Origin of the sequence: Bradyrhizobium sp. GCM10028915, from assembly GCF_042666195.1 — a bacterium.
Classification (GTDB): domain Bacteria; phylum Pseudomonadota; class Alphaproteobacteria; order Rhizobiales; family Xanthobacteraceae; genus Bradyrhizobium; species Bradyrhizobium canariense_D.
Map to the genome: position 1 here is coordinate 209,848 of NZ_JBHTFN010000005.1, position 96,804 is coordinate 306,651.

Here is a 96,804-nt window from a genome sequence, read left to right on the forward strand (position 1 = left end):
GGCCAGGCGCCGCCATGTGGCCAGCAGCTGACGAAGCCCGCCGCGATCACCGTGCAGAGAATCCAGCAGCCGAGCCGCAGCGCCTCGCGGTCGAACGGGCGATGGGTCAGCATGCGCCAGCCCCAGACCGCGACGGTCAGGACCAGCATGATCGCGCCGAGCCCGAGGATCTGCATCGCAAGGTCGGCGCCGATCGCGCCGGCATAGCCGAGAATATTGCGGATCGGCCGCGACGTTGCGTGGCTGAGGCTGGGATCCTGCACTGACCAGGTCATCAGCGCCGCCGAGGCGACGCCCGACAATGCGATCAGGCCGAGACCGCTGAGCTCGCGCACGCGCCGCGCCAGCCCCTCGCGGATCGAGGGCGGCAGATGGCTGACCAAGGGAACGACACGTTCGATTGTCGACATGCTCATGGGCCCCGCCTAACCCAGAGTCTCGACCAGGCGGTGCAGCGCCTGCGCCGTGGTCTCGCCATCCTGCACCAGCGCAAGGCGAATGTAGCCTGCGCCGGGATTGAAGCCGTCGGGCTGGAGCCGCGCCAGATAGCTGCCGGGCACCACGCGCACGCCTGCTTCCTTGAAGAGTTTCAGGCACACAGACACATCGTCGCCGATTTCGGACGTGTTGAGCCAGACGCAGAAGCCGGCATCGGGCCGGCGATAGCCGTAACGATTGCCGATGATCTGGTCGGCGAGATCGAACTTGATGCGGTAGAGCCTGCGGTTCTCCTCGACATGCGCCTCGTCGCCGTAAGCAACGGTCGCGACATGCTGCAACGGGACCGGCACCTGCGGCGCCGCGATGTTGCGCAATTCGAGGAACATGCCGATGAGTTTTTTGTCGCCGGCGGCGAAGCCGACGCGCAGGCCCGGCAGGTTCGAGCGCTTGGACAGCGACTGGAACGCGACCACGCGGGTGAAATCAGGGCCAGCGCATTCGAGCGCGCTGCCGGGCGCTTCGCGGGTGTAGATCTCCGAATAGCACTCGTCGCTGAGGATCACGAAGCCGTAGCGGTCGGCGAGCTGCTTCAGGCGAATGAAATAATCGCGCGAGGCCACCGATCCCTGCGGGTTGGCGGGCGAGGCCAGATAGAACGCCACCGTGCGCGCCAGCGTCGCCTCGTCGATGGCGTCGAGATCGGGCAGGAAGCCGTTCTCGGCGGTGGTCGGCAGGTAGACCGGCTCGCAAGCAGCGGCGCGGGCGCCGGCGCCATAGACCGGATAGAACGGGTTCGGCATCAGGATCGCGGGCTTGCCGGGACGCGGGCCGACATAGCGCGCAGCCGCGATGGCGGCGAGGAACAGCCCCTCGCGGCTGCCATTGAGGACGAGAATCTCGCTCTCGGGATTGAGCGGTCGCGGCAGCTTGAAACGCGACGACAGCCAGGCGCCCGCGGCCATGCGGAACGGGTCGGTGCCCTTGTTCGCGGGGTAACGGCCGAAATCGGCGATGTGCTTGGCCAGTACCGGGCCGACGAAATCAGGCACCGGATGCTGCGGCTCGCCGACGGCAAGCGAAATCAAAGGCTTGCCGGGCTGATGCGGTGCCAGCAGCTCGTTCAGCCGGACGAAGGGAGAGCGTTCGCTATCGGAGCTTCCACTGTCCTGCGGCGCACGGGATGAAGCGGTCATAGCCATTCTGGACGCCAGCACTCTTGGAACAGCCGGTCGCAGCACGGCGCCGGCGGGAAGCGGTTCAGTTCACCATAGATAGGGCGAGGTTAAGACGCGATTAACCATCGGTCGCCGCCTCGGTCCAGAGCAGGAATAATGAGGCCACGGGCGGCTCTCGGAGCTGGTCATGCCATTGCGAGAGGGTGGACGTCTTGGCGATGTCATGGCCGGGCCTGTCCCGGCCACCCACGGCCTTTCCGACGGCGTCCAAGAACGTGGATGCCGGGACAAGCCCGGGCATGACGGCTTATGACAGCTTTGGCGGATAGGCGCCCTAATGCCCCGGCAGCTTCTCGAATGTCGCCATGCCCGCGGGGATCGCGTGGAAGTCCTGCTTGTCGCAGGTGTAGATCGCCATCTGCGGATGGAACTGCGCAGGTTCGTCCAGCGTGCCGACCTTCAGGATCGCCGCCGGCAGGCCGGGAACCTTGGTCACCAGATGGGTCCCGCATTGAGCGCAGAATTCGCGCGTGACGGCGCGTTCGAGGTCCTTGCGCGCGAATTGCTTGGGTTGCCCGGTGATGTAGCTGAAGCCAGCCGCCGGCATCGCGATGAAGGTGTTGGGCGCGCCGCCCGAGATGTACTGGCACTCGCGGCAATGACACTGCGCCTGCATCATCGGGTCGCCCTCGGCGACATAGCGCACTTCGCCGCAATAGCATCCGCCTTCCAAACGCATGACGACCTCCCGATTGTTGTTTCTTGTGGTCGATATTTCTGCGCGGGCGGTGTGGAATGGCAATCTTTTTCTTTCGCCTGGACGGACCAAGACAGACCTCCTGCAGCCGGTTCGTGCATCTATCTCTTGGCAAGTCCGCAGCCGTTGAATCCCCGGCCGCGCCAGCACCCGCTGCTCATGCACTCGGCTTCCAGCCGTGGACAAGCGGTTGAAGCGCAATCCGCGCGGCCACCCATACCGACGCATGCCGTGGCGCACCTGCTTCGCATGAACGAACAGCTCATGCCGCTTCCGGTCTGCCGCGGTTGCCCTGCTCCGGCCTGATCTGGCGGCAGCACGGCCGTCTTGTCCTCGCGCTTGGGCGCCCGCTTCGAATCAGGTTGGCCCGGACTTGCAGCGGGGCTCTGTGTCGTCAGCTTGGAGAGTTCCATCCGACACGGTCGGCTGGTATCGGTGCGGACGCCGGCGCCGGTGGTTCCTTTCAGCTCGAGTGCGAGCTTGTACTGATAGGGCGCGCCGGCTGTGCGGCGCAGCGGATCCTTCTCGCCAATCAGCCCGTTGACGGTGACAGTCGCGCTGCCATCCGCTTCAATCTTCCCGTCATAGATTGTGGCACCGGGCTTGCCCTCTTCCCCGGAGAGAGTGTGCAGCACGCCATCCTTGACGCGCAGGGCATACTGGAAATAGGCCTCGGGAAATGGGGGCTTGTTCTCGCAAGTCTCCTTCGCGATCCAGGTTCCATCGAATGCGGTTACGCGCTTGGCGGTGTCTGATGGTTTCGCCAAGGTCTCGACGCGCGATTTCGCCAGATCTGCGAACGCGCAGGCCGGGAAGCGTGCGAGGTGATCCTTGAATGCCGCGAGCGTTCCCAGCGCTTCCGCGCTACGCCAATGGTCTCCGGCCTCCGCGCAGGGATCGACCTGAGGCGTCGCAGGCGACAACGCCGCCGTTTCGGGCTTGCCGTTCAGGTAGAACTCGCCGAAGAACGACAGCGACAGCTCCGGCACTTGTGAGCCTTTGGAGCGCTGGTAGACGCCGGCGCTGATCGTTTGAAATACCGTGTTGACGTTGCCCTTGTCGCCGATGTGCTCCAGGAACGCGCTGGTATAGGGGCTGTTGCGGCCGCTGCCGTCGTCGGCGGTCCGGCCGGCCTGTGTCGCATAGGAAATGATAGTGCCCTCGGGACTTTCCATCTTGGCGAGGCCGCGTGAGACGGTGACGCCGCGTCCCTGTCCGACGTTTCGCCGCAACTCGTCGGCAAATGGATTGTCGCGGCAGGCGTCGAGCACGAGGATGCGCAGGTTCTTGGCCTGCTGCAGATCCGCCAGGATCTCGTCGGCGCGCACGAGACGGCGCAGATCGACCTCGTCGCGGACGACGGCATCGACAGGCACCAGATAGTTGACGCCGGCGAACTGGAGCGCGTGCCCGCTGTAATAGAACAATGCGACATCGGCGCCGCGGGCCTCGCGCGCGAAGCGAAGAATGGTGTCCTGCATGGCGGACTGGTCGAGGTCGGTCGCGACCACAGGATCGAACCCCGATCGCTTGAGGGCCGCGCCGACATCGGCCGCATCGTTGGTCGGATTGGCGAGCGTGGGAACGTTTCGGTAGGCGCCGTTGCCGATCACCAGCGCGACGCGCTTGTCCGCGCGGGCCTCGAGGCTCGACAAAGCGAGCAACAGGAAACACCAGACCAGGCAATAGGGCAGACGCATGAAATCCTGCTCCAAACGGGGAGCATGATATTCAGCAAGCTCGCAGCAACGCAATTTAACTTATGACGGCCCAGCGGCACGGGACCAAAAAGAAAGGGGCTCCAACTTGCGCTGGAGCCCCTCAACGGTCGGGACATTGCCGGGTATGTGCCCCAAACCGTAGTTGTGAGCGCGACCTCCGGGGAGGCCGCGCCCGGGAGGAGACTTACATGTTGTAGGCGCGCTCGGTGTGCTCGGTGATGTCGAGGCCTTCACGCTCGCTCTCGACATTGGCGCGGAGGCCAACGATCACATCGACGACCTTGTAGAGGATCGCCGAACCGATACCCGACCACACCAGCGTGGTGCCGACGCCCCAGACCTGGGAGACCATCTGCGCCGCAAAGTCGTAATCGGCTACCTTCGGCGGGATCGCGGTATAGTCGATGATGCCCGCACCACCCAGCGCCGGATTGACGAGGATGCCGGTGCCGAGGGCGCCGACAATGCCGCCGACGCAGTGCACGCCGAACACATCGAGGCTGTCATCGTAGCCGAGCGCGTTCTTCACGACCGTGCAGAAGAACAGGCAGACCACGCCGACCACGAGGCCGAGGACGATCGCACCCATCACGCCGGAGAAGCCGGCGGCAGGCGTGACGGCCACGAGGCCCGCGACAGCGCCGGAGATGACGCCGAGCACCGACGGGTGACCCTTGATGATCCACTCCGCGAACATCCACGACAGCGCGGCGGCTGCGGTGGCGACGAAGGAGTTGGTCATGGCGAGGGCTGCGCCGCCGTTGGCTTCGAGGTTGGAGCCGGCGTTGAAGCCGAACCAGCCGACCCAGAGCAGCGAGGCGCCGATCATCGACATCGTCAGCGAGTGCGGAGCCATCAGCTCCTTGCCGTAGCCGACGCGCTTGCCGATCAGCAGGGCGCCGACGAGGCCTGCGATGCCGGCGTTGATGTGCACCACGGTGCCGCCCGCGAAGTCGATCGCGCCCTTCTTGAAGATCCAGCCTGCGTCGGCGTTGATCTCGTCGAGCTTGGCCTGCGCCGCGGTCTTCGCCGCGCCATCAGCCGCAGCAGCCAGAGCCTTGGCTGCGTCCTGGATCATGTCCGGGCCGGGCCAGTACCAGACCATGTGCGCGATCGGGAAGTAGATCAGCGTGACCCAGAGCGGGACGAAGAGCGCGAGCGCCGCGAACTTCATGCGTTCGGCGAAGGCGCCGACGATGAGGGCGGGCGTGATCGCCGCGAAGGTCATCTGGAAGCACATATAGATGAGCTCCGAGATGTTGGCGTCGACCGAGAAGGTCGCGGCCTTCGAGTCGGTGGTGACGCCCATCATGAAGGCCTTGGAGAAGCCGCCGATGAAGTCGGAACCGCCGGTGAAGGTGAGGCTGTAGCCGTACACGGCCCAGATCACGGTGACGACGCAGACGGTGTAGAACACCTGCATCAGGACGGAGAGCATGTTCTTGGAACGGACGAGGCCGCCGTAGAACAGCGCGAGGCCGGGGATCGTCATCAACAGCACGAGCACTGTCGATGTCAGCATCCAGGCGTTGTCTCCCTTGTTGACCGTTGGCTCGGCGTAGGCTGCGGTCGCAGCGAACAGGCCGACTGCGAGAGCCGCCAATCCCGCGCCATAGGGACGCTTAAACGTCATTTCATTTACTCCTGATTGAATTTTGATTGAGCGCGAAATCAAAGGGCCGCAGCATCGGCCTCGCCGGTGCGGATGCGAACCGCATGGTCGAGATTGATGACGAAGATCTTGCCGTCGCCGATCTGTCCGGTTTTCGCGGCGGTCGTGATGGCGTCGATGGTCTTGTCGACCTGGTCGGAGGCGACAGCGACCTCGATCTTGATCTTGGGCAGGAAGCTCACGGCATATTCGGCGCCGCGATAGATTTCCGTATGGCCCTTCTGGCGGCCATATCCCTTGACTTCCGTCACCGTGAGACCGTGAACGCCGATGGCGGTCAGGGCGTCACGGACTTCTTCCAGCTTGAATGGCTTAATAATCGCCATAACAATTTTCATGGGTCCTATCCCCGCTTGGGCCCGGTCCGGACGTGGCCGGGCGCTTCTCGACTGGTTCGCCACGAGGGAGAAAGTTCACTACGCGGGCACAGCCAGGACCCTTAGAATCAAATGCCGTGCCAGATCGGGCGTGTTGCCTAACGGACTATGAAAACGGGTGTTTTCGCGTTTGACGCGTAGTGCGGTGCAGTGCGCCATTACGCCGCGCTCAATACCTGACCATGCCTGATTAAAATAAAGGCACGACAGGCTGTCGACACATTGGTGCTCACACGTAGGGCAGCAGAAAGGTATTTCCGTAAGGCGCACGCCTATTGCAGGGCTTGTCGTGCCGCGAAATATCGGGCCCCTCGCACTTGTGCTCACGGAATGCGCGCAACCGGCCAACCTGCTTGAGCGGGCGAGACTTGCCGGACGGGTCCCCGGCAGAGACCGTCAGGCGGCGCTGCGTTCCGCGAAGACCCGGTCGATCAGCCCCCAGTCGACCGCCTGCTGCGCGGTCATGAAATGGTCGCGGTCCAAGGTCCGTTCCACGTCCGGTTCGGGGCGCCCGCAATGCTGGGCATAGAGCCGGATGATGCGCCGCTTGGTTTCCTGCATTTCGGTGGCGTGGATCAGGATGTCGGACGCCTGGCCCTGAAAGCCGCCGAGCGGCTGATGCACGTGAAGGCTCGCATTGGGCAGGGCGGCGCGGTGACCGGGCTCGCCGGCCATCAGCAGAAACGAGCCCATCGAGCGCGCGGTGCCCATGCACAGCGTATGCACCGGCGCCTTGATGAATTGCATGGTGTCGTACATCGCAAGGCCGCTGGTGACCACGCCGCCATAGGAATTGATGTAGAGATTGATCGGCTTGTTCGGATTCTCCGCCTCCAGAAACAGGAGCTGCGCGCAGACCAGTCCGGACATCGCATCATTGACCTCGCCATTGAGGAAGATGATGCGCTCGCGCAACAGGCGCGAATAGATGTCGAAGGATCGCTCGCCGCGGGCGGATTGTTCGACGACCATAGGGACGAGCTGAAGCATGTCGCGCATCGGCGACCTCCATTTTCTGCGGGTGATGAAGTGGTGTTGGTGTCAGGCGGCCGCGCGCATCAGGCAGCCATTGCTGTTGGCCGGCTGCGGCAGCTTCATACGGATCTCGCAGGCTTGCTGGATGATGCGAAAGCGGGTGCCGCCGTCCTCGTTCGGCTCGATCCGGAAGATGACATGGGTTTCGCGAAACGGCGGTTCGGAATCGCGAAGCCGGTAGCGCACCTCCTGGCCCGGGATCGCTGATTCCGGCTCGGCGCCCGCAAGATCGCAATCCGGCAACCAGCGCTCGCGCAAAGCCGGAATGGTCACCGCGCGCCAGACCTTGGCCGGCGGCGCATCGAATTCATATTCGAGCACCAAGTCTGTTTTGAGCGCCAAGTCTGCGTCGGAGGGATCAGGCTTCACGGCGTCGCTCATTGATCCATCTCCTTCAAGAGATCGGCGAGGGCATCCATGCGTTTCGGCCAATAGGCGCGGTAGCGCGCAAGCCAGGCCCCGATCGCGGAGATTCCTTCGGGATCGACTTCGTAACTCACAAAGCGGCCCTGCCGCTGTTCGCGCACCAGGCCCGCGCCGCGCAGCACCGCGAGATGCTGCGACATCGCCGGTTGGCTGATCTCCAATCCGTCGCGCAAGGCGCTGGCATTCAGGCTTCCGCCGGCAAGCTTCTCAAAGACCTTGCGGCGGGTCGGGTCGGCCAGCGCTTTGAAGATGTCGGCTTCGATCATGGCGACACATAAGCATACGCTTATGTGTTGCGCAAGCCCAATTACTGCAGCGCCTCGCCGTGCTGCGAAATATCCAGCCCCTCGAGTTCGTGCTCGCGGGAGACCCGCAACGGCACGAACAGACCGACCAGCTTGAGCAGGACGAAGCTCATGCCTGCCGACCAGACGAAGGTGACGGCGACCCCGTAGAGCTGGATAAGAAGCTGCTGCGGATGGCCTTCGAGCAGGCCGGCGGTGCCGCCGATCGCGCTCGTTGCGAACACGCCGGCCAGCAGGGTCCCGGTCATCCCGCCGATGCCGTGGACGCCGAACACGTCGAGCGAATCGTCATAGTCGAAGCGGTGCTTCAGCCAGGTGCAGGCCCAGTAGCAGACGAGGCCTGCGATCACGCCGATGACGATGCCGTGCCAGGGCGCCACGAATCCCGAGGCCGGCGTGATGGTGCCGAGCCCGGCCACTGCGCCGGAGATCATGCCGAGCACGGACGGCTTGCGCCGCGTCGACCATTCGATCGCGCCCCAGGTCAGCGCGCCGGAGCAGGCTGCGAGATGGGTCGCGATGATCGCCAGCACCGCGCGCGAATTGGCTGCGCCCGCCGAGCCGCCGTTGAAGCCGAACCAGCCGACCCACAACAGGCCGGTGCCCATCACCGCAAGCGACAGATCGAACGGCGAGAGATTTTCGGTGCCGTAGCCGTGACGGCGTCCCATCACCTTCGCCGCGACGAGGCCGGCGGTGCCGGCCGACAGATGCACCACGAGGCCGCCGGCGAAATCCAGCACGCCCATTCCGGCGAGGAAGCCGCCGCCCCACACCCAATGCGCGAGTGGAATGTAGACGAAGATGAACCAGGCCACGGAAAAGAGGAGATAAGCGGAGAACCGCATCCGGTCGGCCATCGCGCCCGCGACCAGCGCCACCGTGATGATCGCAAACGTCATCTGGTACAGCATGAACAGCGCTTCCGGGATCGTCTTCGCCGCCGGGTTGACGCTGTCCATGGTCATACCGGAGAGAAACCAGCGGTCGAGCGTGCCGATCCACGGGCCGTCGCCGACGAAGCACAACGAATAGCCGAACGCGACCCAGAGAATGGAGATGATCGTCACTGCGGCGAGGCTCTGCGCCATGGTGGCGAGGACGTTCTTCTTGCGCACCATGCCGGAATAGAACAGCGCGAGCCCCGGGATCGTCATCATCAGCACCAGCGCGGTGGCGACGATCATCCAGGCGGTGTCGGCAGTGTTGATCTCGGAGCCCGCGGCACGCGCCGGCGAAGCCATGATCGACCCAAGCCCGATCGGCGCGGCGATAGCAGCCGCGCGGCGCAACAATCCCGCCATGTCGTTTCCCCCAGCTATTGATTGTGTCGCACGCGTGGCGCCGTTGCCCGGTGCGATCGAAGAAGAGCGTTGTCGAGCGAAGCGGTTACCGGTTCGCGAAAAGAAAACGCGTCAAAGCAAAAATCTAGAGCGCGTCGCTGTCGGTCTCGCCGGTGCGAATGCGGGTCGCGTGATCGATCGGCGTGACGAAGATCTTGCCGTCGCCGATCTGGCCGGTGCGCGCGGTCGCGGTGATGACCGCGACGGCCTTCTCGGCGATATCGGAGGCAACCGCGATCTCGATCCGCAGCTTCGGCAGGAAATTCACGACATATTCGGCGCCGCGATAGATCTCGGTGTGGCCCTTTTGGCGGCCATAGCCCTTCACTTCGGTCACGGTCATGCCGTGGACGCCGATCGCCGTCAGGGCCTGACGGACCTCATCGAGCTTGAAGGGTTTGATGATCGCGACGACGAGTTTCATGGTCAGGCCTATTCCCCGGGATGCGCCGCGCCGTATGTCCCCGGCGCAGCGTCAATCTGGCATCTTTCCGGGCAAATGGCATAAAAAACTTGCAGATTGAAGCGGAAAATCGTTGGGCCATGTGAACGGCCGCCTCTGTACAGGGCAGCCGTTCATCCTCCACAATGCGTTTTTGGCATGGATGCGATGAACCCAAGCGTCGCGGCCGGTACAAAACTATGTTCGAGGGGGACGCTTCATGGCGAGTTGGTTCTACGCATCCGAGGGCAAGCAGCAGGGGCCCTATCCGGAAGGGCAATTCCGTGACCTCGTCGCCCAGGGAGTCGTGCGTCCGGATACGCTGGTGTGGTCGGAGGGCATGGCCGGCTGGCAGAAGGCGGCCGAAATCCCCGGCCTGATCGGCGGGGGCGGTGCGCCCCCGATGATGCCGGCTGGCGGCCCGCCGATGATGGGCTCCGGGGGCTACGGCGGCGGTGGCGCCGGAGGATCGCTGGCGGTCGATTTCGGCATCCTCGAGTTCACCTGGCGCAGCATCGTGATGCTGATCGGCATGTGCTTCATCATCCCGGTGCCGTGGGTGTTCGTCTGGTACACGAAATGGATCGTGTCCTGCGTGAAGGTCCCCGGGCGGCCCAATCTCAGCTTCACCGGCAATGCGATGGCGCTGGTGCCCTGGTATTTCGGCTTCATCGTTCTGGCGGTCGTGATCGGCTACATCGGCGTTCCCTTGCTGAGCAATTTGCTGTTCATCGCCCAGCTCGTTCTGTACTGGCTCCTGATCAAATGGATGGTCGCGAATCTCGCCTCCAATGGGCAGCCGCTCGGCCTGAGCTTCACCGGCACGGTTTGGGCCTATGTCGGCTGGAGCCTGCTGTTCGCGATTTCCATCATCACCATCATCGGCTGGGCCTGGGTCGCCGCGGCTCAGATGCGCTGGTTCTGCCGCAGCATCGAAGGCACGCGGCGCGAGATCGTGTTCAACGGCAGCGGTCTCGGGATTCTCTGGCGGGGCATCGTGGCCGCATTCCTGTGCGGCTTCATCATCCCGATCCCGTGGGTCTATCGCTGGATCATGAACTGGTTCGCGTCGGAGACGGTTCTGGCTCCGCGGGGATCGCTCCGGGCCTGACCTCGAAAGGCACAAGCGCGATCGATCGTGCTTGTGCCTCTTAGGCTCTCCGTTCGCGCACCGAGCCTTCCTGCGCGACGGAGGCCACCAGCGTGCCGTCAGGCTTGAAGATCGAGCCGCGGGTCAAGCCGCGGCCGCTTCGCGCGCTCGGCGAATCCTGTGCGTAGAGCAGCCATTCGTCGGCGCGGAACGGGCGGTGAAACCACATCGCGTGGTCGAGGCTCGCGGGCATCATGCGCTTGTCGAACAGGGTGCGGCCGTAGCGCGCCATAATCGCATCGAGCAGCGAGAAGTCCGACGCATAGGCCAGCGCGCACATGTGCAGCGCCGGATCGTCCGGCAGCGTTGCCGCGGTCTTGATCCAGACATGGATGCGGCCGTCCTCGATCCTCTCACCGAAATAACGGCCGAGCTCGACCGGGCGCAGCTCGATCGGACGGTCGGATTCATAATAGCGGCGGATGAACTCCGGCATCTCCTTGAACATCGGCTGCTTCGCGACTTCCTCCGCCGTCAGCTTTTCCGGCGGCGGCACGTCGGGCATCTTGTCCTGATGATCGAACGCGCTCTCTTCCTCCGCGTGGAACGACACCATGATCGAGAAGATCGCGTTGCCATGCTGGATCGCGGTGACGCGTCGCGTCGAGTAGCTCTTGCCGTCGCGCAGGCGCTCGACCTGATAGATGATCGGGATCTGCGGATCGCCCGGCAGGATGAAATAGCAATGCAGCGAATGCGGCAGCCTGCCCTCGACGGTGCGGCACGCTGCAACCATCGCCTGTCCGATCACCTGGCCGCCGAACACCCGCTGCCAGCTGGTCTTCGGACTGTTGCCGCGGAACAGATTCACCTCGAGCTGTTCGAGGTCGAGGATCGAGATGAGGTCGATCAGGCTCTTGGACATGGATTTCAGCTTTCGCCTTGCCGCCCCGGGGTTCGCTGCTCCGGATTGACACAATGGGGGCTGTCCGCCCTTGTTTCACCGCACTGTTTCGCCCACCTCAAGTCTGCTAGCAAGGCCAGGATTTAGCCGGGAATTGGGTATGTCGGTACAGGGTAGCATTGTCATCGGTGGCGGCGCGTTTGCGGGCCTGGCGCTGGCCCTGGCGCTGCGCCAGGGGCTCGGCCCCGAGATCCCCGTCATCGTCGCCGACCCCGCGCTCTCCACACGTCCGAGCCGGGACCCGCGCGCGACCGCGATCGTGGCCGCCTGCCGCCGCCTGTTCGAGGCGATCGGCGCCTGGGACGACGTCAGGGGCGAGGCGCAGCCGATCCTCGACATGATCGTCACCGATTCCAAGCTGGAAGACGCCACCCGTCCGGCGTTCCTCAACTTTGCCGGCGACGTCGCGCCGGGCGAGCCCTTCGCGCATATGGTCGAGAACCGCCGCCTGATTGATGCGCTGGTGGTGCGCGCCGAGGCCGAGGGCATCGATCTCCGCGCGACCACAGTGTCGTCTTACGACGCGCGGGCCGAAGGTATCGACGTGACGCTCGGTGATGGCAGCGTGATTGCAGCGAGCCTCCTGGTTGCGGCCGACGGTGCGAAGTCGAAACTGCGCGAGCGCGCCGGCATCGCCACCCACGGCTGGGAATATGATCAATCCGGCATCGTCGTCACTGTCGGCCATGAGCGCGATCACGAAGGCCGCGCCGAAGAGCATTTTCTGCCGGCGGGTCCGTTTGCTATCCTGCCGCTTTCGGGCAAGCGCTCCTCGCTGGTATGGACCGAGCGCCGCAGCGAAGCCGCGCGTATCATTGCGTTGAGGGATGAGGAATTTCACGGCGAGCTCGAGCAGCGCTTCGGCCTGCATCTCGGCGAGGTGAAGGTGCTCGACAAGCCGCGCGCGTTTCCGCTGTCCTATTTCGTCGCACGCTCCTTCATTGCCCAGCGCCTCGCGCTGGTCGGCGATTCCGCCCACGTCATCCACCCAATCGCGGGCCAGGGTCTCAACATGGGGCTGAAGGACGTCGCCGCGCTGGCCGAGGTCGTGGTCGATGCCGCGCGGCTCGGCATGGATATCGGCGGCGTCGACGTGCTCGAACGTTATCAGCGCTGGCGCCGCTTCGACACCATGGCCATGGGCGTTGCCACCAACTCGCTGAACTTCCTGTTCTCCAACCAGTCCACCTTGCTGCGCACCGTCCGCGACATCGGCCTCGGCCTCGTCGATCGCGCCCCGCCGCTGAAGAATCTTTTTATCCGCCAAGCCGCGGGTTTGACCGGTGAGATACCGCGGCTGTTGAAGGGCGAGGCGCTGTAGGATTTTCGGTAGCCCGGATGGAGCGCAGCGTATTCCGGGGCCGCTGCGTCATACGAGGAACCCCGGATTTCCCTGCGCTCCATCCGGGCTACAAGTTTCTCATCGGACCACAAGTCCCTCAATCGATCTTGCGGGCCTCTTCCGGCAGCATGATCGGGATGCCGTCGCGGATCGGATAGGCGAGCTTGGCGCTGCGCGAAATCAGCTCCTGCTTTGCAGAATCGAACTCCAGCGGACCCTTGGTCAGCGGGCAGACCAGAATCTCCAGCAATTTGGGATCGACGCTGGCTTCGGGGCGTTCGGTGGGCGCGTTCATGGGGGTCTCCGACGGTCGGTTGCCTCTAGCATAAAAAATCGTAGCAGCCCATCGCGTCGCCTCAAGCGGCAACCATCCGCAGAATCTCGTCGAGCAGGCCCTCAAGCCGCGCGGCCGGCGCTGGCGGGCCCGACAGGGCGAAGCCGAGAAACGTCCAGTACAGGATTTGCGCGCGGGCTCGCGCTGTCGCCGCCTCGAACCCGCGCTTCCTCAGCAGCTCCTCGATATAGTCGAGCCTGCGCCGGTCGATGGCACGCACCGCCGTTTGTGCCGCCGCATCGAAGGCCGCCCAGTTCCGCACCGCGCGCTCGAGGTCGAGCCGCGCGCCAAAAGTCCTGCGCAGCAGCGCTTTCAGCGGCTCGTCGCTGTCCGCCTCGACATCGGCGATGATCTGCTCGGCCGCGATCTCGCGCCAGCGCTTCAAGAGAGCAGCATGGAACGCGCCGAGATCGGCGAAATGCCAATAGAAGCTGCCGCGCGAGACCCCCATGGCTTTTGCCAGCGGATCGGCCTTCAGCGCGGTGAAGCCGTCTCTCGCGAGCGCCTTCAGGCCCTGTTTGATCCAGTCGTCGGCGGTCAGCTGTTCGGCCATATCGGGTTCCGGATGCAAACATACACTAGTGTATTGACAGCCGGCAGGCCAGCGCCTATCTCACCATACACAACTGTATGGACCAGATGCAGGGAGCTTTGCCGATGCGTGATCTCTTGCTCCAGTGCGCCGGGGTCTTGACCATTGCCGTGGCCCTCATTCATGGCATTCTCGGCGAGACCAAGGTCTTTGCCCGCGCCCGCATCGAGCCGGAGCGGCTCCGCACCCTGATCCGCCTGGTCTGGCAGGCCTCGACCGTCGCCTGGATCGGCGGCGGTGTGCTCCTGATCGCGGCGCCCTGGATGCAATCGGAGCCAGCGCGTCACTGGATCGTCGTCACCATGGCCGGTGTGTTCGGCTTCTCCGCTCTCGCCAACGCATGGGCCACAAGCGGCCGGCATTTTGGATGGATGGCGCTCACCGCCGTCGTCGTCATGGCGGTCGCCGGCTACTGAGCTTGCGCGTCGGGATCAGCCTGCTGTCAAACCGTGAGACGTAAGGCCGCAGTGTCGTCTCAAATCCGCGCTGCATACGGAGAGCGCTGAACTTTTTCGGATCGTTAGAATAACTCTAAAGCGAACTGGCCGCGAACCGCATTGACTTCATCATGTGCTTTGCTTCCTTCGGTCCCGCTTCGCCTGCCGGCGCAGCGCCCACGACAGAAGAGGAGACGTTCGTGAAGGTTATTCGTGTTGTTGCCGTTGCATTGACGATCGGGATTGGCATGGGATCGGCAGCCTTGGCCGATGGTTTCAAGGACTGCACCAAGCTCGACAAGGCGTCGTGGAAGCCGGCGAGCGACGCCGAAGCCAAGGCCAAGGCGCTCGGCTACGAGGTGCGGCGCTCCAAGATCGAAGGCTCGTGCTACGAGGTCTACGGCGTCAAGGAAGGCAAGCTTTACGAGCTGTTCTACAGCCCAGAAGATCTCAGCCTGAAGCACACGATTGCGAAGTAGACCGCGCGAAGTGTCTGCGCAATGCTACGCCTGAGGGTGGTCCTCGCTTGATCGAAGAAACGGTGCCGCACGCACGCGGGGGGTCCGACCGGACCCCCGCGGATCGAACCGCCGCGCGGACAGTCGCGGTCTGGGACCTCCCGCTGCGGCTCTGGCACTGGGCGCTCGCGGCTTGCGTTCTGGCCGCGTGGTTCACGCCGACCGTCTATGACGGACTTCACCGCATCGTCGGTTATGCCGTACTCGGCCTTCTTGCGTTCCGTCTGGTCTGGGGTTTTTGGGGAAGCCGCTATTCGCGCTTTCGCATGGTCGGCGTCAGACTTCGGGCCGCGCCGGGTTATCTCTGGAATCTGCGCCGCGGCATCACCGGCCGCTATATCGGTCTCAATCCAGCCGGCACGTTGATGCTGGTGGCGCTGCTGGTCTCGCTGGCGGTCTCGACGATCACGGGCGCGATGTCGGTGACGGTGACCTTTTTCGGGGTCTGGTGGGTCGAGGACACCCACCACTATTCATCGGATGCGGTCATCGTCCTGGTCGTGCTGCACGTCTTGGGCGTGCTGATGATGGGACGCCTCCAGCGCGAGAATCTGATCAGCGCGATGATCACTGGACGTAAGCGCATCCGTCATCACCTCTAGAGCACTATTGGTTCTGATTGTGTCAGAACCGAAGCTTCGGTTCGGCGCGTCTCCTCCCCGCCAATCGGTGTCGCCTTCCTCCGCTCCAGGCCTCGCTGCCGGTTCCAGAGTGCTCTCGGTTGGCTCTACGAGCGGTGGCGCGCATTGTCCTGCGCGGGCGCGCCGCCAGATTTCAAATTGCACTGACCACGTTAAGCAACCAATAAGCATGCAATCAGGCGTTGCACAAAATTAACGCGAAGGCGGATTAGCACGGACACTATCGGCAATATCCACGATGGAGCGGCTGGGATGTTTCGGGTTTTCGGTTGCCTTGCTGTCGAGCACGATTGGCGGCTTGTCCTGCTCGCCGGTCTGGTCTGCTTGCTCGCGAGTAGCGTCGCGGTCAGTATCTTTCATCGTGCGATCGTGGCGCCCGCAAGAACCCGGTTGATCTGGATCGGGATTGCCGGCGCTGCCATCGGATATGGGATCTGGGCAACGCATTTCGTCGCGATGCTCGCCTACGAACCCGGCGTTACGACCGGCTACGGCATCGTACTGACGGCGCTTTCGCTTGCTACGGCAATGCTGTTGACGTCGGGCGGCTTCGGCATTGCGGCCGGCTATTCCGGCCGGTGGCGCGCCGCGGCAGGCGGTGTCGTCATTGGCGGCGGCATCGCGAGCATGCACTATCTCGGAATGTGGGCACTTGAAGTGCCGGGCCGCGTCACCTGGTCGCTGGATCTGGTGTTTGCCTCGGTCATTCTGGGCATGTGCCTCGGCTGTGCCGCCCTCGTTGTTGCAGTCAGGTACAAGAACTCCTGGGGCGCACTGTTGGCGGCAGTCCTGCTGACCCTTGCTATCGTCTCGCATCACTTCACGGCGATGGGTGCCGTGCAGATCGTTCCAGATCCGACGCGTTCAACCGACAGTCTGTCGCTTTCGCCGACTTTCCTCGCTCTCGCCATCGCCGGCGTGGCACTATCTGTACTTGGGATGAGCCTGATCGGCGTACTCGCCGACCGCCGCCTGGCAAGTAGAACCAGCAAATTCGAGGAGATCATCAGCCAGCTTTCGATCGCCCGGCAGCAGCTCGAAGGCTCGCAGAGAGAGTTGCAGGATCAGACGCTCAGGCTGGACACCGCGATCAACCACATGGTTGAGGGCCTTTGCATGTTTGATGCCGAGAAGCGGCTTGTCGTCTGCAACGAGCGCTACGCCCGACTCTATCGACTGCCGCCGGAACTGCTGCGGACGGGGACGTCGCACACCGACATCATCAGGCATCGCATTGTGAACGGAATCCTCAAGGGCGATCTCAGCGAGGGGGCTGCCGAGCAATTCATCTCGAAGCTGGCCGCGCTGCCGTTCGATGCGGTCTCAAGCAGGATCGACGAGTTTGCCGACGGCCGGTTGATCTGCGTGACGCGGCAGCCAATGGCCGGTGGCGGATGGGTTGCCACACATCTCGATGTGACCGAGCAGCGCCGGTCTGAGGCCAAAATCACTCATATGGCGCAACATGACGCGTTGACCGATCTGCCCAACCGCGTGCTGCTCAGGGAGCGGATGGAGCATGCCATCGCAGTTACTCGCAACGGTGGCGTCGACTTGGCCGTGCTCATGCTCGACCTCGACCGCTTCAAGGAAGTCAACGACACGCTTGGACATCCGGCGGGGGATTCCCTGCTCCGCGCCGTCGCCGCGCGCCTGCGCGAATGCACCACCGAAACCGCGTTGATCGCTCGACTGGGCGGCGACGAGTTCGCAGTGATCGATTACGTCACCAATCCAGCCGTGGAGGCTGCCGGCCTGGCCGAGAGCATCGGAAGGGCGCTTTGCGAGCCCTTCGATCTCGGCGATCACCGGGTCACGGTCGGCACCAGCATCGGAATCGCCATCGCGCCGCGCGATGGCAGCGATTCCGACGTGATCATGAAGAGCGCGGATCTCGCCCTCTACTCCGCCAAAAGTGGCGGACGTGGCGCATACCGCTTCTTCGAGCCGGAACTCGACGAGCTCATGCACGCGCGACGCAACCTGGAGCACGATATGCGGGATGCCCTTGCCGATCGTCAGTTCGAGCTCCACTATCAGCCGTTCGTCAGCGCCGCTACCGGCGAGACCCGCGGCTTCGAGGCCCTGCTCCGCTGGCATCACCCACAGCGAGGACTGGTCACGCCGAGCGAATTCATCCCGCTTGCGGAGGAGACAGGCCTTATCGTGCCGCTGGGAGAATGGGTCTTGCGGACCGCCTGTGCGGAAGCCGCCAATTGGCCTGCGCATGTCAGGATCGCTATCAACCTATCTCCCGCTCAATTCAGGAGCAAGGAACTCGTTGCTGTCATTGTCGGCGCGCTGGCGAGTTCGGGAGTGGCGCCACACAGGCTCGAGCTCGAGGTCACCGAGACGGTGATCATGCACGATAGCGAGGCTGCTTTCGCGGTGCTCGGACAATTGCGCGAGCTTGGCGTGCGAGTTGCCCTGGACGATTTCGGCACCGGCTATTCGTCTCTGAGCTTTCTGCAGAGATTCCCGTTCGACAAAATCAAGATCGACCGCAGTTTCGTCAGCGAACTATCCAGCCCGAGCGCAGAGGCGCACCATCTTGCGCGGGCAGTGGTTCGTTTTGCTGTCAGCCTCGGCAAGATAACGACCGCCGAAGGCGTCGAAACGAAAGAGCAGCTGGACATCCTCCGTGAGGAAGGCTGCGTCGAAACACAAGGCTACTATTTCAGCCGGCCGATGCCTGCATCCAGCATCACCAGCATGCTGCGGCGAGGTGCCGAAGCGGCCTACCACGCTGCATGAGCATTCCTACCCTCACTGCAGCGGCGGATCGCCGCTGGTGCGCTTCTTCGCGAGGTCCATCTCGGTCACCGCGATCAAAATTTCGGCGCGGGTCTTCAGGTCGGGCGCTTCCAGCATCGCCTGCTTCTCGGCCACGCCATAGGGCGACATCATCGCCAGCGCGTTGACGAGTGCTTCGTTGGGAGCGGTCTCGACGCCCTCCCAGTCAACCTTGAGGTTGTTGGCCTTCAGAAAGTCCGCCAGCACCGTCAGCAGTGCTTCGCGATCGACCTCCTCCTCGCCCATGCGCGGCGTGAAGTCGTCGACGAAGGCAAAGAAATCCACCTTGCACTGCCGGTAGGCGGTGAGAACCTCAAGCTCCTCGACGACCTTGAAGCGCGAGACACCGGTGAGCTCGAGGATGTAGCGGCCGTCGCCGGATTCCGCGAGCTGGGTGATGCGGCCGACACAGCCGACACGGAACAGCGCCGGCTTGTCGGAATTCTTGGGCGAATGCGCGATGTCGGGCTGGATCATGCCGATCAAGCGATGGCCGTCGCGAAAGGCATCGTCGATCATCGCGAGGTAGCGCGGCTCGAAGATGTTGAGCGGCATCTGCCCGCGCGGCAGCAGCAGCGCGCCCGGCAGCGGAAACACCGGAAGGATCTCCGGAAGGTCGGCGGGCCCGCGATATTCGATGTTGATCGGCATCTGCCGGGTCCCCTGGCCTTGCCAGCGCGCGTCAGGAAAACAGGATGATCGACAAGCGCTTGCGTCCCTCGACGGTTGCATCGTCCGTGCCGCCCCAGGCCTCGAAGAACTGTACCAGCTGCTTGCGGGCGCCGTCGTCGTTCCATTTGCGGTCGCGCTTGACGATCGCGAGCAGCTGCTCGGTGGCCGCTGCCCGGTTGCCTTGCGCGTTGAGCGCGATCGCGAGGTCGAATCGGGCCTGATGATCGAGCGGGTTTGCGGCGACTTTCTGTTCCAGCTCGGCGACGGGCCCGAGCTGTTCCGCCTGCTCGGCCAGATCGATCGCGGTCTGCACGGCTTTCACAGCCGGGTCGTTGCGCTTGGATTCCGGGACCATGGCGAGCGTCTGCTTGGCCTGCTCCATCGCGCCGGAGACGGCGTAGCATTTCGCGAGCCCGGCGAGGGCCGCAATGTTGGTCGATTCGAGCTGCAACACCTCCGCGTAGATCTGGGCGGCCGCGGCGGCATCGCCCTCTGCGAGCACGGCCTCGGCTTCCTGGAGGATCTCCGCGATATTCGGCTCACCCGGCGCGGTCACGCCCTTGGTCAGCTTCTCGATGAAGGCGTTGAGCTGGCTCTCCGGGACCGCACCCATGAAGCCGTCGGCCGGCTGGCCGTTGACGAAGGCGATCACCGCCGGAATCGACTGGATGCCCATCTGGCCCGGGATCGCCGGGTGCTGGTCGATGTTCATCTTGACCAGCTTGACCTTGCCCTTGGCGGCCTTGACCGCTTTTTCCAGCAAGGGCGTGAGCTGCTTGCAGGGGCCACACCACTCCGCCCAGAAGTCGATCAGCACCGGCTGGCGCTTCGATTCCTCGATGACGTCCTTCACGAAGGTCTGGGTAGTCGTGTCCTTGATCAGATCGGCGGCAGCCGGGCCCGCTGCTCCGTTACCCTGGTCGATGATCGTCACGGGATCCCCTCGTCTGATGTCTGGAATTGGCGGGTCTTTAGCACGTCGCCAATTCATATGCTTCGCTGTTGGCCCTAAATTGGGCCGGGACGGCCGAATTTCAATCCGTGTGGGCCGATTCGCCGGTTCCGGAGCCTTTTTTGGGGCATTTGGCCGCGTTCGGGTCCATATCGGGCCTCCGATTGCGCATCTATGCCGCCGGTAGCTGTTGCATTCCCCTCCCGCTTTTGGCATACGACAGCCGTTGCCGGCGCAGTCATGCGACCGACACAGGATGCGGGTGTAGCTCAGTGGTAGAGCACGACCTTGCCAAGGTCGGGGTCGAGGGTTCGAGCCCCTTCGCCCGCTCCAATTTTCTCCCAAAGCATCCAGTGAGCCGGACGGGCACGTGGTTTTCCACGCCTCTGGCGGCCGTTTGAGTCTCGAATGACAATTCTGGTCACAGGCAGCGCGGGCCATCTCGGCGAGGGTCTTCTCCGCACGCTCCGCGGGCGCGATTCGTCTGTGCGTGGGATTGACCTGAAGCCATCGCCCTTCACCGATGCCGTGGGCTCGATCGTCGATTCCGACTTCGTCCGGGCCCAGATGGACGGCGTCACCGCGGTGATCCACACTGCGACCCTGCACAAGCCGCATGTGGCGACCCACAGCAAGCAAGTCTTTGTCGACACCAACGTCACCGGCACGCTCAACCTGCTTGAAGCGGCCGTGGCCGCCGGCGTGCGCAGTTTTGTCTTTACCAGTACCACCAGCGCGTTTGGCTCGCAGCTTCGCCCCGAGGCGGGCCAAGCCGCGGTGTGGGTCACCGAGGACCTGCCGCCGATTCCGAAGAACATCTACGGCACGACCAAGCTGATGGCTGAGACTCTCTGCGAGCTGTTCTGTCGCGAGCGCGGCCTGCCTGTCGTGGTCTTGAGGACCTCGCGCTTCTTCCTGGAAGACGATGACGATCCGGCGATGCGGTCGGCTTACGCGCCGGAGAATGCGCAGGCCAACGAGCTGCTCTATCGCCGGCTGGATATCGCGGACGCGGTGAGCGCCCATCTGCTCGCCGCCGAGCGCGCGCCGGACATCGGGTTTGCCCGCTACATCCTGTCGGCCACGAGCCCGTTCGAGCAGCGCCATCTCGCCGCACTGGCGCGCGACGCGGCCGGTGTGGTGCACGAGCTCTGTCCGGATTGTGCGGAGCTCTATGCGGCGCGAGACTGGCGGCTGTTCCCCGCGATTGACCGCGTCTATGTCAACGAGCGCGCGCGGCACGAACTCGGCTGGCGGCCCGAATTCGACTTTGCGCATGTCCTGAAATGCCTTCGCGATGACCGCGATTTTCGCAGCACGCTGGCGCGCGATGTCGGGTCGAAAGGCTATCATGAGACGATTTTCGACGATGGTCCTTACCCCGTCGCCCCGTAGCCGCCACCTTTGCTAATTCGCTCGATTCGTCAGATGTCTACCCGGAGTCACCGGCAGCAAGATGGCCGGAGCCGTTCTACTTTGCATGGGGTTGTTTTCGCGTTTTTTTGTTCCAGACCTCCTGCTGCCTGCAAATTAGCCGCGCATGATCTCGATTCTGCGCTGCAGCGAGAGCGTTGTCGTCGCGGCATTCGCGATCATTGCCTTTCCGTCTCAATTTTTACTGAGCGCTATCGCAGCGCACGCGGCGCGCTTCTCACCGCTCGCAGATGTGCTAACCTTCTGCGTCTGTCCTCTCGACAGAGTCCGAACTTCGCCTCTCGATAGCAAATTAAAATAAATGTGCAGCCCTGATGGCTGCCTTAGGGGAGTGACGCGATGAAATTCCATCGATCCGTCTTTCAATCCGTCCTGGCGCTTGCAGCGGTTGCCCTTCTCGCGGGGACAAGCGTCGGTCACGCGCAGCAGCAGGACAAGAACAAGCCGCTGAAGAAATACGAATCCGGCACCAAGGAGTTCTGGACCCATCCGCCGGACGACTGGTTTCTCGGCGACGAGACCGAGGCGCAGAAGGGCCTGGCGCCGCCGTCGGGTCCGCCCACCGGCGCGTCCGACGCCGAGCTCGCCAATATCGTCAAGAAGGTCAAGCTGCCGCCGGGCTTCAAGATGGAGGTCTACGCCTCCGGCGTGCTGGCCGCGCGGCAGATGGCCTGGGGTGACAAGGGCACGCTGTTCGTCGGCTCATTCGGCCTCGGCAACGTCTATGCGATTAAGGACAACAACGGAAAGAAAGAGGTCAAGACGATCCTCAAGGGCCTGAACATGCCCACGGGTCTGGCCGTCAAGGACGGTGCCCTCTACGTCATCGCGGTCGACAAGCTGATCCGCTACGACGACATCGAAAACAAGCTCGACAATCCCGGCGAGGGCAAGGTCGTCTATGACGACATGCCGTCCTATGCCGCGCATGGCTGGAAATACATCGCGGTCGACAAGGAAGGCTGGTTCTACATTCCGTTCGGACCGCCCTTCAACATCGGCATTCCCCCGACCAGCGTGTCGCAGATCCGCCGCGTCGATCCCAAGACCGGCAATGCGGAAATCTATGCGCTCGGCGTTCGCAACTCGGTCGGGGGCGACGTCGATCCGCGCACCGGCAAGTTCTGGTTCACCGAGAATGCCCGCGACTGGATCAGCGACGATCTGCCCTCAGACAAGCTGAACATGATCAGCAAGATCGGCGAGCACTTCGGTTATCCCTACTGTCACCAGGGTGATCTGCCGGATACCAAGTTCGCGATGGGCCACAAATGCTCCGAGTTCACGCCGCCCGTGCTGAACCTCGGCGCTCACGTCGCTCCGCTGGGCATGAAGTTCTATACCGGCGACCAATTCCCGGCCGAGTACAAGAACAACATCTTGATCGCCGAGCACGGCTCCTGGAATCGTCACAAGTACCAGGGCGGCCGCATCATGCGCGTGATCGTCGGTCCCGACGGCAAGAACGCCAAGCAGGAGGTGTTCGCCTCCGGCTGGATCGAGGGCGACCAAGGCTATCTCGGCCGTCCCGACGACATCATTCTCGCCAAGGACGGCTCGATCCTGGTCGCCGACGACTGGGCCGGCGCGATCTACCGCATCAGCTACAGCAAGAAGTAGCGTAAGACGACGCGAGGCTGCGGTGCCGAGAGGGCGCCGCAGCCTTTCTCATTTCAATTTCGCACGCTGTCGTTTCCGATCGCGCACCGCTTGCGCGCAAGTCCGGAACCCTTGGCCACGAACGCGGGTTATCGAATTCTCAGATGCGTCATTGCGCATCATAGCTCGCGCTTCTTCGCCCCGGAATGACGCGTTCGATAGATCGGAATTCCAATCATGCGCCGGCAGTTCATCTCGCACGCAATCAGCGCGGTCGCGCTCCTCGCGCTCGGTTCTCTCCCCACGAGCGCCGCCGACAATGCCGCGATCAAGGAGAAGGCCGCCGTCTGCGCCGGCTGTCACGGCGAGAACGGCATCTCGCAGACCGAGAACATTCCTTCGCTCGGGGGCCAGCCCGATCAATTTCTGCAATGGCAGCTCGTGTTTTTCCGCGCCGGCTCGCGCAAGAACGACCAGATGCAACCCATCGCCGAGGAAATCACCAACGAGGATGTCCGCAATCTCGGCGCCTATTTTGCCGCGCTGACGCCGCCCACAGCGGCGGAGGACAAGGATCCGGACCTGTCGAAAAAGGGCGCCCAAGTTGCCGCCGGCCGCCGCTGCGCCTCATGTCACACGGATAGCTTTGCCGGCACCAAGGCCGTCGCGCGGCTGGCGGGCCAGCGCGAGGAATACCTGGTCAAGGCGCTGCACGACTACAAGAGCAGCCAGCGCGTCGGCGGCGGTGGCGCTGCGATGGCCGATGTCGCCTATCACATGAGCGATGAGGAAATCACCGCCGTCTCGCACTATCTCGCGTATTTCAAATAGCGGAAGCTGCGGCTACCCCACCCGCTGCTTCTCATACGCTTTCAAATGCGTGTAGGCGATGCGCAGCTTCGGCACCGGCACCTTGGCGGCATCGGCGCGAGCGATGAGGTCGCCGATGACGTGATCGGCCTCGACCGGCAGGCCCGCCTTGACGTCGCGGAACATCGAGGCCGTCATCGGTGAACCCTCGGTGGTGAGGTTGCCCTTCACGCGCTCGAAGAACGGCCCGCCCGGCGTGTAGCCCGACGCGGTGGCGATCGCGCTGGTCTCGTCCAGCATGCCGAGCAGGAAATCCCTGCCGCCGGGAGCGGCGAGAATATTGCCGACGGAGGTGCGCATCAGGCTGGTGGACGCGGCCAGCGAGGACAGGAACACCCACTTTTCCCACATGTCTTGCATGATGTTCTGGCTGGCGGTGGCCCCAGCGATGCCGCTCTTGAAGGCCTCGTCGATCGCCTTGACGCGATCCGACAGCTCGCCGTCGCGCTCGCCGTAATTGATCGACTGCATCGGCTGGAGCTGCACCACCTCGCGCTTCTCGTTGAGCGTCGCGGCGATGGCGCAGAGGCCACCGAGCACGCGCTCCTTGCCGAACTTGTCGTCGAGGATATCGAGATGCTTCATGCCGTTGAGCATCGGGATGATCGCCGTATTGGGCCCGACTGCTGCCGCGAACGACTTGATGGCGTCGTCGAGGTCGAAGGCCTTGCAGCTCAGCAGCACGACGTCGAACTTGTCCTTGAGCGCGTCGGCCTGAATGGTCGGCGGATTTTTCAAGGTCACGTCGCCGTTCGGGCTTTTGATGACGAGGCCGGCGCTCGCGAGCTCGCTGGCGCGCCGCGGCCGGACCAGGAAGGTGACGTCGCGGCCGGCCTGCAACAGCCTGACACCAAAATAGCCGCCGATGGCGCCAGCGCCGACCACGAGGATACGCATGGGATTGTCCTTGTTGTTGGTTCTTTTTCGTCGTCTTGGCGAAAGCCAGGACCCATTACCCCGACTGCCTCTTGTCGGACAAGTCGGAGCCCCCGCCTATCGCCAAACGCGATCCGGTGGTTATGGGTCCTGGCTTTCGCCAGGATGACGTCGAGGACATTGTTCGGTTTCCCTGCTTCGAGAAAATCACTTCCCCGACACCATCTCCTCGACCTCGCGCAACTGCTCCTTGCCGAAGAACATCTCGTTGCCGACGAAGAAGGTCGGCGAGCCGAACGCGCCCCGCGCGACAGCCTCCTCGGTGTTCTTGATCAGTCTGCCCTTCACCTCCGGTTCCCCGGCGCGAGCGAACAGCTTTTGCGCGTCGAGGCCGGAGGACGCCAGCGCCTTCGCGGCGATTTCCGGATCGTCCATCTTCTTCGGCTCGCGCCACATGTGGTGGAAGGCGGCTTCGACGTATGTTTCGAACACGCCCTCGAGCTGCGCCGCGATCGCTGCGCGCATCAGGTTCAGCGTGTTGACGGGGAAGAACGGATTCATGACATAGGGCTGCACCTGGAAGCGCTTGACGAAGCGCTCGGTCTCGACCGCGTGGAATTCGCGCTTGTTCTTGATGCCGGCAAGCGTCTCGGCGGGGGACTTGTTGTTGGTCGATTTGAAGATGCCGCCGAGCAGGATCGGCACATATTCGAATTTGACGCCGATGCGCTGCTCGATGGCGGGGATCGCGAGATGGCTGAGATAGGCGTTCGGACTGCCGAAATCGAACAGGAATTGCGGGGCTGTGCGGGTCAAAATCATGCTCCCTGACGTCGCTTTTTTCGCATTGTGGCGCAGCGCGCGCCGCGGGTCTACCGTTTAATGACGGTCATAATCTCTTGATGATTTGGTCAGGTCAGGCGCCGGATCGTCCGCTTGCGCCACACCAGAAGGTAATAGCCCATCTGCAAAAGGAACATGGCGCAGAACACGATCGGATAGGCGGCCCACACACCCTGAAGGCCAATCGTGCGGCTCAGGATCACTGCGGATGGCAGCTCGATCGCCATAATGGCGAAGACCGCGAGCAGCATTGGCGTCAGTGCCAGGCCGGCAGCGCGCATCGCGCCGGAAAACACCGTCGCCAGGCCGAACGGCACCGAGCTCCACAGTGCGATGTTGAGCAAGCTCTTCGCCAGCTCGAGCACGGTGTCATCAGTGATGAAGATGCCGAGCACGGCGCGCGGCGCGAGATAGATCAGCGCCACCAGTCCGCCCGTCAGGACGATGTTGAACGCAAGTCCGGTGCGCACGATGCCGTCGAGCCCCGCTCTGTCGCCGCGGCCGACCGCTTGGGCGCCGAGGATGGAGACTGCTATCGAAATCGACATCGCCGTGAACTGCGTGTAGCCCATCACCTGGTTGACCGCGCCATAGGCTGCGGTGGCGTTCGAGCCGAAGCCGTTGACGAGGCCGAGCAGCACCAGCTCGGCGATCGCCATCACCACCATGCCGATCGCGCTCGGCAGTCCAATGCCGAGGATCTGTCCCAGCACCACACGATTGAGCCGCAGATGGCGCAGCAGTGCAGCGTCCGGTGCCAAGGCATGTTTTCTCCGCAGCAGATAGGCCGCCAGCGCGACCAGCGTCAGCGCGTTGGCGATCGCTGCCGCCCAGGCCGGGCTGGTGATGCCGGCCGCCGGCAATCCGAACGACCCGCGGATCAGCATCGGCGTCAGGATCAAGCCGATCGCGGTCGACAAGGCCAGCGCCAGCAAAGGCGTCAGCGCGTCACCGACGCCGCGGATCATCGCCGTCATCAGCAGGAAGACGAAGCCGAGCGGCATGGTGAGCAGCATGATGCGGGCATAGGCGCTAGCCTGGTCGAGAATGTCTGCGGGCGTTGCGAGCATCATCATCAATTGCCGGCTGAAGATGCCGCCGATCAGTGCAATTGCAATCGAGAGCAGCAGGCCGATTGCGAGCGTCGTGCCGACGATGAGCTTGATCCGGCCCTGCTCGCCCGCACCATAGGCCTGGCCGATCAGCACCGTGGCGCCGGTGCTCAGCCCCATGACGAAGGCGAAAAGGAAGAACATCACCGGAAAGAACACCGAGACCGATGCAAGCGCGTCGATCCCGATCATCTGGCCGAGATAGACGTTGCTGACGGTGCCGAACAGTGATTGCAGCGCGTTGCTCAGCATCAACGGTGCGAGGAAGCGCAGAAAACTTTTCCAGAGCGGCTTGGCTGCGGACATGGATTGGCCTTTCATCAGGGCCTGCGAAACCGTCGCCACGCGCAATGCGCGTGGCCTGGCCGTCGATGGGGTTGTGAGAAGGCGCGCACCTAAGCGCGGTCGCTGTAGGCGAGCTTGACAATGTGGTCGCGGATGTCGGCGGGCCAATCTGCGATCAGTCCGGTGAAACGCCGCCGATCATCCGCAAACAGCGCGCGCGATGCTTCCTCGAACTGCGGCAGATTGCCGGCCATGGTCGACATGAAGTGATAGGCCGCATCGCGCGCCTGCCGCTCGCGGTCCTTGTCGCCGCTGGCACGCCGCGCCTCTTCGACAAGTTTCCGTAGTGCGACCGAGGCGCCGCCTGCTTGCGCGCTGAGCCACTCCCAGTGCCGCGGCAGCAGCGTCACCTCGCGCGCGACCACGCCGAGCTTCGGCCGGCCGCGACCGCGCGGCTCGCTCGGCGATGGGGTCTCCTCAACCGGGGGCGGGACCAGCTTCGCCAGTCGCGCCAGCACCTCGCGGTCTCCGCCGCGCAGATCGAAGTCGATCGATCTGCCCGTGGCGTCCTCGAAGATGATGATGGGCTCGTCCGGCCGCTCCGTCATCCTCTTGATGACCAGCGCGACCTCTCCTGCCGGCCCGGAGACCAGACGGCGATGCCCTTGGAAAGCGGTGAAAGTCTTCTGCATTGGAATCATTGCCATATTGGTCGCGATGGCAGCTTTAATACCCGGGTAAATTGCTAAGGTCAATATACCCGGGTTAAAATACCCGACCGGATGGCTCGACATTGCGTTCCCGGGCTGGCACGAACGCGCGGCCGATCGAACCATGCCTAGCCCCGGGGACCACGCGATGCTGACCGTTCATCACCTCAACAATTCCCGCTCGCAGCGCGTGCTGTGGCTGCTCGAAGAGTTGGGCGTGCCTTACGAGATCGTGCGCTATCAGCGCCAGCCGGACATGCGCGCGCCGAAGGAGCTCCGCGCCATCCATCCACTCGGCAAGTCGCCCGTTATCACGGACAACGGCAACACCATCGCCGAATCCGGCGCGATCATCGAATATCTCATCGCCACCTATGGCAACGGCCGGCTGGTGCCGCCGCCGAACACGCCGGAGCGGCTGCGCTTCACCTACTGGCTGCACTATGCGGAAGGCTCGGCGATGCAGCCGCTGCTGCTCAAGCTGCTGTTCACGCTGATGCCGAAGCGCGCGCCGGCGTTGCTCCGCCCGCTGGTGCGCAAGGTCTCGAACCAGGCGCTGACTGCGCTGGTCAATCCGCAGCTCAAGCAGCACATGGATTACTGGGAAGGCGAGCTCGGCAAGACCGAGTGGTTCGCCGGCAACGAGTTCACCGCCGCCGACATCCAGATGAGCTTTCCGCTCGAAGCTGCCCAGGCGCGCGGCGCGCTCGAGCTCGGCCACCCCAAGGCGATGGCGTTCCTGGAGCGCATTCATGCACGGCCGGCTTACAGCCGCGCCCTCGAAAAGGGCGGGCCGTATCAGGTGGGGCGATAGTTAGCCTGCATCAGTCCGCGTGCAGCACGCGCCCGCGCGTCTCCGGCAGCGCGAAGGCGGCGATGAAGAACAGCGCGTAAGCCACCACTGCGAAGATCGCGATCGCATTCGCAAGCGACGTCGTCGCCGACAGCGCTCCGACCAGGAACGGAAACAACGCGCCAATGCCGCGGCCGAAATTGTAGCAGAACCCCTGGCCCGAGCCGCGCAGCCGCGTTGGATAAAGCTCGGTCAGGAATGCGCCGACGCCGGAGAAATAGCCCGAGGCGAAAAAGCCGAGCGGGAAGCCGAGCACCCACAGGATTTCGTTGGTGAGCGGCAGCTGCGTGTAAAGCAGCACAACCGCCATCGCGCCGATCGAGAAGGTCAGGAACAGATTGCGCCGTCCGATCCGGTCGGCGAGCCAGGCGCCGGTGAGATAGCCGATGAAGGAGCCGATGATCAGGGTCGAGAGATAGCCGGTCGAGCCGACGATCGACAGGTGCCGCTCCTTGGTCAAGAACTGCGGCACCCAGAAGGTGACGGCGTAATAGCCGCCCTGGCAGCCCGTCGCCATCAGCGACGCCAGGATCGTGGTCTTCAGGACCGGGCCCGAGAAAATTTCCCCGAGCGCCGGACGATTGCCGCTCGCGGCCTGCTTGGCGCGGGCCTCGGCCGCGATCTCCGGTTCGGTCACGGAGCGGCGGATGTAGAACACCAGCAGCGCCGGTAGCGCGCCGATCACGAACATCCAGCGCCACGCCGTCTCCGCCGGCAAGGCCGAGAACAGGATCGCCTGCGACAGCACCGCGAGGCCCCAGCCGACCGCCCAGCCTGACTGCACCGAGCCGACCGCTCGCCCGCGATATTGCGGCCGGATCGCTTCACCCATCAGCACGGCGCCCGCCGCCCACTCCCCGCCGAAGCCGAGGCCCAACACCGCGCGTGCGATCAGGAGCTGTTTGAAATTCTGCACGACCGCGCAGATCAGCGAGAAGAACGAGAACCAGATGATGGTGATCTGGAGCGTTCTGACCCGGCCGATATGGTCGGAGAGATAGCCGCCGAGCCAGCCGCCGATGGCGGAGGCCAGCAGCGTCACGGTGCCGGCGAGGCCAGCCGATCCCGCATCGACCTTCCACAGCGCGATGATGGTGCCGATCACCAGCGGGTAGATCATGAAGTCCATGCCGTCGAGCGCCCAGCCCGCGGCGCACGCCCAGAATGTCCGCCGCTCCGGCGCGTTCATGTCGCGATAGAAGGCAAGAAGGCTGGTGTCCTCGATCTCGGCGCGTTCGATGCGCTGGTTCGGATCAACGGTGGTCATGCGCGTTTCCCGACGGTGTTTTCTTTGGCTGTTTCTCTGGCCTCGCGATGGTAGCACGCGCGGCGGCGCGCGTAAGCCGGCCGCCGGCCTTCGCGCCATGCAAGGACAGAGTTACTGCCCCACTGCTTCCGCGCCCCGGGTGCGTGGATCGGGCGCGCCGAGCGGCCCGTTGGCGGTCACCGCGATCGAATTCGCCGATGTCTGCCCCATCGGCGCGACGATGTGATGATCCATCGCCTTCAGCTCGAGCAGCACATTATCGGGAAAGCCGCTCTCGACCCGGACCTCGTCGGGCAGCCATTGGTGATGCAGTCGCGGTGCGGCCACGGCGGCGGCGACCTCCATGTTGTAATCGAGGACGTTGACGATCACCTGGAGCACTGTCGAGATGATGCGGCTGCCGCCCGGCGAGCCCGTCACCAGCACCGGCTTGCCGTCCTTCAGGACGATGGTCGGCGACATCGAGGACAGCGGCCGCTTGCCCGGCCCGGGCAAATTGGGCTCGAACCCGACGAGGCCATAGGCATTGGAAGCGCCGACCGCTGCGGTGAAATCGTCGAGCTCGTTGTTGAGCAGCACGCCGGTGCCGTCGGCGACGAGGCCGACGCCGTAGCTGAAGTTCAGCGTATAGGTGTTGCTGACGGCGTTGCCGCCGCCGTCGACGACGGAAAAATGCGTGGTGTTGCTGCCCTCATGCGGTGAGGCCGCGGTGGAAACGAGCTGTTTCGACGGCGTGGCGCGATCCGCGGAGATGGTTGCCCGCAGCTTGGCGGCGTAATCTTTGCCGGTGAGCGTCCCGATCGGCGCGTTGACGAAGGCGGGATCGCCGAGATAGCGCGCCCGGTCCGCATAGGCGCGCTTCATGGCCTCGATCAACAGATGCAGCGAGGCCGGCGATCCCTGCTTCAGATCGGCGAGCTGAAAACCTTCGAGGATATTGAGCGTCTCCACCAGCACCACGCCGCCCGACGACGGCAGCGGCATCGACACGATGTCATAGCCGCGATAGGTGCCGCGCACCGGCGCGCGGATCACAGCCTGATACGATTTCAAATCGGCCGACGTCATGATGCCGCCCGCGTCAGTCACGGCCTTGGCAAGTTTTTCCGCGACCGGCCCCTCATAGAAACCGCGCGGGCCCAGTGCGGCGACAGCCGACAGCGTTTCGGCGAGATCGCTCTGCACCAGCTTGTCGCCTTCGCCAAGCGGCGTGCCATCAGGCCGCGAGAAGATCTGGGCCGAGGTGGGCCAGCGCACCAGCCGCTTGTGCCAGCCCGGCAGCGTGTCGGCAATGTCGTCGCCGACGAGGAAGCCGTCGCGGGCGAGCACGATCGCGGGCTCGAGCAGTTGCGCCAGCGTGAACCGGCCCGAGCCATATTTTTCCAGGGCCAGCGCAAGACCCGCGACGGTGCCAGGCACGCCGACGCCGAGCGTGGAATCCCGCGACTTCGCCGCATCGGGCTTGCCGTCGGCGCCGAGGAAAATCTGCGGCGTCGTCGCAGCCGGCGCGGTCTCGCGATAATCGATCGTGATGTCTTCGTTGCGCTCGGTGGAATGAATCACCATGAAGCCGCCGCCGCCGATATTGCCGGCGCGCGGATAGGTCACGGCCATCGCAAAGCCGGTCGCGACCGCGGCATCGACGGCATTGCCGCCGCGCCGCAAGATATCGGCGCCGACCTGCGCGGAGATTTTCTCCTGCGCTACTACCATGCCGTGTTCGGCGGGAACGGCGTGCACGGTGTCGAGCGCGGGCGGCACATAGGCCCGCCGCGCATCCTGCGCGGTCGCGGTCGGAAGTCCGAACGCCAGAGTGGCAAGGAAGGCGAAAAATGTCCGCCGTGTCGAAAAAGACGACATCATCAAACTTCCGCAATGGCCATGGGCAGTTCACATGCAGCGCTGCAATGCTATACGGTTTGCCCCGACAGAGGCAAAACTGTTCGTGATGAGGATTATGGAGTGACGACGATCGCCCGGGATGCGCGGATCGCCGGCGCGCAGCGGACCTATCCGCCGCGCAGCGCCGTCGTCAGCTGGATCTTCTTCGACTGGGCCGCGCAGCCTTATTTTACGCTGATCACGACCTTCGTGTTCGCGCCCTATTTCGCCACCGGCATTGCGCCGAATCCCGCCACCGGGCAATCGTTGTGGGGCTTTGCGATGGCTGCCGCGGGCCTCGCGATTGCCTTGATGTCGCCGGTGCTGGGGGCTATCGCCGATGCGTCGGGCCGCAGGAAGCCGTGGATCGCCGGATTCGGCGCAGTGCTGGTGCTGGCATCCTGCACGCTGTGGATCGGCAAGCCCGGCGATCCCTCGATCATTCCGCCGCTGCTCACCGCGGTCGCGCTCGCCAGCGTTGGCGCGGAATTCGCCACTCTCTTCAACAATGCGATGATGCCGACGCTGGTGCCGCCGGAGCGCATCGGGCGGCTCTCCGGCACCGGCTGGGCGACGGGTTATGTCGGCGGCATCGTCAGCCTGGTCATCGTGCTCGGCCTGCTCGCCGCGAATCCCGAGACCGGCCGCACGTTGCTCGGCTTCACGCCTCTGTTCGGGCTCGATCCGATCAGCCGTCAGGGCGATCGTGCCGCCGGACCGTTGACCGGACTTTGGTTCATCATTTTCGTGACGCCGATGTTCCTGTTCACGCCGGACTATCCGGCGAAGCGTCCGGTGCGTGAGGCGCTGCACGAAGGCCTGTCGGAGCTGAAGCAATCGATCAAGGGGCTGCCGCAGCAGAAATCGCTTGCGGCGTTTCTACTCGCCAACATGATCTACACCGACGGTCTGGTGTCGCTGTTTGCCTTCGGCGGCATCTATGCCGCGGGCACGTTCGGCTGGCACACGATCCAGATCGGCACCTTCGGCATCATGCTCGCGATCGCCGGCGCGTTTGGCGCGTGGTCCGGCGGCAAGCTGGACGATCGCTTCGGGCCGAAGCGCGTGATCGCCGGCAGCATGCTGATCCTGCTGCTGGCGCTGGCGGCGATCCTGCTGGTCGACAAGGATTCGATCCTCTTCATCAAGGTCGCGCCGCCCACGCCCGGCGGTGCATTGTTCGCGGCTGCGTCAGAGCGCGCGTATCTGGTGCTGGGCTGCCTGATCGGTGCGGCCGGTGGTCCGCTGCAAGCGGCCTCACGTACGCTTCTGATCCGTCTCGCACCGAAGGACCGCATCGCGCAGTATTTCGGTCTGTTCGCACTGACGGGGAAAGTGACGTCCTTCATCGGCCCGCTGCTGATCGGCGTGATCACCGCGGTGACGGCGAGCCAGAAGGCCGGCATGGCCGTGCTGGTGGTGTTCTTCGTCGCGGGTCTGGCGCTGTTGATGCGGGTGCGGGAAAATTAGCGTCGTCCCGGCCTAGTGCGCAATTGCGCACGGGGACCGGGACCCATACCGCGTGATTGCTCGTTGCCGCGACACGGCCAGTACCGCACACCAAACTACTTCCTGGGCTATGGGTCCCGACCTTCGCCGGGACGACCCGTCGAGAGTTTAGTACACGACAGATCTAGTGCCTGAAGTGCCGCGTGCCCGTGAACACCATGGCGATGCCATGCTCGTCGGCGGCCTTGATCACTTCGTCGTCGCGCATGGAGCCGCCGGGCTGCACCACGGCGGTGGCGCCGGCCTCGATGCAGGCGAGCATGCCGTCGGCGAACGGGAAGAACGCATCCGACGCCACCACCGAGCCCTTGGTGAGCGGTTCGGCGAGCTTCAGCTCGGCGGCCGCATCCTGAGCCTTGCGTGCCGCGATCCGTGCTGAATCGACCCGGCTCATCTGGCCGGCGCCGATGCCGACGGTCGCGAGATCCTTGGCGTAGATGATGGTGTTGGACTTGACGTGTTTTGCGACACGGAAAGCAAACTTCAGGTCGCGCATCTCGGCATCAGTGGGCGCGCGCTTCGTGACAACCTTGAAGGTCATGTCGTCGACGACGGCGTTGTCGCGGCTCTGCACGAGGAGACCGCCCGCCACCGTCTTGGCGGTGAGGCCCGGCGCGCGCGGGTCGGGCAGGCTGCCGGCGAGCAGAAGCCGAAGGTTCTTGCGCGCGCCGATGATGGCGATCGCTTCCTCGCTAGCGTCAGGCGCGATGATCACCTCGGTGAAGATTTTCGTGATCTCGCGCGCGGTGTCAGCATCGAGTGCGCGGTTCATCGCGATGATGCCGCCGAACGCCGAGGTGGAATCGCAGGCCAGCGCCTTGCGGTAGGCGCCGACGAGGTCGGAGCCCTCCGCGACGCCGCAGGGATTGGCATGCTTGACGATGACGCAGGCTGCGGTGCGCTTGGCGTCGAACTCGCCGATGCATTCATAGGCCGCATCCGTGTCGTTGATGTTGTTGTAGGAGAGCTCCTTGCCCTGGAGCTGCCGCGCGGTCGAGACGCCCGGCCGCTTGTCGGGCGTCGCATAGAACGCCGCGGTCTGGTGCGGATTCTCGCCATAGCGCAGTGACTGGATCAGCCGGCCGCCGAAGGCACGGAAATCGGGCGCGTCGATCTCGAGCTGGCGATTGAACCAGTTCGAGATCGCGGCGTCATAGGCGGCAGTGCGCGCGTAAGCCTTGGCGGCAAGGCGCCGGCGCAACTTCAGCGTGGTTGCACCGCTGTTGGCGGCGAGCTCATCGAGCACGGCCTGATAGTCCTGCGCCTCGACCACGACGGCGACGTCGTCATGATTCTTCGCGGCGGCGCGGATCATCGCGGGGCCGCCGATGTCGATGTTCTCGATGCAATCCTCGAAGCCCGCGCCTTTGTCGACGGTCGCCTCGAACGGATAGAGATTGACGACGAGGAGATCGATCGGCGCGATCCCATGCGCCGTCATCGCATCCGCATGGTCCTTGTTGTCGCGGATCGCGAGCAGACCGCCGTGCACCTTCGGATGCAGCGTCTTCACGCGGCCATCCATCATCTCGGGGAAGCCGGTCAGCTCGGACACGTCCTTCACCTCGAGGCCGGCCGCGGCGATCGCCTTCGCGGTGCCGCCGGTCGAGATCAGCTCGACATCGTGCGCGGCAAGCGCCTTTGCGAAGTCGATCAGGCCGGTCTTGTCGGAAACGGAGAGAAGTGCGCGGGTGACGCGGCGGGGATGGTCAGTCATGAGCAAGATCCTCTGTCTGAAGGAGTAATGCCCAGGCGCGCGGCAGCTGTGTCCCGCGCTTCCCGATGGTGCTCCATCCAAGGTCGCCAGTCGCGCGAGCGAGGGCTCGATAGCAGTTTTCGGTCGCTATCACAACGACCAGATGGTGCCGAATCGCATGCGTCTACAGCGGAAGTTCCGGCTCCCGCCGTGCATTTCTGCGGGCATTCGTGACCGCCGGCGAGGCGGTGGAGCGCACAAAACTCCAGCGGATCGAGGGCGCCTGCCGCGCGTCCTGGCGGATCACGATCTGCGCGGTGCGGCGCGGGCCGTCATTGCCGGCCAGGGATACGCTGTCCTCCAGCTCCACCTTGTCGTCGAGCGCCTCGAAGGTCCAGACGTCGCGATTCGGGAGCACCAGCATGACGCCGCGGGCGTCGGACAGCCGGCTCGCCTTCACCGCCGGGTGCAGATGGAATCGCAGCGCGAAATCGGCATCCGGACCCTTGAAGCGCCCGCCTTGCGGCGGCGACAACGTGTCCTCGCCGTCGATGCGCGCGCCGTCATTGGCGATCATCAGTACGCGGCGGTGGATCGCGCCGAATTTTGTCAGGTAACCGTCATGCGACGTCGTGAGCAGGGTGCCGTTCTGCACGATTTCGCGATAGCTCTCAACCTCGACGGGGCCGCTGGTGACCGGAGCGCCGTGCAAGAGCCGCTTCATAGCCGACATCTCCACGAACTGGCATGACGAGGTGTCGTGATAGGTCAGCGTCGAATGCGCCGCCGTGCCGCGTGCGAACGGCCGCCAATTGTCGCGGCCCGTGGCCGGCATGCCGCAATTGGTGACGATGCGGCTGATGCCGGAGGAGAGTTCGAACGACAGGCAGCCGGCATGGGCGTCGTGGCTGACGCTGGCCGCCGGCGGCGGGCCCGTGTCGATGATCAAAGTGGTCTGGCCGGCATCGAGGCGCTGGAAACCGGTATGCGGCATGTTCGACATCGGCGCGCCGTGGGTGTCGTCATAGGCAAGCAGCGTCGCAAGCAGGTCCGAGGGGGTCGCGCTCATGCCGTTGAACAGCGCGAAATTGCCGTCGCCGTGGCGGAAGAAGCGCAGCATCGGCATCATGCGGTCGATCGCGTTGAGCAGCGCGGGCGGCGGCGCGATGTTGCGCGCGGCAAAGGTCTGCCGCAGCGGCAACAGGTCGATCAAGAGCTCGATCAGCGCGCCCGGGTTGCGCGAGACATGGCCGCCGTCGGGCAGGATCTGCCGCTGCAATTCATCCGAGAGCTTTTTCGAGGTGCTGCGGATGTGACTTGCCTGGTTGGCAAGGCACAACGCCGCATAGCACAGCGCGATCAGCACCTGGAGCTTCGGCACTCCGTCGGGGATGTTGACCATGGTGTAGCGCAGCAAGCGGATTTCGCGCGCCAGCGCGCGCAGATACCGACGATAGAATTTGTTGTCGGTATCGTTCAGCACCAGCGGCGCCTGCGACAGCAGGGAGATCACGCGGCGCGCCAGCACGTCGGCGCGTCGCGCGACGGGACGGCGCTTGCTGGCGGGGTTGCCGATCCAGTCCTCGATCAGCGAGCGCGCATTCGCGCGCGTCAGCGCGGTGTCGGCGGCGCGCAAATGGCGCAGCCAGCCGAAGCCGAGCAGCGCAACTTCCCAATCTTCCGACGGCGGCTCGAGATCGAAGATCGAGCGGCCGTGGCAATTGACGATCTTGCCGGCGAAGACGAAGCGGCCGGCATAGATCTCGGCGGCGCGGGTCGCATCCGCGGTGCGTAGATCATGCGGCGCGATGATCAGCCGGTCGGCGCGGCCGGGCCAAACCCGCGACAGGGCGACGGAACCGCCGCTCGCGCGCGCGAGCATGTTCCGCGCGAAGCGGTTCATCACCAGCGTCGAGATACGTCTGCGTTGAGCGACCGACACGCCTTGCCTTGATGGGGGAGAGGATTCCGACGAATCCTTATTAATCCCAAAATCGGACGGCCGACACCACCTTGAACGACGCGAATCAGTGCCGTGTTTGCAAAATCCAGTGCAAAATCAGGATTTAACGAGCCGGGCCGCGAAAAATCCGTCGAGCCCGCCGAGCTTGGGATCGGCGTTCGGCAGATGGCTGGGCAGGGTGCGCAGATCGCCCTCGGCGGTAATGATCTCGCTGAGCCCAGACACCTCGGACGCATCGATCGGAACCCGGCGAAGACCGGGCTCCGCGGTCAGCAGCGCGGCGACCGCATGCTCGCCCTCTTCAGGTTCCAGCGAACAGGTGCAATAAACTAGCGTCCCACCGGGCTTGAGCAGCGAGACCGATTTTTGCAGCAGCCGCCGCTGGAGCGCGGTCATTGCGGCGATGTCGGATTCCTGCCGGAGCCAGGATACATCGGGGTGGCGGCGGATCGTCCCGGTCGATGTGCAAGGCGCATCAATGAGGATGCCGTCGAAGCCATCGGCAGGGCCGGCCCATTCCGCGGCGTCGGCGACGACGGTCTCGGCCTGCAGCGACAACCGCGTCAGATTCTCGCGCAGCCGTGCCACCCGGGCAGGCGAGCGGTCGATGGCGGTGACGTGCGCGCCGGCCTGCGCCAGTTGCGCGGTCTTGCCGCCGGGAGCGGCGCAGAGATCGGCGATGGATTTGCCCTTGATGTCGCCGAACAGCCGGGCTGGCAACGCAGCGGCGGCGTCCTGCACCCACCATTGTCCTTCGGCGAAGCCGGGAAGCATGGTCACCGCGCCGTGCAGCACCGTGCGCACCGATCCGGTCGGTAGCACTTCGCCATGGAGCCGGCTCGCCCATTGCGCGGCGTCCGACTTCACGGTCAGATCCAGCGACGGATCATGGCTGAGCGCGAGCGCCATGTCCCTTGCGACCGTCTCGCCATAATGCGCGCTCCAGCGCGCGACCATCCAGGGCGGCAGGTCCAGCGACTGCGCGGCAACCTCGTCCACCAGCGCCTTGCCCTCGCGGGCGCAGCGGCGCAGCACGGCGTTGACGAGGCCGGCATAGCGCGCGGCGCGCCGGTCGGATTGCACGAGGCGAACGGAGAGATCGACGGCCGCGTGATCGGGCACGTCCATCCAGAGGATCTGGGCGGCGCCGATCAACAGCGCGCTCTGCGCGCGCGGCGCGTCGGAGGGAATGCCCTTGTCGAGCAGGCGGGACAGCACATGGCCGAGCGTGCCGAGCCGGCGCAGCACGGTGGCGACCAGGCGGCGCATCAGCGCGCGGTCGCGGTCGGGGAGCGTCTTCAGTCCGGGATGGGCGCCGCTGCCGTCGAGCTGCTCGTCAAGTGTGCGGTGCTTTTGCAGCACGCCGTCGACGATGTCGGCGGCAATCCGCCGCGCCGCGAGACCGGGCACTTCGGATGGAGGAGCGAAACGTTGAGAAGGCATGCGGAAACAAGGTTCTGAGCAGCGGCAGTTCGCCGTAATGGGCGCATGCCTTGAGAAGGCGATCTCTGGCACGCGAATATGCCAAATGTAAGAATCGCTTCCGGGTTTTTCGGCCCTTTCGGAGCAATTTCAGGAATGCGTTATTGGGCGTCGCGCCGCGGGCCGTCCCGCGCTAGAAAGCCGCCTATGAGTGACCAGCCTCCCGTTCCCGACCGCAAGCAGCTTACGCCGGCCGCCCAGCGCGCGCTGGCCGAGGCCGAAGCGCGCCGTCAGGCTGCGGCAGCCCGAGCCAAGAACGACGGCGAGGCGGCGCCAAAGGAGTTGCAGGGCCCAAAAGGACCCGAACCGACCCGCTATGGCGATTGGGAGCGCAAGGGCATCGCTTCCGACTTCTGAAGCTTGTCTTTTGAGGCTCGCTTGCCGGACTGCCCGACTCAGCCCTAGCGTGCGCGGATGTCGCGTTTCGATCCAAGCCATCCATATCGGCCTTCATACAGCGGCTCGCCATTTGGTCGCCGGTTCTCAGGGCTGTTGCCGTGGATGTTCGTGGTTGGAATCGTGGTGGCCGTGGTGTTCACGTCCCGGCATGGGATGAACTGGCAGTTCCCTCACGTGACCGACGGTCAATCACGAGACGCCGAGATTGTGCTCCAGCAAGGCGGCCATCCCGATCGTCGCGAGCCGGTCGATGTCGTTCGCACCATTGACGGCGACACCTTTCTCGCACGCGTTCGTCAGCGCGACGGCCGCGATCTCATCGTGCGCGTTCGCCTGCGCGGCATCGACGCACCCGAGATGAAAGCATCCTGCCAGGAGGAACTGGACAAGGCCGAAGCCGCGGCCCGCGCATTGCGCGATCTGCTCGCACAGGGTGGCGTGACGATCACCAACCTCGGTGCCGACAAATATGGTCGCGTTCTCGCCGACGTCGCGACCAAACGCACGACCAATGTCTCGGCGGCGTTGCTCGCGGGCGGTTACGCGCGGAGCTACAATGGCGGCCATCGCGACGGCTGGTGCGCGCGGAGCTGGCGCTTCTGGTGACAAAAAAGCCGCGTCGAACGACGCGGCTATTGCCGTCTCGTCCTGATGCCGGCGATCAGCGCGTCACGACCACCGTCGTGCCGACCGAGACGCGGCTGTAGAGATCGGTGATGTCGTCGTTGAGCATGCGGATGCAGCCATAGGAGACGAAGCCGCCGATCGAGCCCGGCACGTTGGTGCCGTGGATCGCGTATTCACCGCCGGACAGCGTCATCGCCGCGACGCCCATCGGATTGCGGGGCGAGCCGCCCGGGATGACGTCCGGGATGCTGGGCTTGTCGCGCTTCACCTCGGCGGGCGGCGCCCAGGCCGGATTGCGGTACTTGCCGTCGATGCGGGTGGTGCCGGCCCACTGCTTGCCGGACTTGCCGACGCCGACCGGGTAGCGCACGGCGTGGCCGCTATCGAGGACGAGATAGAGCCGACGCTCGTTGGTTTTGACCACGATGGTGCCCGGCGAATAGTCAGCCAGGTTCGTCCCCACCATTTCCGGCCGCGCCTGCGCCGCCGTCAACGTCAAGACCCCAGTCACGACGGTGGCGGCCAGCGCCACAGCAATCCTCATCGACATCGATTTTCCCCTTGCCCCGAACGGACCGTCCAAGATTACGCAAAACCGGCAATCGCCGGCTCGCCAAGTCCTTGTTAGGGGACATTCTTAACCGCGCCTGTTAACCGGATGGTTTCCACGCACGGCCGCCAAGGGCCAGCCAGCAGGGGGAACAAAGGAAATGTTCGAAACAAAGTAAATGACCTGAAAACAACACTTGGCGGGAAAGATGCCCGGGCGCCGGGGCGCGGCCTGACAAGTGCGTGAGGATGTGAACGGCCGTTGTTCGGGGGAGCGCTAACGCGGGGATGCGATCTCGTGTCCCGGACGCGGCGCAGCGCGAAGCGGTGCGACGCAGAGCCGGGATCTAGAAGGCCACAGAGTCTGCCGTTGCATCGGCCCCGACTCTGCAGCGCACCGCGAAGTGCGCGCTACGCTGCGTCCGGGGCACAGGACGATGTGGCTCAGACCGCCTTTTTGTTCTGACGGTTCTTGACGAGGTCGTCGACCACGCCGGGATCGGCCAGGGTCGAGGTGTCGCCCAGGCTGCCCGGTTCGTCCTCGGCGATCTTGCGTAGGATGCGGCGCATGATCTTGCCGGATCGGGTCTTGGGCAGGCCGGGCGAGAACTGGATCTGGTCGGGCGCAGCGATCGGGCCGATCTCCTTGCGCACCCAGGTGACGAGCTCCTTGCGTAGATCCTCGGTTGGCTCGATGCCGGCCATCAGGGTCACATATGCGTAAATGCCCTGACCCTTGATGTCGTGCGGGTAACCGACCACGGCGGCTTCCGAGACCTTCTCATGCGCCACCAGCGCGCTTTCGACTTCGGCGGTACCCATGCGGTGGCCGGAGACGTTGATGACGTCGTCGACGCGGCCGGTGATCCAGTAATAACCGTCCGCATCGCGCCGGCAGCCGTCGCCGGTGAAGTACTTGCCCTTGTAGGTCGAGAAATAAGTCTGCTCGAAGCGGGCGTGGTCGCCATAGACCGTGCGCATCTGGCCCGGCCATGACCGCGTCAGGCACAGATTGCCTGATGTCTCGCCGTCCAGCACGTTGCCGTCGGCGTCGACGATCTCAGGCACCACGCCGAAGAACGGCTGCGTCGCCGAGCCCGGCTTGAGCTTCGTGGCGCCGGGCAGCGGCGTGATCAAAATGCCGCCGGTCTCGGTCTGCCACCACGTATCGACGATCGGGCAGCGGTCGTCGCCGACGACGCGGTGATACCACTCCCAGGCTTCCGGATTGATCGGCTCGCCTACCGAGCCGAGCAGGCGCAGGCTGGCGCGCGAGGTCTTCTTGACGGGCGCGTCGCCGCTCTGCATCAGCGCGCGGATCGCGGTCGGCGCGGTGTAGAAGATGTTGACCTTGTGCTTGTCGATGACGTTCCAAAATCGCGAATTATCCGGGTAATTCGGCACGCCTTCGAACATCAGCGTGGTCGCGCCGTTGGCGAGCGGTCCGTAGAGAATGTAGCTGTGGCCGGTGACCCAGCCGACGTCGGCGGTGCACCAGTAGATGTCGCCGTCGTGATAGTCGAAGACGTATTGATGCGTCATCGCGGCGAACACGAGATAGCCGGCGGAGGTGTGCAGCACGCCCTTGGGTTGGCCGGTCGAGCCCGAGGTGTAGAGGATGAACAGCGGATCCTCGGCGTGCATGTGCTCGACCGGGCACTCGGTCGTCACCATCTTGGCGGCGTCGTGGTACCAGAGGTCGCGCGAGGGATTCATTTCGACCGCGCCGCCGGTGCGCTTGACCACGACGACCCAGTCGACGCCGTCTGCCTTGGCGAGCGCCGCGTCGACATTGGCCTTCAGCGGCACCTTCTTGCCGCCGCGCAGGCCCTCATCGGCGGTGATGATCACCTTGGACTGGCAGTCGTTGATGCGCTGGGCGAGGCTGTCGGGCGAGAAGCCGGCGAACACCACGGAGTGAATCGCGCCGATCCGCGCGCAGGCCAGCATCGCGTAGGCCGCCTCCGGAATCATCGGCAGGTAGATGGTGACGCGGTCGCCCTTCTTGACGTTCCGGGTGCGCAGGATGTTGGCCATCCGGCAGACCTCGTCGTGCAGCTCCTTGTAGGTGATGTGCCGGGATTGGGAGGGATCGTCGCCTTCCCAGATGATCGCGGTCTGGTTGGCGCGATTGTGGAGATGCCGGTCGATGCAATTATGGGCGACGTTGAGAACGCCGTCCTCGAACCATTTGATGGAGATGTTGCCGGGCGCGAAGGAGACGTTCTCGATCCTGGTCGGCGCGTGCATCCAGTCGATGCGCTTGGCCTGCTCCGCCCAGAAACCGTTCGGGTCCGAGATCGAGCGGGCGTACATGTCCTTGTACTTGGCCTGGTCGACCCAGGCGCGCTTCGCCCATTCTGCGGGGACGTCGTAGATCTTCTCGGACATGTTTCCCTCCACATACGGCGAGCCGAGCACGGACCACTGGCGAGCCGACTTGATCGTTGAACCGATTATGCGTCGGGCTAACCGGACCCGACAAGGTGCACAAGCTGGACCTTCGGCGAGCAGCCTGCCATGCGGAGGATCAAGCCGTTTCGTGCGACTGTCGCAGTTTTGGAACAGGGCGACGGGCGGCTTTGGGGTCTTCACCCAGATGCTCGGAATGGGCCCGCGCAGAGCGCCATGCATTCAGCAGAGGTATTTAGAAACCGCCTCTCACTGATTCGGGACTCGCAATGCGGTTCGGAACACCCTAAATGGCCAACCCGGGTCCAACGAGACCCCTTGGAACAAAAATCAGAACAGCGGCATTGACCGACAACAGACAGGGCTAAGGCATAAGACTATGATGGATCAGCAGAATCTCGGGACGATACGGCCCGCTTCAGCCGATCCTGCAGCCATCGCGCTGGCCAAAGCCCTCGGACAATGGCCGAAACCGGCCGGTTCCGGCCGTCCCAGCCCGAAGAAAGTGTTCGACGCGGCGCCGTCGACGACGGTCGAGGCCCTCGCCAAGGAACTGGGCCTGCGGCTCGGCGACCAGAACGAGCTGACCATCCGCCGCGTCAGGCGCGGCAAGGGCTATTCGTTCGTGCGGCCTAACGGCGTCCACATCCGCGATGCCCGCACCATTCGGCGGCTGCATTCGATGGCGGTGCCGCCGGCCTATCGCGAGGTGCGCTACTCGGCCGATCCGAGCACGCATCTCCAGGCAGTGGGACGCGATGCCGCGGGCCGGCTGCAATATCGCTATCACGCCGATTGGGAGAAGGTCCGCGAGCAACGCAAGGCGCATCGCCTGGAAAAGCTCGTCGGCGCGCTGCCCAAGATCCGGCGCAAGGTCTCGGCGTTCCTGTCGGGCGACGAGCCGACCCGCGAGTTCGCGCTCTCCGCCGTCATCGAATTGATCGCGCGCACCGCGATCCGCCCCGGCAACGAATCCTATGCCCGTCTCAACGGCACCCGCGGCGCCACCACGCTGCTGAAGTCCAACGTCTCGCTGGAAGACGACAGCTTCGTGCTGACCTTCAAGGCGAAGGGCGGCAAGGCGGTGCGCAAGGAGTGCGACGCGGCCAAGCTCGTGCGCGCCATCGGGATCTTGCAGGGCGTTCCCGGCAAGCGCATGTTCCAGTATCGCGATCCCTATGGCATCGTGCGCGCGGTCAGCACCACGCAGGTGAACGCGTTTCTGCGCGAGATCGCCGGCATCAAGATCTCGCTGAAGGATTTCCGCACGCTGATGGCCTCTGCCGTCGTCGTGGAATCGCTGTCGCGGATCACGCCGGCGACCAGCCAGCGCGGCCGCAAGAAGCAGGTGCTGGAGGCGATCCGCGGCGCTGCCGACCAGCTCTCCAACACGCCGGCGATCTGCCGCAAGAGCTATGTTCACGATACCATCGTCACCGCGTTCGAGGACGGCATCCTGGAACGCTTCGCCGCGACCATGAAGGGCCAGCGCTCGCAGGCCAGGCGCGAGCAGCTTTTGCAGCAGGTGGTGGCGACCGCGGCGGTCTGACCTCGGCGTCGTTACGCCTTGTTGGAAACGCCGTTGTCGGGACCGGGATCGCCGCCCGCGGCTGCCGCCGTGAGCCGTCCCAGATAGTGCGCCCATCCCGTCGCGTGGGCGGCCGCCTGTTCCTCGGTCGGCAGCCCGCTATGGGTCATGCGCAGCAATGTGCCGCCGTCGCGTTCGATCAGGTCGATCTCGATCAGGCTTGAGCCGGGCGGCACTTCCTGGCCGCCCTCCCATCCAAACGTGTAGGCGAGCCGATGCACCGGCACGACTTCGCGGAATGCGCCGCGGGCAACGCCGCCGCGGGGGCCGATGCCTTTGAGCAGATACAGCCCGCCGGGATGTGGCTCCGTGGTCGCGTCGGAACCCATCCAGCTCAAAATCTTCTCGGGGTCGGTCAGGTAGGCGAAAACGGTGGCGCGTGGGGCCGCGATCTGGGTCTCGCGTCGCACTATGAACGGTTCGGTCATCGACGATCACCCCTGGGCTGACACTGGGACATGGCGGCGCTCGAGCGGCCCGTCAAGGATTGCCCGTGACAAAGACCGCCTGCCTTCGTCATGATCGGGCCATGCACCTCTCGCCGACACTCGCCTGGCTTGTCGATGCCGCCGCCGATAGCGCCGGCGCCGACCGCCTGCTCGCGGACCTTGGCGCACATCTGGTCGCCGATGGCGTGCCGCTTGCGGCGGGCAGCCTGACGCTGGAGGTGCCACATCCGCTGATCGCGAAACGGACCTGGTTGTGGCGCGCGGAGAACGGCCGGGTGATCGAAGCGCTCGGCTTCGCACCAGGCGGCCTCGCGCCCGACCCGCCCAACGATGCCGGCCGCCGCTGGCTGCGCGACATCGCGGAGGGTGAAGTGCACGAAGATTTGGTCGGACGGCCCGACGGGCCGTTGCTCGGCTGGATCGGGCCGCGTCCGTTCACCGCGGACGAGACCGAGCAATTGCGCCAGGCCGCGCGCTTTGCCGCTACACCCCTTGCCGTACTTGCCGCGCGTGCAACGTTGCGCGCGACGCTGGATGCCTATCTCGGCAAGCGCAGTGCGGAGCGGGTGCTGGCGGCACCCCTGCGGCGCGACCTCGGCGAGACCATACAGGCCGCGCTGCTCTATGCCGATTTGCGCAACTTCACGCTCCTATCGGAAACCAATCCGCCTGCCGAGGTCATCGCGGCGCTCGATGCCTGGTTCGATCGCATCGCCGGCGCGGTCCACGCCTTCGGCGGCGAGGTGCTGAAATTCATCGGCGACGGTGTGCTCGCGATCTTTCCGGTGGTCGGGCCGTCACCGCGCCAAGCGTCCGATGCAACTCTGCGTGCCGCGCGCGCAGCCGAAGCCGGGATGGTGTATCTCAACGCGGAGCGCCGTGCTCAAGGTCTGCCGCCGCTCGCGTTCGGCGCGGCGCTGCATCTCGGCGAGATGCTATGGGGTAATATCGGTGCCGCCAATCGGCTGGATTTCACCGCGATCGGTCCCGCCGTCAATCTCGCCAGCCGGCTCGAAGGATTGTGCAAGCCGTTCGGCAGAACCGTGCTGGTGTCGGGCGCGCTCGCCGCCGAGACCGACATGCCTCTGATCGCGCTCGGATCGCATTCGCTGCGGGGCATCGCCTCGCCATGCGAGGTGTTTGCGCTGCCGGAGACGCAAGCTCCGACATCGTAGCCCGGATGAGCGTAGCGACATGCGGGATCGCAGCAGTAGTCCGGGATATTGCTTCGCTCATCCGGGCTACAGCACCTAAGCCTACATCCCGCCCATCTTGCAGACGAGCTTCCATTCCTCGGCCGTCACCGGCTGCACCGAAAGGCGCGAATATTTCACCAGCGCCATGTCGGCGAGTTTCTTCTCGGCCTTGATCGCGGCCATCGTCACCGGAATCTTCAACGGCTTGTCGGCCTTGATGTCGACGCAGACGAATTTCTCGGTCTTGTCGGTCGGATCGGGGTAGGCTTCCTTGATAATCTCCGCGATGCCGACGATCTCCTTGCCCTCGTTGGAATGATAGAAGAACGCCTTGTCGCCCTTCTTCATGGCGACGAGGTTCTGGCGCGCGGTGTAATTGCGCACGCCGGTCCAGGCTTCGCCCTTGGCGCCTTTCGCCACCTGCTGGTCCCAGGACCACACCGATGGTTCGGATTTCACCAGCCAGTACGCCATGTTCATTCCTCCGCCTTGAAAGGTCGCGTCATGAGCCCCGAGATCGCGGCGTCGATCGTGCTTCTGCCGGTCAGGATCGATGCGACGGCTTCCGATACTGGCATTTCGATGTTTTGCGAAGCCGCGAGCTCGATCAGTACCGGCGCGGTGAATTCGCCTTCGGCAAGCTTGCCGGCGGGCGGCTGCTCGCTGCGGCCAAGCGACAGGCCGAGCGCAAAATTGCGCGATTGTGGGCTCGAGCAGGTCAGGATCAGATCGCCGAGGCCAGACAAGCCCGTGAGTGTTTCGCTGCGTGCGCCGAGCGCGCGGCCGAGGCGTGTCAGCTCGGCAAAGGCGCGGGTGGTAAGTGCGGCCTGGGCGGAAGCGCCGAGCTTGCGCCCGACCGCGATGCCGACCGCGATCGCCAGCACGTTCTTGGCGGCGCCGCCGATCTCGACGCCGCGGACATCGGTGGAGTGATAGGGCCGGAACGTCGGCGAGCCCAGCGCCTGCACCAGGTGGCTCGCCAAGGCGTCGTCCTTTGCGGCCAGCGTCACCGCCGTCGGCAGGCCACGCGCGACATCGTCGGCAAAGCTCGGGCCCGACAGGATCGCCGGCTGCGCGTGAGGCGCGGCCTCGGCGATCACGTCGGTCATGAATTTATGGGTGCCGTGCTCGATGCCCTTGGCGCAGGCAACGATCGGCACCGGCTTTTCCAGGTGCGAGGCGAGCATGTTGACAGCACCGCGCAGATGCTGCGCGGGCACTGCGATCAGCAGCATGTCCGCGCGTGCGGCGAGGGCCAGGTCGCTCGTGACGATGATCTCCGGCGCAAGCCGCACGCCCGGCAGCCGCGGATTGTCGCGGCTCGATGCGATTCGCGTCGCGTGCTCGGAATTGCGCGCACACAGCGTCACGTTCCGTCCGGCCCGCGCCGCCACCATCGCCAGCGCCGTGCCCCAGGCGCCCGCGCCGATCACCGCGACAGATCGGAACGCTGTCATTGCTAGAATCCCGCGCGTGTCTTGCCGTATCCGGCCGGTGCCGTCGCGTTCGCATCGAGCAGCCAGCGCGCGCGAGGCTGTGCTTCCATCGTGTCGGTCATGCCTAGCGCGAGACGTTCCGCGCCGGCCCAGGCGATCATTGCACCATTGTCGGTGCAGAGCGCCGGCGGCGGCATGATCAATTGTGTTCCGGCTTTCCTCGCAACGTCATGCAGCGCGCCGCGGATCGCCTGATTGGCGGCGACACCGCCGGCCGCCACCAGCGCACGCGGTGCACCGAACTGCTCGCGGAAGAGTTTCAGGCCGACGCTCAGCCGGTCGGCGGTGGAGTCGAGCACGGCGGCCTGGAAGCTCGCGCAGAGATCGTTGACGTCCTGCGGTGTGATCTCGGCCAACCGGCTTGCTTCGTTGCGCACCGCTGTCTTCAATCCCGAGAGTGAGAAGTTGGCGTCGGGGCGTCCCTGCAGCGGCCGCGGAAACGCAAATCGCGCGGCATCGCCGTTGGCTGCCGCGCGCTCGACCTGCGGGCCACCCGGATAGGGCAGCCCCAGCATCTTCGCCACCTTGTCGAAGGCTTCGCCGATCGCATCGTCGACGGTGGTGCCGAGCCGCACATACTGTCCGACGCCGGTGACGGCAACGATCTGGGTATGGCCGCCCGAGGCGAGAAACAGGCAATAGGGAAATTCGAGTGCGTCGGTCAGGCGCGGTGTCAGCGCATGCGCTTCCAGATGGTTCACCGCGACCAGCGGCGTGTCGTGCACCATCGCGATCGCCTTCGCGGTGGTGAGCCCGACGATGACGCCGCCGATCAGTCCCGGGCCCGCGGCGGCCGCGACACCGTCGAGCTGGGCGAAGTCGATGCCGGCCTCAGTCATGGCGCGGTCGATGATGCCGTCGAGCAGGTCGACATGGGCGCGGGCCGCGATCTCCGGTACCACGCCGCCGAAGCGGGCATGCTCCTCGACCTGCGACCACACGATATTGGACAGGATATTGCCGCTGCCGTCAGGCGCACGCTCGATCACCGCCGCGGCGGTTTCGTCGCAGGTGGTTTCGATGCCCAGTACCAGCATTGGCGAATTGTTATCCAATTTGCGCCCTTCCCGCCCCTTGCGCTCATCCGCAAAGCAGAGTTCTGGTACGTCCGGTAGCATTCCGGGGTCGGCCAACGCAATCGTCACGCGCTGCCGTTCCTCGTGAAAGCGCCACCGCCACGTGGTTCGGGAACACAAGCGATGTCCATTCTTGTCACACGGCCGCATCCCGACAATGAGGCGACGTCGCAAAATCTGCGTGCACGGGGGCATGTGGTGCTGCTCGCGCCGGTGCTCAAGTTCGAGCCGGTCGCCTTCCATGACGAGAGTGAAACGAGCTACAGCGCCGTCATTGTCACATCGGCCAATGCGATCCGTGGCGTCGCATCGCAATTACCGGACCTTGGTCTCCTGCAGCTGCCGCTGTTCGCGGTCGGCGAGCACACGGCTGCCGCCGGGCGCGATGCCGGTTTTGCCGAGGTGATCGTCGCCGGTGGCGATGCCGCTGCCCTGCGCGACAAGGTGATGCAGAGCGCGCGCGACAAGCGGCTGAAGAAAAAGAGCACGTTGCTCTATCTCGCGGGCGCGGATCTGTCGCGCGACCTCGGCGGGGAGCTGGGCGCCGAAGGCTTCATCGTCATCACGCAGACGACCTATCGCATGGCGCCAGTCAAGCTGTTGCCGCGCGATGTCTGTGAAGGCTTTGCCGCCCATGGGATCGAGGCGGTGCTGCACTACTCCCGGCGCAGCGCGCGGGCTTTCCTGGAGGCCGCGCGGGCGGAAGGTGTCGAAATCTCGGCTCTGGCGATCCCGCAGTGCTGCCTGTCCGAGACGGTCGCCGGCGTACTGCGCGAGGCCGGTGCCTCGCAGGTTCTGGTGGCGGCGACGCCGGACGAAAATGCCTTATTTGACACCTTGGAGCGTGCTTTGCGCACCCGTTTGGCGTAAGAGGTCGGGCCGAATCCGACGCAATCGGGTCCGTTCGTTTAGGGCAGGTAAGTGTGAGGAACCGTCACGATGGCCGACGACAAGCCTGAAGACGCAGGATTGGCTCCCGAGTCCGGCCGCGCCAAGCGCATCCCGCCCACCATCGACCTCGAGGCGACGGAAGTCTCGACTCAGCCGCAGCAGGTGACGGGCGAGCCTGAGGCTGGGGCAGCGACCGAACAGGCCGCGCATGAGCAAGCCAAATCTGAAGAGGGCAAGTCTCAAGAGGAAAAGTCTCAAGAGGAAAAGTCTCAAGAGGTAAGGTCCGAAGAAGCTATTGCCGCGCCGCAGCCCGAACCTGCCGAAGAAGAGTCTTCCGTTGCGTCCGCGTCGGTATCGCCGTCGATTTCACCCTGGGTTATCGCTCCGTTCTCCGGCGCCGTCGCAGCCGCAATCGTGATCGCGGTCGGCTGGATGCTGGGCTGGCCTGCCGTGCAGGCGCCGCCGGCTGCTCCGCAAGTGACGGGCGCAACCGTCGAGGCGCTGAGCGGGCGCGTGGCCGCGGTCGAAGCCAAGACGGGCAAGCCGGCCGCCGATCCAGCCATGGTGGCGCGGATCGATGCGCTGGAGAAATCCGCAACGAGCCTGCGCAGCGAGATCGCCAATCTGCGCGCACAATCCGACAAGACTGCCAGCGCCCTGAACGACGCGACATCGGCGCCGCGCGCTGCCGCGCCCGATCTTGCCGCTCTCAACGACCGCCTCGCTCAGCTCGAACGTGCCAGCAAGACCGAACGTGCGGAACTCGCACAGCAAAGCGAGAAGATCGCCGACGCGAAAACGATGGACGACAAGCCGCTGCGCCATGTGGTGGCGGCGGCCCTGCTCGACGTCGCCGTTCGCCACGGCGATGCCTACGAGTCGCAGCTCGCCGCCGCGCGGTCGCTGGCAGCAAAGCCGGAGATGCTGAAGCCGCTCGACACCTTTGCGTCGTCAGGCATTCCGACGCCGGTCGCCTTGAGTCGCGAGCTCCTCAACATCGTGCCAAAATTGTCGCCGCCGGCGGAAGCTCCGGCCAGCGGCACCGGAATCGTCGAGCGCCTTCAGGCGGGGGCGTCGAAACTCGTCCGCATCGAGCGTACCGACGGGGTCGGCAACGATCGCGGCGCGATCGTCGCGCGGGTGACGGCGGCTGCGTTGCGCAACGATTTCGTCGAGGCGCGGCGCGAGTTGAAAACGCTGCCCGAGGCCGATCGTGCACCGGCGCAAGCTTGGCTCGACAAGACCGATGCCCGTGACGCCGCGCTCGCCGCGTCACGCAAATTCGCCGACGCCGCCATGGCGGATCTCGTCAAGCCTGGTCAATAAAGGTTCGCGCAACAATCAGCGCGTATAGGGATCGTCATGCTTCGCATCGTCCTCTTCCTCGTTCTGATCGCACTGGCGGCGGCCGGCGCGGCCTGGGTTGCCGATCAGCCCGGCGACCTCGTCCTGACTGCGGGCGCTTTCCGCGCCACAACGACGCTTCCCCGCTTCGTGTTCTTGCTTGGTCTCTTTGCCGCGGCAGTCGTGCTGGTCTGGAGCCTGCTGACGATGGCCTGGCGCGCTCCGGGGCGTCTGCGCCGCCGTCGTCACGAAAAGCGCCATGCTCGCGGCCGCCACGCCATCACCCACGGCCTGCTTGCGATCGGCCATGGCGACACCGCGCTTGCCCGTCGCCACGCCGATACCGCGCGGCGGCTGGCCGCAAACGATCCGCTCGCGCTTCTCTTGCATGCGCAATCGGCGCAGCTCGAGGGCAATCGCGACGAGGCCCAGCGCGTCTTCCGTGCCATGGCCGAGCGCGAGGACACGCGCCTGCTCGGCCTGCGCGGCCTGTTCATCGAGGCGCAGCGCGCCGACGATGCGGTCGGCGCCGTGATGATCGCCGAGGGAGCGATCAAGCTGTCGCCGTCCTCGACCTGGGCCTCGCATGCGGTGCTCGGCTTCCGCTGCGCGCGCGGCGACTGGAGCGGCGCGCTCGCGATCCTCGATTCGAATCTGTCCGCGGGCCTGATCGACAAGCAGGCCTATCGCCGCCAGCGCGGCGTGCTGCTCGCCGCTCGCGCGCTGGAATTGGAAACAATGGACCGCGACGTCGCGCGCGAGAGCGTGATGCAGGCGGTCAAGCTCGCGCCGACCCTGGTTCCGGCCGCAGTGCTCGCTGCAAAATTCGAGAGCGAGGCGCATCAGGTGCGCCGCGCCATGAAGCTGGTGGAAACCGCCTGGCTCGCCAATCCGCATCCTGATCTTGCGGATGCCTATGCGCATGTGAAGCTCGGCGATTCCGCGCGGCAGCGCCTGCAGCGGGTCGAGACGCTTGCGGCCAAGATTTCTGCCGACAAGGCTGGCTATATCGAGGGCCAGCTGGCGATCGCGCGCGCCGCGATCGATGCGTCCGAGTTTGCCCGTGCGCGCGCGGTGCTGGCGCCTTACGTCAACGATCCCACCCAGCGCGTGGCGTTGCTGATGGCCGAGATCGAGCGGACCGAGCATGGTGACGGCGGCCGGGCCCGCGCCTGGACCTTGCGCGCGGTGCGCGCCCGCCATGATCCGGCCTGGACTGCGGACGGTTATGTCAGCGACCGCTGGCGTCCGGTTTCCCCGGTCACCGGCCGTCTTGACGCCTTCCAGTGGCAAACGCCAGTCGCGAGTCTTCCTTCCGACAAAGGCGCCATGATCGAATCCTCGGCCTTCGAGGAAGCGATGCTGGCGGCTCCGCCGCCGAAGCGGGTGACGGCGGCCCCGAGCGAGAGCCCGGTGGAACCGGCTGTCATGGCGCCGGATCCGGTGCCCGCTCCGCAGGACAATTCGCCGCCCCTTGAAGCCCAGGAAATCTTAAAGGAAGCCGTCGAGGAGACCGCCAAAGAAACCGTCAAGGAAGAGCCGGTCGTCACGCCCGCCGAGCCGCTCAAACCGGCCCCTGAGATCGCCGAATCATCGTCCGCGGCGGCAACGCCGGTGTTCCGGACCCGCGCCGACCTCGGCAAACCTGCACAAGCACCTATTCCCGCCGTCATCCCGATCGTCCGCGCCCCGGATGATCCCGGTATCGACGACGAGGGCCCGAGCGATGAATTTACGGAACAAATCGGCACGCCCAGGGACCACGCAAAGGCCCAGGCCGGCGGCTGGCGCGGATTCTGGTCTCGCTGGGGCGGGTGAGCGGCATATGGGAGCCGGCTCCACCTTGCCAATTCGGGCCATGCCCGATATCAGGAGCGCGCGTAACGGGACCGGCCTCGCGCGGGCCCCGGCACGGTTCGCCGCAATAGCTCAGTTGGTAGAGCACGTCATTCGTAATGACGGGGTCGGGGGTTCGAATCCCTCTTGCGGCACCAGCGCCTTGATTGTCCGGCCCGAAGACATGGGTAACGGAACGTACCTAAGACATGGGTGACAGCCTCGTTGTCGAGACGTTGCAGGGTTTTCTGCTCCAGGTCGAAATATCCCAGATCATAGTGCATGAAGCTGACGAGCCAAATGCTTCGCGGCCCGCGTGTCGCGCGCTTTGGTCATTTGCCTTGGATTGACAGCGCGTCCGGACGGCCGAAACTACAGGCAACGGGGCGGCGCGAGGCAGCATGCACGATATCCTGGTGGTTGGGCTCGTCGCGCTGACGTCCGGCGCCATTGGTCTTCCGTTCTCCCTGCTTCTGCCGTCGGACCAGTTTGCTGTGCGCTGGGCGCTCGCGCCGCCGCTTGGCTTCGGCCTTCTCGCCGCAGGTACCGCGGTCCTGTATCTCTCCGGCGTCGCTCCGTGGGTGACGTTGCCTGCGATGGCAATCGCCGGTCTTGTCATTGCCGCTGCAATACGCTTCCCGGCGCTGCGTCGGCGGCCTGAGCCATCGCCCGGACGATGGCTCGCGATGGCGATAGCGATCACGGCTATTGCGATGGTGTGTCTTGCTCCCGGCTGGACCGGAGGCGCGCGCTTCCGCGTTTTCCAGGCCAACGTCTACGATCATATGTTGTACGTGGGATCGTCGGTCTCGTATCGCGTGCTCGACTACGCAACCCTGGCCATCCAGGGCGCGGACGAGCCGAACTCCAATCCAATTTCAGTGATGGCACTGAAGTTCGTCGACTATCGCGGCGCCGTGTCGATGATCCATGCGGCAATCGCCGCTATCAGTCGCGGCGATGTCGTCGATTACGCCTATCCGTATATGGTCGGCATGCAGCTCAACATGCTGTTTGCCGCGCTGTTCGTCTTTGTCAACGCGCTCTCGATGCGGCGCTGGCTGGCGTTTGCGTGCGCCGCCGCGCTCACGATCGGCTTCTTCGAACAGTACGTCTTCGATACCAACGCCTGGTCTCAACTTGCGACGCAGCCGATCTTCCTGCTTCTGCTCGCATTCGTGGCGTTCGCCTTCGATCGCAATCGCTTTGGGCAAATGCCCGGCTCGATCATGCGGTTGGGAGCGGTCTTTGCGGCGTTGATGACAGGCGCGTTCTTTCTCTATCCGGAATCGCTGACGATCTACGGTCTCGCCGCGGCGGTTGCGGCCGCGATGGGCTGCTGGCATCGCGCCTCGCGCAAGGCCTTGCCCGTGCTGCGTCAGGCCTGGCGGCAGGTGTGGGAATATCGCTGCTCGCGTGCATCCCGCTCTGGTCCGGCACGGTTGCCTATGTCGTCCGCCAGCTGAGTCATGCAGCGATCAACCCGCCCGACTGGTGGAAATACTATCAGCGCTACCTGTTCGGCAGTGACGCGACTTTCTCGATGTCATCGGCAGCCCCGACAGTCGTATCGGAGAACTGGCGAACGCCTGGTTCTCATTGCCCGTCGAATCCGCGCTTGCGGGTCTCGGCCTCTATGCGGTGCTGCCGTCGGCGGGTTGGCCCGCCGCGGTGGCGGTTGCGTGGAAATTGCTGCTCTATGGCTTTCTGTTCGTGCTGTTGAGGGGCATCGCAAGAACCGCGTGGACGATCTGGCGCGCCGAGCCGGACGGAAGCGTCGCGCGGCTCCTGGCAGGCAGCCTTGCCGGATGCCTCATGCCGATTGCCATTCTCGCGGCCGGTCATGGTTGGGCCGCGGGCAAGGGCCTGGCCATGGCGACGCCGATGCTCTTCACGCTTGTCATTGCTCCCTTGGCGCGCTTGGTTCCCTTGGCTGCGAATCGGTGGAATCCGGGCGCCGTCGCCGCCGTTGTCGTCGTCGTTGCTGTTCACCTCGGCCTTGGCATGTTGCGGCCGCTGCTGGTGATGCAAGCGGTGGGCGCGAGTCTTCCGGGGCTTCCGACCGCCGCCGCGCAGGTCAACGCGCAAAAGGCGACGTCTCTCGACTGGGACTACAATCGCTTGTCGGCGGACATCAGGAGCTGCAACGCACTCGTCATCGATGTTGCGAATCCGATGATGCACAATTTGTTGCGCCGGCTCGCAGCGGAGCTTCGGGTGCCCTGGGCGGCGCCGCGAATCATGTCCGGGCCCGCCACGGCGGGGCGGCCGTATTTTCCCGAAGGTTTTGAAAAGTTCGACTGTCTGGTGGCGTCCGGGCGGCTCACTGCCAATCCGGGGCAGCGGCTGATATCCGTGGCCGCAGACCGGTCTTCGCGCGAATTCATGGATGGGCAGCGCAATGAGCTTGAGGTCGGCACGGAAGCCCCGCCGGGGATCGCAACGCACGGTCTTTTCGGCAGGGAAATCACCCCTGGGGGTGCGCTGCAATGGGCATCACCGAGCGCGCGTCTCGAGATTCCGAACAAGCCTGTGATGCCGGCGCGCGCATTGAAGCTCGAATTGTGGCCGATGCCGATCTCCGGAAACGAGTTCCTGGTCAAGATCAATGGGCGTGAGATCTACAAAGGCGTCGTGCCTGCGGGCCCGTTGTCATTTCCGCTGGATCAGTTTGCAGGCGACGAAACGCTCGTGGTCGAGCTGGACACCAATGCCGTCACGCATTTTCCGGGCGATCCCCGCGACCTCGGTTTTGCGATCCGGGAGCTGAGTGTTCGCCGCTAGCCAATCAACAGATGCGAGGGATGCCGCCGGCGTGATTCGCGTCACATTACCCCGAGCGCGGCTCCCCCAGTGTCCAGCTCACGCCAAACACGGGGAGATTTCATATGCGCAAGATCATTCTGGTGACCGCCATGGTGCTGGTCTCTGCCTCTGCCCAGGCCGGAGGCCCGCGCAGCCTGTCGCTGTCCGCGGTGAGCGAGCCGGCTTCGGTTCAGCAAACGGCGCCGGCGCTTGCCGCCGCGCCGACGCAGGTGAGCGAAGCAGCGCCTGCCGCCGAAGCTCCGAAATATCTCGATCGCCCGCCGGCGGTGTCGCTCAATGCGCCCGCGGCGGTTGCCACACCCACGACCACGACGGCCTCAGCGCCCGCGACGACGACGCAACCCGCCGCGAAGACAACGGCCAAGGCAGACAAGCCGAAGCACAAGCGCAGCTGGACCGAAGGCCGCATCATCAGCGAGCTGCATCGCCATGGCATCTACTGGTAAGATGCCCGCTCTCAAAAGGATATGGCCGGGACAAGCCCGGCCATCACGCGAGAGTTTTGAATCTGATCGGGCGCGTTACTGCGAAACCGTCTGCACCACGCTCCCGATCGGACGCGCGCTCGAGGTCGGCACCTTTAGGTCCTTCAGCAGCGCCTCGTCATATTCCGGCAGCGACTGGAGGGTCGTCTTGGCCTTCATCTGCACGATCTTGTAGCCGCCCGCCTTCAGCCGCGCGAGCAGCGCGGGCATGGCTTCGCCGGTGTGCTTCTGGAAGTCGTGCATCAGGATGATGCCCTTGCCGAGCTTGTCGAGCCTGGTCATCACGGTCTCGATGATCTTCTCCGGCGTGGCGCCCTTCCTGAAATCGAAGGAGTCGATATCGGTCGAGAACATCGCGACGTTTCGGGTGCCGAAATAGCTCACGATCGCCGGATTGTGCTGGAGCTGCGGGAAGCGGAAGAACGGCGCCGGGTTGGTGCCGAGCGCGTATTTCACCGCGCTAATGCCCTTTTCGACCTCGTCCTTGGCCATCTGCTCGGTCATCTTCTTGCCGTTCAGATTGACGTGCGACCAGGTGTGCGTGCCGACCGTATGGCCCTGGGCCAGCACCTGGCGCAGGATCTCCGGGTGGTAGGTCGCATGCTTGCCGACCGAGAAGAACAGGCCCTTGGCGCATTCGTCCGCGAGCGCCTTCAGTACGGCGGGCGTGTTGACCGGCCAGGGGCCGTCGTCGAACGTCAGCACGACCTCCTTGTCGGTGAGGAAGTCGAACTGCTTGAAATGATCGAAGCCGAAGCCCGGACCGCCGGTGGTGTCGATCTCGACCACGCGGGAGACGCCGAGCGCGTTGGGATTGGCGCAGGTCGATTTCTGCTGAACCGGCATCGGCGCGGGTGCGGGCGCCGGGGCGGCTGCCGCCGGCTTGGCCGCAATCGCGGCCGTGATCGCGACGTCGTCCTTGGCGGCGAGCTTCGCCTGTGCCGGCAATGGATCGGCGGCACGGGCGGCAATCGTCTTGGGAGCGGCCTGGTCGGCGCGCGAGGAATAATAAAACCAACCGCCGGCGGCAATCACGACCGCCGCAACTACACTGGCCAGCATCAGGCCCAACGCATTACGCATCGCCATTCTTTCCAATTACGCAACCAAACCGGCGGAATTTCCCGCTCGACGAGCCATTAATGCGAAGGAACAGTTAACGTGACACCAACACGACAGCGGATATGGAGGAATTTCAGCGAGGTGCGCCAGCGTGACCGAGGTCACAGAGGGTGAGCCTCCCGTGACCGTCATCACAGTCGGAACTGTTTTGCTGGAGCATGGTCAATCCCATCAACAACGGCGGGCCCGCTTCCGCGGTGCCAATGGGAGCTTCAAATGACCAACTCGCTGAACATCAAGTCCTTAAGTAGCAAGATCCGCGACGTCAGCCTGGCTCTGGGCTTTGCCGCCATCCTCTCGATCGCCTCGACCGGCTCGAGCTTCGCCTTCTCGTCCGAAGCGCAGCAGCAGTGCACCGGCGACGCTTTCCGCCTGTGCTCGTCGGAAATCCCGAACATCCCGAAGATCACGGCGTGCATGATGAAGCATCGTTCGGATCTGAGCGCCGGTTGCCGTGCGGTGATGGACAAGGATCTCGCCAAGGGCGGCGCGTCACGCAAGGTCGCTGACGCCCAGGACAGTCAATAAGAGTCGATCAGTAACAGCAACGATAGCGTCGTTGCGTCGGTTAGCTCCCCTCGCGATGTGCCCCGGCGTGATGCCGGAGCGCCGCGGCGGCGCAAGCCCGTCTGCCAATAAAGCCGTTGCGGCTTCGGGATCGTCGCTCTAGCTTCGCCCGCACATCTTCCGGGTAAGAGGCATTACGCGATGACCAGATTTCTTTGCATCATTCCATTGATCCTGTTTGCATCGGCTGCGTCAGCGCAGCAGCCCGGTCACGACGCCTGCGCGCGCGACGTCACGCGCTTCTGCCGTCCGGTGATGAACAATGGCGATGGCGCCGTGCTCGCCTGCCTCAAGCAGAACCGTACGCGGCTCACCAAGGGCTGCGACAAGGTGCTGACGGATCACGGGCAGTAAGACGTCGCTACGGACTCGCAAAACCTAAGTGCTGCTTCCCGCCGCAGTGGCGACCACGGGCAGCACCTCACTTGCTGCCTGGTCCGGCGTCTCCTCTTTCCAGCGCACTGAGCCGAACGGACGCTCGAGCATGCGGCGGATCCGCACCGGATCCGGGCCGATGTGGAAATCGATCGCCTCCTGATGCAGCGCGCGTTCGGACTGGGTCGAGCGGTTGCGCTGGCGCAGATAGTCGAGCCAGGTCGGGCAATGATAGCGCTCGGTCCACAATTCGGGATCGGCGATGTCGCGCGCGATCGACCAGCCATAGGCGCCGTTGCGCTGGCGAGAGAGCTGCACGTTCTGCATCACGTTGTGAAAGGCGCGGGCGTTCTCTTGGGCGACGCGGTATTCGATCTCGACCACCAGCGGCCCGCTGCGCGCCGTGAGCGACAGTTTGACTTCCGGATCGGCCAGCAGATCGGCGTCTTCGTTGCGGGCGCCGACGCGCGGCATCGTGAGCCAGATCCCGAGCACCGGCGAGATCAGCATCAGGCCGGCGGCCGTCAGCAGCGCTACCTCGACGCCGGCATAGTCGGTGAGATGGCCCCAACCCCAGGCGCCGATCGCGATGCCGCCGGAAATCGAAGCCTGAAACGCCGCGAGCGAGCGGCCGGCGACCCAGCGCGGCGCCGAGAGCTGCACGCCGATATTGAACAGCGCGATGGCGGCCATCCAGACCGCGCCGGCGAGCACCAGCGCAGCCGCGGTCAGCACCGGCTCGGTGCTCACGGCGAGAGCGGCCATCGCAAACGCCATCGAGATGGTGCAGGCGCGGATCGCGGCTTCGCCGCTCATGCGCTTGCGCAATTCGTGGATGTTGAGCGCGCCGATCACAGCGCCCATTCCGAAGGCGCCGAGCATGATGCCGTAGGTTTGCGCGCCGCCATGCAGCAGATCACGTGCGACCAGCGGCATCAACGCCATGATGGCACCGCCAATCAGGCCCATCACCAGCGTGCGCAACAGCACGATCTTGATCGGCGGCGAATTGGTGATGTAGCGGAAGCCCGATACCATGGCGCGGTTGAGCTTCTCCCGCGGCAGGCGCGAGGGTTCGGTGTTGCGCCGCCAGAGCAGCAGCACCACCAACAGCGGCAAATAGAGGATCGCGTTACACGCGAACGCCGCGACAGCACCGAGTGCGGCGACGATGACACCGCCGACCGCAGGGCCGAAGCTGCGGGCGATGTTGTAGCTGATGCCGTTCAGCGCGACGGCTGACGGCAGTGCATCGGGCGGCACCTGCTCGCTGACCGAGGACTGCCAGGCCGGACCGAACAGTGCGTTGCCGCTGCCGACGACGAAGCAGAAGGCGAGCAGCGTTTCCGGGGAAATGAAGTTGAGCCAGGCCAGGACCGTGAGTGCGGTCGCGCCAGTCAGCGCGATCATGAGCGCGATCAGGGTGACGATACGGCGGTCATACATGTCGGCGATGGCGCCCGCCGGCATCGAGATCAGCATGATCGGCAGCATCAGGGCGGTCTGTACCAGCGCCACCTTGTCCGCCGAGGCCGCCATCTGCGTCATCGCCCAGGCGGCGCCCACGCCCTGGATCAGCAGGCCGAGATTGGAGAGCAGGCTGGCGAGCCAGATGCGCCGGAACACGGTGTACCGTAGCGGAGCCATGATGCCGTCGGCGTCAATTTTCTGACGGTTCGTCTGCTCGGTCATATCCCCTTCCAAATGGGCTGGCAGAAGTGGCGTCGGCGTGGTCTTTGGGCGATTTCGGCAAGTTCAGTGATGCCCGCGAAAGTCCTTCGCTGTCCAGTGGTTAGGCCGGTATAAGCGGTGCACAGAGATGCTTTTGCCGGGGAGGAACAGATGAAGCTGTCACGACGGATGATCTTGCAAGGTGCCGGCAGCTTGCCCTTCGCAATTGCGAGCTTGCGCACGGGCGCATTGGCTCAATCCGCACCCACTGCGCCGAGCGAGGTGCCGCCAATCCTGTTCGTCCACGGCAATGGCGACTACGACGCGCTCTGGATGACGACCTTGTGGCGGATGGAATCCAACGGCATTGCGCGCGATCGCATGCATGCGATCAATTTCAACGATCCCAATGCGCGAAGTGACGACAAGGTCGAGCAGGCGGGCCGCTCCTCGACCGAGGACCAGCGCCGCGAGCTCGCCGCCGCCATAGCCGAATTGAAGCGCAGCACCGGCGCCGCCCGCGTGGCGCTGGTCGGCAGCTCGCGCGGCGGCTATGCCATCCGCAACGTCATCAAGAACGGCGGCGCCGGCGATGTCAGCCACGCCGTGCTGTGCGGCACGCCCAATCACGGCGTGTTCGCGACTGACGACCAGCCCAACAGCGAGTTCAACGGCCGCGGCGCGTTCCTGCTCGGCCTGAACGAGGGCGAGAGTGAGGTGACGCCGGGTGTTGCCTTCCTGACCTTGCGCAGCGACGGCATGGACAAATACGCGCAGGCCGATGGCCGCTTCATCGGCAAGCCCGGCACGCCGACCGGCGTCAGCGTCGAAGGTCCGGAGTTGAAGGGGGCCACCAACCTCGTGCTGGGCGCACTCGATCATCGCGAGGTGGCGTTTCACCCCCGAGCCTTCCGCGAGATCTATAAGTTCATTGCCGGCCGCGAGCCCGCGCGAATCTCGATTGTGCCGGAGCAGAGCGTCAGGCTGAGCGGCCTCGTGACGGGCACACCGGGCGGTGCGCCGACCAATCGGCCGGTGGCCGGTACAACCGTCGATATCTTTCGGGTTGATCCTGAAACCGGTGAGCGCAAGGGCAGCGCCGTGCACAGCGCGAAGACCGGCGCCGACGGCCGCTGGGGACCGGCGCAGGTCGAACCTTCCTGGTCGCTCGAATTCGCCCTCGCAGCGCCGGATGCGCCGACGACGCACATCTACCGCTCGCCCTTCCCGCGCTCGTCCGACGTCGTTCACCTGCGCGCCGCGCGCCCGCTCGGTCCCGCGGACAAGGACGCCGGGGCCGTCGTGATCATGTCGCGTCCGCGCGGCTATTTCGGCCTGCCGCGGGACGTGGTGCTGCTCGACGGCAAGGAGCCGGCGGACGTCAAATCGGGTGTGCCCACGGATTCGACAGCAACACTGCGCCTTCCGGCCGGCGAGGTCGGGCGTAACATCGTGGCCGAATTCAACGAAGAACGAATTGTGGCACGCGCCTGGCCTGCCTCCGAGAACAGGATTGCGATTGCCGAGCTGACTTACTAGCTAACTGCCTGCGCCACCCCTCCGGGAGAGAGCCATGAACATCGCCAGCGTGCGTCGGCCCATCGTCCCTCCGACGCCGCCGCGAGCGCCCGACGACATGTCGTTCCTCGGCCGGCTTGCCGTGATCAAGCGGAATATGATCGCGACCTGGGGGCAGCGCGCCTATGAGGAAGACGTCATTGAGGGCCGCTTCTTCTTCCGCAACAGCTTCATCCTGAACCGGCCGGATGCGATCCGGCATGTCCTGCTCAGCAATTACGAGAATTATTCGCGTACTCCGGCGGGCATCCGCATGCTTCGTCCCGTGCTCGGCGACGGTCTTCTGATTGCGGAGGGCCATTCGTGGACGTTTCAGCGCCGCACCCTCGCGCCGGCGTTCACGCCGCGTGCGACAGCAAATCTCGTTCCGCACATGACGGCGGTGCTCGACGAGACCATCGCAAAGCTCGACGGGCGAACGAGCGAGCCGGTCGATCTGCGCGAGATCATGCAGCGCATGACGCTGGAGATCGCCGGCCGCACCATGTTCTCGTTCGGCATGGACCGGCATGGTCCGACCTTGCGCAACTTCGTCATGGAGTATGGAGCCCGACTCGGACGGCCGTACTTGCTCGACATGGTGCTGCCGCTGTCCTGGCCGAGTCCGATGGATTTTGCCCGCGCCCGTTTCCGCAAGCGCTGGACCGAATTCGTCGCGATGCTGATCGCCGAGCGGCGTGAGATGGGCAAGAAAGACGGCGCGCCGCCGCGCGATCTTTTCGATCTCATGGACGAGGCGCGTGACCCTGAAACCGGCAAGGGCTTTTCGGACGAACAGCTGGTCGACGAAGTCGCGACTATGATCCTCGCGGGTCACGAGACCACGGCGACCGCGCTGTTCTGGGCGCTCTATCTGCTCGCGCTCGATCCCGATACGCAGGAGGAGATCGCCTCCGAGACCCGCGGCGAGCACCTCGACAGCATGGCCGACATCGATCGGCAGAAGTTCACCCGCGCCGTGATCGAGGAGACCATGCGGCTTTATCCGCCGGCCTTCCTGATCGCCCGGGCCGCGCGCGAGAAGGACAACGCGGCCGGCGTCGCCATCGGCAAGGGCGACATCATCATGATCGCACCGTGGCTGCTGCACCGGCACGAGAAGCTGTGGGATCAGCCGAACGCGTTCATTCCAAAACGCTTCATGTCCACGGAAGCGCCCGATCGATTCGCGTATCTGCCCTTTGGCGCTGGTCCGCGCGTCTGCGTCGGCGCCCCCTTCGCGCAAGCCGAATCCGTGCTGGCGCTGGCCCGGCTGATCGGTGCGTTCCGTGTCGAGCTTGCCGATACCGGCCCTGTCATTCCGCTCGGTGTCGTCACGACCCAGCCGGACCGTTCGCCGCTGTTCCGCATCACGCGTCGGTGACAGGCGTTCGCCTGGCCGACGGCGTGATCCACTCCAGATAGAGTTGCGCCATGAGCGATATCCAGGCCCAGTTTTCCGTTCTGAAGCAGACCGCCGATTCGAAAGTGGTCGATGCGATCGCGCGCCTCATCGAGGACGGCGAAGATCACGAGCTCAACCGCGTCAATGTCCTCGATTTCGCGAAGCAGCACGGTTTCGATGAAGAGCACGCGATCTCGGCATTCCTGCATTCGGCGCGGCTCGGCCTGTTCGATCTGGGCTGGAATGTGCTGTGCCCGGGCTGCGGCGGCGTGTTGGGTGCGCACTCGACCCTGAAGGCGCTCAAGCCAGACGATTATCATTGTGCGCTGTGCGCCTGCGGCTACAAGGCCTCCGTCGATGATCAGGTCGAAGTCTCCTTCACCGTCAATTCACGTGTCCGGCGCATTGCGGCGCATGATCCCGATACGCTTCCGGTGTGGGAGTACTTCAAGCAGGTGTTCTGGAGTTCCGGCGTCGACTTCAACAAGGAATCGTTTGCGACGCTCGCCAACGAGGTGACGCTGGACACGATGGAGCTCCCGGCCGGCGAGAAGGCGACCATGTCGCTGCAACTGCCGAACGATTTCATCATCATCTTCGAACCGGTGACGCACGCGGCGCATTTCATCGACGTGCAGGGCGAGCCCACCAAGGACCGTCAGCAGCTCGCCATCATGTACAACAGGGTGCAGGCGCCGACGGGAACCACGACCATGCGGCCGGGCCCGCTGCGGCTGTCGCTGGAGAACCAGGCCGGCGTACGCGTGCTGCCGTCGGTGTTCATCGCGGCCGAGGCGCTCCATCACCTCATCGGCAAGCGCAAGCCGTTCCTGACCGCCAAGCGGATGCTGTCGAACCAGACGTTTCGTGATGTGTTCAAGGCGGACAATCTCAGTCTCGACCAGCGGCTCCAGATCACCTCGCTGACCTTCCTGTTCACCGATCTGAAGGGATCGACCGCGCTCTATGAGCGCGTCGGCGATCTTGCCGCCTTCGACCTCGTGCGCGCGCATTTCCATGCGCTGCTCGAGATCATCTCCTCCGAGAAAGGCGCGGTGGTGAAGACCATCGGCGACGCCGTGATGGCGACCTTCGTCCGTCCCGAGCATGCGATCGCAGCGGGTTTGCGGATGCGCGCGGCGATGGACGAGCTCAACAAAAAGCGCGGTACTGCCGATCTCATCGTCAAGATCGGCATCCACGAAGGTCCGTGCCTCGCGGTGATGCTGAACGAGCGGCAGGATTATTTCGGCCAGACCGTCAACATCGCCGCCCGCGTGCAGAGCCTCTCGACCGCGCAGGAGATTCACATCACCGGCCCGGTGCTGGATGCGCCGGCGGTTGCCGAAGTCCTCAAGCAGCGCGAAATCAGGCCGATCCAGAAGCAGGCCGCACTGCGCGGCATCGCCGACAAGATGGTGGTGTACGAGATACCGTGACTGGTGTCGTCCCGGCGAAGGCCGGGACCATACCGCGTGATTTCCGAAACAGGCTGGATGGTCGTTGCCAAAGCCTTCGCCAAACCGCAGCCTGTGGTTATGGGTCCCGGCCTTCGCCGGGACCACATGTGCGCACTTGCCTTGCCCTACTCCAAAATCACAGACTCAGATTGCCGAAACGTAATGCGACGCGCGGAACTGACGCACGTTGCGCCGGTTGAATTTCCTACTCATATAATGCTGGTAGCGGTCGCGCTCCGCGGCTTCATCGATTTCGGTAGGACCTTATGCTCGACGGCCTGCGCCAATTCATCGCCGACATTGTTGCTCCCCATGCCCAGGACCGCGCTTTCGGTGACGGTGATTACCGGCTGGCGGCGACCGCGCTGCTGGTTCACGTGATCTCGCTGGACGGCCAGCCGACGGCTGCCGAGCAGCGCAAATTGCACAGCCTGATCGAAAGCCACTTTGGGCTCGATCGCGGCACCGCGGATCGTCTGATCGCGGATGCGACGGAGGTCGAGGGCGAGGCGGTCGACCTCTATCACTTCACCAGCATCATGATGCGCTCGCTCGACGAAGAGGGCCGCAAGCGGGTCGTCCAGATGATGTGGGAGCTGGTCTATGCCGATGGCCAGGTTACCGAGTTCGAGGATAATGTGGTCTGGCGTGCCTCCGACCTGCTCGGGATTTCGCAACGCGACCGGATCGACCTGAAGCACGCGGTCGCAGATCGTGCCGGTGGTCAGGTCAAGAACAGCGCGGTCGGTGGGTGATCATTGCCAATACCGCCAATTGGCGGTTGTGCGAACCACATGACGAAACTTTAATGTAGCCTCGGGGCTGCCCGGGTTCCGGTTTTCCCCTGTAAAAACGGGGTTTTCCTGCTTCCCCCGTTTCCCGCTCAGGTGGCTATGCGGTGGACGCCGCTTGCCTGTCGCGCACGGCCTATGCTCTCGTTCCAGCATTGCGGCGCCAAAAAAACTTCAATTCAAGAGATCTTGATCGTGACTGAGCGGGTAACGTTGATCACCGGTGCCTCGGCGGGCATCGGCACGGAGCTAGCGCGTGTGTTCGCCGCGAACGGACACCGTCTTGCGCTGACGGCGCGACGCGCGGACCGGCTCGAGGCGCTCGCAAACGAGCTCGCTGCCAAGGGTGGCAAAAAGCCGATCGTGATCGCCTGCGATCTTGAGGATGCGGATGCCGGCGAGAAGATCGCCGCCGCACTCGCTGCCGAAGGCGTCGAGCTCGATCATCTCGTCAACAATGCCGGCTTCGGCGTGTTCGGCGACGCAATTGAGCGCGACCGCGTCGAGCAGGTCGGCATAGTGGATGTCAATGTCCGGGCTCTGACGGATCTGTCGCTGCGCTTTGCCGATCAGCTGATCAGGAACAAGGGTGGCCTTCTCAACGTCGGATCGGTCGCCGGCTATCTGCCCGGCCCCGGCATGGCGGTCTATTACGCGTCCAAGGCCTATGTCATTTCCTTCACCGAGGCCTTGCGGGCGGAGCTTGCACCGCACGGCGTTCGCGTCACCGTACTTTGCCCGGGCCCGGTGCCCACCGAATTCCAGGCGCGCGCCGGCGTTGGGTCCGGACATGATACGGCCCTTCTCAATGTTCCTGCCGCTGAGGTCGCACGACAGGCCTATCGCGGCCTGATGGCCAACAAGCGGGCCGTGCTCCCCGGTCTGGGCATCAAGATTGTGCCATTCGCGCTGCGCTTCTTCCCGCGCGGCTTCATCCTGTCCGCCACCAGCCGGTTTCAGAGACAAAGACGCTAGAGGGAGCTCTCGGTCGGTCGTGGCCCGGAGCTTGCTTTCTATCGGGAGTGTGTGTGTGCGCAAACTCACACGAAATTAACGATCGCTTAGTTATGCTGGCGGTCAGAACCGATAGCAGTCGCAGAGACCATGTCGTTCCGGACGGACAGATTTGGTGGCGCAGATGTGGTGCCCTTCCCCAGAAGGACGCCTGATGTCGCCGCCTTCGAAACCCGGTTGCCGGTTCTGATCATCCTGCATCAGGAATCCTCGACGCCCGGCCGCGTCGGCAATGCGCTGCGCGCCCTTGGCCACCGCCTCGACATCCGCCGTCCCCGCCTCGGCGATCCGCTGCCTGAGACCCTCGACCAGCATGCCGGCGCTGTGGTCTTCGGCGGTCCCATGAGCGCCAATGATCCCGACGACTACATCCGCCGCGAGATCGACTGGATCGAAATTCCGCTCCGCGAACAGCGGCCGTTCCTCGGCATCTGCCTCGGCGCGCAGATGCTCGCGAAGCAGTTAGGGGCCCGCGTCGCGCCGCATGCCGATGCGCTGACCCAGATCGGCTACTACCCGATCCGCCCGACACCCGCGGGACACGGGCTCTGCCCGAATTGGCCGGCACGGGTCTATCACTGGCATCGCGAAGGCTTCGAGCTGCCGGTTGGCGCTGAACTGCTTGCCGAAGGCGATGATTTTCCGGTGCAGGCGTTCCGCACCGGCAACGCTTTCGGCGTGCAGTTTCATCCTGACGTGACCTACGCCATGATGCATTGCTGGACCACGCGCGGCTATGACGGTCTCAGCGCGCCCGGCGCGCGGCAGCGGCATCATCATTTCGCGGACCGTGCCGTCTACGATGCCGCGGAACGCGCCTGGCTTGATCAATTCATCGACGGCTGGCTGGCGCGTCGGCCGTTGCTGGCGCAAGCCGCCGAGTGATCGCGCCCTCCCAGGCCGTTGGCACAAGCCCTTGTCTCATCCCTTGATATGCTAGGCTCATGTCAACGAGCGCGCGCGAAACTGCGCCGGCAGACAAAGGGAGAGCACCATGGCTTACGAACACATTCTCTATGAGGTCAGCGACAAGGTCGCGACCATCACGCTCAACCGTCCCGATCGCATGAATGCGTGGACGCCGATCATGGAGCGCGACGTGCGCCATGCGATGGAAGCATCGAGCGCCGATGACAATGTCCGCGTCATCGTGATCACCGGCGCGGGCCGCGCCTTCTGCGCCGGTGCCGACATGGACGCATTGAAGGGGCTCGACCCCGATGATGTCAGGCGTGCGTCGAACCTGCCGCCCTTCGACATGAACCGGCGGCCGGACTGGCAGACGCGCTATGGCTTCTACCCGTCGATCGGAAAGCCTGTCATCGCCATGCTCAATGGAGCGACCGCCGGCATCGGCCTCGTCCACGCGCTCTATTGCGACCTGCGCTTTGCCGCCGACAACACCGTGTTCACCACCGCCTTCGCCCGGCGTGGTCTGATCGCCGAGCACGGCATCAGCTGGATGCTGCCGCGAATCGTCGGCCACGCCAACGCGATGGATCTGTTGCTCTCGGCGCGCCGCGTTTCGAGTGACGAGGCGCTGCGGATGGGGCTGGTGAATCGGCTCTGCTCGCCCGAGAAGCTGCGCGAGGAGACCTATGCCTATGCGCGCGACCTCGCCGATTTCGTCTCGCCGAGCGCGATGGCCGTGATCAAGCGGCAGCTCTACGAGGTGCCGTTCCAGACGCTGGCGGAGGCGACGATCGAAGCCAATCGGGACATGATGGTGGCGCTGAACGGCAGCGATTTCCGGGAGGGAGTCGCGAGCTTCATGGAGAAGCGGCCGCCAAGGTTTACGGGGAAGTAGGGAAGCTTAAGGGGCAGTCCGTCTTCGCCCTGCGGGCTACGCCGGACACTACGCTTCGCCCCTCGAGCTCCGCGCGGCTGCGCCACGCGTAGCCCGAAGGGCGAAGCGTGGTGGAGCCAGGCGGGATCGAACCGCCGACCTCGTCATTGCGAACGACGCGCTCTCCCAGCTGAGCTATGGCCCCTTTTGTAGGCCGCTCTGGTCAATGCGGCCGACAACCGGGCGCCATTTAAGTCCCCGCCAAGGTCAAGTCAAGGACGGGTGTAACCCGGTTTTAGCCATCCCGGCACCGACTTCCCTTGTTTGGACCGGGGGGAACCGATATCTAGCAGCAGGCGTCAATCCCGACCGCAGCCAGAATTTTCAAAAGTCAGAGTCTTCAAAAGCCATGCGTGCCGTTCTCGACATCGTCATCATCGTGCTCGACCTCTACGTCTGGCTGCTGATCGCGTCCGCGATCCTGTCCTGGCTGATCGCCTTCAACGTCGTGAACACCCGCAACCAGTTCGTTTCGGCGGTGGCGGAGTTCCTGTACCGAATCACCGAGCCGGTCCTGGCTCCGATTCGCAATTTCCTGCCCAGCCTCGGCGGCCTCGACATCTCGCCGATCATCCTGATCCTGCTCATCATGTTCATCGAGCGGGTGATCCTGTATTACATCTACCCGAACGTGATCTAAGCAAGCTGGAGCGCCCTGGGTTGCCAAAGAACCTTGTCATCAAGGAACCTTGGCGTTACGGGGCCGCAGGTATCAGCATCGCGCTGCGGGTGACGCCGCGCGGCGTCCGCGACGACATCGACGGGATCGAGCAGCTCTCCGATGGCCGCAGCGTGCTCAAGGTGCGGGTGCGCGCTATCGCAGATGGCGGCGAGGCCAACAAGGCCGTTCTGGTGCTGCTGGCGAAATCGTTGGGCGTGCCCAAGGCCAGCGTCAAACTCCTGTCGGGAGCGACCTCGCGGCTGAAGCAGATCGCGGTCGACGGCGATCCGGCGCGGCTCGGCGAAGCCCTGCGCCAGCTCGCATCAGCCAAATCGACAGACTGAGGGAACTGACATGACCGCCAAGATCATCGACGGAAAAGTCATCGCCGCAGAACTTCGCGCCCGCGTCGCCGACGAGGTCGCACGCGTCAAGCGCGAGCACAATCTGGTTCCGGGCCTTGCGGTGGTCCTGGTCGGAAGCGACCCGGCGAGCGAGGTCTATGTCCGGTCGAAACACACCCAGACCCAGGCCGCTGGCATGGCCTCGTTCGAGCACAAGCTGCCGGCCGACGTCTCGCAAGCAGATCTCCTGGCGCTGGTCGCAAAACTCAACCGCGATCCCGCCGTGCACGGTATTCTGGTGCAACTACCGCTGCCCAAGGGCCTCAATACCGAGGCGGTCGTCAATGCCATCGACCCCGCCAAGGATGTCGACGGGCTGCATCCGAACAATGCCGGCCGCCTCGCCGGCGGTTTCGAGGCGCTGTCGCCCTGCACGCCGCTCGGCTGCATCATTTTGACCAAGAGCGTGCATGCTTCGCTTGAAGGCATGAACGCCATCGTCATCGGCCGCTCCAACCTCGTCGGCCGACCGCTGGTGCAGCTGTTGCTGAACGAGAACGCCACGGTGACCATCGCGCATTCGCGCTCGCGTGACCTGCCCGGGCTCGTGAGGCGCGCAGACCTCGTCTATGCCGCCGTCGGAAAGTGCGAGATGGTGCGCGGCGACTGGCTGAAGCCGGGGGCGACCGTGATCGACGTCGGCATCAACCGGATTCCGAGGGACGACGGCAAGACGCGTCTCGTCGGCGATGTTGCCTATCAGGAAGCGCTCGCCGTGGCTGGCGCCATCACGCCGGTACCGGGCGGCGTCGGTCAGATGACAGTCGCCTGCCTGCTCGTGAACACGTTGCGCGCGGCCTGCGCGATTGCAGGGCTGCCGAAGCCGGCGGTGTAGTTCACCTCGCCCCGCAAGCGGAGCGAGGGAGCAGAGCTCAGGCCTTCTTCTTTTTCTCGCGATCGATGCCTTCGAGGATCAGCTTGTGCGCATCTTCGGGGCCGCCCCAGCGCAGGATCTTCACCCACTTGCCGGGTTCGAGATCCTTGTAGTGCTCGAAGAAGTGCTGGATCTGCTGGAGCGTGATGTCCGGCAGGTCGGAATACGACTTCACCTTGTCATAGCGCTGCGTCAGCTTCGACGACGGCACCGCAAGAATCTTCTCGTCGCCGCCGGCTTCGTCTTCCATGAACAGCACGCCGACCGGGCGCACGCTCATGACCGCGCCGGGAATGATGGCGCGGGTGTTGATGATGAGGACGTCGCAGGGATCGCCGTCGTCGGACAGCGTGTGCGGAATGAAGCCGTAGTTCCCGGGGTAACGCATCGGCGTGTAGAGGAAGCGGTCAACCACCAGCGTGCCGGCTTCCTTGTCCATCTCGTACTTGATCGGTTCGCCGCCCACGGGGACTTCGATGATGACGTTGACGTCGTGAGGGACGTTTTTCCCGATCGAGACCGCATCGATACGCATTCAAGGCTCCGTTGTTGCCGAGGTTAAATCGCACCCGGCAGCGATTTTGGCGCTGTCATACGCGGGCTTGGCCCGCTGATCCATCGCGTTTTTGTGAAATAATGAATCCGGCGATCACCGGCTCAAGGCAGCGGTATCGACGGAAGGAAAACGCTGCCGGCGGGACTTCAGCAGCTCAATTGGTCCAAGCGAAGGCAACCTTGTCGAGCGACTTCGGCCCGAAACGCTCCGAGGACCGCGCCACCATGCGGCCGCCCAAGGCGCGGTAGAACTCGGTGGCCGGATCGTTGTCCGAGAGCGCCCACACCACCATGCTCTTCAGGCCGCTCTGCATCAGGTCGCGGCGGGCCGCGGTGAACAGGCGGCGACCAAAGCCCAGGCCCTGGAATTCGGGACGCAGATAGAGCTCGTAGACCTCACCGTCGAAATGCAGGCTGCGGGCGCGGTTGCGGCCGTAATTGGCGTAGCCTGCGATCTTGTCGCCGAACACCAGCACGCTGACGCGGCTGCCCTTGCGGATCGCGCTGTCCCACCATTGCGGACCGCGGCGGTTGATCAACTTCTCCAGTTCGGCGCCGGGAATGATGCCCTGATAGGCGGAGCGCCAGGCTTCGTCATGGGTGGACGCCACCGCAGTTGCATCTGCGGCTTTGGCCGGCCGGACCTCGATCAGGGTTGTGCTCATGGACGTGATCAAACCAAGTCGCCGCGCCGGCGGCAAGACCTATCGTTAATTATCGGTTAACGTGTGGACTTTCTGCATCAGTATTTGAACCATGTTGTACCGAAAAAAGACAAGACGCCGATTCGAATGGCACCGGGGTGCTCTGCGACGGTGCAAAACTGCTTTGCGGCAACGAATGAACGGCAATGGCAACGCAGAAAGTCTGCCGATATTGATTCGTTCCTACTAGTCTAACTGTCGCTGTTCTCGCCTCCGGCAATTCATGCGGATCCCCAACATTCTCGTGCTCCTGGCTGTGTTGGCCTTGCTGACCGCGCCGCCCGTGTGCGCTCAGGTCACGTTTGGTTCGTCCGGAGCGGAGGGCGATCCGTTTCGCCGTCAGCAATGGCGCGTGCCGTCGCCGGATACCGACATCTCCGCTCATGCCCAGCTGTTTCGCCCGCCGGGTGCCGGCCCGTTCCGGCTTGTGGTGATCGCGCATGCTTCGACGCAAAATGGCTTGCGGCGCGCGCAAACGCCACAGCCGGAATATCGCGCACTCACGGCATTCCTCATCGCGCGCGGCTTCGCCGTGCTGGTGCCCGAACGGCTCGGCCATGGTGCGACCGGTGGCCGCTATGTCGAGGACCAGGGTGGCTGCGACGAGGCGGACTACGTGCGCTCGGGCCGCGCAACGGCCGACGAAATCGCGCTCGCGCTGGACTATGTGCGAAAGCAGGATTTTATCCGCAAGGACGCCGCGATCGTGATCGGCCATTCCGCCGGCGGTTGGGGCGCGCTGGCGCTCGCGAATGCCGATCCGAAGGCGATCTCCGCCATCATCGCCATTGCGCCGGGCCGCGGCGGCCATGCCAATGACGAGCCGAACCGGATCTGCGCGCCGCATACGCTTCTCGCCGCGGCGGCTGAATTCGGCAAGGCCGCGCGCATCCCCATCACATGGCTCGTTGCCGCCAATGACAGCTACTTTGCACCGGCATTTTCGCTTGCGTTGGTCGATGCGTTTCGCGGCGGCGGTGGCAAGGTCGACTTCCGCACGACGCCGGCCGTCGGTAGCGAGGGCCACTGGATGATCGAAACCGAGGCAGGCGTCAAAGCCGCGAGTGCCGAGCTTGCGCGTGGGTTGAGCCTGCCCAAGCCCGTGGTGACCAAGAAGCCATGACGCTGTATTTCCTCATCAAATATCTGCACGTGCTCGGAGCTATCGTCATCCTCGGCACCGGAACCGGCATTGCCTTCTTCATGCTGATGGCACATCGCACGAACGACGTGGCGTTCATCGCGCGCACCGCTTCGGCAGTCGTGATCGCCGACGCGATCTTCACGTTGTCCGCCGTGATCCTCCAGCCGGTCACGGGCGGCCTGCTGATGATGCTCTCGGCAACGTCGGTCGCCGAGCGCTGGCTGCTCGCCTCCCTTGCGCTCTATGCAATTGCTGGCTTGTTCTGGATCCCCGTGATCTTCATGCAGATCGAGATGCGCGATCTCGCGCGGAAGGCCGCCGAGCAGCGTGGCGCGCTTCCGGAGCGCTATTTCGTCCTGTTTCGCCGCTGGTTCGCGTTCGGTTTCCCCGGCTTCGGGGCCACGATGCTGATCCTCTGGCTGATGATCGCAAAACCGTTTTGGGGAAGGTCATGAGCCAGCGAACCATTCTCGTGCTCGGCGCCTCCGGCCTGATCGGCCGCTACGTCACCGACGATCTTCGCGCGCATGGATTTCGCGTGATCGGGGTGGCGCGCAGCCTGTCGGTGGCGCAGAAGATGAGCGCGCTGGACATCGAGCTGCCGATCCTCTCCCTCGATGCGGCGGCTCTGACGCGCCTCCTTGGTGAGCACGCGGTCGATGTCGTCGTGAACTGCCTCGGCGTGCTCCAGGACGGCCCCGGCAGCGATACCAACGCGGTGCATCGCGATCTCGTCATACGATTGCTTCAGGCGATTGGCGGCAGCGGCCGTGCGATCCGGTTTGTGCACATCTCGATTCCCGGGACCGCCGGCGAGGATCGAACCGCGTTCGCAACGACGAAGCGTGAGGCCGAACGTTTGATCGTGGCTTCCGGCACTCCCCACGCCATCCTGCGGCCCGGTTTCGTGGTCGCGCCGTCGGCCTATGGCGGCAGCGCGATGCTCCGCACGCTTGCGGCCTCCCCGCTCGACCTGCCGGAGAAGGAGATGGCGACGCCGTTCCAGCCCGTTGCTGTCGAGGATATTTCCGCCACCATTGCCTGGCTTGCCGCGCGCGATATCGACGACGCATCGGTGAAGGCCGTGAACTGGGACCTGATGCAGGTCGAACCGATCACAATGGCTGGCGTCATCAAGCAGTTCCGTATCGCGTTCGGTACGGCCGGCTGGTCGCGCGTCGCGATGCCGTCCTTCGTGCTCGATCTCGGCGCGAAAGGCGGCGATGTCGCCAACTATCTCGGCTGGATACCGCCGATGCGCTCCACGGCCATCGCCGAGCTGCGCCGCGGCGTCACCGGCGATCCCTCGGCGTGGATCGCCGCCACGGGCATCGTGCCGAAATCACTGGCTCAGACGGTCGGGCGCCACCCCGCCACGATCCAGGACAAATGGTTCGCGCGGCTGTTTTTGGTGAAGACGCTGATCTTCGCGAGCCTTGTCGCGTTCTGGTGCGTCTCCGGTTTCATCGCGCTGTTCGTGTCCTATCGCGCCGCTGCTGGCGTCCTGAGTGCGCACAACTTTCCCTCGGCGCTCGTCGATCCCATCACCATCGCCACCAGCCTGATGGATATGAGCATCGGCGTGTTGATCGCGTTCCGTCGCACCGCTGCGCTCGGGCTCGTTGCAGGCATCCTGGCTTCGCTGGGCTATATGTTGGGTGCCGCGATCCTGACGCCGGACCTTTGGATCGAGCCGCTCGGCGCACTGGTGAAGACGGGGCCGGCGATCGTGCTGATGCTTGTTGCGCTTTTGATGTTGGACAATCGCTGATGCCAAAATGGCCTGACGACGACGTGATCCTGTTCGACGGCGTCTGCATTTTTTGCTCGCGCTGGGTCCGCTTCGTCGCCGCGCGCGACACGGGGAAGAGGTTTCGCTTCACGCCGATCCAGTCCGACTATGGCGCCCGGCTCGCGCGCACGTTCGGCATCGATCCCGCTGATCCCGACACCAATGCCGTCATTCACGGCGGCGAGGTGTTCATGAAGTCGGACGCTGCGCTGACGGTGCTGTCGCAGCTTCCCGGCTGGGGCTGGGTGCGTGCGTTGTTTGCCGTCCCGAAAGCGTTGTGCGACCCGGTGTATAGCCTCATTGCGCGCAACCGTTACCGCATATTTGGCAAGTACGATGCGTGCTTCGTGCCTGACGCCGATTTGCGAGCACGGGTGATCGAGTAATTCGTCATTGCGAGCGCAGCGAAGCGATCCGTGTCGCTGCGGAAGGATTCTGGATTGCTTCGCTGCGCTCGCAATGACGAGCGTGCGGTTACGGTTTGCCCAGAACGCCCAGCACTTCCCTCGCCGCCCGCTCCCCTGAGTCCCGCGCCCCATGCGCCGTCGAGAAAAAGTTCGGCGACGTCGCTTCTCCCGCAAAGAACAGCCGCCCATCGGTCGGTGCCGCCAGCACGGCGCGGTCACCGGCGTGGCCGGGCAGGGCGTGCGAGTAGGAGCCTCTCGCGAAGGGGTCGTGGGCCCAGCGCGACTCGTAGAGCGGCTTCAGCTTTCGCCTGATGTCGTTGCCGAGGAAGCCTGCGATCTCCTCGATGCTTTGGGCGGCAATGGCGCCGTCGCCCGCGTCTTCCAGTTCGCGTGCAAAGCTGCCGCCGAAAAAGCCTTCGATGCAGGGCTGGCCGAACGGGCGGATATGATAGGTGCCCATGTCAGTGCGCATCGTGGCGCCGCGCAAATTACCTTCCTTCGGGAAGGCTTCGGCATCGTCGAGCGCCAGCGTCACCTTGTCATCGACACCGAGCGGCAGGCCGGCCGCGGCGTCGACCTTGGCGGGGAGAGGTGGCGAGAAGCGGATCGCCTCATTGGCGATCAGATTGGTCGGCACGGTGACGATCACCTTGTCCGCGGTCAGCGTGCCCTGCGATGTCTCGATGCGGATGCGCTGGCCGGAATGATCGATCAGCGTGACGTTGCAGTTCAGCGCCACCAGGCAGGGCGCGCCATAGGCCGCGATCAGCGCGCCGTAGCCGCGGCGGACGCGCCAGTTGAGGTCGCTGTCCTCGTAGGCGTCCCAGTCCAGCGTCGACATGTCCTTCAGTTCGCAGCCGTTAATGTAGGTCGAGATCGCGTCGATCATGGGATTCCAGCGATTGCCGGGCTCCAGGCTGAAGCTCGCGGGGACATCCTGGCCCTTCTGGGCGGTCTCCCACAGCCGCTGATAGAAGGCGTCCATGGCGTGCATGAAATCATCGCGCTCGGCTTTCGGAAACGCGTCGCCATAGGCGCGCTCGCGCCAGGGCGGGAGGTCCTTGTTGACCTCGAAATCGAGCTGCTTTGCAATCGCGACGAAGGAGTTGTTGTCCGCCGAATGCAGCCAACCGCAGCCGACGTCGAAGGTGACTTCGGGCGAGGCCTGCACCGTCCAGGCCCGGCCACCGAGCCGGTTACGCGCCTCGAGCACGATCACGGAGAGGCCGGAGCCTGCCAGCGCATGCGCCGCGCCGAGGCCGGCGGCGCCCGCACCGATGATCGCGACGTCGACGGAGGGGAGGGACATAGCGGTCAATTTCATCGTCATGCCCGGGCTTGTCCCGGGCATCCACGTCATTGACACCAGTATCGAAGACGTGGATGGCCGGGACAAGCCCGGCCATGACGCATTCGTCGTGTGTCCGAGTGGCCTTAAGCCACCGCTTCCTTGGATTTTTCCGCGCGCTTGCGCTCGTTCGGGTCGAGGTGCCGCTTGCGCAGGCGGATCGACTTCGGCGTGATCTCCACCAGCTCGTCGTCCTCGATATAGGCCAGCGCCTTTTCCAGCGTCATGCGGATCGGCGGGGTCAGGCGCACCGCTTCGTCCTTCGACGTGGTTCGGATGTTGGTGAGCTGCTTGCCCTTGAGCACGTTGATCTCGAGGTCGTTGTCGCGGGTATGCTCGCCGACGATCATGCCCTTGTAGACCTTCCAGCCCGGCTCGATCATCATCGGGCCGCGATCTTCCAGCTTGAACATGGCGTAAGCCACCGCTTCGCCCTGGTCGTTGGAGATCAGCACGCCGTTGCGGCGGCCCTGGATCTCGCCCTTGTACGGCGCGTAGCCGTGGAACAGACGGTTCATGATCGCGGTGCCGCGGGTATCGGTGAGCAGCTCGCCCTGGTAGCCGATCAGGCCGCGGGTCGGCGCGTAGAACACCAGCCGCAGACGGTTGCCGCCGGACGGCTTCATCTCGATCAGCTCGGACTTGCGCTCGCTCATCTTCTGCACGACGACACCGGAATGCTCCTCGTCGACGTCGATGACGACTTCCTCGATCGGCTCGAGGGTGGCGCCGGTGGCCTCGTCCTTCTGAAATACGACACGCGGACGCGACACCGAAAGCTCGAAGCCCTCGCGGCGCATGGTCTCGATCAGGATCGCGAGCTGCAATTCGCCACGGCCTGAAACTTCCATCGCGTCCTTGTCGGAGGCTTCGACGACCCGCAGCGCAACGTTGCCCTCGGACTCGCGCAGCAGGCGGTCGCGGATCATGCGGCTGGTGACCTTGTCGCCTTCGGTGCCGGCGAGCGGCGAGTTGTTGACGATGAAGGACATCGACACGGTCGGGGGGTCGATCGGCTGCGCCACCAGCGGGGTGTCGACCGACGGATCGCAGAAGGTGTCGGCGACGGTGCCCTTGGTCAGGCCGGCGATGGCGACGATGTCGCCTGCCTCGGCTTCGTCGAGAGGAGTGCGCTCGATGCCGCGGAAGGCGAGGATCTTGGTGATGCGGCCCTGCTCGATCATCTTGCCGTCGGCGCCCAGCACCTTCACGGCCTGGTTCGGCTTGATCGAGCCCGAGGAAATACGGCCGGTGATGATGCGGCCGAGATAGGGGTTGGCTTCCAGAATGGTGCCGATCATGCGGAACGGGCCTTCCTCGACGGTCGGCGGCGCGACATGGCGCACGATTAGGTCGAACAGCGGCTGCATGCCGGCTTCCTGCGACCCGTCCGGGCTCTCGGCCATCCAGCCTTGCTTGGCCGACCCGTAGAGGATCGGGAAGTCGAGCTGCTCCTCGCTGGCGTCGAGCGCCGCGAACAGGTCGAACACCTCGTTGATGACTTCGGTTGCCCGCGCGTCGGGACGGTCAACCTTGTTGATCACGACGATCGGCTTCAAACCGACCTTGAGCGCCTTGGAGACTACGAATTTGGTCTGCGGCAGCGGCCCCTCGGCGGCGTCGACCAGCACCAGCGCGCCGTCCACCATGTTGAGGATGCGCTCGACCTCGCCGCCGAAATCGGCGTGGCCTGGGGTGTCGACGATGTTGATGCGGGTGTCCTTCCACTGCACCGAGGCCGCCTTGGCCAGAATGGTGATGCCGCGCTCGCGCTCCAGATCGTTGGAGTCCATGGCGCGCTCAGTCACCTTCTGGTTCTCGCGATAGGTGCCGGATTGCTGGAGGAGGCGGTCGACCAGGGTCGTCTTGCCGTGGTCGACGTGGGCGATGATGGCGATGTTGCGAAGATTCATGAGTGGGCTTCTTTGCGGTCGGACAATGGGTTAAGCGCGATCTCGCCGGTCAGACCGGGACCTCTTCTCGAAACAACGCTTGAAGACTGGAAACGGGGCGCTTTCCGCCCAAAAGGGAAAGCCCGGCATATCGACCGGGCACCCTACGCGTTGCGGCGCAATATAGGCAAAAACCGCCAAAAAACAATGTGTTCTTTGGCCGTTGGTTGATTGAATTTTGTCCGGGAATTCCCGGGGGTTAGGCGAAAAGCCGGGCTCAGCCGCGCCGGCCCTTGATCGCGGCCCAGATCAGGGCGACCCCGCCCAGCCCCACGACCAGGCCTACGAACACCAGCGGTGCCACGTCGGAACCCATCCGGCCGCCCTCGATCACCGACATTCCGCCGAACAGCAATGCGCAGGCACCGGGTAGCAGCATGAGGATCCCGAAGATCGCCATGATCGCGGTCAGGCAGCCGCCGCGCTTGTTCGGCGGGGCAGGAGGCGGTCCCGGAGGGGCTGGCGGCGGCGTGTCGCTGATGCTCATGCCTGCAGGACTCCTGCGGTTGACTGCGCCGCCAGTTCGGCGCGGATGCCGTCGATCTTTCCGTTTCGGTAGAACAGATTGTAGGTGTCGAACGGGATGATCGCGCCGTTCTCGGTGACGAAATGGATGCAGCTGCGCTTGACGTTGCCGACGCAGAAATTGAAGCGGTCGAGAAACTGCACGATGGTGACGCGGAATACGTTCTCGTACGTGATTCCCTGCGGCACCTCGAAGCTCGGCAGGCAGCACAGCAATTCGCAGACGCGCTCGCTGGTGTTCAGCGGTCCCGAGGACAGCGAGAACAGATCGATGAATTTCTCCCTCAGTGCCGGATGCTTCTCCGGGCTTATCGTATTGGGCAACAATGCGACGAGTTGCTCCTGCGGGATCAGCGAGGTCAGCGGCAGCACTTTCTCGCCGTTGCGCAGGCCGTAACCGATCGAGATGCTTTCGGGATTGCAGGGCAGCGGGATCATGTCCTTGTCGCCGAACACGCCGGTTTCGACCACGCGCTTGCGTATCTCGGACAGCATGATGCGATCGGTGTTCTTGTCGAAATTTTCGTTGCGGCCGGCGTCCTGCACCGGCTGCAGCGTGACGCCGCGAACGCACTTCCAGGTCAGCGCGTGGCGGACGATGTCGCCGATCTCGGCATCGTTGACACCGCGCTTGATGGTCGCCACCAGCGTGGTCGATACGCCGTAATGCTCGAGATTCTCCAGCGCCTGCTGACGGATCTTGCGCAAATCCGCGCCGCGCAGATTGATCAAAGCGTCGCGTTCGAGCGAGTCGAACTGGAGATAGACCTCGAGCCCGCGCTTGTTCTCGGCGAGCCGCGCCACGAAATCTTTTTCGCGGGCGATACGCAGGCCGTTGGTGTTGATCATGACATGGCGGATCGGGCGGGCGCGCACCGCATCGAGGATCGCGAAGAAGTCGGGATGCAGCGTCGGCTCGCCGCCGGAGATCTGCACCAAATCAGGCTCGCCCTCGCTCGCGACCAGCGCGTCCAGCATTCGCTCGACCTTGGCCAGCGGCGTGAAGCTGGTCCGCGCCGGCGAGGAATCGGCAAAGCACACCGGGCAGGTCAGATTGCAATGCTCGGTGATCTCGATCAGCGCGAGGCAGGAATGCTGCTCGTGGTCGGGGCACAGGCCGCAATCATAGGGGCAGCCGAATTCGGTATGCCGTTGAAAGGCCAGCGGCCGGTCGCCCGGCTTGATGAAATCCTTGCACAGGCGCCAATAGGCGGCGTCCGTCGACACAAGCGTGGACTGGACGCCATGCTCCTTGCAGCGCTTCTGGTACCAAACCTCGTTGTCGAGGATCTGGATCTTGGCCGGCACCAGCTTCAGGCAGGTCTCGCAGAGAGATTGGGTCTGGCCCCAGAAGATATAGAGGCGCGACTTACGCAACGGCGCGTTCATGCATGGGTCTCGCTTTGGGCGCCCTCGCCAGCATGACGACGGCGTAGAGCAGAATGGACAGGGACAGCAGGTGAAACAGCGTGAAGGGGCCGAGCAGCGTGCCGTAGGGCTTGAGGAATTCCCACAGGAAGCGCTGTGCGCCATAATAGACGAGGACGAGGTAGAAACCATTGGTGATCACAAACGCGCTCCGGTTCAAGACGGCCACCACGTAGAGCAGCGCGAACGCCCCCATCGCGGCGCTTTCGTAGAGCTGCACGGGATGGCGCGGGATGCCGTCGCCGAAATCATGACCCCAGGGCCATGCCGTCGGCGTGCCGTAGGTGAAATCGTCGAGGCCCGCGAAATAGCAGCCGAGCCGGCCGATCGCGATGCCGAGCGCCAGCGGCAGCGCAAAACGGGCGCCGGTTCGGACCGTGATCCCTGCGGACCTTTTGTAGAGCTCGATCGCCGCGATGCCGCCGACCAGCGCTCCTTCCACGGAGCGCGCGATGCCGCTCTGGCCGGACAGCCACAGATTCGCGGAGCCGAACAGATAGGCGCCAAGGCCCGCACCGAACACCAAAGCGGCGAGGTAGGACCGCTCGAAGGATTGCGCCGGAAACCGCAAGCCCTGTCGCGACAGCCAGTAGAGCGCCACGGCCGCAGCCAGCCACGCCGCGATGTCGAAGAGAGTGTGAAGGAAAGCCCCGCTCATGCGGGGACATTAGCCCAGGTTCCCCCGCGGCGGGATAGTGCGGCCGCTTCTTATCCCCCAAGAGGAGCGAGTCAGGCGGCTAGCCGGCCTGCCTCTCCTCGGTCGGATAGACGCCGCGCAGCACCTCCTCGAAGTGCATCTTCACGGCCTCGTTGCACAGGCAGGAGCGCAGGCGCAGGCCCTCGCGGTTGCGGACCAGGATCGATCCGCGTCGCGTGTCGAGCACGCCCTCCGCCTTGAACGACTGGAGCACGCGGCTGGCATAGCTGCGGCCGACGCCGAGCAGTGTCGCGAGCTGCTCGTGCGTCAGAGGCACGCTGGTCTCGTCGCCGGTCCGCTCCATCGCCGCCAGCATCCATTTGGCGGTGCGCTGCTCGATCGAGTGAATGGCGTTGCAGGCGGTGGACTGGAAGATCTGAGCCAGCATGCAGTCGGCGTAGCGAGCGAAGACATGGCGCAACGAGGGCGAGCGCTGCTTGGCAGCCTCCAGCTTGCTGACATGAATTCGCGCAAACGGCCCGCCGAATTTCACGCAGATCCGGGTATAGGCCGGCAGATAACCCTCGCTGACGATGCCGCCCACCGCGCCTTCGCGGCCGACCAGGATGGTCTCGACGTCACGGCCGTCCTCATTGGGAACGAGGAAAGTCGCGAGCGACGGTCCGCAGGGGAAATGGACGACCTGGACGTCGTCGCCGGGATTGTAGAGCAGCTCGCTCGCCCCGGCCGTGTCGACGGTAATGTGCGGTGCGAGCAGCGCGAAGTCGGCCGGGCTCAAGCGCCGCAGCAGATTGTTGGTCGGCCGGCTATCGATCTCGGTGGCGTTGCTGGTCCGCGCGTCCATCCTAAACTCCCATCCGCCTCCACATTAGCGAGTTCCAACGAGGTCCTGTGTGCACAAGTAGACAGACCTAACAACTGTGATGTGGTGGTTTCGTTCCGGGAACCTCCGCGCCGGGTACAGGCATCGTGACGCGGTATCCAGTCAGAGAAACCTCATGCTCCAAGTTACGATGATGGCACCCGCCGTTTCCGATGATTCGAACTGTCCCGCCGATGTCCTCATCGTCGAGGACGATCCGATCATCGCGATCGACTTCGAGGATCGCCTGCTCGGATTTGGCGTGAAGAGCGTGCGCACGGTAGGTTCAGTCGCGCAGGCGCTGGCCGCAATCGCGGCGCACGCCCCCGAATTCGCCTTGCTCGACGTCGGTTTGAGTCGCGAGAACAGCTTTGCGGTCGCCGAACGGCTCGCGGCGCTGAAAATTCCCTTTGTGTTCGTCACCGGCTACGGCGCTGACGCGCGCATCCCGCCGGAATTCGCCGGCCAGCCGCGATTGCAGAAGCCGTGTTCGAGCGACGCGCTGGAGGCGGCGCTCCAGGTACGCGCGCCGGACTAGCGATACGGCGTCAGGCCGGCTTCGGATCGAGTGTGGTCGACCACAGCGCGACGTCGGCGCGGTCGCGCAAGGTCACCGTCATCTGGCCGGAAGCGCCGTCGATCTTGACGTGACCGAAGAACTGCATGCCGGCGGATGGCGGCAGGTTCTGGTTGTCTTTCCCGGGCGCCTTGACGAAACGCACCTCCGGCCCAAACGTATTGTCGAGCGCGTTCGGACCGAATGTGCCCGCGTGAAGCGGCCCCGACACGAACTCCCAGAACGGCTCGAAATCCTGGAATTGCGCCTTGTTCGGATCGTAATAATGCGCGGCGGCGTAATGCACGTCCGCGGTCAGCCATACGGTATTGCTGATCGGCGCCATCTTGATGAAACGCAGAATGTCGGCGATCTCGAACTCGCGGCCGCGCACCGGGCCGTCGCCCTGCGCAATGGCTTCCGATCCCCCCTTCGGCGTGTCTGACACGACGAGGCTGAGCGGCATGTCGGAGGCGATCACTTTCCAGGTCGCGCGAGAATTCAACAGGCCGCGCTTGAGCCAGGCGATCTGGTCCGGGCCGAGGAAATAGCTGGCCGGGTCGTAAACGGTTTCGAGGTTGGGGCCGTTCGGGCCGCGATAGCTGCGCTCGTCGAGCACGAACACGTCGAGATGGAGACCATAGGAGATCTGGCGATAGACGCGGCCGGGCTCGACGATGCTCTCGCGCATCGGATACATCTCGTGGAAGGCACGGCCTGCGCGGGCCGCAAGCAGCGCGATGTCACGCTCCTTGTAGGTCGCCGGCAGCTCCTTCGACAGCGACCAGTTGTTGGTCACCTCATGGTCGTCCCACTGCACGAAGATCGGCACTTCGGCATTGAAGGCGCGAAGATTGTCGTCAGTGAAATTGTATTTGTGCGCGGCGCGGTACTCGTCCAGCGTCTCGGCGACCTTGGCCTTCTCAGGGATCGTGACGTTCTTCCAGATCTTGCCGTCGGCGAGCTTCACCTCGGACTGGATAGGGCCGTCGGCATAGATGGTGTCACCGGAGTGCAGGAAGAAATCCGGACGGTGCTTGCGCATCGCCGAGAAGGTGAACATGCCGCCGTCATCAGGGTTGATGCCCCAGCCTTGTCCTGCGACGTCGCCGCCCCAGACGAAGCTGACGTCGCGACGGTCGGCGGGTGCGGTGCGAAAGCGGCCGGTCACCGGCTCGCCCTCCACCGCGGTGTGCGAAAGATCGCGGAAGCGGACGCGATAAAAAATGTCCTGTCCGCCCGGCAGGTTTTCGATCAGCATCTTCGCGGTGAAGTCGCTCTCGGGCAGCGCCGCGATCGGCGGCAGCGCGCGGGCATCCCTGAACGACTCCGTCGTCGCCACCTCGACCAGCATCTGTGCGGGCCGGTCGGTGCGCGCCCAGACCACGCCGCTGTCGACGGTGACGTCGCCCGACTGCACGCCATGGGTCACCGCCGGCCGGTCGGCCGCGCGGGAGAGATGGGGCATTGCGACCGCGGCGAGCGCGCCGGCACTGGTCGTCAGGAAACGGCGGCGGGAGAATTTGATGTTCATGAAGACGGTCTCGATATCGCGTGAGGCGATCGCCAGGGCGGTCGCCATGGTGAAGCAGACGCTATATTGAGACAATGTGACGCGGCGATAACGCGCGAGCGCTTACGCGTTGCCAGCGGCCCGGAATTGGGCACCGGCGCGCTGCAGGTTCTGCGGCAGGCTGAACAGCACCGCCTTGCGGTCGGCAACCGCCGCATGGAACTGGTCGAGCGCGATGTTGAAGGCGGTGAGCGCACCTTCCTCGATCGCGCCGTGGTCGTAGCAGCGCAGCGTGTCGCGCAGGATCTCGTCGGCCTCGGTCTGCATCTGATCGAGATCTTCGGTCGTTTCGCTCTTTCGAGCGGCGGTGATCATGTCGAGCAGCCGCTCGCGCAGATGGCTGTTGTTGTCGCGCTCGTCCTTCTTCAAATAGCCCGCAAACCAGGCGCCGATCGAGCCCATGGCCGAGAGCGCCATCAGGGTCCACCAGATGTAATCGCTGTATCTGTCGAGGAAGGTCTTTTCTTCGCCGTCGACGAAAGCGGCGGCGCCGGGATGCACGGGAATCACCGCATCCTTGTCGGTGTCGGGCGTTTCGATCTTCGCCGCCAGCGGGAATTCCGTCACCAATTGCTGGCGTACGGAGAAAAGCTGGCGCGTGAACGCCGCGATGGTGGTTTCGGACACTGCTTTGCGCGCCACGATGTGGTGCGAGAAGCTGATGGTCTTGACCTCGTCATCGGGACGATCGGGCGAGCCGCCGTAAGTGCCCGCGGGAATCTCGGCCGCTTCATAGACCGGATGGTTCTGGGCGATCGCATCCGCGGAATCGATCGCGAGAAAGGTCGGCGTGCCGAAATCCTTGGTGGAAGCGGCGATCGCCTCCGCCGTGATCTTGCTGTTGACGGGACCGGCCGCGAGATAGGCATCAGCCCTCTGCGCCTTGATCGCTTCGACGGCTTCGGTTGCCGGGTATTGCACGATCTCGACCTTGGCGGGATCGACACCGTATTGCTGCAGGATCACCTTGAGCAAATTGACGTTGGCCTGGGTGCGGCCGACCACGCCGACCCGATGTCCGGCGAGCTGCGCGATCTTGGTGATCTTCGCGCCCTTCTTCTTGCCCTTGCCGGACACGGACCATAGCGCCACGACGTTCTTGCGCAGGGTCGCAACCGCTTGCGCGTTCTTCGGTACGTCGACGTCGCCGCGCACAATGGCAAGATCGGCCTTGCCTTCCGCGAGCAGATTGGCGCTGGCGGTGGCGCCGTCGGTCTGGATCGGGCGCAACCGCACAGAACTCTTATGCTGCGCGAAGGCCTGGGTCAGTGCCTGCACGACCTTGACGTCATCGCTGTTGGCGGGGCCGACCGCGATCTTCAGCGTCACCGGCCGCATGGCAAAGTAATAGCCGCCGGCGAGCGCGCCAACGATCGCGAGCACCAGCGCGAGAGTCACGAGCGCCGTCTTCCGCGCCGATGATCGCGGCGAGGGCGGGGTGGGCGCTTCGGCCAGGTCCAATCCCCCGGTCATCGATCTCCCGAACATTCGCTTGAGGCTCAGTTTCATCTTGGCCGGCGGTTTACGCCTGCAAGTGTAGCAAATTTCTTGTCCGGCAGGGTTACATCTCCGTCATGGTTAGCGGATGGGGTCCAATCCCGTATGAACCCGGGGCGTCAGTGCGGTGTTAGGGTAAAGTTCCCCTGAAAGGACGGAGGCGAGGATGACAGAACGGCTTTCGGCGGAGGCACGCAGGCAGGCGCTGGGCGAACTACCTGGCTGGACCGAGGCTCAAGGACGCGAGGCGATCGGGAAAACCTTTGTCTTCAAGGATTTCAACGAGGCGTTCGGCTTCATGACCCGCGCGGCACTGGTCGCCGAGAAGATGGACCACCACCCCGAATGGCGCAATGTCTACAAGACGGTGGAGGTGGTGCTGTCGACCCATGACGCCGGCGGCGTCACCGCGCTCGACATCGAGCTCGCCAAGGCGATGAACGCCATCGCCAAGCTGACACCAGGCTGACGTCTTGCAGGGGAAGGCCGCGTCCCCATCTTGTGATCAGCACGGGATGCGGCGATCTGCCACCCAGGCTGGAACGGGGAGTTTGTCGAACATGGCTGCCGAACACAGCGTCGGTTTCGAGCCCGCCGACCGGCTCGCGGAAGATCGTGAGAGCGTGCGCCGCCGCTTCTGGCGCAAGCTGAAGCGTGTCGCCGCGCATCTGCCGTTCGCGGAGGATCTGCTCGCCGCCTATTACTGCGCCTTCGACCGACAGACGCCGCGCCATGTCCAGGCCTCGCTGCTCGGGGCGATCGCCTATTTCATCCTGCCGTTTGATTTCGTTCCCGACGTGATGCCGATCCTCGGCTTCACCGATGACGCCGCCGTACTCGCCACCGCGATCCGCATGGTTGCCAGCCACATCACGAACGAGCATCGCGAAGCCGCCCGCGCCGCGCTGAAGCGCGGGGTGGATGAGGTGGAGCCGGAAGCCGCGCAATAGCTGTCGCCGCATACTCCGCTGTCATTCCTCGCGAAGGTGCGGAATCCAGCACGCCGGCCTTCCGATTGAACCATAACCGTCTCGGAATGCTGGATCGCCGCCTTCGCGGGCGATGACAGCTGTATGTGTGGATGACTGCTCGCTACTTCTTCTCGGCCTGCGCCTGCGCCTGGGCCTGGGCCTTTTCGGCGTCCCACGCCTGGAATTGCTTGAACAGCGTTTCCTTGTCCGCGTCGGACACTTTTGCGGCCGAGGGGCTCTGTCGCAGGAACGCCTCGAAGCGTTGCCGCGTCACCGGTTCGACGCCGTGGCGGTCGAGCCATTGCTGCGCCACCGGCAATCTGTTCCAGCCCGCCAGGGGCGCCGCGAGCGAGACCTCCTTCCACTTGGGATGGAAGGGCGGGTTCTGCAGCGTCGGGAATTTCGTGAAGAACGCGTCCACGTACAGTGCAAGCTTGCGGTAGCGCTCGGTGTTGGGCGCCCAGTTGTAGGCCGCGAGCACCGCCGGCACCGCGATGGTGTCCACGCTCTCGCCCTCCTTGACCAGGTTCGGATAGTCCTTGGCGGTCAGCGTCGCCGGCAGATAGTCGCTCTGGAGGGGCTTTGCATAATCCACGGTCGCAAGGTGGAAGCGGCCGTCATTGCCGAAGGTCGAAACGGACTTGTACGGTTTGCCGCCGACCACGATGACGGCGTCGATCTCGCCGGCCTTCAGTTTCTCCATCGCGATGCGCTGCTCGACATAAACGAATTTCGCCTTGATCCCGAGCCGCTCGAACACGGTGAGCGCGGTGACGAAGGTGCCGCCGTTGGGCAGATCGACGCTTACAGTTTTGCCTTCCAGATCCTTGAGTGTCGCGACCGATTTTGGCGCGATCACCTGCATCTCTTCGTTGTAGAGCTTCGTCACATAGGTGAATTGCTTCTTGATGTCCTTGGCAAAACCTTTGCGCTCGAGATAGTCGAGCGTATCCGCGCGGACGATTCCGAGATCGACGCCTTGCAGGAACAGGATGTCGGCAACGCTCTGCACCGAACCTCGGCCGACGATTGGCAACACACGAATCCTGTTGCCGTCGTCGAGCACGGAGGCGAGGTCGGCGCCGAATTGCACATAGGTGCCGCCGATCGTGCCGGTGATCAACGTCACGGTGTTGGCGTTCAGCGACTGCTTGGTCGAGGTCGAACCGAACTGGAAGATGGCTTTCAGGCTGTCAGAGACCTTGGCCGGATCATATTCGGTCTGCTCCGCGCGTGCCGCGAAAGCATAGATCATCATGATGGCGGCAAGCGCCATTCTCAAAGCGTTACGCATGATATCCCCTAAAGAGTTCTAGTTCTGAAGCTGGGCGAGGCGTTGCCGCGCCTCCGCCGATCCAAGGCCTGCGGCCTTTTGGTACCAGTCGCGCGCGGCGGTCGCGTCGGCAGCAACGCGCCGCGCGTCGCTCGTGCCCAGCACCGCCGGGTCATAGGTTTGCGCGAGCAGAAATGCAGCCGTTGCATCCTGTGCATTGGCGGCCCGTTCGAGCAGCAGGCGCGCCGCGGCAATGTCGCCGACCGCCAACAGACCGTTCGCGCGCGCCATCAGCCCAGCCAGTGTGTCGGCATCGAGCGTCTTAGCGGGCGGTGGGGGCGCAGGCGGCGCCGCGACTGGCCCGGGCGCCTGGGCTTGCAGCGCGGTTTGATAGGCAGTCGCAATCGCTTCGCGGCTCGGAGCTGAGGCTGCGGGGAGATCCTGCGCGTCAGCGCTCGCCAGCCTTGTGTTGCTCAAGCGCGCCGGGTCCTTGTACGCGGTCTGAGGCCTGTCCGGCACGTTGGCCGACGCCATGGCCTGGTCCAGCTCGGCACCCGTCGGGCCGGCAGCGTCGGCGGCGAAGAGATTGCGGAGACTGGGCTGATACAGCGCGGCCGCAACGGCCAGCGTGGATGCGATGAGAACCGCCGCGAGAACACGCGGGACAATTCTGAGCCGGGGACCCAACGCCCGCGCCGTATATTCGCCTGACTCCGGCACACCGAGCGGATCGGACAGGAACAGTGGAATTGGATCTTCCGGTGACAGATCGAGCCGCGCGGCGCGCGCACGGATATAGGACGCGACGGCCGGATGTGATGCAGCTTGATCGGAATCGAACGATCTCGATTCCCTGGACGGGCGGTACGCCGTCGTCTCCATGGTGATGCTCCCCACTACTAACGCAACGCTGGGGCATCCCGGCTTCAGTCTTTTTGTTGTTGTCCAGAAATGCCCCGCAAACTGGAGCCGGTAAATCGCCGTCTGAATCAGCCCAAAAAACGTCGGCGGCTTGCGCGAATCGGGAGATATTTGGGTTTGATTGAGGCGAGGCGGAGGAATGCCCCGCAATTTTGTCGACAATGGTTGACGGGGATTGACCCGGCGGCGGCGCGGACACTGCCTGTCCCGCGCTCGCGGTCATTCCCCGCGAAGGCGGGAAACCAGTACGCCGCGGCTTCTCGATTCAATGACTGACGTCTCGGAGTACTGGTCGCCCGGTCAAGCCGGGCGATGACAGTTGAGCTCGTGGCGAGCGGCCGTACCGACACACGTCGCGCCGCATAGCCTCACGGATGCAGGATCACTTTGCCCATCGCCTGGCGTCCGGCGAGCACCTTGAGCGCATCCGCCGTCTGCGCCAGCGGGAAGACGCGATCGACATGCGAGGAGATCTTTCCTTCCGCTGTCCACTTCACGAGCTTCTCGAGATTGGCGCGGTTCTTTTCCGGGTTGAGTCGGGTCCATGCGCCCCAGAACACGCCGCGGATGTCGCAGCCTTTCAGCAGCGCGAGGTTCAGCGGCATCTTCGGAATGTCGCCGGCGGCGAAGCCGATCACGAGGAAGCGGCCTTCCCAGGCAATCGAGCGCAGGGCCTGCTCGGCATAGGTGCCACCAACCGGATCGAAGATGATGTCGACGCCCTTGCCGCCCGTAAGCTTTCGCAGGCCTTCCTTCAAATCTTCCTTGCCGTAATTGAGCGCGAGTTCTGCGCCGTGCGCCTTCGCGAATTCGAGCTTCTCGTCCGACGAGGCGCAGGCGATCACCTTCAGGCCCATCAGCTTGCCGAGCTCGCACGCGGCAAGTCCGGTGCCGCCGGCGGCGCCGAGCACCGCGAGCGTCTCGCCCGGCTTCGGGCTCGCGCGATCTTCCAGCGCATGCAGCGCGGTGCCGTAGATGATGATGATGCCGGCCGCGCGGTCATAATCGAGATTGTCGGGGATCTTCACGATCGATGCCGCCGGCAGCGCGATCTTTTCGCGCGCGCCGTTGTGGCCGCAGGAGGCGACGACGCGATCGCCGATCTTCAGATCAGTCACGCCGGGACCGATGCTCTCGATCACCCCAGCCACTTCGGCGGCCGGCGAGAACGGGAATGGCGGCTTGATCTGGTACTTGCCTTGAATCATCAGGATGTCGAAGAAGTTCAGCGCCGCAGCCTTGATCGCGATCAGGGCTTCGCCGGGACCGGCCACCGGATCCGGCACGTCGGCCAGAACGAGATCGTCGGGCTGGCAATATTGCGAGCAGAGGATGGCTTTCATGGCGGCACCTTCTTGAGAAGTGAAGTACTGGGCGTTTCGAGTGGATTTATAGTTTGCCCGTTTCTGCCGGATTTAGGTGCGGGCGACAATCCGGTTTCTTTGTCAGTTGGAACGCAGGAGCCTATCCTCCCGTCATTGGGAGCGTAGCGAAGCCTATTTCCGCGGTACGGTTTCCCGCTGCGCGCGCAACGACGAAACAAGAAGGATTCAAACCATGTTTGAAACAGGCCTGCTCAAGGACAAGCGCATCCTCGTCACCGGCGGCGGTTCGGGCCTCGGTGCTGCAATGGCGCACCGTTTCCTCGCGCTCGGCGCCGAGCTCGTGATCTGCGGCCGCAAGCTCGATCGGCTCGAGGCGGCGGCGAGCAAGATGCGCGAAGAGACCGGCGGCAAGGTCACCACGATCGCCTGCGATATCCGAGACGGCACCGCCGTCGAGAGCATGATGGACGCGATCTGGCGCGGGGCGCCGCTCGATATTCTCGTCAACAATGCGGCTGCGACTTTCATCGCGCAGAGTGAGCATCTCTCATTCCGCGCCGCGGATGCGATTCTCGCGCCGACCCTGCATGGTGCGATGTATTGCACGCTTGCCGCCGGCAAGCGCTGGATCGACGGCAAGCATGGCGGCGTCGTGCTCTCGATCCTCTCGACCTCGACCATCACCGGTCGCGCCTTCACCGTGCCGTCGGCGATGGCGAAGTCGGCCGTGTTGGCGATGACCAAAAGTCTCGCCGTGGAATGGGGCCCGAAGGGAATCCGCACCGTCGCGATCGCGCCGGGACCGTTCCCGACCGCCGGCGCCTCGGGCCAGCTCCGCCCCGAGGGTCGCGACGAAGGGTGGGCCGCGCGCAACCCGATGGGACGAGCCGGCGAGCACCCCGAGCTTGCCGACCTCGCCAGCTTCCTGGTCTCCGACCGTGCCGGCTACATCAACGGCGAGATGGTGGTGATCGACGGTGGCGCGCATTTGCGCAGCTCCGGCGTCGAGGATTTGTTGCGCTGGACCGATGCGCAATGGGCGGAGCAACGCGCGGCGCGATCCAGGGCCTAGTCGCCGCGACCTTCGCTAACTGCCTTCCCAAATTGGACTTTCCCGGCTATCCCTGCCCCGGGGACAATGCGCGACCGGGCCATCTTCCAGTCACAATATTGAGGGAACCACTCCAGCATGTGGCGGGTGCTGATTTTAGCTTTGATGACGGGCGTGGCGGCCTGTGGAATCATCGATTCCGCGCGGGCGCAGACGGCGCAGCCTGCGCCCAAGACTGCACCGAAAGAGGCCGCGCCGAAACCGGCCGCGCCGGCGGCCAATACGACCGGAAAGACGGCTGCAAAGCCCGAGAGCAAGCCGGCGGCCCCGCACGCGGCGGTTGCCGGCGGCGCGGAGCCAACCCTGATCGGTCAGTTCGGCACCTGGGGCGCCTATTCGGCCGCGCCCAACGGCAAAAAGGTCTGCTTCGCGCTGGCCAAGCCGTCGTCGTCGAAGACCAACCCGCCGAATCGGCCGCGCGATCCTGCCTATGCCTTCGTCTCCACCCGCCCGGCGGAGAAGGTCAACAACGAAGTCTCGGTCATGATCGGCTATGCGCTGAAGCCGGGCTCTGAATCCTCGGTCGAGGTGGGCGGCGCCGCTTTCGCCATGTACTCGCAGGGCGACGGTCTCTGGATCAAGAACGCGGCCGAGGAAGAGCGGATGGTCGAGGCCATGCGCAAATCCGCCGATCTCGTGGTCAAGGGCATGTCGTCCAAGGGGACCGAGACCACCGACACCTTTTCGCTGAAGGGCCTTGCCCAGGCGCTCGACAAGATCGCGCAGGATTGCAGGCGTTAAGCCTGCGGTCGATAAGGTCGCAATCGGCCGTTCCGGTTGCTATATAGGGCGCGTTCCAGATTTTCTCCCGTCATTCCGGGGCGATGCGTAGCATCGAACTCGGAATCTCGAGGTTCCGGGTTTAGTCCTTTGGACCATCCCAGAACGACCACCTTAAATCAGGCCATTCCATGCAACCGACGACCGAGCCGCACAACGCAACACTGGTGGAGAAGACTCCGCTCGAGACCTATGTGCCGCCGGCGAGGCCCTCGCTGATCGGCCTGTCGCGCACCGAGCTTGCCGATCGCCTCGGCGAGATCGGCGTTGCACCGGCGCAGCGCAAGATGCGCGTGCAGCAGCTGTGGCACTGGATGTATTTCCGTGGCGCCCAGAATTTCGAAGAGATGACGTCGGTCTCGAAGGGCATTCGTGCCGAGCTCGCGCAACATTTCACCGTCGACCGGCCCGAAGTCGTGGCCGAGCAGATCTCCAACGACGGCACCCGCAAATGGCTGCTGCGGCTGCCGAGCGGCGACAATGTCGAGCGGGCGCATGAAGTCGAGTGCGTCTACATCCCCGAAACCGATCGCGGCACGTTGTGTGTGTCCTCCCAGGTCGGCTGCACGCTGAACTGCTCGTTCTGCCACACCGGCACGCAGCGCCTGGTGCGCAATCTCACCGCCGGGGAGATCGTCGGACAGGTGATGGTGGCGCGCGATCGTCTGAATGATTGGGCCGATCGCGAAGACGGTACGCGCCGCGTCACCAACATCGTGATGATGGGCATGGGCGAGCCGCTCTACAATTTCGACGCGGTGCGCGACGCGCTGCTGATCGTCGGCGACAACGAAGGCATCGGCATCTCCCGCCGCCGCATCACGCTGTCGACCTCGGGTGTGGTCCCGAATATCGTGCGCGCGGGCGAGGAGATTGGAGTGATGCTCGCGATCTCGCTGCATGCGGTGCGCGACGAGCTGCGTAACGAGCTGGTGCCGCTCAACCGCAAATATCCGATCAAGGAATTGCTGCAGGCCTGCCGCGACTATCCCGGCGCCTCGAACGCGCGCCGCATCACCTTCGAATATGTGATGCTCAAGGGCGTCAACGATTCGCTCGACGATGCCAAGCTGCTGGTGAAGATGCTCAAGGGCATTCACGCCAAGATCAATCTGATCCCGTTCAACCCCTGGCCCGGCACCGCGTATGAGTGCTCGGACTGGGACCAGATCGAAAAATTCTCCGAATACGTCTTCAACGCCGGCTATTCCTCGCCGGTGCGCACTCCGCGCGGCCGCGACATCCTCGCCGCCTGCGGCCAGCTCAAGTCGGAGACGGAAAAGCTCTCGGCCCGTGAACGCCAGACGCTGCGGGCCATGGCGATGACGGATTGATATTGATGATGGCGACGCTCTCAACGCCCGTCATGGCCGGGCTTGACCCGGCCATCCACGTCGAGCCACGAGAGAGCAAGTCGTGGATGCCCGGGTCAAGCCCGGGCATGACGATTGTGGATGTGGCGACGCCGTCAGTCACCAATTCGTTCCCATCATGTCCCTGATCGGCCGCCTCGTCGTCATCTTCATCGGCTTCCTCGCCGCCTGTTTCGTCGGCGGCATGATCGTTGTCGTCGCGCTGTTGTTTCCGGAGTTCGCCGATCTCGGCGCCGGTCCCGTCGATCAGGGCACGATCGATATCCTGCTCGGGTTCGGCTTCATCTTCGTCTCGGGCTTTGCGCTGGTGCCGGCGGCGGTGATCGTGGCGATCACCGAGGCGCTCTACATCCGCAGCGCGCTCGCCTATGCCGTGGGCGGAGGCGTCGTGGGGCTCGCCTGCTATCTCGGCCTGGTCCCGTTTCATTCCGACACGCTGCAATTCGAAGGCATTGTGCGGCGGCATCTGGAGATCATGACCGGCGCGGGCATCGTCGCCGGCGTCGTCTACTGGCTGATCGCCGGCCGCAATGCCGGCGCTTGGCGCAATCCGCCGCCTGCGCGCCAACCGCCTCCGCCGCTGCCGTCGAATTCGCGGCCGGATGCGCGGTGACTTTCTGACTTGTCACGGGGTTTTCATCCCTTTCCCACTGGGCTAAACCGCGCGCCATGAACCGGACTGGACTCTTCATCGCCCTGGCGCTGTGGCTCGTGATCGGCGTCGTTTTCGGCCTCTATCCCGAGCTTGATCTCAAGCTCGCCGCGCTGTTCTTCGACCCTGAGACGAAAACGTTTCCGCTCAAGCTGAACGGTTGGGCCGGCTTCGCGCGCGACGCCGCGATGTGGGTCGCCTGGGCGTTCGTGCTGCCTGCGCTGATCGCGCTCGTGGTCAAGATGGCCCGGCCCGACCGCCCGCTGATGGTATCCGGTCGCGCGATCGTCTTCCTGCTGGTCACGATCATCATGTCGGCCGGCATCCTCACCAATCTCGCCTTCAAGTCCTATTGGGGCCGGCCGCGCCCGGTGGTGGTGACGCAGTTCGCCGGCGACCAGCAATTCGTGCCGTGGTGGGATCCGCGCGGGGGCTGCGCGCGCAACTGCTCGTTCTTCTCGGGCGAGGGCGCGACCGCGTTCTGGACGCTGGCGCCGGCCGCACTGGCACCGCCGGCGTGGCGACCGCTCGCTTATGCCGGAGCCGTGGTGTTCGGCCTCGTGACCAGCGGGCTGCGGATGGCCTTTGGCGGCCATTTCTTCACCGACGTGTCGATCGCCGGCCTCGTCACCTTCGTCGTGATCTGGTTTGCCTACGCGCTGATTTACCGCTGGCCGCGGACCCGGTTTTCCGACGAGGCGGTCGATGCCGCCCTGACTCGGCTGAACATGCCCGCTTACCGGCTCCGCCAGCGCCTGTTCGGACGCAAGACGGGTGCCGAGCCGTCAGTTTGAGCCATTAAAGGGGTGCCGAGCCCCGCGAAATTTGATATTCGCGCGGTCAACCCGTGAAACGACATCAGCCCTTCGAGACCGATTGGAAGCCCCATGACCACGATCCTGAAAAGCCTGCCCAAGGGGGAGAAAGTCGGCATCGCTTTTTCGGGCGGCCTCGATACCAGCGCGGCGCTGCTCTGGATGAAGCAGAAGGGCGCGCGCTGCTACGCCTATACCGCCAATCTCGGCCAGCCGGATGAGGCCGATTACAACGAGATCCCGCGCAAGGCGATGGAGTTCGGCGCGGAGAAAGCGCTGCTGGTCGATTGCCGCACGCAGCTCGTCCACGAAGGCATCGCCGCGATCCAGTCCGGCGCCTTTCATATCTCGACCGGCGGCATCACCTATTTCAACACCACGCCGCTCGGGCGCGCCGTCACCGGCACGATGCTGGTCGCGGCGATGAAGGAGGACGGCGTCAACATCTGGGGCGACGGCTCGACCTTCAAGGGCAACGACATCGAGCGCTTCTATCGCTACGGCCTCCTGACCAATCCGGGCCTGCGCATCTACAAGCCCTGGCTCGACCAGCAGTTCATTGACGAGCTCGGCGGCCGCGCCGAGATGTCGGCGTTCATGACGGCGCAGGGCTTTGCCTACAAGATGAGCGCCGAGAAGGCGTATTCGACCGACAGCAATCTGCTCGGCGCGACGCACGAGGCCAAGGATCTTGAAAGTCTCGACAGCGGCATCAAGATCGTCAACCCGATCATGGGCGTGCCGTTCTGGCGTGACGACTGCAACGTCAAGGCCGAGAAGGTTGTGGTGCGTTTCGAGGAAGGCCAGCCGGTCGCGCTGAACGGCCAGACCTTCTCTGATCCCGTCGCGCTGTTCCTCGAAGCTAACGCCATCGGCGGCCGCCACGGCCTCGGCATGAGCGACCAGATCGAGAACCGCATCATCGAGGCCAAGAGCCGCGGCATCTATGAAGCGCCCGGTATGGCGCTGCTGCACATCGCCTATGAGCGCCTCGTCACCGGCATCCACAACGAAGACACCATCGAGCAGTACCGCATCAGCGGCATGCGCCTCGGACGCCTGCTCTACCAGGGCCGCTGGTTCGATTCGCAGGCCCTGATGTTGCGCGAGACCGCGCAGCGCTGGGTCGCGCGCGCCGTCACCGGCGAGGTCTCGCTCGAGCTGCGCCGTGGCAACGACTACTCGATCCTCAACACCGAAAGCCCGAACCTCACCTATGCGCCGGAGCGGCTCAGCATGGAGAAGGTCGAGGACGCGGCGTTCACGCCGGCCGATCGCATCGGTCAGCTCACCATGCGCAACCTCGACATCAACGATACCCGCGCCAAGCTGAAGCTCTACAGCGACACGGGCCTGCTCTCGGGCAGCGAAGGCTCGCAGATCTTCCGGCTGGAGAGCGACAAGAGCTGACACGCTCCATCCGGGCTACGAAACAAAACAAAAAATGGCCGGGATTGCTCCCGGCCATTTTGCATTTGTGTGTCGCCTCAGCGCGGCGGCGCGGTGCCGGGCGGGGGCGGCGGCAGCGAGGCCTGGCCGCCGTTGAGCAACGGCGTGATGTTGCGGACGGTGACGCGCCGGTTGATCGCGCTCGGTCCTTGCGTCTGCTCCTTCAGGTACTGTTCGCCATAGCCTTGCGACGTCAGGTTTTCAGACGGCACACCGAATTGCTGGGTCAGCAATTCGGCCGCGGACTGCGCACGACGGTCCGACAATGACAAATTGTCGACGTCGTTGCCGACGGCGTCGGTGTGACCTTCGATCAGGAACACCACGCGCGGGTTGGCCTGGATCGCACGGTTGAGACCGTCGGCGATCGACTGCAGCTTCGCCGCCTGGTCCGGTGGGATGGTCCACGATCCGGTCTCGAAGTTGATCGTGTTGAGGTCGATGCTCGGCATTTGCATGCGAACATTCGGGCTGTAGCGGATCTCGTCGAGCGTGTAGCGACGGTTGATCCGCTGCACCGGCGGCGCCACCATCGTCTCGTAGATCACGTCCGGCGAGGCCTCCTGGGCGTCGACGATATAGCGATCGTAGGGCATGTTGACGACGGGCGGCGGCGCGTCGACATAGAAACCGCCGACCGACTGCGGATCGCGGTAGCTGTTGTCGATGATGACGAGCTCGCGCCCGGCCGGGTCCCTGCGGATTCGCCGCAGCAGCCGACCGTCCTGACCTACAACGGTAATGATCTCGCTGCCGTCGGGACGGATCACCACGGTGCGGGTATCGGCGCCGACAGTTTCGGTGCGGATGTCGCGGGCGCCATAGCGGAAGCGATAGAGATCGTTGCCGCGGACGTAGGTCTGCCCACCCGGATCGCGGATGATGATGCGGTCCGGCTCGGTGTAGACGGTGCGGCCGCCTTCGACCGACTCGCGGCGCTGGTTGCGGTAGTCGGCGATGGTCGCGCCGATCACGGCACCGGCGACGACACCTGCACCGATCGCGAGCGGCGTCAGGTCACGCTGCGGCGGACGCGGCGGTGGCGGCAGGGGCGTGGTCGTCGTGGGCGCGGCGCGGAACGCCGGCGCAACCGTGGGCGCCGCGTATTGCGCCCTGTTGGGCGGCGGGGTCGCAGCCGCCGAGCCCGGCACGGTGCTCGGTGCGGCGGCGCCGGCGGGGGGAGCCGGCGGCCGGGGCGGGGCGCCTGCCTGCGGCTGGGTCGGCGGAGCTCCGGCAGCGGGTGCACCAGCAGGAGGCGCACCACCCTGGCGTCCAGGGGGCGGTGTCACGGCGCCACCGGGGGCCGGCGTCGTTGTCGGAGCCGGAGTTGCACCAGGCGCAGGAGGCGAACCTGGACGGCCGGGCGGCGGCGTCGGAGTGCCACCGGGGGTCGGCGTGGCCGTCGGCGCGGGCGTGGCGCCTGGAGCAGGTGACCCTGCAGCCGGGGGCGCACTAGGACGTCCGCCGGGAGGCGGCGTACCGGGGCGGCCAGTCGGCGGCGTGCCCGGCGTGCTGCCTGGAGCCGGCGTCGCGGTCGGCGCAGGAGTCGCCGTCGGTGACGGTGTGGCTGCAGGTGCAGCCGGAGCACCCGGTCGCGCGGTCGGAGCGGCCGGCGCAGGCGACGGTGTTGCCGTGGGCGCCGGCGCTGGGCGTCCCTGCGGAGTTGCTGCCGCAGGCGGCGTCGGTGCGTGCTGCGGAGCCGCGGCGGACGGCGGTGCTGGCGGCGGGGGAGCCGGGCGCGCGGAAGGCGGTGCCGGAGGCGGCGGTGTCGGCGCGTGCTGTTGCGGAGCCGCAGCCGGGGGC

General features: G+C 64.6%; 94 protein-coding genes, 3 tRNA genes and 1 riboswitch (1 of these 98 only partly in view). Of the genes, 48 read left to right on the top strand and 49 right to left on the bottom strand.

All coding sequences use genetic code 11. The features are described 5' to 3' along the window. From ACFQX9_RS04580 to ACFQX9_RS04630, 11 genes are all read right to left on the bottom strand, one after another. Nucleotides 1-416 carry the start of a DNA translocase FtsK gene (locus ACFQX9_RS04580; protein ID WP_085349228.1) on the bottom strand. It extends 2,059 nt beyond the left edge of the window, so the window shows 416 of its 2,475 coding nt (coding positions 1-416); it begins with the start codon at nucleotides 414-416; the stop codon falls past the left edge of the window. A 9-nt stretch (nucleotides 417-425) separates the two neighbouring features. Beyond that, on the bottom strand, nucleotides 426-1,640 hold the full coding sequence (locus ACFQX9_RS04585) for an aminotransferase class I/II-fold pyridoxal phosphate-dependent enzyme (protein WP_162496342.1): 1,215 nt from the start codon (nucleotides 1,638-1,640) through the stop codon (nucleotides 426-428). Nucleotides 1,641-1,950: 310 nt separating this feature from the next. Further along, nucleotides 1,951-2,355, bottom strand: a complete 405-nt coding sequence (locus ACFQX9_RS04590) for a GFA family protein (RefSeq protein WP_018459659.1) — start codon at nucleotides 2,353-2,355, stop codon at nucleotides 1,951-1,953. 119 nt (nucleotides 2,356-2,474) lie between these two features. Then, nucleotides 2,475-4,073 carry a caspase family protein gene (locus tag ACFQX9_RS04595; RefSeq protein ID WP_085349280.1) on the bottom strand — a complete coding sequence of 533 codons (1,599 nt, stop codon included), beginning with the start codon at nucleotides 4,071-4,073 and terminating at the stop codon, nucleotides 2,475-2,477. A 205-nt stretch (nucleotides 4,074-4,278) separates the two neighbouring features. Beyond that, nucleotides 4,279-5,727 (bottom strand): ammonium transporter, encoded by a 1,449-nt coding sequence (locus tag ACFQX9_RS04600; RefSeq protein ID WP_085349226.1) that lies wholly within the window; start codon nucleotides 5,725-5,727, stop codon nucleotides 4,279-4,281. A 38-nt stretch (nucleotides 5,728-5,765) separates the two neighbouring features. Next, nucleotides 5,766-6,104 carry a P-II family nitrogen regulator gene (locus ACFQX9_RS04605; protein WP_007598642.1) on the bottom strand — a complete coding sequence of 113 codons (339 nt, stop codon included), beginning with the start codon at nucleotides 6,102-6,104 and terminating at the stop codon, nucleotides 5,766-5,768. A 435-nt stretch (nucleotides 6,105-6,539) separates the two neighbouring features. Continuing rightward, a complete protein-coding gene (locus ACFQX9_RS04610; protein ID WP_018459663.1) occupies nucleotides 6,540-7,142 on the bottom strand; it encodes an ATP-dependent Clp protease proteolytic subunit in 603 nt (200 codons plus the stop codon). A gap of 42 nt (nucleotides 7,143-7,184) precedes the next feature. Further along, nucleotides 7,185-7,559, bottom strand: a complete 375-nt coding sequence (locus ACFQX9_RS04615) for an SRPBCC domain-containing protein (RefSeq protein WP_085349225.1) — start codon at nucleotides 7,557-7,559, stop codon at nucleotides 7,185-7,187. After that, complete coding sequence (locus ACFQX9_RS04620) at nucleotides 7,556-7,870, bottom strand: ArsR/SmtB family transcription factor (RefSeq protein ID WP_377786801.1); 315 nt, start codon at nucleotides 7,868-7,870, stop codon at nucleotides 7,556-7,558. Before ACFQX9_RS04620 ends, ACFQX9_RS04615 begins: the two co-directional genes overlap by 4 nt. A gap of 41 nt (nucleotides 7,871-7,911) precedes the next feature. After that, nucleotides 7,912-9,213, bottom strand: coding sequence for an ammonium transporter (locus ACFQX9_RS04625; RefSeq protein ID WP_377786803.1), 1,302 nt, complete (start codon nucleotides 9,211-9,213; stop codon nucleotides 7,912-7,914). A gap of 124 nt (nucleotides 9,214-9,337) precedes the next feature. Continuing rightward, nucleotides 9,338-9,676 carry a P-II family nitrogen regulator gene (locus ACFQX9_RS04630; protein WP_007598647.1) on the bottom strand — a complete coding sequence of 113 codons (339 nt, stop codon included), beginning with the start codon at nucleotides 9,674-9,676 and terminating at the stop codon, nucleotides 9,338-9,340. Nucleotides 9,677-9,914: 238 nt separating this feature from the next. Between ACFQX9_RS04630 and ACFQX9_RS04635 the strand changes: the two genes are divergently transcribed. Beyond that, the gene (locus tag ACFQX9_RS04635; RefSeq protein WP_085349223.1) at nucleotides 9,915-10,805 is read left to right on the top strand and encodes a DUF4339 domain-containing protein; all 891 of its coding nucleotides are present in this window, start codon (nucleotides 9,915-9,917) and stop codon (nucleotides 10,803-10,805) included. 40 nt (nucleotides 10,806-10,845) lie between these two features. Here the strand turns inward: ACFQX9_RS04635 and tesB are convergent, their stop codons facing one another. Beyond that, entirely contained in the window at nucleotides 10,846-11,709 is an 864-nt protein-coding gene (tesB, locus tag ACFQX9_RS04640) for an acyl-CoA thioesterase II (protein ID WP_018459668.1), read from the bottom strand. Between the two features lie 139 nt (nucleotides 11,710-11,848). Here tesB and ACFQX9_RS04645 point away from each other — a divergent pair, with 139 nt between their 5' ends. After that, nucleotides 11,849-13,069: a ubiquinone biosynthesis hydroxylase gene (locus ACFQX9_RS04645; RefSeq protein ID WP_085349222.1), complete on the top strand. Its 1,221-nt coding sequence runs from the start codon at nucleotides 11,849-11,851 to the stop codon at nucleotides 13,067-13,069. 118 nt (nucleotides 13,070-13,187) lie between these two features. On the opposite strand, the gene ACFQX9_RS04650 is transcribed toward ACFQX9_RS04645, so the two are convergent. After that, entirely contained in the window at nucleotides 13,188-13,385 is a 198-nt protein-coding gene (locus ACFQX9_RS04650; RefSeq protein ID WP_007598651.1) for a Trm112 family protein, read from the bottom strand. Nucleotides 13,386-13,446: 61 nt separating this feature from the next. Next, nucleotides 13,447-13,977 (bottom strand): TetR/AcrR family transcriptional regulator, encoded by a 531-nt coding sequence (locus ACFQX9_RS04655; RefSeq protein ID WP_018459671.1) that lies wholly within the window; start codon nucleotides 13,975-13,977, stop codon nucleotides 13,447-13,449. 104 nt (nucleotides 13,978-14,081) lie between these two features. Here ACFQX9_RS04655 and ACFQX9_RS04660 point away from each other — a divergent pair, with 104 nt between their 5' ends. From ACFQX9_RS04660 to ACFQX9_RS04670, 3 genes are all read left to right on the top strand, one after another. After that, nucleotides 14,082-14,432, top strand: a complete 351-nt coding sequence (locus tag ACFQX9_RS04660; RefSeq protein ID WP_018459672.1) for a hypothetical protein — start codon at nucleotides 14,082-14,084, stop codon at nucleotides 14,430-14,432. A gap of 221 nt (nucleotides 14,433-14,653) precedes the next feature. Beyond that, entirely contained in the window at nucleotides 14,654-14,932 is a 279-nt protein-coding gene (locus ACFQX9_RS04665) for a PepSY domain-containing protein (protein WP_007598654.1), read from the top strand. 47 nt (nucleotides 14,933-14,979) lie between these two features. Continuing rightward, nucleotides 14,980-15,573 carry a cytochrome b/b6 domain-containing protein gene (locus tag ACFQX9_RS04670; RefSeq protein ID WP_085384733.1) on the top strand — a complete coding sequence of 198 codons (594 nt, stop codon included), beginning with the start codon at nucleotides 14,980-14,982 and terminating at the stop codon, nucleotides 15,571-15,573. 231 nt (nucleotides 15,574-15,804) lie between these two features. Here the strand turns inward: ACFQX9_RS04670 and ACFQX9_RS04675 are convergent, their stop codons facing one another. Further along, the gene (locus ACFQX9_RS04675; protein ID WP_240543269.1) at nucleotides 15,805-15,972 is read right to left on the bottom strand and encodes a hypothetical protein; all 168 of its coding nucleotides are present in this window, start codon (nucleotides 15,970-15,972) and stop codon (nucleotides 15,805-15,807) included. Between ACFQX9_RS04675 and ACFQX9_RS04680 the strand changes: the two genes are divergently transcribed. Beyond that, nucleotides 15,937-18,366, top strand: coding sequence for an EAL domain-containing protein (locus tag ACFQX9_RS04680; protein ID WP_283806986.1), 2,430 nt, complete (start codon nucleotides 15,937-15,939; stop codon nucleotides 18,364-18,366). The genes ACFQX9_RS04675 and ACFQX9_RS04680 overlap by 36 nt on opposite strands. Before the next feature lie 12 nt (nucleotides 18,367-18,378). On the opposite strand, the gene ACFQX9_RS04685 is transcribed toward ACFQX9_RS04680, so the two are convergent. After that, entirely contained in the window at nucleotides 18,379-19,056 is a 678-nt protein-coding gene (locus ACFQX9_RS04685; protein ID WP_018459676.1) for an LON peptidase substrate-binding domain-containing protein, read from the bottom strand. Between the two features lie 31 nt (nucleotides 19,057-19,087). After that, nucleotides 19,088-20,011: a thioredoxin gene (trxA, locus tag ACFQX9_RS04690; RefSeq protein WP_007598659.1), complete on the bottom strand. Its 924-nt coding sequence runs from the start codon at nucleotides 20,009-20,011 to the stop codon at nucleotides 19,088-19,090. Between the two features lie 276 nt (nucleotides 20,012-20,287). Between trxA and ACFQX9_RS04695 the strand changes: the two genes are divergently transcribed. The 4 genes from ACFQX9_RS04695 (at nucleotide 20,288) to ACFQX9_RS04710 (ending at nucleotide 23,893) form a co-directional block, all read left to right on the top strand. Beyond that, a tRNA-Gly gene (locus tag ACFQX9_RS04695) sits at nucleotides 20,288-20,362 on the top strand. 75 nt (nucleotides 20,363-20,437) lie between these two features. Then, nucleotides 20,438-21,424 (top strand): NAD-dependent epimerase/dehydratase family protein, encoded by a 987-nt coding sequence (locus ACFQX9_RS04700; protein WP_377786809.1) that lies wholly within the window; start codon nucleotides 20,438-20,440, stop codon nucleotides 21,422-21,424. 378 nt (nucleotides 21,425-21,802) lie between these two features. Continuing rightward, the gene (locus ACFQX9_RS04705) at nucleotides 21,803-23,083 is read left to right on the top strand and encodes a sorbosone dehydrogenase family protein (protein ID WP_085349220.1); all 1,281 of its coding nucleotides are present in this window, start codon (nucleotides 21,803-21,805) and stop codon (nucleotides 23,081-23,083) included. Between the two features lie 216 nt (nucleotides 23,084-23,299). Further along, nucleotides 23,300-23,893, top strand: coding sequence for a c-type cytochrome (locus ACFQX9_RS04710; protein WP_377786811.1), 594 nt, complete (start codon nucleotides 23,300-23,302; stop codon nucleotides 23,891-23,893). Nucleotides 23,894-23,905: 12 nt separating this feature from the next. Here ACFQX9_RS04710 and panE read toward each other — a convergent pair whose 3' ends face one another. From panE to ACFQX9_RS04730, 4 genes are all read right to left on the bottom strand, one after another. Further along, entirely contained in the window at nucleotides 23,906-24,829 is a 924-nt protein-coding gene (gene panE / locus ACFQX9_RS04715) for a 2-dehydropantoate 2-reductase (protein WP_377786813.1), read from the bottom strand. A gap of 186 nt (nucleotides 24,830-25,015) precedes the next feature. Then, nucleotides 25,016-25,630 (bottom strand): 2-hydroxychromene-2-carboxylate isomerase, encoded by a 615-nt coding sequence (locus ACFQX9_RS04720; protein ID WP_085349218.1) that lies wholly within the window; start codon nucleotides 25,628-25,630, stop codon nucleotides 25,016-25,018. A gap of 89 nt (nucleotides 25,631-25,719) precedes the next feature. Next, nucleotides 25,720-27,084 (bottom strand): MATE family efflux transporter, encoded by a 1,365-nt coding sequence (locus ACFQX9_RS04725; protein WP_377786815.1) that lies wholly within the window; start codon nucleotides 27,082-27,084, stop codon nucleotides 25,720-25,722. A 74-nt stretch (nucleotides 27,085-27,158) separates the two neighbouring features. Further along, nucleotides 27,159-27,755, bottom strand: coding sequence for a DUF2239 family protein (locus ACFQX9_RS04730; RefSeq protein ID WP_085349217.1), 597 nt, complete (start codon nucleotides 27,753-27,755; stop codon nucleotides 27,159-27,161). 151 nt (nucleotides 27,756-27,906) lie between these two features. On the opposite strand from ACFQX9_RS04730, the gene ACFQX9_RS04735 reads away from it, so the two are divergent. Next, a complete protein-coding gene (locus ACFQX9_RS04735; protein WP_377786817.1) occupies nucleotides 27,907-28,572 on the top strand; it encodes a glutathione S-transferase family protein in 666 nt (221 codons plus the stop codon). Between the two features lie 10 nt (nucleotides 28,573-28,582). Here ACFQX9_RS04735 and ACFQX9_RS04740 read toward each other — a convergent pair whose 3' ends face one another. Both ACFQX9_RS04740 and ggt read right to left on the bottom strand, forming a co-directional pair. After that, complete coding sequence (locus ACFQX9_RS04740) at nucleotides 28,583-29,878, bottom strand: MFS transporter (protein ID WP_377786819.1); 1,296 nt, start codon at nucleotides 29,876-29,878, stop codon at nucleotides 28,583-28,585. Between the two features lie 111 nt (nucleotides 29,879-29,989). Next, complete coding sequence (gene ggt, locus ACFQX9_RS04745) at nucleotides 29,990-31,741, bottom strand: gamma-glutamyltransferase (protein ID WP_377786821.1); 1,752 nt, start codon at nucleotides 31,739-31,741, stop codon at nucleotides 29,990-29,992. A 99-nt stretch (nucleotides 31,742-31,840) separates the two neighbouring features. On the opposite strand from ggt, the gene ACFQX9_RS04750 reads away from it, so the two are divergent. Beyond that, nucleotides 31,841-33,229 carry an MFS transporter gene (locus ACFQX9_RS04750; protein ID WP_085359603.1) on the top strand — a complete coding sequence of 463 codons (1,389 nt, stop codon included), beginning with the start codon at nucleotides 31,841-31,843 and terminating at the stop codon, nucleotides 33,227-33,229. Between the two features lie 163 nt (nucleotides 33,230-33,392). Here ACFQX9_RS04750 and purH read toward each other — a convergent pair whose 3' ends face one another. The 3 genes from purH to ACFQX9_RS04765 all read right to left on the bottom strand — a co-directional run bounded on the left by purH (nucleotide 33,393) and on the right by ACFQX9_RS04765 (nucleotide 38,370). Further along, on the bottom strand, nucleotides 33,393-34,985 hold the full coding sequence (purH, locus tag ACFQX9_RS04755) for a bifunctional phosphoribosylaminoimidazolecarboxamide formyltransferase/IMP cyclohydrolase (RefSeq protein ID WP_368508988.1): 1,593 nt from the start codon (nucleotides 34,983-34,985) through the stop codon (nucleotides 33,393-33,395). A 22-nt stretch (nucleotides 34,986-35,007) separates the two neighbouring features. Continuing rightward, a riboswitch (ZMP/ZTP riboswitch) is annotated at nucleotides 35,008-35,089 on the bottom strand. Nucleotides 35,090-35,148: 59 nt separating this feature from the next. After that, complete coding sequence (locus ACFQX9_RS04760; RefSeq protein WP_026233860.1) at nucleotides 35,149-36,867, bottom strand: heparinase II/III family protein; 1,719 nt, start codon at nucleotides 36,865-36,867, stop codon at nucleotides 35,149-35,151. Between the two features lie 156 nt (nucleotides 36,868-37,023). Further along, complete coding sequence (locus ACFQX9_RS04765; protein WP_085384732.1) at nucleotides 37,024-38,370, bottom strand: RsmB/NOP family class I SAM-dependent RNA methyltransferase; 1,347 nt, start codon at nucleotides 38,368-38,370, stop codon at nucleotides 37,024-37,026. A gap of 186 nt (nucleotides 38,371-38,556) precedes the next feature. Here ACFQX9_RS04765 and ACFQX9_RS04770 point away from each other — a divergent pair, with 186 nt between their 5' ends. After that, entirely contained in the window at nucleotides 38,557-38,766 is a 210-nt protein-coding gene (locus tag ACFQX9_RS04770) for a DUF1674 domain-containing protein (protein WP_018459691.1), read from the top strand. Between the two features lie 57 nt (nucleotides 38,767-38,823). After that, on the top strand, nucleotides 38,824-39,414 hold the full coding sequence (locus ACFQX9_RS04775; RefSeq protein WP_026233862.1) for a thermonuclease family protein: 591 nt from the start codon (nucleotides 38,824-38,826) through the stop codon (nucleotides 39,412-39,414). Nucleotides 39,415-39,469: 55 nt separating this feature from the next. Here ACFQX9_RS04775 and ACFQX9_RS04780 read toward each other — a convergent pair whose 3' ends face one another. Then, nucleotides 39,470-39,985: a L,D-transpeptidase gene (locus ACFQX9_RS04780; protein ID WP_018459693.1), complete on the bottom strand. Its 516-nt coding sequence runs from the start codon at nucleotides 39,983-39,985 to the stop codon at nucleotides 39,470-39,472. A 443-nt stretch (nucleotides 39,986-40,428) separates the two neighbouring features. Next, entirely contained in the window at nucleotides 40,429-42,375 is a 1,947-nt protein-coding gene (gene acs, locus ACFQX9_RS04785; protein WP_204512902.1) for an acetate--CoA ligase, read from the bottom strand. A 400-nt stretch (nucleotides 42,376-42,775) separates the two neighbouring features. On the opposite strand from acs, the gene ACFQX9_RS04790 reads away from it, so the two are divergent. Further along, on the top strand, nucleotides 42,776-43,945 hold the full coding sequence (locus ACFQX9_RS04790) for a DNA topoisomerase IB (protein WP_018459695.1): 1,170 nt from the start codon (nucleotides 42,776-42,778) through the stop codon (nucleotides 43,943-43,945). Nucleotides 43,946-43,956: 11 nt separating this feature from the next. Here the strand turns inward: ACFQX9_RS04790 and ACFQX9_RS04795 are convergent, their stop codons facing one another. Continuing rightward, complete coding sequence (locus tag ACFQX9_RS04795) at nucleotides 43,957-44,412, bottom strand: SRPBCC domain-containing protein (protein ID WP_018459696.1); 456 nt, start codon at nucleotides 44,410-44,412, stop codon at nucleotides 43,957-43,959. A 101-nt stretch (nucleotides 44,413-44,513) separates the two neighbouring features. Here ACFQX9_RS04795 and ACFQX9_RS04800 point away from each other — a divergent pair, with 101 nt between their 5' ends. Then, nucleotides 44,514-45,608 (top strand): adenylate/guanylate cyclase domain-containing protein, encoded by a 1,095-nt coding sequence (locus ACFQX9_RS04800; RefSeq protein ID WP_085384731.1) that lies wholly within the window; start codon nucleotides 44,514-44,516, stop codon nucleotides 45,606-45,608. An 81-nt stretch (nucleotides 45,609-45,689) separates the two neighbouring features. Here the strand turns inward: ACFQX9_RS04800 and ACFQX9_RS04805 are convergent, their stop codons facing one another. Genes ACFQX9_RS04805 through tsaD form a run of 3 tightly spaced genes read right to left on the bottom strand, consistent with a single transcriptional unit; the run spans nucleotide 45,690 to nucleotide 48,162 of the window. Further along, nucleotides 45,690-46,103, bottom strand: a complete 414-nt coding sequence (locus ACFQX9_RS04805) for an EVE domain-containing protein (protein WP_026233864.1) — start codon at nucleotides 46,101-46,103, stop codon at nucleotides 45,690-45,692. A gap of 2 nt (nucleotides 46,104-46,105) precedes the next feature. After that, on the bottom strand, nucleotides 46,106-47,086 hold the full coding sequence (locus ACFQX9_RS04810) for an NAD(P)H-dependent glycerol-3-phosphate dehydrogenase (RefSeq protein WP_377786827.1): 981 nt from the start codon (nucleotides 47,084-47,086) through the stop codon (nucleotides 46,106-46,108). 2 nt (nucleotides 47,087-47,088) lie between these two features. Then, entirely contained in the window at nucleotides 47,089-48,162 is a 1,074-nt protein-coding gene (tsaD, locus tag ACFQX9_RS04815; protein ID WP_085349209.1) for a tRNA (adenosine(37)-N6)-threonylcarbamoyltransferase complex transferase subunit TsaD, read from the bottom strand. A 162-nt stretch (nucleotides 48,163-48,324) separates the two neighbouring features. Between tsaD and ACFQX9_RS04820 the strand changes: the two genes are divergently transcribed. The 7 genes from ACFQX9_RS04820 to ACFQX9_RS04850 all read left to right on the top strand — a co-directional run bounded on the left by ACFQX9_RS04820 (nucleotide 48,325) and on the right by ACFQX9_RS04850 (nucleotide 55,544). Next, nucleotides 48,325-49,071, top strand: coding sequence for a uroporphyrinogen-III synthase (locus tag ACFQX9_RS04820; RefSeq protein ID WP_377786829.1), 747 nt, complete (start codon nucleotides 48,325-48,327; stop codon nucleotides 49,069-49,071). A gap of 69 nt (nucleotides 49,072-49,140) precedes the next feature. Further along, nucleotides 49,141-50,418 carry a COG4223 family protein gene (locus ACFQX9_RS04825; RefSeq protein ID WP_377786831.1) on the top strand — a complete coding sequence of 426 codons (1,278 nt, stop codon included), beginning with the start codon at nucleotides 49,141-49,143 and terminating at the stop codon, nucleotides 50,416-50,418. A 36-nt stretch (nucleotides 50,419-50,454) separates the two neighbouring features. Further along, on the top strand, nucleotides 50,455-52,254 hold the full coding sequence (locus tag ACFQX9_RS04830) for a heme biosynthesis HemY N-terminal domain-containing protein (RefSeq protein WP_377786833.1): 1,800 nt from the start codon (nucleotides 50,455-50,457) through the stop codon (nucleotides 52,252-52,254). A 100-nt stretch (nucleotides 52,255-52,354) separates the two neighbouring features. Continuing rightward, nucleotides 52,355-52,430 (top strand) — tRNA-Thr (locus ACFQX9_RS04835). Nucleotides 52,431-52,673: 243 nt separating this feature from the next. Continuing rightward, nucleotides 52,674-53,738: a hypothetical protein gene (locus ACFQX9_RS04840; protein WP_085354594.1), complete on the top strand. Its 1,065-nt coding sequence runs from the start codon at nucleotides 52,674-52,676 to the stop codon at nucleotides 53,736-53,738. 175 nt (nucleotides 53,739-53,913) lie between these two features. Then, complete coding sequence (locus ACFQX9_RS04845; RefSeq protein WP_377786835.1) at nucleotides 53,914-55,056, top strand: hypothetical protein; 1,143 nt, start codon at nucleotides 53,914-53,916, stop codon at nucleotides 55,054-55,056. Between the two features lie 104 nt (nucleotides 55,057-55,160). Continuing rightward, on the top strand, nucleotides 55,161-55,544 hold the full coding sequence (locus ACFQX9_RS04850) for a hypothetical protein (RefSeq protein ID WP_085348532.1): 384 nt from the start codon (nucleotides 55,161-55,163) through the stop codon (nucleotides 55,542-55,544). Nucleotides 55,545-55,619: 75 nt separating this feature from the next. Here the strand turns inward: ACFQX9_RS04850 and ACFQX9_RS04855 are convergent, their stop codons facing one another. Further along, entirely contained in the window at nucleotides 55,620-56,666 is a 1,047-nt protein-coding gene (locus tag ACFQX9_RS04855) for a polysaccharide deacetylase family protein (RefSeq protein WP_085348538.1), read from the bottom strand. Between the two features lie 255 nt (nucleotides 56,667-56,921). Here ACFQX9_RS04855 and ACFQX9_RS04860 point away from each other — a divergent pair, with 255 nt between their 5' ends. Then, on the top strand, nucleotides 56,922-57,233 hold the full coding sequence (locus tag ACFQX9_RS04860) for a hypothetical protein (protein ID WP_018459734.1): 312 nt from the start codon (nucleotides 56,922-56,924) through the stop codon (nucleotides 57,231-57,233). 180 nt (nucleotides 57,234-57,413) lie between these two features. Beyond that, complete coding sequence (locus ACFQX9_RS04865) at nucleotides 57,414-57,626, top strand: hypothetical protein (protein ID WP_085348531.1); 213 nt, start codon at nucleotides 57,414-57,416, stop codon at nucleotides 57,624-57,626. Between the two features lie 24 nt (nucleotides 57,627-57,650). Here ACFQX9_RS04865 and ACFQX9_RS04870 read toward each other — a convergent pair whose 3' ends face one another. Next, on the bottom strand, nucleotides 57,651-59,339 hold the full coding sequence (locus ACFQX9_RS04870; protein WP_377786838.1) for an MFS transporter: 1,689 nt from the start codon (nucleotides 59,337-59,339) through the stop codon (nucleotides 57,651-57,653). 150 nt (nucleotides 59,340-59,489) lie between these two features. On the opposite strand from ACFQX9_RS04870, the gene ACFQX9_RS04875 reads away from it, so the two are divergent. The 7 genes from ACFQX9_RS04875 to ACFQX9_RS04905 all read left to right on the top strand — a co-directional run bounded on the left by ACFQX9_RS04875 (nucleotide 59,490) and on the right by ACFQX9_RS04905 (nucleotide 67,352). After that, a complete protein-coding gene (locus ACFQX9_RS04875) occupies nucleotides 59,490-60,857 on the top strand; it encodes a hydrolase (RefSeq protein WP_377786840.1) in 1,368 nt (455 codons plus the stop codon). Nucleotides 60,858-60,891: 34 nt separating this feature from the next. Further along, entirely contained in the window at nucleotides 60,892-62,259 is a 1,368-nt protein-coding gene (locus ACFQX9_RS04880) for a cytochrome P450 (protein WP_085348528.1), read from the top strand. Between the two features lie 50 nt (nucleotides 62,260-62,309). Further along, on the top strand, nucleotides 62,310-63,719 hold the full coding sequence (locus tag ACFQX9_RS04885) for an adenylate/guanylate cyclase domain-containing protein (protein ID WP_377786843.1): 1,410 nt from the start codon (nucleotides 62,310-62,312) through the stop codon (nucleotides 63,717-63,719). Nucleotides 63,720-64,006: 287 nt separating this feature from the next. After that, entirely contained in the window at nucleotides 64,007-64,495 is a 489-nt protein-coding gene (locus ACFQX9_RS04890; protein WP_377786845.1) for a TerB family tellurite resistance protein, read from the top strand. A gap of 231 nt (nucleotides 64,496-64,726) precedes the next feature. Continuing rightward, nucleotides 64,727-65,506 (top strand): SDR family oxidoreductase, encoded by a 780-nt coding sequence (locus ACFQX9_RS04895; RefSeq protein WP_026233870.1) that lies wholly within the window; start codon nucleotides 64,727-64,729, stop codon nucleotides 65,504-65,506. A gap of 129 nt (nucleotides 65,507-65,635) precedes the next feature. After that, nucleotides 65,636-66,430, top strand: coding sequence for a glutamine amidotransferase (locus tag ACFQX9_RS04900; RefSeq protein WP_026233871.1), 795 nt, complete (start codon nucleotides 65,636-65,638; stop codon nucleotides 66,428-66,430). Between the two features lie 109 nt (nucleotides 66,431-66,539). Next, on the top strand, nucleotides 66,540-67,352 hold the full coding sequence (locus tag ACFQX9_RS04905; RefSeq protein ID WP_085359633.1) for an enoyl-CoA hydratase: 813 nt from the start codon (nucleotides 66,540-66,542) through the stop codon (nucleotides 67,350-67,352). 108 nt (nucleotides 67,353-67,460) lie between these two features. Here ACFQX9_RS04905 and ACFQX9_RS04910 read toward each other — a convergent pair. Continuing rightward, a tRNA-Ala gene (locus ACFQX9_RS04910) sits at nucleotides 67,461-67,536 on the bottom strand. A gap of 204 nt (nucleotides 67,537-67,740) precedes the next feature. Between ACFQX9_RS04910 and ACFQX9_RS04915 the strand changes: the two genes are divergently transcribed. From ACFQX9_RS04915 to folD, 3 genes are read left to right on the top strand one after another with little or no spacing between them, the layout of a single operon-like run. Beyond that, on the top strand, nucleotides 67,741-68,031 hold the full coding sequence (locus tag ACFQX9_RS04915) for a YggT family protein (protein ID WP_007598721.1): 291 nt from the start codon (nucleotides 67,741-67,743) through the stop codon (nucleotides 68,029-68,031). A 20-nt stretch (nucleotides 68,032-68,051) separates the two neighbouring features. Continuing rightward, entirely contained in the window at nucleotides 68,052-68,396 is a 345-nt protein-coding gene (locus ACFQX9_RS04920) for a DUF167 domain-containing protein (protein WP_018459744.1), read from the top strand. Nucleotides 68,397-68,406: 10 nt separating this feature from the next. Further along, on the top strand, nucleotides 68,407-69,291 hold the full coding sequence (folD, locus tag ACFQX9_RS04925; protein WP_018459745.1) for a bifunctional methylenetetrahydrofolate dehydrogenase/methenyltetrahydrofolate cyclohydrolase FolD: 885 nt from the start codon (nucleotides 68,407-68,409) through the stop codon (nucleotides 69,289-69,291). A 37-nt stretch (nucleotides 69,292-69,328) separates the two neighbouring features. Here folD and ppa read toward each other — a convergent pair whose 3' ends face one another. Further along, entirely contained in the window at nucleotides 69,329-69,865 is a 537-nt protein-coding gene (ppa, locus tag ACFQX9_RS04930; protein WP_007604168.1) for an inorganic diphosphatase, read from the bottom strand. Between the two features lie 175 nt (nucleotides 69,866-70,040). Continuing rightward, nucleotides 70,041-70,550 (bottom strand): GNAT family N-acetyltransferase, encoded by a 510-nt coding sequence (locus tag ACFQX9_RS04935; RefSeq protein WP_007598725.1) that lies wholly within the window; start codon nucleotides 70,548-70,550, stop codon nucleotides 70,041-70,043. A 262-nt stretch (nucleotides 70,551-70,812) separates the two neighbouring features. On the opposite strand from ACFQX9_RS04935, the gene ACFQX9_RS04940 reads away from it, so the two are divergent. Genes ACFQX9_RS04940 through ACFQX9_RS04955 form a run of 4 tightly spaced genes read left to right on the top strand, consistent with a single transcriptional unit; the run spans nucleotide 70,813 to nucleotide 73,911 of the window. Further along, a complete protein-coding gene (locus ACFQX9_RS04940) occupies nucleotides 70,813-71,712 on the top strand; it encodes a dienelactone hydrolase family protein (protein ID WP_377786853.1) in 900 nt (299 codons plus the stop codon). Next, nucleotides 71,709-72,188: a DUF2269 domain-containing protein gene (locus ACFQX9_RS04945; RefSeq protein WP_085348523.1), complete on the top strand. Its 480-nt coding sequence runs from the start codon at nucleotides 71,709-71,711 to the stop codon at nucleotides 72,186-72,188. Before ACFQX9_RS04940 ends, ACFQX9_RS04945 begins: the two co-directional genes overlap by 4 nt. Next, complete coding sequence (locus ACFQX9_RS04950) at nucleotides 72,185-73,504, top strand: SDR family oxidoreductase (RefSeq protein WP_085348522.1); 1,320 nt, start codon at nucleotides 72,185-72,187, stop codon at nucleotides 73,502-73,504. The genes ACFQX9_RS04945 and ACFQX9_RS04950 overlap by 4 nt, the downstream gene beginning before the upstream one ends. Continuing rightward, the gene (locus ACFQX9_RS04955) at nucleotides 73,504-73,911 is read left to right on the top strand and encodes a thiol-disulfide oxidoreductase DCC family protein (RefSeq protein WP_377786857.1); all 408 of its coding nucleotides are present in this window, start codon (nucleotides 73,504-73,506) and stop codon (nucleotides 73,909-73,911) included. The genes ACFQX9_RS04950 and ACFQX9_RS04955 overlap by 1 nt, the downstream gene beginning before the upstream one ends. Nucleotides 73,912-73,999: 88 nt before the next feature. On the opposite strand, the gene ACFQX9_RS04960 is transcribed toward ACFQX9_RS04955, so the two are convergent. The 6 genes from ACFQX9_RS04960 to ACFQX9_RS04985 form a co-directional block, all read right to left on the bottom strand. Then, nucleotides 74,000-75,241, bottom strand: coding sequence for a flavin monoamine oxidase family protein (locus ACFQX9_RS04960; RefSeq protein ID WP_377786895.1), 1,242 nt, complete (start codon nucleotides 75,239-75,241; stop codon nucleotides 74,000-74,002). Nucleotides 75,242-75,366: 125 nt separating this feature from the next. Beyond that, nucleotides 75,367-77,193, bottom strand: coding sequence for a translational GTPase TypA (gene typA, locus ACFQX9_RS04965; protein ID WP_085348520.1), 1,827 nt, complete (start codon nucleotides 77,191-77,193; stop codon nucleotides 75,367-75,369). Nucleotides 77,194-77,449: 256 nt separating this feature from the next. Further along, on the bottom strand, nucleotides 77,450-77,719 hold the full coding sequence (locus tag ACFQX9_RS04970; RefSeq protein WP_018459752.1) for a hypothetical protein: 270 nt from the start codon (nucleotides 77,717-77,719) through the stop codon (nucleotides 77,450-77,452). Next, nucleotides 77,716-79,146 carry a radical SAM protein gene (locus ACFQX9_RS04975; RefSeq protein WP_377786860.1) on the bottom strand — a complete coding sequence of 477 codons (1,431 nt, stop codon included), beginning with the start codon at nucleotides 79,144-79,146 and terminating at the stop codon, nucleotides 77,716-77,718. Before ACFQX9_RS04975 ends, ACFQX9_RS04970 begins: the two co-directional genes overlap by 4 nt. Further along, a complete protein-coding gene (locus tag ACFQX9_RS04980) occupies nucleotides 79,127-79,843 on the bottom strand; it encodes a prolipoprotein diacylglyceryl transferase (protein WP_085348518.1) in 717 nt (238 codons plus the stop codon). Before ACFQX9_RS04980 ends, ACFQX9_RS04975 begins: the two co-directional genes overlap by 20 nt. Before the next feature lie 79 nt (nucleotides 79,844-79,922). Continuing rightward, on the bottom strand, nucleotides 79,923-80,687 hold the full coding sequence (locus ACFQX9_RS04985; protein WP_377786865.1) for a Crp/Fnr family transcriptional regulator: 765 nt from the start codon (nucleotides 80,685-80,687) through the stop codon (nucleotides 79,923-79,925). Nucleotides 80,688-80,841: 154 nt separating this feature from the next. Here ACFQX9_RS04985 and ACFQX9_RS04990 point away from each other — a divergent pair, with 154 nt between their 5' ends. Continuing rightward, on the top strand, nucleotides 80,842-81,243 hold the full coding sequence (locus ACFQX9_RS04990) for a response regulator (protein WP_085348516.1): 402 nt from the start codon (nucleotides 80,842-80,844) through the stop codon (nucleotides 81,241-81,243). Between the two features lie 10 nt (nucleotides 81,244-81,253). Here ACFQX9_RS04990 and ACFQX9_RS04995 read toward each other — a convergent pair whose 3' ends face one another. Further along, complete coding sequence (locus ACFQX9_RS04995) at nucleotides 81,254-82,795, bottom strand: alkaline phosphatase (protein WP_085348535.1); 1,542 nt, start codon at nucleotides 82,793-82,795, stop codon at nucleotides 81,254-81,256. Between the two features lie 102 nt (nucleotides 82,796-82,897). Beyond that, a complete protein-coding gene (locus ACFQX9_RS05000) occupies nucleotides 82,898-84,343 on the bottom strand; it encodes a TAXI family TRAP transporter solute-binding subunit (RefSeq protein ID WP_018459758.1) in 1,446 nt (481 codons plus the stop codon). A gap of 154 nt (nucleotides 84,344-84,497) precedes the next feature. Here ACFQX9_RS05000 and ACFQX9_RS05005 point away from each other — a divergent pair, with 154 nt between their 5' ends. Both ACFQX9_RS05005 and ACFQX9_RS05010 read left to right on the top strand, forming a co-directional pair. Continuing rightward, complete coding sequence (locus ACFQX9_RS05005) at nucleotides 84,498-84,800, top strand: 4a-hydroxytetrahydrobiopterin dehydratase (protein ID WP_018459759.1); 303 nt, start codon at nucleotides 84,498-84,500, stop codon at nucleotides 84,798-84,800. A 91-nt stretch (nucleotides 84,801-84,891) separates the two neighbouring features. After that, entirely contained in the window at nucleotides 84,892-85,281 is a 390-nt protein-coding gene (locus tag ACFQX9_RS05010) for a YkvA family protein (RefSeq protein ID WP_018459760.1), read from the top strand. 142 nt (nucleotides 85,282-85,423) lie between these two features. On the opposite strand, the gene ACFQX9_RS05015 is transcribed toward ACFQX9_RS05010, so the two are convergent. The 3 genes from ACFQX9_RS05015 to ACFQX9_RS05025 all read right to left on the bottom strand — a co-directional run bounded on the left by ACFQX9_RS05015 (nucleotide 85,424) and on the right by ACFQX9_RS05025 (nucleotide 88,839). Continuing rightward, nucleotides 85,424-86,596, bottom strand: a complete 1,173-nt coding sequence (locus ACFQX9_RS05015; protein ID WP_204512884.1) for a TAXI family TRAP transporter solute-binding subunit — start codon at nucleotides 86,594-86,596, stop codon at nucleotides 85,424-85,426. Between the two features lie 18 nt (nucleotides 86,597-86,614). Further along, the gene (locus ACFQX9_RS05020) at nucleotides 86,615-87,457 is read right to left on the bottom strand and encodes a hypothetical protein (RefSeq protein ID WP_247368305.1); all 843 of its coding nucleotides are present in this window, start codon (nucleotides 87,455-87,457) and stop codon (nucleotides 86,615-86,617) included. Between the two features lie 407 nt (nucleotides 87,458-87,864). After that, the gene (locus ACFQX9_RS05025) at nucleotides 87,865-88,839 is read right to left on the bottom strand and encodes an NADPH:quinone oxidoreductase family protein (protein WP_377786870.1); all 975 of its coding nucleotides are present in this window, start codon (nucleotides 88,837-88,839) and stop codon (nucleotides 87,865-87,867) included. Nucleotides 88,840-89,053: 214 nt separating this feature from the next. Between ACFQX9_RS05025 and ACFQX9_RS05030 the strand changes: the two genes are divergently transcribed. From ACFQX9_RS05030 to argG, 6 genes are all read left to right on the top strand, one after another. Then, nucleotides 89,054-89,893, top strand: a complete 840-nt coding sequence (locus tag ACFQX9_RS05030; protein WP_247474928.1) for an SDR family oxidoreductase — start codon at nucleotides 89,054-89,056, stop codon at nucleotides 89,891-89,893. A gap of 117 nt (nucleotides 89,894-90,010) precedes the next feature. Further along, nucleotides 90,011-90,673, top strand: coding sequence for an invasion associated locus B family protein (locus ACFQX9_RS05035; protein WP_018459765.1), 663 nt, complete (start codon nucleotides 90,011-90,013; stop codon nucleotides 90,671-90,673). Nucleotides 90,674-90,843: 170 nt separating this feature from the next. Beyond that, on the top strand, nucleotides 90,844-92,046 hold the full coding sequence (rlmN, locus tag ACFQX9_RS05040) for a 23S rRNA (adenine(2503)-C(2))-methyltransferase RlmN (RefSeq protein ID WP_018459766.1): 1,203 nt from the start codon (nucleotides 90,844-90,846) through the stop codon (nucleotides 92,044-92,046). Between the two features lie 157 nt (nucleotides 92,047-92,203). After that, the gene (locus ACFQX9_RS05045; protein WP_018459767.1) at nucleotides 92,204-92,698 is read left to right on the top strand and encodes a hypothetical protein; all 495 of its coding nucleotides are present in this window, start codon (nucleotides 92,204-92,206) and stop codon (nucleotides 92,696-92,698) included. A gap of 56 nt (nucleotides 92,699-92,754) precedes the next feature. Further along, nucleotides 92,755-93,531: a phosphatase PAP2 family protein gene (locus ACFQX9_RS05050; RefSeq protein WP_377786875.1), complete on the top strand. Its 777-nt coding sequence runs from the start codon at nucleotides 92,755-92,757 to the stop codon at nucleotides 93,529-93,531. 93 nt (nucleotides 93,532-93,624) lie between these two features. Next, nucleotides 93,625-94,962: an argininosuccinate synthase gene (gene argG, locus ACFQX9_RS05055; RefSeq protein WP_018459769.1), complete on the top strand. Its 1,338-nt coding sequence runs from the start codon at nucleotides 93,625-93,627 to the stop codon at nucleotides 94,960-94,962. A 77-nt stretch (nucleotides 94,963-95,039) separates the two neighbouring features. On the opposite strand, the gene ACFQX9_RS05060 is transcribed toward argG, so the two are convergent. Then, the coding region (locus ACFQX9_RS05060) for an OmpA family protein (protein WP_377786878.1) at nucleotides 95,040-96,804 on the bottom strand (1,765 nt) is incomplete at its 5' end.

Excerpts from the sequence above, each read along its gene's own strand:
- folD (WP_018459745.1), top strand. The coding sequence starts at position 68,407 with ATGACCGCCAAGATCATCGACGGAAAAGTCATCGCCGCAGAACTTCGC.
- ACFQX9_RS04875 (WP_377786840.1), top strand. The coding sequence starts at position 59,490 with ATGAAGCTGTCACGACGGATGATCTTGCAAGGTGCCGGCAGCTTGCCC.
- typA (WP_085348520.1), bottom strand. The coding sequence starts at position 77,193 with ATGAATCTTCGCAACATCGCCATCATCGCCCACGTCGACCACGGCAAG.
- ACFQX9_RS04780 (WP_018459693.1), bottom strand. The coding sequence starts at position 39,985 with ATGTCGATGAGGATTGCTGTGGCGCTGGCCGCCACCGTCGTGACTGGG.
- ACFQX9_RS04795 (WP_018459696.1), bottom strand. The coding sequence starts at position 44,412 with ATGACCGAACCGTTCATAGTGCGACGCGAGACCCAGATCGCGGCCCCA.
- ACFQX9_RS04770 (WP_018459691.1), top strand. The coding sequence starts at position 38,557 with ATGAGTGACCAGCCTCCCGTTCCCGACCGCAAGCAGCTTACGCCGGCC.
- ACFQX9_RS04605 (WP_007598642.1), bottom strand. The coding sequence starts at position 6,104 with ATGAAAATTGTTATGGCGATTATTAAGCCATTCAAGCTGGAAGAAGTC.
- rlmN (WP_018459766.1), top strand. The coding sequence starts at position 90,844 with ATGCAACCGACGACCGAGCCGCACAACGCAACACTGGTGGAGAAGACT.
- ACFQX9_RS04985 (WP_377786865.1), bottom strand. The coding sequence starts at position 80,687 with ATGGACGCGCGGACCAGCAACGCCACCGAGATCGATAGCCGGCCGACC.
- ACFQX9_RS04900 (WP_026233871.1), top strand. The coding sequence starts at position 65,636 with ATGTCGTTCCGGACGGACAGATTTGGTGGCGCAGATGTGGTGCCCTTC.
- tesB (WP_018459668.1), bottom strand. The coding sequence starts at position 11,709 with ATGTCCAAGAGCCTGATCGACCTCATCTCGATCCTCGACCTCGAACAG.
- ACFQX9_RS05045 (WP_018459767.1), top strand. The coding sequence starts at position 92,204 with ATGTCCCTGATCGGCCGCCTCGTCGTCATCTTCATCGGCTTCCTCGCC.
- ACFQX9_RS04675 (WP_240543269.1), bottom strand. The coding sequence starts at position 15,972 with ATGAAAGATACTGACCGCGACGCTACTCGCGAGCAAGCAGACCAGACC.
- ACFQX9_RS05035 (WP_018459765.1), top strand. The coding sequence starts at position 90,011 with ATGTGGCGGGTGCTGATTTTAGCTTTGATGACGGGCGTGGCGGCCTGT.
- ACFQX9_RS04635 (WP_085349223.1), top strand. The coding sequence starts at position 9,915 with ATGGCGAGTTGGTTCTACGCATCCGAGGGCAAGCAGCAGGGGCCCTAT.
- ACFQX9_RS04960 (WP_377786895.1), bottom strand. The coding sequence starts at position 75,241 with ATGTCCCTCCCCTCCGTCGACGTCGCGATCATCGGTGCGGGCGCCGCC.
- ACFQX9_RS04790 (WP_018459695.1), top strand. The coding sequence starts at position 42,776 with ATGATGGATCAGCAGAATCTCGGGACGATACGGCCCGCTTCAGCCGAT.
- ACFQX9_RS04610 (WP_018459663.1), bottom strand. The coding sequence starts at position 7,142 with ATGCGCGACATGCTTCAGCTCGTCCCTATGGTCGTCGAACAATCCGCC.
- ACFQX9_RS05005 (WP_018459759.1), top strand. The coding sequence starts at position 84,498 with ATGACAGAACGGCTTTCGGCGGAGGCACGCAGGCAGGCGCTGGGCGAA.
- purH (WP_368508988.1), bottom strand. The coding sequence starts at position 34,985 with ATGACTGACCATCCCCGCCGCGTCACCCGCGCACTTCTCTCCGTTTCC.
- ACFQX9_RS04830 (WP_377786833.1), top strand. The coding sequence starts at position 50,455 with ATGCTTCGCATCGTCCTCTTCCTCGTTCTGATCGCACTGGCGGCGGCC.
- ACFQX9_RS04935 (WP_007598725.1), bottom strand. The coding sequence starts at position 70,550 with ATGAGCACAACCCTGATCGAGGTCCGGCCGGCCAAAGCCGCAGATGCA.
- ACFQX9_RS04990 (WP_085348516.1), top strand. The coding sequence starts at position 80,842 with ATGCTCCAAGTTACGATGATGGCACCCGCCGTTTCCGATGATTCGAAC.
- ACFQX9_RS04620 (WP_377786801.1), bottom strand. The coding sequence starts at position 7,870 with ATGATCGAAGCCGACATCTTCAAAGCGCTGGCCGACCCGACCCGCCGC.
- argG (WP_018459769.1), top strand. The coding sequence starts at position 93,625 with ATGACCACGATCCTGAAAAGCCTGCCCAAGGGGGAGAAAGTCGGCATC.
- ACFQX9_RS04940 (WP_377786853.1), top strand. The coding sequence starts at position 70,813 with ATGCGGATCCCCAACATTCTCGTGCTCCTGGCTGTGTTGGCCTTGCTG.
- ACFQX9_RS04970 (WP_018459752.1), bottom strand. The coding sequence starts at position 77,719 with ATGAGCATCAGCGACACGCCGCCGCCAGCCCCTCCGGGACCGCCTCCT.
- ACFQX9_RS04850 (WP_085348532.1), top strand. The coding sequence starts at position 55,161 with ATGCGCAAGATCATTCTGGTGACCGCCATGGTGCTGGTCTCTGCCTCT.
- ACFQX9_RS04595 (WP_085349280.1), bottom strand. The coding sequence starts at position 4,073 with ATGCGTCTGCCCTATTGCCTGGTCTGGTGTTTCCTGTTGCTCGCTTTG.
- ggt (WP_377786821.1), bottom strand. The coding sequence starts at position 31,741 with ATGATGTCGTCTTTTTCGACACGGCGGACATTTTTCGCCTTCCTTGCC.
- ACFQX9_RS04915 (WP_007598721.1), top strand. The coding sequence starts at position 67,741 with ATGCGTGCCGTTCTCGACATCGTCATCATCGTGCTCGACCTCTACGTC.
- ACFQX9_RS04950 (WP_085348522.1), top strand. The coding sequence starts at position 72,185 with ATGAGCCAGCGAACCATTCTCGTGCTCGGCGCCTCCGGCCTGATCGGC.
- tsaD (WP_085349209.1), bottom strand. The coding sequence starts at position 48,162 with ATGCTGGTACTGGGCATCGAAACCACCTGCGACGAAACCGCCGCGGCG.
- ACFQX9_RS04825 (WP_377786831.1), top strand. The coding sequence starts at position 49,141 with ATGGCCGACGACAAGCCTGAAGACGCAGGATTGGCTCCCGAGTCCGGC.
- ACFQX9_RS04905 (WP_085359633.1), top strand. The coding sequence starts at position 66,540 with ATGGCTTACGAACACATTCTCTATGAGGTCAGCGACAAGGTCGCGACC.
- ACFQX9_RS05025 (WP_377786870.1), bottom strand. The coding sequence starts at position 88,839 with ATGAAAGCCATCCTCTGCTCGCAATATTGCCAGCCCGACGATCTCGTT.
- ACFQX9_RS04740 (WP_377786819.1), bottom strand. The coding sequence starts at position 29,878 with ATGACCACCGTTGATCCGAACCAGCGCATCGAACGCGCCGAGATCGAG.
- panE (WP_377786813.1), bottom strand. The coding sequence starts at position 24,829 with ATGCGTATCCTCGTGGTCGGCGCTGGCGCCATCGGCGGCTATTTTGGT.
- ACFQX9_RS04805 (WP_026233864.1), bottom strand. The coding sequence starts at position 46,103 with ATGGCGTACTGGCTGGTGAAATCCGAACCATCGGTGTGGTCCTGGGAC.
- ACFQX9_RS04685 (WP_018459676.1), bottom strand. The coding sequence starts at position 19,056 with ATGCCGATCAACATCGAATATCGCGGGCCCGCCGACCTTCCGGAGATC.
- ACFQX9_RS04645 (WP_085349222.1), top strand. The coding sequence starts at position 11,849 with ATGTCGGTACAGGGTAGCATTGTCATCGGTGGCGGCGCGTTTGCGGGC.
- ACFQX9_RS04725 (WP_377786815.1), bottom strand. The coding sequence starts at position 27,084 with ATGAAAGGCCAATCCATGTCCGCAGCCAAGCCGCTCTGGAAAAGTTTT.
- ACFQX9_RS04615 (WP_085349225.1), bottom strand. The coding sequence starts at position 7,559 with ATGAGCGACGCCGTGAAGCCTGATCCCTCCGACGCAGACTTGGCGCTC.
- ACFQX9_RS04885 (WP_377786843.1), top strand. The coding sequence starts at position 62,310 with ATGAGCGATATCCAGGCCCAGTTTTCCGTTCTGAAGCAGACCGCCGAT.
- ACFQX9_RS04655 (WP_018459671.1), bottom strand. The coding sequence starts at position 13,977 with ATGGCCGAACAGCTGACCGCCGACGACTGGATCAAACAGGGCCTGAAG.
- ACFQX9_RS04625 (WP_377786803.1), bottom strand. The coding sequence starts at position 9,213 with ATGGCGGGATTGTTGCGCCGCGCGGCTGCTATCGCCGCGCCGATCGGG.
- ACFQX9_RS04980 (WP_085348518.1), bottom strand. The coding sequence starts at position 79,843 with ATGAGCGGGGCTTTCCTTCACACTCTCTTCGACATCGCGGCGTGGCTG.
- ACFQX9_RS04730 (WP_085349217.1), bottom strand. The coding sequence starts at position 27,755 with ATGGCAATGATTCCAATGCAGAAGACTTTCACCGCTTTCCAAGGGCAT.
- ACFQX9_RS05010 (WP_018459760.1), top strand. The coding sequence starts at position 84,892 with ATGGCTGCCGAACACAGCGTCGGTTTCGAGCCCGCCGACCGGCTCGCG.
- ACFQX9_RS04860 (WP_018459734.1), top strand. The coding sequence starts at position 56,922 with ATGACCAACTCGCTGAACATCAAGTCCTTAAGTAGCAAGATCCGCGAC.
- ACFQX9_RS04775 (WP_026233862.1), top strand. The coding sequence starts at position 38,824 with ATGTCGCGTTTCGATCCAAGCCATCCATATCGGCCTTCATACAGCGGC.
- ACFQX9_RS04705 (WP_085349220.1), top strand. The coding sequence starts at position 21,803 with ATGAAATTCCATCGATCCGTCTTTCAATCCGTCCTGGCGCTTGCAGCG.
- ACFQX9_RS04590 (WP_018459659.1), bottom strand. The coding sequence starts at position 2,355 with ATGCGTTTGGAAGGCGGATGCTATTGCGGCGAAGTGCGCTATGTCGCC.
- ACFQX9_RS04865 (WP_085348531.1), top strand. The coding sequence starts at position 57,414 with ATGACCAGATTTCTTTGCATCATTCCATTGATCCTGTTTGCATCGGCT.
- ACFQX9_RS04820 (WP_377786829.1), top strand. The coding sequence starts at position 48,325 with ATGTCCATTCTTGTCACACGGCCGCATCCCGACAATGAGGCGACGTCG.
- ACFQX9_RS04890 (WP_377786845.1), top strand. The coding sequence starts at position 64,007 with ATGCTCGACGGCCTGCGCCAATTCATCGCCGACATTGTTGCTCCCCAT.
- ACFQX9_RS05020 (WP_247368305.1), bottom strand. The coding sequence starts at position 87,457 with ATGGAGACGACGGCGTACCGCCCGTCCAGGGAATCGAGATCGTTCGAT.
- ACFQX9_RS04700 (WP_377786809.1), top strand. The coding sequence starts at position 20,438 with ATGACAATTCTGGTCACAGGCAGCGCGGGCCATCTCGGCGAGGGTCTT.
- ACFQX9_RS04630 (WP_007598647.1), bottom strand. The coding sequence starts at position 9,676 with ATGAAACTCGTCGTCGCGATCATCAAACCCTTCAAGCTCGATGAGGTC.
- ACFQX9_RS05050 (WP_377786875.1), top strand. The coding sequence starts at position 92,755 with ATGAACCGGACTGGACTCTTCATCGCCCTGGCGCTGTGGCTCGTGATC.
- ACFQX9_RS04760 (WP_026233860.1), bottom strand. The coding sequence starts at position 36,867 with ATGAACCGCTTCGCGCGGAACATGCTCGCGCGCGCGAGCGGCGGTTCC.
- ACFQX9_RS04720 (WP_085349218.1), bottom strand. The coding sequence starts at position 25,630 with ATGATTTTGACCCGCACAGCCCCGCAATTCCTGTTCGATTTCGGCAGT.
- ACFQX9_RS04585 (WP_162496342.1), bottom strand. The coding sequence starts at position 1,640 with ATGGCTATGACCGCTTCATCCCGTGCGCCGCAGGACAGTGGAAGCTCC.
- ACFQX9_RS04995 (WP_085348535.1), bottom strand. The coding sequence starts at position 82,795 with ATGAACATCAAATTCTCCCGCCGCCGTTTCCTGACGACCAGTGCCGGC.
- ACFQX9_RS04800 (WP_085384731.1), top strand. The coding sequence starts at position 44,514 with ATGCACCTCTCGCCGACACTCGCCTGGCTTGTCGATGCCGCCGCCGAT.
- ACFQX9_RS04975 (WP_377786860.1), bottom strand. The coding sequence starts at position 79,146 with ATGAACGCGCCGTTGCGTAAGTCGCGCCTCTATATCTTCTGGGGCCAG.
- ACFQX9_RS04600 (WP_085349226.1), bottom strand. The coding sequence starts at position 5,727 with ATGACGTTTAAGCGTCCCTATGGCGCGGGATTGGCGGCTCTCGCAGTC.
- ACFQX9_RS05000 (WP_018459758.1), bottom strand. The coding sequence starts at position 84,343 with ATGAAACTGAGCCTCAAGCGAATGTTCGGGAGATCGATGACCGGGGGA.
- ACFQX9_RS04855 (WP_085348538.1), bottom strand. The coding sequence starts at position 56,666 with ATGCGTAATGCGTTGGGCCTGATGCTGGCCAGTGTAGTTGCGGCGGTC.
- ACFQX9_RS05030 (WP_247474928.1), top strand. The coding sequence starts at position 89,054 with ATGTTTGAAACAGGCCTGCTCAAGGACAAGCGCATCCTCGTCACCGGC.
- ACFQX9_RS04710 (WP_377786811.1), top strand. The coding sequence starts at position 23,300 with ATGCGCCGGCAGTTCATCTCGCACGCAATCAGCGCGGTCGCGCTCCTC.
- ACFQX9_RS04765 (WP_085384732.1), bottom strand. The coding sequence starts at position 38,370 with ATGCCTTCTCAACGTTTCGCTCCTCCATCCGAAGTGCCCGGTCTCGCG.
- ACFQX9_RS04650 (WP_007598651.1), bottom strand. The coding sequence starts at position 13,385 with ATGAACGCGCCCACCGAACGCCCCGAAGCCAGCGTCGATCCCAAATTG.
- ACFQX9_RS04840 (WP_085354594.1), top strand. The coding sequence starts at position 52,674 with ATGCACGATATCCTGGTGGTTGGGCTCGTCGCGCTGACGTCCGGCGCC.
- ACFQX9_RS04955 (WP_377786857.1), top strand. The coding sequence starts at position 73,504 with ATGCCAAAATGGCCTGACGACGACGTGATCCTGTTCGACGGCGTCTGC.
- ACFQX9_RS04660 (WP_018459672.1), top strand. The coding sequence starts at position 14,082 with ATGCGTGATCTCTTGCTCCAGTGCGCCGGGGTCTTGACCATTGCCGTG.
- ACFQX9_RS04880 (WP_085348528.1), top strand. The coding sequence starts at position 60,892 with ATGAACATCGCCAGCGTGCGTCGGCCCATCGTCCCTCCGACGCCGCCG.
- acs (WP_204512902.1), bottom strand. The coding sequence starts at position 42,375 with ATGTCCGAGAAGATCTACGACGTCCCCGCAGAATGGGCGAAGCGCGCC.
- ppa (WP_007604168.1), bottom strand. The coding sequence starts at position 69,865 with ATGCGTATCGATGCGGTCTCGATCGGGAAAAACGTCCCTCACGACGTC.
- ACFQX9_RS04870 (WP_377786838.1), bottom strand. The coding sequence starts at position 59,339 with ATGACCGAGCAGACGAACCGTCAGAAAATTGACGCCGACGGCATCATG.
- ACFQX9_RS04945 (WP_085348523.1), top strand. The coding sequence starts at position 71,709 with ATGACGCTGTATTTCCTCATCAAATATCTGCACGTGCTCGGAGCTATC.
- ACFQX9_RS04735 (WP_377786817.1), top strand. The coding sequence starts at position 27,907 with ATGCTGACCGTTCATCACCTCAACAATTCCCGCTCGCAGCGCGTGCTG.
- ACFQX9_RS05015 (WP_204512884.1), bottom strand. The coding sequence starts at position 86,596 with ATGCGTAACGCTTTGAGAATGGCGCTTGCCGCCATCATGATGATCTAT.
- ACFQX9_RS04810 (WP_377786827.1), bottom strand. The coding sequence starts at position 47,086 with ATGACAGCGTTCCGATCTGTCGCGGTGATCGGCGCGGGCGCCTGGGGC.